We start from the raw sequence: 114,539 nt of genomic DNA on the forward strand, positions 1-114,539 counted from the left end.
GTGCTGGAAACCCGAGCCAAAGGCTGAGGCTCGTGATCCGGAAAAGGAGTATTCCCATGATCAAATCGTTGGCATTGGTGATCGCAGCGGGCCTGTTGGCCGGCTGCGGCAGCACGCCGAACGCGAAGTCTGCGGCAGATGAACCTGCCTCCGGGCAGAAAAAGAGCTGCTACCAGGCCGACTGGCAAGCCGAAACCATGCCGGTGATCAACAAGCGCATCGGCAACGAACGGCTGGAGAAATACGACTCCGCGCCCAACGGTCAGGAACAGGGTTGCCCTTGACGGGTCTGATCAACTAACCGACAGCAGCGGCGGCCATGGTCGCCCTGTGAGGATTGGCAATGAAAGGCGTTTTCGCCCTGGCAGCCCTGGCCTTGTTGGCCGGCTGCAGCAGCATGAACATGTTCAACGGCAAGGCCGAAACGGCCGACAAGTGGACCACCTGGACCTGCGACAGCAAGGCCGAGGTCAACTGGCGCTTTGCCAACCCGGCTAAATCCGAGGTGGATGTACGCCTCGGCGGTTCCGACCAGGTCTACCGCCTCAAACAGGACGTTGCCGCCTCGGGCGTACTGTATGCCAACGACCAATTGGCGTTTCACACAAAAGGTGAGGAAGGCCTGGTTTACTGGGTCGCCACCGATGATTTGATCGGGCGCGGCTGCAAAGCGCAGTAAGACCACGATCTCAAGACAAATGAGGTCCAAATGTGGGAGGGGGCTTGCCCCCGATAGCAGTCTGTCAGTGATGAGTCATTTGACTGATCCACCGCGATCGGGGGCAAGCCCCCTCCCACATTAGATTCGGTTCCAAATTGGGTTCTGAGTCAGCAATAACGATTCAGCAAGTCAGGCATGCAAACCCTGACCTGCAATAACTTGAATAGCAGCCGCCGCTACGGCAGGCTTGCACGATTAACGACCCTCGACCGGGAGAGACAACACAATGGCACTTATCAGCATGCGTCAAATGCTGGACCACGCAGCCGAGTTCGGCTACGGCGTCCCAGCCTTTAACGTCAACAACCTTGAGCAGATGCGCGCCATCATGGAAGCCGCTGACAAGACCGACTCCCCCGTGATCGTCCAGGCTTCGGCCGGAGCCCGCAAATACGCCGGCGCGCCGTTCCTGCGTCACCTGATCCTCGCCGCAATCGAAGAATTCCCGCATATCCCGGTGTGCATGCACCAGGACCACGGTACCAGCCCTGACGTGTGCCAGCGCTCCATCCAACTGGGCTTCAGCTCGGTGATGATGGACGGCTCCCTCGGCGAAGATGGCAAGACCCCGACCGACTACGAATACAACGTGCGCGTCACCCAGCAAACCGTAGCCATGGCCCACGCCTGCGGCGTGTCTGTTGAAGGCGAACTGGGCTGCCTGGGTTCCCTGGAAACCGGCATGGCCGGCGAAGAAGACGGCATCGGTGCCGAAGGCGTGCTGGATCACAGCCAAATGCTGACCGATCCGGAAGAAGCCGCCGACTTCGTCAAGAAGACCCAAGTCGACGCCCTGGCCATCGCCATCGGCACCAGCCACGGCGCGTACAAGTTCACCAAGCCACCTACTGGCGACGTGCTGGCCATCGACCGCATCAAGGAAATCCACAAGCGCATCCCCAACACCCACCTGGTGATGCACGGTTCTTCCTCGGTGCCGCAAGAGTGGCTGGCGATCATCAACCAGTACGGCGGTGACATCAAAGAAACCTACGGCGTGCCGGTTGAAGAAATCGTCGAAGGCATCAAGTACGGCGTGCGCAAGGTCAACATCGATACCGACCTGCGTCTGGCGTCCACCGGTGCGATGCGTCGCCTGATGGCCACCAACCCGAGCGAGTTCGACCCACGTAAGTTCTTCGGTGCGACCGTGACCGCGATGCGTGATGTATGTATCGCTCGCTACGAGGCCTTCGGTACTGCCGGCAATGCTTCGAAGATCAAGCCGATCTCGTTGGAAGCGATGTATCAGCGGTATTTGAAAGGTGAGTTGAACGCTAAGGTGAACTAAGCCAATAGCGCCAAAAAAAACCCGCAGAAATGCGGGTTTCTTATAGGCGTGAAGTATTTTTCTAAGGACAGTGAACAGTTTTTCATCGTGAGTAACGCAATAGTTTTTCAGGTAATGGATAAGCCATCTTAGTAATTACTCTAGTTATACAACTGTAAATCTCAGGTTCTGTCCGATCTCCGTATATGTTTGAGATGCATTTTCAAGCTCCCAGTAAACATCATAGACTCCTGGGTTTGGAAGGTAGCAGGGTATTTCCTTCTCAAAATGTTCGCGTTTATTGTTGATGTAAATTTGTAGCAGCGCGGCAGTAAGAGTTATTTGCTCCAGAAACATCGTAGGAAGACCTGCGGACGGCACAGGGTAGCAATAATAAGTCAGCACATCGCCTATCCTGGTGTTGTTGCTCAAAAAGTGCGACAAGACGAGATACCTGAAGGGCCTGGTGACAACTGGCATGTTTTGGGGCGGCGTCGCAAAAGAACCAGGTGGGGTGGCATTGTATATTTTTGGTTGCGACCCGGCGCCAAACCCCGAGACGGCAGGTTGGTTAATGGTGGCTATCGTTGGCATGTGTTTAACTCCTGAATGGTTACATGAGTCGGACGCACATGATTTTATGAGATGTGCGCTAAGGTGCGCACTGCAAGAAATACTATTTTTTTATGCTGTTTTGCTATAGGGGTAAGACGATCGTCGAAGTTCGTTATATCCAAGTAATCATTCCCCCGCCGTAGCGGGGGATGATTGAAATAATCTTACTCGTGATCAATATCCAACTTGGCAAACGTCACCCGCGCCCCTTCCTTGCTGTCGCCACTGTTGTCCTGCACATACGCTCCCGCCTTGAAATACAACGGCTTGGCGCCCCACGCCGCGCCGATGCGTTCGTTCCACTCGCCGTCCGCCGCATACACACTGAGCAGCCCAGCCTTGTTGAGGTTGATCACATAGGTGAAGGTTTTTTCCAGCGGCACATTAGATGCCACGGTGATCACCCGGCCTTCATCTTCATCCGGGCGCATGCGCACCTTGGCGACGATGTTGCCGGTCTGGGTCTTCTCCTTGAATTGATACTCCAGCTTGATCAGTGGTTTCTGGCTGTCATAGGCGTGAATCTGCCCGATCACGATTTTGCCGGAGGACGGCACTTGATTGACGGCCAGAGTGGCACGCAGGAAGTTGTCCGCATCCGGATAGGTCCAGTTGCGCAGGCGGCCATCGGCGTAGGTCTCGCGCAATTCACTGCGCGGGTAAATGGCGTTTTCGGTACGGGTGCCGGTGACCGGGGTCCAGAATTGGACGTTGCTGCCTTCGGCCTGGAAATATTGGTCGTTGAAGCCGCTCATCAATCTGGGGGTTTCGATGGTCGCGGGTGGAGAGCCGACAGGGATGCTGAGGTTCCAGGTGGATAGGTCGATCATGGCGTAGGCCTTTTTACAGAGGGGTGTAGGCTATGGCCCTTGGGCCAGACAGGTTCTTTATAGGTGGTGTTAACCGTCTTGTTAAATCATTGCTGGCAACTTATTGGCGCCAAAGGAATGCCAAAAAGCCATGTTTCCCGTGGTTCGTGGCTTGTAGCGATTGACCGTTAGTCGGCTTCCTGAACTTTGGCGCAATGATGGCACTGAGGTTACTTCTGCTTTTTCTGAACCGGGGCTAGAGTGAGGCCTCAGTGTTTGTCCGGGTTTTCTGTCAGAAATGACCGGAGTAGTCCTAAGGAAGAGACGTAGCATGGAATGCGCTCCACACCACGGCGATGGTCATTCGGTTCTTCTTGTGGTCGATGACTACCCAGAGAACCTGCTCAGCATGCGAGCGCTGTTACAGCGTGAAGACTGGCATGTGGTGACCGCCGCGTCCGGTGTGGAAGCCCTCGAGAAGTTGCTCAAGCACGAAGTCGACCTGGTGCTGCTGGATGTGAAGATGCCCGGCATGGACGGCTTCGAGGTGGCGCGCCTGATGCGTGGCAGCCAGCGCACGCGCATGACCCCGATCATTTTCCTCACCGCCAATGCCCAGTCGCCCGCCGCAGTACTCGAAGGCTATGCCAGTGGCGCCATCGATTACCTGTTCAAACCGTTCGACCCGCATATCCTCAAACCCAAGGTCCAGGCGTTGCTGGAGCATCAGCGCAATCGCCGGGCCTTGCAGCGCCTGACTCATGAGCTGGAGTCCGCACGGGCGTTCAATGCCTCGGTGTTGGACAACGCCGCCGAAGGCATTCTGGTGGTGGGCGAGGGCAGTGTGATCGAGTATGCCAACCCGGCCATTTCGCGACTGCTGAACGCTACCATGGCCGAGTTGCGAGGCGAGAGTTTCCTGAGCTTCCTGCAAAAACCCCATGTGCCGGCCTGGCTGGGGTTCGAGATGTACCTCGCTTACCGCCAGGGCCAGACCTGGCGCTTGCACGATGCGATCCTGCGTACCAGCCGCGGCCAGCAGGTGCCGGTGGCGTTGTCGTGTGCGCCGCTGCCGGCCGAACAGAAGGCCATGGTGGTGACCGTGCTGGACATGTCCGAAGTGCGTCACCTGCATCAACAATTGGAGTTCCAGGCAGTCACCGACCCGCTGACCGGGCTGTTGAACCGGCGCGGGTTTTACCAGGCGGCCGAGAACATTTTGCTGCGCAGCGAGCGCAACGAGCAGTCTCTGGTGCTGCTGTACCTGGACCTTGATGGCTTCAAGCGGGTCAATGATTCTCTCGGCCATGACGCCGGCGACCGGGTGCTGCGCTGGGTGTCGGAGCAGTTGCAGGGTTGCCTGCGTTCCTACGACATTCTCGGGCGCATGGGCGGCGATGAGTTCACCGCGCTGCTGGAACTGGAGTTCCCCGAGCAGGCGGCGAAGATTGCGGAAAAACTGATCGAACGGGTGTCTATCTGCCAGCAGGTTGACGGTTTGGATGTGATGCTCGGTGTCAGTATCGGTATCGCCACGTTCCCGGATTGCGGTTCGGACGTTAACGGCCTGTTGCGCGCGGCGGACATCGCCATGTACGAAGCCAAGCGCGCAGGTCGTCAGCAATATCGCTATTACGACCAGGAAATGAACGGCCGCGCCCGTTCGCGCCTGATGCTGGAAGACGGCGTGCGCACGGCGATTCAAAACAAGGAGTTCACCCTGGTGTACCAGCCCCAGGTGGCGTTGGCGGACGGACGTGTGCGCGGCGTGGAAGCGCTACTGCGCTGGCAGCACCCCAGTGTCGGTGATGTGCCGCCCGGTCTGTTTTTGCCGTTGCTGGAAGAAGCCCGGCTGATCAGCCAACTCAGCACCTGGATTTACCAGCAGGTCGGCGGCCAGCTCCAGGCCTGGCACGCCGGCTTGGATGATGAACTGGTGTTGAGCGTGAGCCTGAGCAGCAGTCAGTTCAACATGCCCAACCTGGCGAGCCAACTGCAGCAGGTGCTTGAGCGACATGGGCTGCAGGGGCGGCAACTGGAAGTGGAAATCAGTGAAGACTGCCTGATGAGCAACCTTGAAGAGTCGATCAAGCAGCTCAAGTTGCTGCGCCAGATCGGCGTGCGCACCGCCCTGGATGACTTTGGCTTGGGCAACTGTTCCCTGGCGCATCTGCGCGACCTGGCCTTCGACACCCTCAAGCTCGACCCGCAATTGGTCGCTCGCCTGCCAGGCTCAGCGCGGGATGAGGTGATGGCGCGCAGCATTATCGAGCTGTGCGGGCATTTTGATGTAGTGGTGGTGGCTGAGGGGGTGGAAACCCAGGAGCAGGCCCAATGGCTGAAGGCCAATGGCTGCCCTTTCATTCAGGGGCCGATGGCGGCGCAGCCCTTGGTGGCTGAGGAAGTGGCACACTGGTGCCACGCTCGCCTGCGCTGAATTCGTTACACTGGCGCCTATCCGAATCTGTTGCAGACCCCATGACCGCGCTGAAATACCTCCAGGCCTATCCCGCCGCCCTTCAGGAACAAGTGCGCCAACTGATCGCCAAGGACCAGTTGGGTGCCTACCTGGAGCAACGTTACCCCGAACGCCACGCGGTGCAGAGCGACAAGGCCCTGTACGCCTACGCCCTGGCCTTGAAGCAGGAACATCTGCGCAATGCGCCGGCCATCGACAAGGTGCTGTTCGATAATCGCCTGGACCTGACTCATCGCGCCCTAGGCCTGCACACCACCATCTCGCGGGTACAGGGCGGCAATCTGAAATCGAAGAAAGAGATCCGCATTGCTGCGCTGTTCAAGGAGGCCGCGCCGCAGTTCCTGCGCATGATCGTGGTGCACGAACTGGCACACTTCAAGGAGTCGGACCACAACAAGGCGTTCTACAAACTCTGCGAGTACATGATGCCGGGCTACCATCAGGTGGAATTCGACCTGCGGGTGTACCTCACGTACCGCGACCTGCTGGGCAAACCCTGACCGCACAAGGCAACCGACCATGGATGTGAGCAAGACCAAGAGCAGCTTCTACCGCCGCCTGTACGTGGCCTACCTGATCGACAGCGGCCAGGCCAGCAGCGTCCCGGCCCTGACCGACGCCACCGGCATGCCCCGGCGTACGGCGCAGGACACCATTGCGGCGTTGGCCGACCTGGACATTGTGTGTGAGTTCGAGCAGGAAGACGGTGCCCGCAACCATGCCGGGCACTATCGGATTCGCAGCTGGGGCGCGATTGATCGGCGCTGGATCGAGGCGAACCTCGGCCAGATCAAGCAGGTGCTGGGTTATCCCTAGTCCTTTCGCATGCCGATGTGTGGAATATCATCCTCAAGGTACTCCTCACCTGCCACGACAAAACCATACCGCCCGTAGTACCCCTGCAAATGCGCCTGGGCTGACAGGAATATCGGTGTCTCGGGCCACGTATCGGCAATCTGCTTGAGCGTCTCTTCCATCATCCGATGGCCCAGCCCGGTGCCGCGCGCCACCGGCGCTACGATCACGCGGCCGATCACCACGTCGCCGCCCTGGGATTCCGGGTCCAGCAGGCGCAGGTACGCCACCAGTTGGTCGTCCTGCCACGCCATCAGGTGGTGGGTGTCGCCCGATAAATCCTGCCCATCGAGATCCTGGTACACACATTTCTGCTCGACAACAAACACCTCGTTGCGCAAGCGCAGGATCGCGTAAAGCTGCTCCTTGCCCAGGTCATCGTGGTGTTTGCACACCCATTCAACGGTCATGGCCAGTTCTCTTATCAATGTCTGTTGCGGATAGTAAGCGCAGCGGGCAACGCTGTCTAAATCAACTATTTTTGTGAGTGAAATCAATTTGCCATCATTGAGTGCGTTCGGCGCCGGTTTCTTTGTGTAATCTGAGCTACTGTTAGAACCTCGGGCCGCGCCTGAGCCAAGGCCACCGCCTGCCTGCCAAGGACTTTGAGCATGCCGCGATTCTCTCGTGCCGTTGCTTTGATTGGAGTGTTGCTGCTGGCCCAGCCGGCATTCGCGCAGCGCCTGCGTCTGGTGGCAGATGCCTGGCCACCTTTTACCGATTCCACCTTGATCAACGGCGGGCTGGCCACCGATATCGTCAGTACCGCCCTGGCCCGTGCGGGTTATGCCAGTGACTTCGAGCAAGTGCCCTGGGCCCGTGCGCTGATGGGGGTGGGCGACGGCCGTTATGACGTGCTGATCAACGCCTGGTACGACGATGCCCGTACGAAACTGGGCCAGTTCTCAGGTGAATACCTGCTCAACCGTGTGCGCTTTATCAAGCGCCGCGACGATCCCATCGAATTCCAGAACCTTGCGCAATTGCACGACTATCCCATCGCCGTGGTGCGTGGCTATGCCTATTCGGCGGCGTTCGATGGGGATGCGCAGTTGCAGAAAGTCCCGGTGCACAACTTCGCCATGGCCGTGCGCATGCTCGCGGCGCAGCGGGTGCGGCTGACGCTGGAGGATGAGTATGTGGCGCGCTTTTACCTGTCGCGCGAGTCGGCGCGGGTGCGCAATGCGGTGGAGTTTTTGCCCCAGCCGCTGAGCGAAAACAGCCTGCATATCCTGGTCAGCCTGAAGAACCCGGAGCATGAGCAGATCGTGGCCGGGTTTGATCGGGAGATTGCCAAGATGAAGGCTGACGGTAGCTATGAGCGGTTGATGAAGCAGCACGGTATGTAGCGGGCGCCTCTTGTGGCAAGCCCGCTCGCCACAGGTCAGGCCGCGCTGGTGTCCTTGATCAAATGCGCCGCCAAGGTGCGCAACGGCCCCAGTTGCCGGCAAATCAACGCCAACTGCGTCTGCACCAACCGCTGCCCTTCATCGATCTCATCCGGCATCTGCTCCAGGTCCGCCGCCAGCGCTTCTTCGGCATCGCTCTGGATCGCGATCGGCTGCTTGTTGGCCAACCCCGTGGCGATCTCATCGATGCTCGCCGCCAGGGTCTTGCCGGCGCCATCGATCAGATGCTCACGCACCTCGGCCGGCAATTGGGTTTCACGGTGCGCGCCCAGCCCTGACAAATAACTGAGCAAAGTGTGCGACAACACCAGGAACCGAAAACCCACGTCCGCTTCCTTACGGAAGTGCCCCGGTTCCATCAGCATGTTCGCCAGGGTGGTGGACAGCGCCGCATCGGCGTTGTGCGCGTTGCGTCGGGCCAGGCGGTAGGCCAGGTCGTCGCTCTTGCCGGCGGCGTACTGCTGCATGATCTGGCGCAGGTAGATGCTGTTGCAGGTCAGGGTATTGGCCAGCACTTTGTTCAAGCGGCGACCTTGCCAGTCCGGCAGGAACAGGAACACCGCGAGGCCGGCGATCAGGCTGCCGAGCAAGGTATCGAACAGGCGTGGCAGGAATAGTCCGTAGCCATCGCCGACCTGGTTGAAGCAGAACAACACCATCAAGGTGATGGCGGCGGTGGCCAGGGTGTAGCGGGTGGTGCGGTTGATAAAGAACACCAGGCCGGCAGCAATGGCGAACATCGATTGCACCAGGGGGCTCGGGAACAAGTCGAACAGTGCCCAGGCCACGGTCAGGCCGATGGCCGTGCCGATGATCCGCTGGCCGAGCTTGCGCCGCGTGGCGCCATAGTTCGGCTGGCACACAAACAGCGTGGTGAGGATGATCCAGTAGCCCTGGGACGCGTGGATCGCATGCAGCATGCCGTAGCCGACGGTCAGCGCCAGGGACAGGCGCAACGCGTGGCGGAACAGCAGTGACGTCGGCGTCATCTGCGTGCGCAGGCGCGTCCACATTTCCTTGAGGTTGCGCGGGGCGCGGTCCAGCAGGTTGCTGTCGGTGGCGTCCGCCAGGCTGTCGGGGTTGCTGGCGTCGCCGAGCAGGCGGTCCAGGGTCGACAGGTTGGCCGCCAGGGCGCGCAACGAACGCAGCAGGCCGCGCCAGGCTGGGTTGCTCTGGATGCGCAGGTGCTCCAGGGACGCGTTGAGGTCGCCCAGGGCTTCGGCGAAGCTGTCGTCATAGATGAACGGTTGGCGCATCTGGATCGATTCGGCCAGGGTCTGGCAGGCCTTGCCCTGCTGGCGCAGCAGGCGCTGGCAACGGAAGAGTACGTCGCTGTGGAAGAAGGCCTCGGCCAGGGCGTTGTACGGGTAGTGCGACGAGCTGGCGCGTTCGTGGATGTCCTGGGCCAGGAAGTACAGCTTCAGGTAACGGCTGACTTTCGAACCGGGTCGACCATTGCCCACGCGATGCAGGATGATTTCCTTCGCCGCATTCAGCGCCGCCACCACGCGACCGTTCTGCTGGGCCAGTTCCAGGCGCCGCGCTTCCACGTCCAACTGGCGGATTGGCTCGAACAACGATGACTTGAGCTTGAGGTACCGTCCAAGCTCACGGAACAACCGCGCCAGGCTCTGTTGCACCGGCTGGTTGGAAAACAGCGCCTGCCACAGCACCGACAGCGCGCCATACCAGGCTGCACCGGCCACCAACAGCAGCGGCTCATGCCAGAAATCGCTGACGGCGCCGCCGCGTTGGTCCACGCCGATCATGGTGTATACCGACAGAATCAACGTTGCCGAAGCAATCGCCCCATAGCGCTCGCCCAAGGCGCCGAGCATGGTCAGGCAGAAGGTGGCCAGGGCCAGTGAGACCGCGAAGATCAAGGGATAAGGGAACAGCAACTCTACCGACAGCGCGGCGATGCTGAAACACACCAGCGTCACCGCCAGGGCGTTGAGGCGGCCCTGCCAACTGTCATCGGTCTCGGCCAGGGCGCTGGCGATGATCCCCAGGAACAACGGGATCAGCAGTGCCATTTCATCCTGATACCAGCACAGCGCCATGCTGCCGGTGAGGGCAATGAATACCCGAATGCTGTAGCTGAATTTATCCAGTGCCCACAGGCGCCGCAGGGACTGCTTGAACGAGGTCGATGACATGAAGTCTGGAGTCTTCCGGGACGATGCCGCTAAATTGAGCTATCAAGGACGCCACGGCAAGCGTGGCGATCACATCCAACAGCAAAATTTATTCCATGTGGGAGGGGGCTTGCCCCCGATAGCGGTAGATCAGTCACAGTCGTACTGATTGACACACTGCCATCGGGGGCAAGCCCCCTCCCACATTTGACCGATTACACTCTTCAGGCGTACTGCGCCGCCGCGTAACCCGAAGCCCAGGCCCACTGGAAGTTGAAGCCGCCCAGGTGACCGGTCACATCCAGCACTTCACCGATAAAGTACAGGCCGGGGCTTTTCAGCGATTCCATGGTCTTGGACGACACTTCCCGTGTGTCCACGCCACCCAATGTGACTTCCGCCGTGCGATAACCCTCGGTGCCTGCCGGCACCAATTGCCAGTTGCCGAGTTTTTGCGCGATGTCGGCAATTTCGGCATGGGTGTATTGCTTCATCGGCTTGGACACGAACCATGTCTCGGCCAACAGGTTGGCCATCTTCTTGGTGAAGATCTCGCCCAGCAGGGTTTTCAACTCGCTGTTGGGGCGCTCGACTTGTTGCTGTTGCAGCCAGGTGTGAGCGTCGTGGTCGGGCAGCAGGTTGATTTCAACCGTGTCGCCGGATTCCCAGTAAGAAGAAATCTGCAGAATCGCCGGCCCGCTGAGGCCACGGTGGGTAAACAGGATGTTCTCGCGAAAGCTCTGGCCGTTGCAGCTGACCAGGCAATCCACCGACGTCCCCGACAACTCGCCACACAAATCCTTGAGCTGGTCGGTGATGGTGAACGGCACCAGCCCGGCGCGGGTCGGCAGCAGTTCGTGGCCGAACTGTCTGGCTACCTGGTAACCAAAACCGGTCGCGCCCAGGGTCGGGATCGACAGGCCGCCGGTGGCGATTACCAGGGATTCACAGCGCAACTCGCCCAAGGTGGTCTGCAACTGATAGCCGCTGTCCAGCTTGGCAATCTCCTGGACCGACGTGTCCAGGTGCAGGCTCACGCCGACCTGGATGCACTCATCGAGCAGCATGCCGAGGATGTCGCTGGATTTGTTATCGCAGAACAACTGGCCGAGTTTTTTCTCGTGGTACGGCACGCCGTGCTTGGCCACCAGCCCGATGAAGTCCCACTGGGTGTAGCGGGCCAGGGCGGACTTGCAGAAGTGTTCGTTGTGCGACAGGAAGTTGGCCGGCTCGGTGTACAGGTTGGTGAAGTTGCAGCGGCCACCACCGGACATCAGGATCTTCTTGCCGGCCTTGTTCGCATGGTCGACCAACATCACCTTGCGCCCACGCCCGGCGGCGGTCAGCGCGCACATCAAGCCTGCGGCGCCGGCGCCAATGATCACAACTTCGGTCGAGCGCACAGCAATGTCCTCATACAAGTTCTGATTTGGAATACAGTCAAATGTGGGAGGGGGCTTGCCCCCTCCCACATTGGATCTCCATTGAAGCGGAGAGCCCGTTACAGGATGCGCACGCGCAACGAACGGCCTTTGATCTTGCCGTCATTCAAGCGCTGCAAGGCCTGCTTGGCGATCCCGCGTTCCACGGCCACGAAGGCCTGGAAGTCAAAGATCGCGATCTTGCCGACCTGGGCACCCGGGATGCCAGCTTCACCGGTCAACGCGCCGAGGATGTCGCCTGGACGAACCTTGTCTTTACGGCCTGCAGCGATGCACAAGGTGCTCATCTGCGGCAGCAACGGACCACCGCTTTGCGGCTTGAGGTTGTCCAGTTGGTCCCAGTTCAGTGGCGATTTCTGCAACTGCTCGATGGCCTGGGCGCGGTGCGCTTCGGACGGAGCGACCAGGCTGATGGCGATGCCGGTCTCACCGGCGCGACCGGTACGGCCGACGCGGTGGATGTGGATTTCCGAATCGCGGGCCAGTTCGACGTTGATCACCATGTCCAGCGAGTCGATGTCCAGGCCACGGGCTGCAACGTCAGTGGCAACCAGCACCGAGGTGCTGCGGTTGGCGAACATCGCCAGCACCTGGTCGCGGTCGCGCTGTTCCAGGTCGCCATGCAGGCCAACGGCGGAAATGCCCTTGGAGGTCAGGTGATCCACGGTTTCCTGTACTTGCTGCTTGGTGAAGCAGAAGGCCACGCAGGAGGCAGGGCGGAAATGCGCCAGCACCTTGGTCACGGCGTCCATGCGTTCTTCCGGTGAGATCTCGTAGAAACGCTGCTCGATCTGGTCATCGGAGTGGAACGCTTCGGCTTTGACTTGCTGCGGCGCGCGCATGAACTTTGAGGCCAGCTGCTTGATGCTCACCGGGTAGGTGGCGGAGAACAGCAGGGTCTGGCGGCGCGGCGGCGTCTTGCTGATGATGTCTTCGATGGCGTCGTAGAAGCCCATGTCGAGCATGCGGTCGGCTTCATCGAGGATCAGCGTATTGAGGCCGTCCAGCACCAGCGAACCCTTGCGCAAGTGCTGCTGGATGCGGCCCGGTGTGCCGACGATGACGTGGGCGCCGTGCTCCAGGGAAGCGATCTGCGGGCCGAGGGACACGCCGCCGCACAGGGTCAGCACCTTGATGTTGTCTTCGGCACGGGCCAGGCGGCGGATTTCCTTGGCGACCTGGTCGGCCAGCTCACGGGTCGGGCACATGACCAGGGCCTGGCAGCCGAAGTAGCGCGGGTTGATCGGGTTCAACAGGCCGATGCCGAAGGCGGCGGTCTTGCCGCTGCCGGTCTTGGCCTGGGCAATCAGGTCCAGCCCCTTGAGGATCACCGGCAAGCTTTGCGCCTGGATCTGCGTCATCTCGACATAACCCAGCGAGTCGAGGTTAGCCAGCATGGCGGCGGACAGGGGCAAAGTATTAAAAGCGGTGGCGATGGTAGTCACGGGACTGGCTCTGCAAAACAAAATGTCGCGCAGTGTACCAGTCCCGTGGGAATTTCCCTGCAAGTTCTAGACGAGAAGCCTGTTAATGCTCGATGTCGTGCTCGCGGCTGACTACTCGTTTGCCATCGGTTGGCGACAATTGCAGGAAGATCGCCGCCGCCAGCATCGCCATGATGCCCACTGTCAGAAAGGTCAGTTGGAACGCGCCGAGTACGCTTTCCACCCCATCATTACCGGTTTCGGCGGTGAACCCGCCGAGCAGCGCACCCGCGCAGGCCACGCCGAGGCTGAGGGACAACTGCGCCACCACTGACAGCAAACTGTTGCCGCTGCTGGCCTGGGCGTCGTCGAGGTCGATCAGGGTGACGGTGTTCATCGCGGTAAATTGCAGGGAATTGATCGCCCCGAGTACCGCCAGCATGCACAACAGCAGCGGGTAGGGCGTGTGCTCGCTGACCAGGCCCATGCTCGCCAGCATGATGCCCAGCGCCAGCGTGTTGCCGGTGAGCACGATGCGGTAGCCGAGGCGTTCGATCAGGGTGCGGGCGATGGATTTGGCAAACATCGCCGCCGCCGCCAGGGGCAGCATGCTCATACCGGCTTCGGACGGTGAGTAACCCAGCGCGACCTGCAACAGCAACGGCACCAGAAACGGCAACGCACCGCTGCCCAGCCGCGCAAACAGGTTGCCGAGGATGCCGATAGCAAAGGTGCGAGTCTTGAACAGCACCGGCGAAAACAGTGGGTTGTCGATATGCCCGGCGCGCAGCCAATACGCCGCCAGGCACGCCAGCCCGCCGAACAGCAGCAACATCACCCGCAGGTGCGGCAGGTGCAGTTCGCCCAAGCCTTCCATGGCGATGGTGATCAACACCATTGCCGCGCCAAACAAGAGAAACCCGACGCCATCAAAGCGCGTACGTTCGCTGCCGCGCAGATCGGGGATGAGTTTCCACACGGCGTAACAGCCGACCATACCCACCGGCAGGTTGATCAGGAAGATCCAGTGCCAGGTCAGGTATTGCACCATCCAGCCACCCATGGTCGGGCCGAGTAGCGGGCCGAGCAGGCCGGGAATGGTAATGAAGCCCATGATGCGCACCAGTTCGGAGCGGGGGTAAGCACGCAGCACCACCAAGCGGCCGACCGGCAACATCAGCGCGCCGCCCAGGCCCTGGATCACCCGGGCGCCCACCAGCATGGTCAGGCTGCTGGACAAGGCGCACAGCAGCGAACCGATGCTGAACAGCATGATCGCGCCAAAGAAGATTTTCTTGGTGCCGAAGCGGTCGGCGATCCAGCCCGAAGCCGGGATCAGCAAGGCAACGGTGAGCATGTAGGCGATCACCACCCCTTGCATGCGCAGCGGGTTTTCAGCGAGGTCCCGGGCCATGGCCGGCAACGCCGTGTTGAGGATCGTCCCGTCCAGCGACTGCATGAAGAAGGCAATCGCGACCACCCAGGGGAGCCAGCGGGCGGTCTTGGCATCGAGCGGGACGCGATTGGGCATAGAGAACCTTTTTGTTAGCTGGCTATGTGTCGGCGATTATGCGCCAACCGGGGTGCTTTTTCCCACCAGGAAATCCAGCAGTTCACGGTGTACCGCTGCGGCGGCTTCATTGGATTCGAGGTCGAGCAAGTGGCCAGTGTGTTCGGCCACGGCAAAGCTGCTGCGCCCTACGTACTGCTTGAACAATTGCGCTTCGGCGGCGGGGGTGTATTCGTCGAGTGCGCCGTTGAGGAAGTGCACCGGTGTTTCAATCTGCTTGAGTGTCGGCAGGTAGTTGCCGTCGCCCAAGGCCAATACCTGATGGATGTGAAAACGCGCCTGGCGGTATTCGGTGGTGGCCATGCTCGACAAGTGCCGGTGGTTGTTGCGCTTGAGGCGGGGCGACAGGTACTTGCCCACGGTCTCGTTGAGCAAGTGGCCGACCGCGGACTTGTCATCGGCCTCGATCAGCACGCGCACGCGCTCCACATAATCGAGCATGGCCTGGTTGAGGCTGGGCGCCAGGGCCATCACCACCGAGCTTTCGATGGACGGCGGGTTATGGGCCAGGGTCAGCAACGTCGAGATGCCGCCCCAGGAGGCCGACACCAGGTGGTTGACCTGGAAGCGCTCGACCAGGGCGCGCAGCATCTGCACCTCGTCGTCCTTGGTGACCAGGTCCAGTTCGGCGTTGTGTTCCCTGGAATAGCCGGAGAACGGCAGGTCGAACAGCAGCACATTGAAATGCCCGGCCAGGCATTTGCTGGTGCGGGCGAAGGAACGCGTGGTGGACAGCGCGCCGTTGACCATCAGGACGGTCTTTTTTTCCGAATCGTTTCCTAGCTGCTCAACATGAACGTTGTAGTGTTTGAACAGCTTCTCTATGACAAAACTTCCATGGTTCATGTCAACGCTCCAGCTTGCCCTTCCCGGGCAAGGCCATGCTCTCGTGGGTGGGGTGGCGGGGTGCCACTAACCCTTATAACGAGGAATCTGGAGGTGAACAACAGGCCGAATGGCCAAAGTGTGGAGAAGGGAAGCTTCGCTACGGCGCAGGTAAATCCCCTGTAGGAGCCGGCAAGCCGGCGCCCACGAAGGATGGGGTTTACAGGGTGAGGGTCAGGCGTTTGACCAGGGCTCCCGGCAACAGGTTGGAAGCGGTGTTGCGCTGGCTGTAGGTGCTGGCCGAGAGCAGCAATTCCCGCTCAGCGGTCAGGGCTTCCAGCTGCGAGCCGAGCAGGTTGTACACGCTGTCATCAAAGCGCATGGTGCTGACCGGTGCCTTGATCTCGCCGTCTTCCACCCAGAACGTGGCGAAGCGTGTGATGCCGGTCAGGCGCGCCGCCGGCAGGTCCGAGTAGTTCAAATACCACAGGTTGCTGATGTACAGCCCGGTGCCCAATTGCTTGAGGATATCGGCCTGGGCCAGGCCGCCGGCGGCCATCTGCAAGGCGCTGGGGGATTCGTCGCTGCTGGCGCCGTTGGTGCTCAGGCCGTATTCGGCGGCGCTGCGCGAGTTGACCAACTGGCCTTCGCCTTTGCCCGCGCTGATCAGTGTCACGTCACTGCGCGGATAGCCTTCGGTGGAAAACGCCTGGCTCAGGGAGCCGCTGATCTGTTCGTCCACGGTCACCAGCGGGCTCAGGGATTGTTCACCGGCATACAGCTTTTGCAGCGAACTGCCTTTGCTGGCAATGGCCTGGGCGGAAAAACCACCCCAGGTGATGAGGCTGATGATCTCTTCCAGCGCCGCCGGGGCGAGGTAGGCGCGGTACTGCCCGGGTGCCAGCTTGTGCAGCGGGCGGCCAAGGAATTCCAGTTGCTCGCGGGCTTGCTGGAAGCGCGCGGCGAACTCGGCGCTGTTCCAGGTGTGCCCGGCATAGCTGGCCTTGACCGCTTCACCATTGGCGTGGAACAGGCTGAAGTCGAAGTTGAAGCTGTTGGCGCGGTGCCAGCCGAACGCGCCGTCCGAGCTGGCAAAGCCACGGCTGATCGGGCCGGCAGCGTAGAAACCGACCAGATCAACACCTTCAGCAGCCTGGCTGATGTCTTCCAACACCCGGGCCAGGTCCGGCAGCGGTCGCGTTTGTTCGTTGCTGCTTTGCCAGGCATTGTGGTTGAGCAGCAGGTACGGGTCCTTGGGTAGCAACGGCAAGGTGTCGCGCAGTTGTTGCAGGCCGTCGGCCAGGCGTTGGCGGTCCAGCCCCGCTTCGCCGGACAAGGTGATGCCCAGGTCGGCATGGCGGCCATCGTTGATCAGTTTCAGGGTGAGGCTGGCTTGTTGCACCTGGCCGGCCTGGCGCACCTTGGCGTGGTTGAAGCGTACGAATTCGGAGGCTTCATCCGCATAGCCGAGGTGGAATTGTTCGTTGTCGGTGATGGCCTGCTTGAGCCACTCCACCAGTGCCTTGAAATTGTTCATCAGGCATCTCCCCCAAATACATCGACATCACTGAATACGCAGGCCGGCGACGCATGGCCGACGCGAATCACCTGGTTGGGCTCGCCTTTGCCGCAGTTCGGTGTACCCAGCACCTTGAACGTACTGGCATCGCCGACGGCGCTGAGATTGCGCCAGAAGTTCGCGGAAATGGCCCGGTAGTTGGGGTTTTTCACCACGCCTTTCAACTCGCCATTTTCGATCAGTTGGCCCCATTCGCAGCCGAACTGGAACTTATTGCGCGCATCGTCGATGGACCACGAGCGGTTGGTCGACATCAGGATGCCGTTTTCGATGCCGCCGATCAGTTGCGCGAGGCTCTTGTCGCCTGCTTCGATATTCAAGTTGGCCATGCGATCGATGGGCGCGCGGTTCCAACTGCTGGCCCGGCTGTTGGCCACGCCTGGCATGCCTGCACGGAATTGCGACAGCGCTCCACCGAGGGGCTTGAGCAGCAGCCCCTCACGGATCAGGAATTGCTTGCTGGCTTTGGTGCCTTCGTCGTCGTGGCCGTAGCTGGCCAGTTGTTCGGGAATGTCCGGGTCGAAGGTCACGTTCAGCAGCGGGGAGCCGTATTGCAGGTGGCCGAAGTCGCTGGCCTTCACAAAGCTGGTGCCGGCGTAATTGCGCTCGTCGCCGAGGATGCGGTCCAGTTCCAGGGGGTGGCCGATGGATTCGTGGATCTGCAGGATCATCTGGTCGGGCATCAACAGCAGGTCACGCGGACCGTTGGGCGTGTTCGGCGCGGCCAGCAGTTGCAGGGCCTCATCGGCGATGCGCGGCGCGGCGCCGACCAGGCCGAAGCGGCTGATCACGTCGAACCCGCCTTGCTGGCCGAAGTTGCTGCCGCCGAGGGTGCGGGTCTGGCTGTCATCACCGTCGTAGGCGGTGACGTTGACGCCGGGGAATACAAAGCGCTGGGCCTGGCGCAACTGGGCACCGGCATTGTTCAGGTAGATCTGCTCGACGTGGGTCAGGCCCAGGCTGACTTCCCAGCTCACCAGGCGCTCGTCCTTGGGCACGGAGGCCGACTCGCTGCCGAGCAACTGGTAGCAATCGCTCAGGGACGGGAAGGGCTGTTGAAGCTCGGGCGACAGGTAATCGGCGACGTCACTGGAGACGTGTTGCTCGCGCAGGTCGAGCAAGGCGTGGGGGCTGATCAGGCGGGCTTGTTGTTCGGCACGCTCAAGGGCGGCTTGCAGGCCGGCGAGGGAAATGTCGTTGGTCGCGGCGTAGGCTTCCACACCGTTGAGACGCACGGTGAGCATGGCGCCCTCGTCGTGGCTCAGGTGGGGCGGTTCGGCGACGTTCTTGCGTACGGCCAGGTATTGGCCGGATTCGCGTACGTAGCGCAGCGAGAAGAATTCGGCGCGGGTGCGCAGGGCACTGAAATGCTGTCTGAGTGTGGCGTGGTGGTCGAACATGGGGCCTTCCTTGTGGGCGGCTCGTCGCGGGCAGGCAGACAGAGTAGCTGATCAAGGAGGGGTTTTGCAGTGACTGGTCGGGCCTCTTCGGGGGCAAGCCCCCTCCCACACTTGATCGGGTTCACACGGTCAAAAATGTGGGAGGGGGCTTGCCCCCGATGGGAACACCGCGGTGTATCCGTTACTGCGCGGTAGGGCCCACTTCACGCAGCGGCTTGCCACGTACCGGCGCGTCGCCTGCCACGTAGTAGTCGGCGGTGCTGCGTGGCAATGGCTTGCGGCCACGGATCTTGTCGGCGATTTTCTCGGCGATCATAATCGTTGGCGCGTTCAGGTTGCCGGTGGTGATGATCGGCATGATCGACGCATCGACTACACGCAGACCCTGCATGCCATGCACGCGGCCTTCGCCATCGACTACTGCCATCTCGTCGGTGCCCATCTTGCACGAGCAGGACGGGTGGAACGCCGTTTCGGCGTGCTCACGGATGAACTTGTCCAGTTGCTCATCGGTTTGCACATCGATACCCGGGCTGATTTCGCGGCCACGGTAGGGGTCCAGCGCCGGCTGCTGCATGATTTCACGGGTCAGGCGGATGCCGTCGCGAAATTCCTGCCAGTCCTGCTCGGTGGCCATGTAGTTGAAGAGGATGCTCGGGTAGTCCCGTGGGTTCTTCGACTTCAACTGGATGCGGCCACGGCTCGGCGAGCGCATGGAGCCCATGTGCGCCTGGAAGCCGTGCTCTTTCACACCGTTGCTGCCGTTGTAGTTAATCGCCACCGGCAGGAAGTGGTACTGGATGTTCGGCCATTCGAATTCTTCACGGGTGCGGATGAACCCGCCCGCTTCGAACTGGTTGCTGGCGCCGATGCCGGTACCGTTGAACAGCCACTCGGCACCAATGGCCGGCTGGTTGTACCAGAGCAGCGACGGGTAAAGCGACACGGGCTGGGTGCAGGCGTATTGCAGGTACAGCTCAAGGTGGTCCTGCAGGTTTTCACCGACGCCTGGCAGGTCGTGGACCACCGGGATGTCGAGGCTTTCCAGCAGTTTGGCCGGGCCGACACCGGAGCGTTGCAGCAATTGCGGCGAAGCGATTGCGCCGCTGCACACCAGCACTTCCTTACGGGCGCGGGCTTCGACGCGCTCTTCGGCGGCGCCGATCAGGTAACGCACGCCAACCGCACGTTTGCCTTCGAACAACACTTTGTCGGTGAGGGCGTGGGTGACGATGGTCAGTGTGGAACGCTTCTTGGCGGTGTCCAGGTAACCGCGTGCGGTGCTGGCGCGACGGCCTTTAGGCGTGACGGTACGGTCCATCGGGCCGAAGCCTTCCTGCTGGTAGCCGTTCAAGTCTTCGGTACGCGGGTAACCGGCCTGCACGCCGGCTTCGACCATCGCGTGGAACAGTGGGTTGTTGCCAGGCTTGGGCGTGGTCACGCTGACCGGGCCATCGCCGCCGTGCCAGTCGTTGGGGCCGATATCGCGGGTTTCGGCCTTGCGGAAGTACGGCAGGCAGTCGAGGTAGGTCCAGTCTTCCAGGCCCGGCAGCTTCGCCCAGTTGTCGTAGTCCATGGCGTTGCCACGGATGTAGCACATGCCGTTGATCAGCGAGGAACCACCCAGGCCCTTGCCGCGCCCGCATTCCATCCGGCGGCCGTCCATGTGCGGCTCTGGATCGGTTTCGTAGGCCCAGTTGTAGCGGCGGCCTTGTAGTGGGAACGCCAGGGCGGCTGGCATTTGCGTGCGGAAGTCGAAACGGTAGTCGGGACCACCGGCTTCCAGCAGCAGGACGGTGACGCCTTCGTCTTCGGTCAGACGGGTCGCCAGGGTGTTACCGGCGGAGCCGGCACCCACAATGATGTAGTCGTATTCTTGGGACATTGGATGCACCCTCTTTGATGTGTGGTCAGGTCGGGCCTCATCGGGGGCAAGCCCCTCCCACATTTTTGAATGTATTCGCAAATCAAAGTGTGGGAGGAGGCTTGCCTCCGATGGCGGCCTCAGGCAATACATGGCCCGGGTCTTAGAACACCGAGGCGTAGTCGCCCAGCTCGACCTGTACCGATTTGATGCGGGTGAAGTTGTTCAGCGAGCTGATGCCGTTCTCACGGCCCACACCCGATTGCTTGTAGCCACCGACCGGCATCTTCGCGTCGGATTCGCCCCAGGCGTTGATCCAGCAGATACCCGCTTCCAATTGGTGAATCACGCGGTGAGCGCGGTTCAGGTCTTTGGTCACCAGGCCAGCGGCCAGGCCGAAGTCGGTGTCGTTGGCGCGGCGGATCACTTCTTCTTCGGTCTCGTAGGTGAGGATGCTCATCACTGGGCCGAAGATTTCTTCACGGACGATGGTCATTTCGTCGGTGCAGTCGGTGAACACGGTCGGGGCCACGTAGGCGCCTTTGGCGAAGTCGCCGTCGGTCAGGCGGTCGCCACCGCACAGTACGCGTGCGCCTTCTTCCTTGCCTTTGGCGATGTAGCCCAGCACGCTTTCCATGTGGGCGAAGCTGACCAGCGGGCCGAAGTTGGTGTTGTCGTCCTGCGGGTCGCCGACGCGGATGCGCGCAACACGCTCGACGATCTTGGCTTCGAATGCCGCTTGCAGGTGCTTGGGTACGAACACGCGAGTGCCGTTGGTGCAGACCTGGCCGGAGCTGTAGAAGTTGGCCATCATCGCGATGTCGGCGGCGCGATCCAGGTCGGCGTCTTCGAACACGATCAATGGCGACTTGCCGCCCAGTTCCATGGTCACTTCCTTGAGCGAGGAGCTCGACGCGCTCGCCATGACTTTCTTGCCGGTGTCGGTGCCGCCGGTGAACGAGACTTTCTCGATGCGAGGGTGCTCGGTCAGCCAGGTGCCGACTTCACGGCCGCTGCCGGTCAGCACGTTGAACACGCCCGCCGGAACGCCGGCTTCGGTGTAGATCTCGGCCAGTTTCAGCGTGGTCAGCGAGGTGACTTCGCTTGGCTTGAAGATCATCGCGTTGCCGGCGGCCAGGGCCGGTGCGGATTTCCACAGGGCGATCTGGATCGGGTAGTTCCACGCGCCGATACCGGCAACCACGCCCAGCGGCTCGCGGCGGGTGTAGACGAACGAGGTGTCGCGCAGCGGAATCTGCTCGCCTTCGATGGCCGGCACCAGGCCTGCGTAGTATTCCAGCACGTCGGCGCCAGTGACGATGTCGACGTACTTGGTTTCGGAGAAGGCTTTACCGGTGTCCAGGGTTTCCAGGGCTGCCAGCTCGTCGTTGCGCTCGCGCAGGATGTCGACGGCACGACGCAGGATGCGCGAGCGCTCCATGGCGGTCATCGCGGCCCAGATTTTCTGGCCTTTCTCGGCGCTGACCACGGCACGTTCAACGTCTTCTTTCGTCGCGCGTTGCACTTGGGCGAGAACTTCACCGTTAGCCGGGTTGATGGCTTCGAAGGTGGCATCGCTGCCAGCGTCGCTGTAGCCGCCGTCAATGTAGAGTTTTTGCAGTTCGAAACGGGCCATAAAGTCCTCGCAAGTGCATAAGTGGTTGGCGTTGACTGCCGTACCGTAAGCCGGTGCGGCAGCGTTCAGGGGTTGAGCGTTTATGTGTGCTCTAACTCACCTGCTTGGCCAATTGGAAATCCATGTATTCGTAAGCGATCCGTTGCGCCTGCGCCGTGTCGAAAGCGTCTCCCGACAGGGCGCCGCGCAACCACAAACCGTCGATCAGGGCCGCCAGGCCTCGGGCTGCTTTGCGTGCGTGCGGCAGCGGCAGCACTCGGCGGAACTGGCAGCACAGGTTGGAATACAGACGTTGATCGTTGATCCGCTGCAACCTGTGCAATGACGGGTGGTGCATGCTGGTGGCCCAGAAGGCCAGCCAGGTTTTCATTGCCGGTCCGTTGACCTGGCTGGCGTCGAAGTTGCCCTCGATGATCACCTGAAGGTGCGCCCGTGGGCTGTCGTCCGTCAGCGCCTGCCGGCGCTCATGGACGTTGTCGATCAGCGCGTTCATCAAGTAGCGCATCGTCGCTGCAATAAGGCCGTTCTTGTCCTTGAAGTAGTGACTGATGATGCCGTTCGAGACGCCGGCCAAACGGGCGATCAGCGCAATGCTGGCATCTCCCATTCCGACCTGATCGATGGCCGTCAACGTGGCTTCGATCAACTGCTGGCGGCGTATGGGTTGCATACCGACCTTGGGCATGTAGCACCTCTCCTTAGGCCTGCGGCGGGCGATAAACGTCCGTCGGCTTGATGGCCAGTCTATTTTGTTTTGATTGAACGTTCAATCAACAAAGAATAAGATCTGCGACAAATGGTCGCGTCCTACAGGTATTTCCCACCTGCAGGCGCGACATCCGGCACCTGGTTAAACCCCCGAAACGTCCCTGGGCACTGCGCCCGTGGGGGACAGGGGTTTAAGGGGTGTCTTTATAACACCCGTCCGTCGACTGCCGAAAAATCGATGTCCCGGGATAACCGTTGCCTTGTGTTTCTCTCTCGCACTGCCCGGAGCATCTGCGCCATGAGTTCTGCCTCTCTTATAAAAACCCCACCGGAAAAGGTGCGGGTCAACGGTTGGGTGTTCTACACCTCCACCGCGCTGATTCTGTTGTTGACTGCCATTCTGATCATCGCCCCGCAGGAGGCCGGGCGCATGCTCGGTGTTGCCCAGGCGTGGCTTTCGAAAAGCTTCGGCTGGTACTACATGGTGGTCATCGCCGCCTACCTGGTGTTTGTGGTGGGCCTGGCGTTTTCGTCCTACGGCAAGTTGAAACTGGGCAGCAAGGACGACACCCCGGACTTCAGCTACGGCGCCTGGGCCGGCATGTTGTTCTCCTCGGGCATCGGCATCTCGCTGCTGTACTTTGGCGCCTCGGAGCCGCTGGACCATTACTTCAACCCGCCCGAAGGCGCAGCCGCCAGCAATGGCGCCGCACGCCAGGCGCTGCAACTGACCTTCCTGCACTGGGGCCTGCATGGCTGGGCGATCTATGCCCTGGTCGGCCTGGCCGTGGCGTACTTCGCGTATCGCCATAACCAGCCGCTGGCCCTGCGTTCGGCGCTGTACCCGCTGGTGGGCGAGCGTTGGGTGAAAGGCGCGGCCGGCCATGCGGTGGACGGTTTCGGTATGTTCGTGACCCTGCTGGGCCTGGTGACGAACCTGGGGATTGGTTCGATGCAGGTGTCGTCCGGGTTGGAAAACCTGTTCGGCATGCAGCACAGCAACACCAACCTGTTGATCGTGATCATCGTGATGAGCACCGTGGCGACCATTGCTGCCGTGTCGGGCGTGGAGAACGGCATCCGCCGCCTGTCCAACCTCAACATCGTGCTGTTCAGCGGCCTGTTGATCTTTGTGCTGTTGTTCGGCCCGACCCTGCATTTGCTCAACGGCCTGGTGCAGAACACCGGGGACTACCTCAACGGCATCATCCTGAAAACCTTCGACCTCTACGTGTACGAAGGCGACGCCGACAAGACCGAACGCTGGATGGGCCTGTGGACCCTGTTCTACTGGGCGTGGTGGATTTCCTGGGCGCCATTTGTGGGTATGTTCATCGCGCGGATTTCCCGTGGTCGCACGGTGCGTGAACTGGTGGCCGGCGTGCTGCTGATTCCGCTGGGCTTTACCCTGGCGTGGTTGTCGATCTTCGGTAACTCGGCCCTTGACCTGGTGCTGAACCACGGTGCGGTGGAGTTGGGCAAGACGGCGCTGGAGCAGCCTTCCATGGCCATCTACCAGTTGCTGGAGCATTATCCTGCGTCGAAAATTGTTATCGGCGTGTCGATCTTTGTAGGCTTCGTGCTGTTCCTCACCCCGGCGGATTCCGGCGCGGTGATGATGGCCAACCTGTCGTGCAAAGGTGGCAACGTGGATGAAGATGCGCCGCACTGGCTGCGGATCTTCTGGTCGGCGGTGATCACCCTGGTGACCATCGGCCTGCTGTTTGCCGGCAACTTCGAAGCCATGCAAACCATGGTGGTGCTGGCGGGGCTGCCGTTCTCGGTGGTGCTGATCTTCTTTATGTTCGGCTTGCACAAGGCGATGCGCCAGGACGTGGCCATCGAACAGGAGCAGGCGCAATTGGCCGAGCGTGGTCGCCGTGGTTTCAGCGAGCGTCTGACGGCGCTGGACCTGCAACCGAGCCAAGGCACCGTGCAGCGTTTCATGGACAAGCATGTGACGCCGGCGTTGGAAGAGGCGGCGACGGCGTTGCGTGATCAGGGCTTGGAAGTGCAGACCCTGCTCGGTAAGTCCAAGCGTTGCATCGGTGTGCGCATCGAGATGGAAGAGGGCAACCCGTTTGTCTATGAAGTGAGCCTGGATGCCTACTCGTCGGCGCCGAGCGACCTGCCCGAGGAAGAGCGCACTCGCTACTACCGTGCCGAGGTGTACCTGCACAACGGACCTCAGGAATACGACCTGATGGGCTTCACCCAGGAACAGATCACCCGGGATGTGCTCGATCAGTTTGAAAGCCATCGGCAACTCCTTGGCCGGGTCTATAGCTGATAGTTGAAGACGGGTGGTGTCCTCACTGACACCACCTGTCTACTGTGCAGTGTCAGCCCAGGTTCTTGCCCAGCAGGGCGTGGTACAGCTCACTGTCTCCCAGAATCCCCACCACCTGGTTGTTGTCATGCAACACCAGCTTGTTGCCGGTGTGATAACGAATCTGCAACGCATCGCGCATGCCGATGTTCGAGTCCACCAGTGTCGGCAATCGACCCAAACCTTCCACCGCTTGCCCCGGCGCCCAGTTCTGCAGGTTCATCACCGCGCCGTTCTGGCGGGCGCCCTTGATGGTGTTGCCTTCGGCCAGGTCCAGCCACGAGTCGCCGCCCGGATCGAGGCATACCGAACCGTTCACGCGCTTGCAGTTGTCCAGGGTGCGCATCAGGCTGCGACCGCACAGCACGTTCAACGGGTTGGTGTGGGCGACGAAGGTACGCACATAGTCGTCCGCCGGGTTCAGCACGATCTCTTCCGGCACGCTGTACTGGATGATCTTGCCGTCTTTCATGATTGCGATACGGCTGCCCAGCTTGAGCGCTTCGTCGAGGTCGTGGCTCACGAACACGATGGTTTTGCTCAGCTTGCGTTGCAGTTCCAGCAACTCGTCCTGCAGGCCTTGCCGGATCAGCGGGTCGAGGGCGGAGAAGGGTTCGTCCATCAGCAGGATATCGGCGTCCATCGCCAACGCTCGAGCCAGGCCGACGCGCTGCTGCATGCCGCCGGAGAGTTCGTCCGGCTTCTTGTTGCGCCACTGGGTCAGGCCCACCAGTTCAAGCTTTTCATCCACCAGCTTGCGCCGGTCTTTCTCTGGGCGGCCCTGCATCTCCAGGCCGAAGCTGATGTTTTCGCGCACCGTCAGCCAGGGCATCAGGGCGAACTTCTGGAACACCATGGCGATGCGCTTGGTGCGCATCATTTTCAGCTCGGCGGGCGTGCAGGACGCGATGTCGATCTGGCGACCTTCATGCTCCACGAACAGCTGGCCACGGCTCACGGTGTTGAGACCGTTGATGCAGCGCAGCAGGCTCGATTTGCCGGAGCCCGACAGGCCCATCAGCACGCAGATCTCACCTTTCTCGATATCCAGGCTGGCTTTTTCCACGCCGACAATCTGCCCGGTCTTTTTCAGGATCTCGTTACGGCTCATGCCCTGGTCCAGCAGCTTGAGCGCTTCGCGTGGGTCTTTGGAGAAGATCACGTCGACTTTGTCGAATCGGATAATGCTCATGCATCACCCCCTACTTTGGCGTCGGGTTGTTTGCAGATGCGGTCGAGCATGATGGCCAGCAGGACGATCGCCAGGCCCGCTTCAAAGCCCAGGGCGATGTCAGCGGTGTTGAGCGCGTTGACCACCGGCTTGCCTAGGCCGTCGGCGCCCACCAGGGCCGCGATCACCACCATCGACAACGACAGCATGATGCATTGGGTAATGCCGGCGGCAATGCTCGGCATGGCGTGGGGCAGTTCAATGCGCGAGAGCAACTGACGACGCGAGCAGCCAAAGGCCTTGCCGGCGTCCATCAACTCTTGCGGTACATCACGGATACCCAGGTAGGTCAGGCGGATCGGCGCGGCAATCGCGAACACCACCGTGGAAATCAGCCCAGGCACCACACCCAGCCCGAAGAGGGTCAGGGTAGGGATGAGGTAGACGAAGGTCGGTACGGTCTGCATCAGATCGAGCACCGGCCGCATCATGGTGTAGAACAACGGTTTGTGCGCGGCAACAATGCCCAGCGGCACACCGATGACCACGCAGACCAGGGTGGCGAACAGCACCTGCGCCAGGGTCTCCATGGTTTCCTGCCAGTAACCCAGGTTGAGGATCAGCAGGAAGGAGGCGATGACAAAAACAGTCAGTCCCCATTTACGTTGGATAAAGTGAGCCAGCAGCGCAATCAGACCGATCAATGCCAGCGGATTGAACCAGGTCAGCGCAAACGTCACGCCGTGGATCATCGTTTCCAGTGTCGATGCGATTGCGTCGAAATAGTTGGCGCCGTGTTGGGTCAACCATTCGACGAAGGCAGCGATGTACTGGCCTAGTGGGATTTTCTGTTCAGTCAGCATGGTAGTGAATGTCCACATGCGAAGAGGGAAAACATCCCGGGGCAGCGCACCGCCCCGGGGTCAGCGGCATTACTTGGAGAGGTAAGCTTTCACGGCCTCCAGGCCAGGTTTGCCATCAACGGTGGTGACACCGGCGAGCCAGGTGTCGAGTACTTGAGGGTTCTTCTTCAGCCAGGCTTTCGCCGCGGCGTCGGGTTTCATCTTGTCGTCCAGGACATTACCCATCAGGGTGCTTTCCATGTTCAGGGTGAACACCAGGTTCTTCAGCAACTGACCCACGTTGCTGCATTCCTGGGTGTAGCCCTTGCGGGTGTTGGTGTAGATGGTGGCCTGGCCGTAGTTGGGGCCGAAGGAATCATCACCCCCGGTCAGGTACTTCATCTTGAAGCGGGTATTCATCGGGTGCGGTTCCCAGCCGAGGAACACGATGGCCTGGTCGCGCTTGGTGGCGCGTTCGACCTGGGAGAGCATGCCGGCTTCGCTGGACTCGACGACTTTGAAGCCGGCGGTTTTCAGGCCGAAGGCGTCTTTGTCGATCAGCGTCTGGATGGTGCGGTTGCCGTCGTTGCCCGGCTCGATGCCGTAGATCTTGCCGCCCAGCTCATCCTTGAATTTGGCGATATCGGCGAAGTCCTTCAGGCCTTTGTTGTACAGCGCTTCCGGGACCGCCAGGGTGTACTTGGCGTTCTCCAGGTTGGCGCGCACGGTCTCCACGGTGCCGGCATCACGGTACTGCTTGATGTCGTTTTCCATGGTCGGCATCCAGTTGCCGAGGAAGATGTCCATGTTCTTGCCGTCGGCCAGGGACTTGTAGGTCACGGGCACCGAAATCATCGTGGTGCGTGGCTTGTAGCCCAGGCCCTTGAGGACTTCGCTGGTGGCGGCGGTGGTGACGGTGATATCGGTCCAGCCGACATCGGAGAAGTTGACGGTCTGGCATTGTGCCGGTTCTGCAGCGTGCGCCACGACTGGCAGACTCAGCATGGCGGCCAACAACAACGAGGGTGAAGCTTTCATGGGGCTAGACTCCTGTGTTTTTTCTGACGGCGTTCGCCGCGCTTTATAAGTGTTGCGGTTGGAGCGTGCGACAACAGCTCTGGCACGGTGCCTTGCAAACGAGTCGAGACTGATCATGTACCAGTGAAAATCTGACGCCTACAGGGGGCGTCGTATCCAGTACAGGGAGGGTCGTATCCAGTGTCGGTGACGTCGCTTACAGGTTTTTCCCAAGGCAAAACTGCAGTTTTTGCCCATCTGCACCGCTAAAAACGGCCAAAACCGGTGATCGCACAGGCGCGACGCTGGTGAGCATGGGTGCGTCGGTGTGAGACGCCGTGACGGCAAACAAAAGCTTGATGATGCCGCCATCTGGGCGATCTGAGCGTAGCAGCTCGTTGGTGTCCGGCCTGTTCACCTGCGGAGTTCCACGTTAATGGCTATCAGTGTTTTCGACCTGTTCAAGATCGGCATCGGGCCTTCTAGTTCTCATACCGTCGGCCCCATGCGCGCCGCGGCGTTGTTCGTTCAAGGGTTGCGTGAACGTGATCTGTTGGAACAAGTGCGGCGCGTCGAAGTTCAGCTGTATGGCTCGCTGTCGGCCACCGGCATCGGCCATGGCAGCGACACCGCGACCATCATGGGCCTGATGGGCGAATGGCCGGACGCCATCGACCCTTCGCAGATCGGCCAACGCATCCACACCCTGCGCGAGACCGACACCCTGCTGCTCGACGGGCGCTTGTCGGTACCGTTTGTCTGGGCCAGGGACATGCGCCTGCTCGACGAAAACCTGCCGTTCCATCCCAACGCCATGACCCTGGTGGTGTCGGGTGACAACGGCGAGCTGCACCGCGACACCTACTATTCGGTGGGTGGCGGTTTTGTGGTGGATGAAGCCCAGGCGCAAAGCGGCGTGGCCGATATGGACCGCACCGAATTGCCTTACGACTTTTCCAGCGCGGTGGAGCTGTTGCAGCTGTGCAAGACCCACAACCTGCGCGTGGCCGAGTTGATGATGGCCAACGAGAAGGTCTGGCGCTCTGAAGATGAAATCCGCAGCGGCCTGATGAAACTCTGGCGCGCCATGCAGGATTGCGTGGAACAGGGTCTCAAGCACGAAGGCATCCTGCCCGGCGGCCTCAACGTGCGCCGGCGTGCCGCCAAGTTGCACCGCAGCCTGCAGGAGTTGAACAAGCCCAATGTGATTGGTTCGACCCTGAGTGCCATGGAATGGGTCAACCTGTTCGCCCTGGCGGTGAACGAAGAAAACGCCGCCGGTGGACGCATGGTCACGGCGCCCACCAACGGCGCTGCCGGGATTATCCCGGCGGTGCTGCATTACTTCATGAAATTCAGCGAAGAAGTCACCGAGGCCAATGTGGTCGACTACCTGCTCGGTGCGGCGGCGGTGGGCATTCTGTGCAAGAAGAACGCCTCGATCTCCGGCGCCGAAGTCGGCTGCCAGGGCGAAGTGGGCTCTGCCTGCGCCATGGCCGCCGCCGGGCTGGCCGAGATCCTCGGCGCCACGCCGGAGCAACTGTGCAATGCTGCCGAAATCGGCCTGGAACACAACCTGGGGCTGACCTGCGACCCGGTGGGCGGCTTGGTGCAGGTGCCGTGCATCGAGCGCAACGCAATCGCGGCGGTGAAGGCGATCAACGCGGCGCAAATGGCGCTGCGCGGCGACGGCCAGCACTTTATCTCTCTGGACCGGGTGATCCGCACCATGCGCGATACCGGGGCGGACATGCATGACAAGTACAAAGAGACATCGCGCGGTGGGTTGGCGGTCAGCGCGGTGGAGTGCTGAGACCGCGTTGCCTGCATCGGGGGCAAGCCCCCTCCCACATTTGGATTGGTGAACACAGTCAAAGGTGGGAGGGGGCTCGCCCCCGATAGCAATCATCCAGGCGCCGCTGCGCAAAAAGTGAACACCCCAACCAAAAGCGCCACCTTTTAGCGCGTCGCAAATAGATAAGTAGCTTGCGAACGATTTTCGACCTGACCACTGACCTCCCGCGCTTTGGGTGACAGACTTCTCCCACACCCGCAAAGCGCCTTCCCACAAGTGCTACCGATCTGCTCACACACCTTGCCCGGGCGTGTTCCTACGGCCAATTCCAGCCATAACTGTACGTGCGGCGCGGGCTTATTTAGACGCGTCATGAGGTCGTTTTTAGGAGTTATTGGACGGCCATTCAAATTTAGGCATGGCATTTGCTCTATCAATTCAAAGCCTCTCTCCTCGCCGGATGAAGAGCGCAATAACAAGAGCCTCGCCTGAGGCCATCACCCGCTTTGTGTGAGGAGATACCGCGATGACGTCGTTCAACTCCGGGGCCCAACCCCAGAACCGTGCGCCTCAATCCATCGGCTTTTTGCTGCTGGACAATTTCACGCTGATTTCCCTGGCCTCCGCAGTCGAACCGCTGCGCATGGCCAACCAGCTCTCCGGCCGCGAGCTGTATCGCTGGACGACCTTGAGCGTCGATGGAAACCAGGTGTGGGCCAGCGACGGTCTGCAAATCACTCCCGATGCTTCCATGCACAAAGCGCCCGCCCTGGATACCGTGATCGTGTGCGGGGGGGTGGGTATCCAGCGTACCGTGACCCGTGAACATGTGTCGTGGCTGCAAAGCCAGGCACGCCAATCGCGCCGCTTGGGCGCGGTATGCACCGGCAGTTGGGCCTTGGCTTGCGCCGGTCTGCTCGACGGTTTTGATTGCAGCGTGCATTGGGAATGCCTGGCTTCGATGCAGGAAGCCTTCCCCCGCGTGGCCATGAGCACACGCCTGTTTACCCTCGACCGCAACCGCTTCACCAGCTCGGGCGGCACCGCGCCGCTGGACATGATGCTGCACCTGATCAGCCGCGATCACGGTCGCGAACTGTCGGCCGCCATCTCCGAGATGTTTGTGTACGAACGCATCCGCAACGAGCAAGACCACCAGCGCGTGCCGCTCAAGCACATGCTCGGCACCAACCAGCCGAAGCTTCAGGAAATCGTCGCGCTGATGGAAGCCAACCTGGAAGAACCGATCGACCTGGATGAACTGGCGGTATACGTCGCCGTCTCACGTCGCCAGTTGGAGCGGTTGTTCCAGAAGTACCTGCATTGCTCGCCGTCGCGTTACTACCTAAAGCTGCGCCTGATCCGTGCACGGCAGTTGCTCAAGCAAACGCCGATGTCGATCATCGAAGTGGCGTCGGTGTGCGGGTTTGTGTCCACGCCACACTTCTCCAAGTGCTACCGCGAATATTTCGGCATTCCGCCACGGGATGAACGCGTCGGCTCCAACACCACCCAACAGGTGGCGATGATGCCAATTCCACAGGCGCTGGTGTTGTCGCCGTTGTCGGGGCCGATGTCGGCGTTGAGTCAGGCGCGCAATGAGTCGACGTTTGCCAGCGTAAGGCTCTAGACCGAGGTTTCTGCATCGGGGGCAAGCCCCCTCCCACATTTGGATGGGTGAACACAGTCAAAGGTGGAAGGGGGCTTGCCCCCGATAGCAATCTAATCAGGCGCCAGAGTTCTGCTTGAACTGCACCAGTGCCGGCAACAACTGCTTGTCGATTGCCTGGCGCACGGCCGGCAGAATCGTCGCACTGCCGGTGTACATCTGCTCCACCATGCCCTTGAGCGCCTTGGCCCGTGCCTCGCTCAAGCCGCGCACCGCGCACTCGCAGGCCTGCTCGGCAGTGGCGCCGCTGGACACTTCGAAACCCAGCGAGCGCAGTTGGCCCAGCAGGTCATCCTGGTCAATCAAATCCGCGTGCATCATGACGTTTATCCTGGTGAGGTGAACGGGGTCTGACTGGGATTCTGGTAGCCACCCAAGGGGGCGGCAAGCGCAGATTGTACGAATGCCTCAGATGGCTATGAGCATGTCGTTTTCGGGCCATTTACCGGCGGCGGTAATGGGCACACTGAGTACCAGCAAACAGCTTGAAGGTTTGGTCACCCTCGAGATGTCACGCTCACACAAGGCCCTCTGCCTCGATCCAGTCACGGCTGGATCGGGGCTTTTTTGTGGGAGCGGGCTTGCTCGCGAAAGGCGCGCTACGGTCTACCGTTGCAACACCAAAATGCGCGAGAGCAACTCATCCCTATCGATATAACACCCTTGAAAATGCCGAGCCCCGGAAGCCGGGTCAAAAGCATGACGCGCATGCAACGTGCGGCGGTTATCGAAGCCCCACAGCTCACCGGGGTTCAGGCGCTGCACCACACGAAAGCGATCTTCCCGCGTCATCGCGATAAAGCGCCGATAGGCGCGATACAGCAACGGCATCTGTTCCACACTCGTCTCAAACGGCCCGCGTAGAAAATTGGCCATGCGGATCTCCGCGATATCGCCCAAGGCATCCAGCGCAATGATCGGCGCCAACTGGCGGTAGTCGCTGTGACGGTCCTTGTTGCGAAACTCCACCGGGATGTCGCACAGAGCCAGGAACGCTTCGGGGTCTTCGGTACGCAGGGCGCAGGCGATGGCAAACCCATCGACAAAAATACTTTCGCCACCGTCGGCATCGTTCACCAGGCAATGCAAAAACTGCAGGCCCGGTTGCAGCTCCCGCGTGGGCAAGTCACTGTGCAACGGCAGGTTGAAGGCGGTGTAGGCATTGCTGTCGGCATCGGCCTTGGATTGCACGTTGAACAGCACGCCGAAGTTGCTCTCGCGGATGAATGAAATGCGCTTGGCGACCAGCGCCAGGGCGCCGGGCTCGGTGGGCACGCCGCGGATTTGCGTGAGGCCGCAGTCACGTAGCGCCAGCAGCCACTGCAACAATGCGTGGGGGTCTTGCATGACCGCTGAATAGTCGAACACCGGCAGTTGGAAGCGGCTGTCCCACAGCTGGGGTTTGGGCTTCGCCGCCCAGCGTTCGGCGCGGGACTCATCGTCGTAGGCATGCGTCCGCAGCCAGCCGGGGTCGTACTGGCTGCGGTGGCCGCCGCTCCATTGCACGCTCAACAAGCCTTGATCGATGCATGCGTCGACAGCGCTGAGGTGCTCGTCCACATCGACAATCTCCAGCACCTGCTCGCGGGTCACGCTGTACACGCATTCCGCGCAGGGGCAGTTGTCCCGCAGCCACTGATGATGAAACGGGCTGACCCGCCCATCGGCCCATTGCACACGAATCTGATCATTTAGCACCCGCACCTGCGCAAGGTCGCAGATCTTCGGGTAGGTACGGAAATCGGCAACAGCGGCGGCGGTTTGCATGGTGTCTCCTTATTGTTTTTTGGGTGGCAGTCCAATCACTCGGCCGAGCAGGGCGGGGCGAGGCAGGTCAGCCTGCTGGGCGCTGATGGCAGTGAGTCTTTCCAACGTGGCATCGGTGAACGGCGCGGCATGCGGACCGGCCAGGTCAACATGCAACAGCATCTGTTCGTTGCCCGCAAGTTCCTTCTCATCCCCCACCAAGTGCAGGCTGTGATAGAGGTGCAGGCGCTTGGCGTCATGGGCGATCAGTTGGGTATGCACCTCCACGTCGGCGCCGAGTTTCACTTCGTGCAGGTAGTTCAGGTGCAGCTCCAGGGTGAACAGCGAATGGCCGCTGGCTTCGCGGTTTTCACTGTTCAGCCCGAGGATGTCCATCAGCGCGTCGGTGGCGTAGCTGAAGATCAGCAGGTAGAACGCGTCGCGCAGATGGCCGTTGTAGTCCACCCAGTCGGGGTGGACCTGGGTGGTGTAAGTGGTGAGTGCGGGCATGTCAGGGGTTCCGTTATTCAGCGAAGGTCATGCCGTGCTTGGCCTTGGTGGTTTTCACCGCTTCCAGCACCGCCAGCAGGCAATCATCACGATAGCGCTCCAGCGCCGAAATGCTGTGCTTGCCCAACTGGTCGCTGGTGCCGTCGACCACGTCGTCGATCAGCTTGTCGGTCAGTTCCGGCGCCGGCAGGTAGGTCCACGGCAATTGCAGTGCCGGGCCGAACTGCGCCATGAAGTGCCGCATGCCGGCATCGCCGCCCGCCAGGGTGTAGGTGAGGAACGTGCCCATGAACGACCAGCGCAGGCCGGCGCCAAAACGGATTGCGTCATCGATCTCGCCGGTGGTCGCCACGCCATCATTGACCAGGTGCAGTGCTTCACGCCACAACGCTTCGAGCAGGCGATCGGCGATGAACCCCGGGACTTCCTTGCGCACATGCAGCGGGCGCATACCGAGGGATTCATACACCTTGATCGCGGCCTGGATGGCTTCTGGCGCGGTGTTCTTGCCGCCAACCACTTCCACCAGCGGCAACAGGTAAACCGGGTTGAACGGGTGGCCGACCACACAGCGTTCCGGGTGGGTCGAACCTTCGTAGAACTCACTCGGCAACAGGCCCGAGGTGCTTGAACCGATCAACGCATTCGGCTTGGCTGCCGCACTGATCTTGCTGTGCAGGTCCAGCTTCAGCTCCAGGCGTTCCGGGGCGCTTTCCTGGATGAAGTCGGCGTCTTTCACGCATTCTTCAATGGTGGCGACAAAGCGCAGGCGCTCTTGCGACGCACCCGGCGCCAGCCCTTGTTTCTCCAGGGCGCCCCAGGCGTTGGCGACGCGCTTGCGCAGCGCAGCTTCGGCACCAGGTGCCGGGTCCCAGGCGACCACATCCAGGCCATGGGCCAGCGCGCGGGACACCCAGCCGCTGCCGATGACACCGCTGCCGAGGGCGGCGAAGGTTTTGATTTCGGTGATAAAGCTCATGGCAAATTCCTATGGATTTCGGTGGTCCAGTGTGGGAGGGGGCTTGCCCCCGATAGCGGTGTGTCAGTCGATACATTCGGTACTGATGCACCGTAATCGGGGGCAAGCCCCCTCCCACATTTTTTGATTAGCGGCGTTTGGTGAGGCCCATTTTTATGCGTCCTTCGGCGGGGGTCATGACCCGTGCGCCGAGGCGGCTGAGGATTTCACTGGCCCGTTCCACCAACTGGCCGTTGGTCGCAAGCACACCCTTGTCCAGCCACAGGTTGTCTTCCAGACCGACCCGCACGTTGCCGCCCAGCAGCACCGCTTGCGCCGCCATCGGCATTTGCATGCGGCCAATCCCAAAGCCGGCCCACACGGCGTCGGCGGGCAGGTTGTCGACCATGGCTTTCATGGTGGTAGTGTCGGCCGGTGCGCCCCACGGGATGCCCAGGCACAGCTGGAACAGCGGGTTGTCGAGCAGGCCTTCCTTGATCATCTGTTTGGCGAACCACAGGTGACCGGTGTCGAAGATCTCCAGCTCGGCCTTTACGCCCAGCTCCTGGATGCGTTTGGCACCCGCCCGCAGTTGGGCCGGGGTGGACACGTAAATGGTGTCGCCATCGCCGAAGTTCAGGGTGCCGCAGTCCAGGGTGCAGATTTCCGGCAGCAGTTCTTCGACGTGGGCCAAGCGGGTCAGCGGGCCGACCAGGTCGGTGTTGGGGCCGAATTCCATCGGGTTCTCGCCGCCACCGATCTCCAGGTCGCCGCCCATGCCGGCAGTGAGGTTGACGATGATGTCGATGTCGGCCTCGCGGATACGCTCCATCACTTCGCGATACAAGGCGACGTCACGGCTGAACTTGCCGGTGTGCGGGTCGCGCACGTGGCAGTGCACAACGGTCGCGCCCGCTTTGGCGGCTTCCACGGCGGCGGCGGCGATTTGTTTGGGGGTGACCGGCACGTGTGGGCTTTTGCTGGTCGTGTCGCCAGCACCGGTGAGTGCGCAGGTGATGATGACGTCGTGGTTCATGAGGCAGGTTCCTTACAAGCGGGCGTAGGGGTGCCGTGCGCAGCCGGGAGTGGCTGCGACACGGTGATTCGAATCAGGTTATTTGCTGGTCAATTGCAGGTTGGCCGCCGCCGGTTTGCCGTCGAAGGTGGTCACACCTTCCAGCCAGCGGGCCTGGTCTTGCGGGTGATCCTTGAGCCATTGCCTGGCGGACTCGATAGGGTCCTTGTGATCCAGCAGCGGCTGCATCATCCGGCTCTCGTCGGCGGCGGTGAAGGTCAGGTTGGTCAGCAGTTTGTGCACGTTGGGGCATTGTTCTGCGTAGTTCGGTGCGGTGACGCTCCACACGGTGGCCATGCCTTCGTTCGGCCCCAGGGCGTCGTCGCTGCCGGTGAGGTAGGTCATGGCGACGTTGACGTTCATCGGGTGCGGCGCCCAGCCGAAGAACACTACGGCTTCCTTGCGGCGCACGGCGCGGTCGACGGCGGCGAGCATGCCGGCTTCACTGGACTCGACCAGCTGGAATTTGCCGAGGCCGAACTGGTTCTTGGCGATCATCGCCTTGATCTGGGTGTTGGCGCCCGAGCCTGGCTCGATGCCGTAGATCTTGCCGCCCAGTTCTTTCTCGAACCTGGCGATGTCGGCAAAGGTTTTCAGGCCTTTGTCTGCCAGGTAGGTAGGCACGGCGAGGGTGGCACGGGCGTCTTCCAGGCTGGGCTTGTCGAGCACCTTGACTTGCTTGGCGTCGACGAACGGCGTGATGGTCTGGGTCATCAGTGGGTTCCAGTAGCCCAGGAACAGGTCCAGCCGCTGGTCGCGGATACCGGCGAAGATGATTTGCTGGGAGGCGCTGGTCTGTTTGGTCTTGTAGCCGAGGCCGTCGAGCAACACTTGGGTCATGGCGCTGGTGGCGATTACGTCGGTCCAGTTCACCACGCCCATGCGCACGTTCTGGCAGGATGCCGCGTCGGCAGCCAGTACGTTCGTGCTCAAGATGGCGCTGGCGCTGAGTGCGAGCACGCAGCGGCTGATCAGTCGGTTCATGGTGGATCCCTCGGCAGGTCGTTATTGTGGGGTCCGGCGTCTTTGTGCGCCGTGGGATCAAATTACGCAGCTTGAGGGCCGACAAAACGCACGGCGGCGACCAGCTCTTGCACTGCAGCGACCTGTGCTCTTGAATGGCTCGTTGAACTGGCGTATCACAGTGAGCACGCTGCCCGTCCTACGAGAGCGCACCATGTCCCAGGATTTCTACTTTCTGCTGATGCCAGGCTTCTCGGCCATCGGCTTTATCTCTGCGCTGGAACCGTTGCGGGTGGCCAACCGCTTTCGTGGCGAGCTTTACCGCTGGCATGTATTGAGTGCCGATGGCGGCGCGGTATTGGCGAGCAATGGCATGTCGGTCAACGCTGACGCCGCGCTGGAACCGTTGAAAAAGGGCGCGACGTTATTGGTGGTGGCGGGCTTCGAGCCGCTGCAGTTCGCCACGCCTGCGCTGGAGCACTGGCTACGGCGCCTTGACCATGATGGCGTGATCCTCGGCGCCATCGACACCGGCGCTTGTGTGCTCGCCGAAGCCGGGCTGCTCGACGGCCACCGCCTCACCCTGCACTGGGAAGCCATCGACGCGTTCAAGGAATCCTATCCGCACCTGATGGTCACCCAGGAACTGTTCGAAATCGACCGCCGTCGCATCACCTGCGCTGGCGGCACCGCTTCCATCGACCTGATGCTCGACTTGATTGCCCAGGCCCACGGCCCCGAACTGGCGATCCAGGTCTCCGAACAATTCGTGCTCGGCCGCATCCGCCCACGCAAAGACCACCAGCGCATGCAGATCGCCACGCGCTACGGCATCAACAACAAGAAACTGGTGCAGGTGATCGGCGAAATGGAGCAACACACCGAGCCGCCGCTGAGCACCTTGGCCCTGGCCGAGGCGATCAAAGTCACCCGGCGCCAGTTGGAGCGGCTGTTCCGCCTGCACCTGAACGACACCCCGAGCAATTTCTACTTGGGCCTGCGCCTGGAAAAAGCCCGACAGCTCTTACGCCAAAGCGGTATGAGCGTTTTGGAGGTAGGTATTGCGTGCGGGTTCGAGTCGCCGTCGTACTTCACCCGCAGTTATCGCGCGCGGTTTGCGAAGTGTCCGAGGGAGGATCGGCGACGGGAGGTGGTGTAATGGCCAATTATAGTAAATTATACTCGCGACTATAATTTATAGTCCTTTCCATAATTGAGTATAAAACCATGTCCAAGCACAGCGGCTTTGTATTCCGCCGCCCCACCCTGGCCAGCAGTATTGCTGACGGCCTGGTGGGCGCCGGCATTCAGGATTTCACCTCTGGCCTGTTTCTCGCGGCGCCGCGTCGTACGGGCAAAAGTACTTTTTTGCGTGAGGATCTGATCCCGGAGTGCCAGCTTCGGGGTTGGCTTACCGTGTATGTCGATCTGTGGGCCGACAAAGAGAAAGATCCCGCGGAGTTGATTGCCAGTGCTATTGCTGCCGCGCTGGTGCCCTATGAAAAGGGCATTCGCAAGCTGGCCAAGCACATTGGAATCGAGAAACTGAGCTTTCTGCGTACCCTGTCCTGGGACTTCAGCAAGCCTCAATTGCCGGTTGGCGCGACGTTGACCCAGGCCTTGGAGTTGCTCCACCGCGCAGCGGAAAAACCTGTCGTCCTGGTGATTGACGAGGCTCAGCACGCTTTGACCAGCGATTCAGGCATCAATGCGATGTTCGCGCTCAAGGCTGCCCGGGATCAGCTCAACCAAGGCCGTGACGAGGACGGCAGCGGTTTGCATCTGGTATTCACCGGCTCCAATCGCGACAAGCTGGCTCACTTGGTACTGGGTAAAAGCCAGCCGTTCTTCGGCTCCAGCATCACGCCGTTCCCGCTGCTGGGTAAAGAGTTCACCCAGGCCTACACCGCGCACCTCAACGCGCACCTGGCCAAGACCAACCAATTCAACGCCGCCGATATTGATGAAGCCTTTGAGCTGGTAGGCCGGCGCCCCGAGATGTTGCGCACGATCATCGGTGAAGTGGCGCTGGAGTTGGGCGAAGCCAGCAACCTCGGCCAGTTGCTGCACAGTCGTGCCGAACTGCTGCGTGCCGGTGTGTGGACCGAATTCGAAAGCGCCTGGAACAACCTCACCATCCCCCAGCGCGCCGTACTGCAAGTGATGGTGGAGCGCTCGCAAAACAACGAACCCTTCGCGCCGTTCACCGACAGCACCGTAACGGCGGTCAGCAAGGCGCTGGAGGACATGGGCAGCGACGTGGTGCCGGGCACCCAGACGATTCAGGCCTGTATCGATGCCCTGCGCGACAAGGAACTGGTGTGGAAGTCGAGCCGGGGAGGGTATGCCCTGGAGGACAAAACCTTCGGCGACTGGCTGCGCAACAAGCGCTGACATGTGGGAGGGGGCTTGCCCCCGATGACAGGCTGTCAGTTGATACAACTTCGGCTGACCCACCGCTATCGGGGGCAAGCCCCTCCCACAGTAGATTAATGATGTGGCCTATTTCTTCAGCAGCGCCGAACACGCTGCTTTGTACGCTTCATGCTGGTATTTGTTCAGCGTCGCCGGCAGTTCGAAGTTGTGCTTCTTGTTCTGCGCATTAAGGGTCTGCGGCGACAGCAAGGTCACCTCAACCCCGTCCAGCAGCTGGAACACCCCTTCAATCTTGAACGTGGTCGGGCCACCGGCGAACTCGCCTTTCTTGCTGCGCTTCTTGATCGCGATACGCTCGATGGCGTTTTCCTGCACAAATGCCTTTACCTGTGCGGCGAAGGCTTTGACGTTGGCGGCCTCGTCATCGTCTTCCAGGGCAATTTTCTTGGTCGCCAGGGCGACGTGGGCCAGCGTCTGGTTGTCCAGTGAGGCGACGGCGATGATGGCTTCGCTGCCTTTGATTTCGATGCCGCAAGTCTTCATGAATAGCCTTGGTTCAGAGTAAAAGTGGCGGAGATTGTCGCTTATTCCTGCCCAATCGACTCCAAAAACTCCGACCGCTCATCACTCATCCGCGCCAGGCAGTCGTTCTGTGCGATCGCGTAGGCCTTGGTGCCGGTCACCGCCGGAAAGGTGTCCACCGCGCAATCAGCGTCACGCAATTTTTCCCACTTTTGCTGGGCATCCTTCAGACGAGCGGTAATGTCCGCCAGCTTGGTCTTGTCGCTGCCGTAGGTCGACGCCATGCGTTCGAGCAGGCCCTGGTAGTTATCCTTGAGCAGCTGTTCAGCAGTGGTTTTGTTATAGGTGGCGCATTCCAGGGTTTGCTTGTCGTTTTCGATGCCGTCGCACGGCGTGCTGTCGGTGTCTTCAGCCGCGTGAACGCCGGTTGCGATGAGTGCCAAAGCCAGGAAAATCGATTTCATTGCGCCGTCTCATATCAGTTGATGCCCGAATTCTGGCTCAAGCGTAAGACAAAGAACAGCCGCGAGTCAGACCTCTCTTGGTAGCCTTTGTCGCGGATTGACGCTTTCGGCAATTCCCCTGTCGTTTTTGCACCCGGCTCTGTCGGCCCCTGGGCATATGCTGGCCCCAAAGCGCCGGCAGACGATTCGGCGCATGAATCGCCAATAAGGGGACGCCTGATGAGCCCAGCCGAATTGCACGCCGACAGCATCGTTATCGACGGGCTGATTATTGCCAAGTGGAACCGCGACCTGTTCGAGGACATGCGCAAAGGGGGGCTCACCGCCGCCAACTGCACGGTGTCGGTGTGGGAAGGGTTCCAGGCCACCATCAACAATATCGTGGCCAGCCAGACCCTGATCCGTGAGAACAGCGACCTGGTGATCCCGGTGAAAACCACTGCGGACATCCGCAAAGCCAAGGAACAGGGCAAGACCGGCATCATCTTCGGCTTCCAGAACGCCCATGCCTTCGAAGACCAACTCGGCTACGTCGAGATCTTCAAGCAGCTCGGCGTCGGTGTAGTGCAGATGTGCTACAACACCCAGAACCTGGTCGGCACCGGTTGCTACGAGCGCGACGGCGGCCTGTCGGGCTTCGGTCGCGAGATCGTCGCCGAGATGAACCGTGTCGGCATCATGTGCGACCTGTCCCACGTGGGCTCCAAGACGTCCGAAGAAGTCATCCTCGAATCGAAAAAGCCGGTGTGCTATTCCCACTGCCTGCCGTCGGGCCTTAAAGAACACCCGCGCAACAAGTCCGATGAAGAGCTGAAGTTCATCGCCGATCACGGGGGGTTTGTCGGTGTGACCATGTTCGCGCCGTTCCTGGCCAAGGGCATCGATTCGACCATCGACGACTACGCCGAAGCCATCGAATACACCATGAACATCGTCGGTGAAGACGCCATCGGCATTGGCACCGACTTCACCCAGGGCCATGGCCAGGATTTCTTCGAAATGCTGACCCATGACAAGGGCTACGCCCGCCGCCTGACCAGCTTCGGCAAGATCATCAACCCGCTGGGCATCCGCACCGTGGGCGAGTTCCCCAACCTCACCGAGACCCTGCTCAAGCGCGGCCACCCTGAGCGCGTGGTGCGCAAGATCATGGGCGAGAACTGGGTCAACGTCCTCAAGGACGTCTGGGGCGAATAAGCCACCGCTAACGCATCTTCTCCCCGGCCATCCGCGCCGGGGCACTACACAAGAATTTTCTGGAGTTAAGTTTCCATGGCCAAGATCGCCCCGCAATTGCCTATCGAAGTCGACAGCGAAACCGGTGTCTGGACCTCCGACGCCCTGCCGATGCTGTACGTGCCACGCCATTTCTTCGTCAACAACCACATAGGCATCGAAGAAGTGCTGGGCGCCGAGGCCTATGCCGAGATCCTCTACAAGGCCGGCTACAAATCCGCCTGGCACTGGTGCGAGAAAGAAGCCGAATGCCACGGCCTGGAAGGCGTCGCGGTGTTCGAGCACTACATGAAGCGTCTGTCGCAACGTGGCTGGGGCCTGTTCAAGATCCAGGACATCGACCTCGACAAAGGCACCGCCAGCGTCAAGCTCGAACACTCGGCGTTTGTCTACGTGTACGGCAAGGTCGGGCGCAAGGTCGACTACATGTTCACCGGCTGGTTTGCCGGTGCCATGGACCAGATTCTTGAGGCCCGAGGCAGCAAGATCCGCACTGTGGCCGAACAAGTCTACGGAGGCTCCGAAGAGGGCCACGATGACGGCCTGTTCACCGTCAAGCCGTTGTAAGCCGAGGACCGTGCCATGGCTTTCGAAGCAATGTTCCAGCCGATCCAGATCGGCAAGCTGACCATCCGCAACCGCGTGCTCAGTACCGCCCACGCCGAGGTGTATGCCACCGATGGCGGGATGACCACTGACCGCTATGTGAAGTATTACGAAGAGAAAGCCAAGGGCGGTATCGGCCTGGCAATCTGCGGCGGTTCCTCGGTGGTGGCCATCGACAGCCCGCAGGAATGGTGGAGCTCGGTGAACCTGTCCACCGACCGCATCATCCCGCACTTCCAGAACCTGGCCGACGCCATGCACAAGCATGGCGCCAAGATCATGATCCAGATTACCCACATGGGCCGCCGCTCGCGTTGGGACGGCTTCAACTGGCCGACGCTGATGTCGCCGTCTGGCGTGCGTGAGCCGGTGCACCGCGCCACCTGCAAGACTATCGAACCGGAAGAAATCTGGCGTGTGATCGGCAACTACGCCCAGGCCGCACGCCGCGCCAAGGCCGGTGGCCTGGACGGGGTGGAACTGTCCGCCGTGCACCAGCACATGATCGATCAGTTCTGGAGCCCGCGGGTCAACAAGCGGACCGACGAGTGGGGCGGCACGTTTGAAGGGCGCATGAAGTTCGGCCTGGAAGTGCTGAAGGCCGTGCGTGCCGAGGTGGGTGACGACTTCTGCGTGGGCATGCGCCTGTGCGGTGACGAGTTCCACCCGGATGGTTTGTCCCACGAGGACATGAAGCAGATCGCCAAGTATTACGACGACACCGGCATGCTCGATTTCATCGGCGTGGTGGGTTCGGGTTGCGATACCCACAACACCCTGGCCAACGTTATCCCCAATATGAGTTATCCACCGGAGCCGTTTTTGCACCTGGCCGCCGGTATCAAGGAAGTGGTCAAGGTCCCGGTGCTGCACGCGCAGAACATCAAGGACCCGAATCAGGCCACGCGCATCCTGGAAGGCGGTTATGTGGACATGGTCGGCATGACCCGCGCGCACATTGCCGACCCGCACCTGATCGCCAAGATCAAGATGGGCCAGATCGACCAGATCAAGCAATGCGTCGGCGCCAACTATTGCATCGACCGCCAGTACCAGGGCCTGGATGTGTTGTGCATCCAGAACGCCGCGACGTCCCGTGAATACATGGGCGTGCCGCATATCATCGAGAAGTCCACCGGGCCGAAACGCAAAGTGGTGGTGGTGGGTGCCGGCCCGGCCGGGATGGAAGCTGCACGCGTGGCCGCCGAACGTGGCCATGATGTGACGCTGCTGGAGAAGAAAGAATTTATCGGTGGGCAGATCACCACCGCTTCGAAAGCGCCGCAGCGTGACCAGATTGCGGGTATCACCCGCTGGTTCCAACTGGAGCTGGCACGCTTGAAAGTCGACCTGCGCCTTGGCGTGGCGGCGGATGCCGACACCATCCTGGACCTGCGTCCGGACGTGGTGGTGCTGGCGGTGGGCGGGCATCCGAATGTGGAGCAGAACGAACACTGGGGCGCCGCCGAAGGTTTGGTGGTGAGCAGTTGGGATGTGCTCGACGGCAAGGTAGCACCGGGCAAGAACGTGCTGGTGTACGACACCATCTGCGAATTCACCGGCATGTCGGTGGCGGATTTCCTCGCGGACAAAGGCAGCCAGGTCGAGATCGTCACCGACGACATCAAGCCGGGCGTGGCCATCGGCGGTACGTCGTTCCCGACCTACTACCGCAGCATGTACCCCAAGGAAGTGATCATGACCGGCGACATGATGCTGGAAAAGGTCTACCGCGAGGGCGACAAGCTGGTGGCGGTGCTGGAGAACGAATACACCGGCGCCAAAGAGGAGCGGGTGGTCGACCAGGTAGTGGTAGAGAACGGCGTGCGGCCGGACGAAGCCATCTACTACGCGCTCAAGGAAGGCTCGCGCAACAAGGGCCAGATCGACGTCGAAGCCTTGTTCGCGATCAAGCCGCAGCCGTGCCTGAGCGAGACGGGTGATGGGTACTTGCTGTTCCGCATCGGTGACTGTGTGGCGCAGCGTAATACCCACGCTGCGATCTATGACGCTCTGCGCCTGTGCAAGGATTTCTGAGCCAGCCTTGAACCAATGTGTACTCGGTCCAAATGTGGGAGGGGGCTTGCCCCCGATGGCGGAGTGTCAGTTGATACAGCTGTAGCTGACCCACTGCTATCGGGGGCAAGCCCCCTCCCACATTCAGCGCCAGTTTCACAGTAGACCTGTGTGGTCTGTGGGAGCTTCACCATGTTGAACACCTTGCTGCCTATTCTCTTGTTTACCGCCCTGGGCCTCGCCGTCCTCGGCGCCCTGCGCCGGGTGAACATGTGGCGCCGTGGCCGCGCGTCCAAAGTCGACCTGCTGGGCGGCCTGCTGGCCATGCCCAAGCGCTACATGGTCGACCTGCACCACGTGGTCGCCCGCGATAAATACATCGCCAATACCCACGTCGCCACCGCGTTGGGCTTTGTGCTGTCGGCCTTGCTGGCGATCCTGGTCCACGGTTTCGGCCTGCAAAGCCGTATCCTCGGCTACGCCTTACTGTTGGCCTCGGTGCTGATGTTTGTTGGCGCCACCTTCGTCTATCTGCGTCGGCGCCACCCGCCGTCGCGCCTGTCGAAAGGCCCGTGGATGCGCCTGCCGAAAAGCCTGATGGCGTTCTCGGTGAGCTTCTTTCTGGTGACGCTGCCGGTGGCTGGGATTCTGCCGGCGGACTTCGGCGGCTGGCTGCTGGCCGCATTGCTCAGCGTCGGTGTGTTGTGGGGCGTGTCCGAAATGTTCTTCGGCATGACCTGGGGCGGCCCGATGAAACACGCCTTCGCCGGTGCCCTGCACCTGGCCTGGCACCGCCGCGCCGAGCGTTTTGGCGGTGGCCGTTCCACCGGTTTGAAACCGCTGGACCTCAGTGACAAGACTGCGCCCCTGGGTGTGGAGAAACCCAAGGATTTCACCTGGAACCAACTGCTCGGTTTCGACGCCTGCGTGCAGTGCGGCAAGTGTGAAGCCGCGTGCCCGGCGTTCGCCGCCGGCCAGCCGCTGAACCCGAAAAAGCTGATCCAGGACATGGTCGTCGGCCTGGCCGGCGGCACCGATGCCAAGTTCGCCGGCAGCCCGTATCCGGGCAAAGCGGTGGGCGAGCACAGCGGCAACCCGCACCAGCCGATCGTCAACGGCCTGGTCGACGCCGAGACTCTGTGGTCGTGCACCACCTGCCGCGCCTGCGTGGAAGAGTGCCCGATGATGATCGAGCACGTGGACGCCATCGTCGACATGCGTCGCCACCTCACGTTGGAAAAAGGCGCCACGCCGAACAAGGGTGCCGAAGTCCTGGAAAACCTGATCGCCACCGACAACCCCGGTGGTTTCGCACCGGGCGGTCGCCTGAACTGGGCGGCGGACCTGAACCTGCCGCTGCTCAGCGAAAAAGGCAGTGCCGAGGTGCTGTTCTGGGTCGGCGACGGTGCCTTCGACATGCGTAACCAACGGACTTTGCGTGCCTTCGTCAAAGTGCTGAAAGCGGCCAAGGTCGACTTCGCCGTGCTCGGCCTGGAAGAACGCGACAGCGGTGATGTCGCCCGGCGCCTGGGTGATGAAGCGACCTTCCAGCTGCTGGCTTCGCGCAATATCCAGACCCTGGCCAAGTACAGCTTCAAGCGGATCGTCACCTGCGACCCCCACAGTTTCCATGTGCTGAAAAATGAATACGGCGCTTTCAACGGCAATTACCGGGTACAGCACCACAGCACCTTCATGGCCGAGTTGATCGGTGAGGGAGCGCTGAACCTGGGCCAGCACAAAGGCAACAGCGTGACCTATCACGACCCTTGTTACCTCGGCCGCTACAACGGCGAGTACGAGGCGCCACGCCAAGTGCTGCGTGCATTGGGGATTGAGGTCAAGGAAATGCAACGCTCGGGGTTCCGTTCACGCTGCTGCGGTGGCGGCGGCGGTGCGCCAATCACTGACATCCCCGGTAAGCAACGTATCCCGGACATGCGCATGGAAGACATCCGCGAAACCGGTGCCGAGCTGGTGGCGGTGGGTTGTCCACAGTGCACGGCGATGCTTGAGGGCGTTGTAGAACCAAGACCCTTGATCAAGGACATTGCCGAGCTGGTGGCCGACGCGCTGCTTGAAGACGCCGCGCCTGCCAAAGCCCCATTGAAGCGTGAACCTGCGGAGGTGCACTGATGAGCGACATTATCCGCCGCGACCCACGCGCCGAGTGGATCGCCCGCAACCGCCTGCACCCGCTGCATGCGGCGATGCAACCGGTGCAGCACAGTTGGATGGGGCCCAATGGCGTCATCCGCAAGAACGTGCACGGCGTCGGTTTTATCGGCCCCAATGGCATCAAGCGTATCGACCGCAGCGGCGCGCAGCAGGGCGGCTCGGCCAAGCGTACGGCGGCGGTAGAAGTGCAATTGCCGCTGCATCAGATTGCCGCCCCCGCGTTCTACATCAACGTGGTACCGGACATGGTTGGCGGCCGCTTGAGCAGCCACGATCGCGACCTGCTTGGCCTGGCGCGACAACTGGCCGGCAGCGACGGCGCGGTGCTGGCGGTGGTGTTTGGTGAGCACAAGGAAAGTGCGTTTGCCACGGCGGGTGTCGACCGTTTGCTGGTGCTGGAGGGCCACGCATTCGACGGTTATTCACCGGAGCAACGCGTCCAGGGCCTGCGGGCTGTGGATAACCAGTTCAACCCGCGACACTGGCTGCTGCCGGACAGCCGCAGCGGCGGTGGCGAGTTGGGTCGACGCTTTGCCGCCAGCCTCAAGGAGCGCCCGGCCACGCGGGTGTGGCAGATCAAGGGCGACGAGTGCATCGGCCGCGCCGGTGCCGGCCAGGAAGACTTGGCCCGGCCACTGCCGCGCCTGGTCCTGGCGGCTGCCGAATGTGCCGATCCGGTCAGCGAAACCCGTCACGAAGTGCTGCCAGTGGAGTTATCCACAGCCCTGGCGCGCAGCCTGCCACGCATCGAAGACCTCGGCGCGGTGGCGGTGGACCCGGCGGCGATTCCCATGGCCGAAGCGGAATTCATTTTCTCCGGCGGCAACGGCGTGAAGGACTGGGCGCTGTTCCACCAGACCGCCGCCGCCCTGGGCGCCACCGAAGGCGCCTCGCGGGTGGCGGTGGACGATGGCTTCATGGCGCGTGATCGCCAGGTCGGTGCCAGCGGCACCTGGGTCACGGCGCGGGTCTACGTGGCCGTGGGTATTTCCGGTGCGATCCAGCACCTGCAAGGCATCGGCGCCTGCGACAAAGTGGTGGCGATCAACCTCGACCCGGGCTGCGACATGATCAAGCGGGCCGACCTGTCGGTGATCGGCGAAAGCGCCGCAATACTGCAAGCCTTGATCGCGGCGGTCGAAGCCTACCGCAATGGCGCCAAGCGCGATGCAGCATGAGGATACGACCATGACGACGAATGTAATCAGCCTGGTGTCCATCGGCGCCCACCCGACTTCCGGGCGCCCGCGCCGTGCCGAGCAGGATGCGCGAGCCGTGGAGCTGGGCCTGCAAATGGCTGGGGATAAGTTGCAGGTGCTGCACGCCGGCAACATCGCCGAACCGACCCTGCGCAGCTACCTGGGCATGGGCCTGCCGCAATTGCATGTGCTGGAGCAACCGGCGGGTAGCGATGCGTTGCCGGTGCTCAGCGAGTACCTGCGCGATGCGGGTGCCCAAGTGGTGCTCGCCGGCAGCCAGGCCGAAACCGGTGAAGGCTCGGGCATGCTGCCGTTCCTGCTGGCCGAGCAACTGGGTTGGCCGCTGATCGTGGGGCTGGCGCAGGTGGAGTCCATCGACGGCGGTGTGGCCCATGTGCTGCAAGCCTTGCCCCGTGGTCAGCGGCGGCGCTTGAAGGTGCGCCTGCCGTTCCTGGCGACGGTGGATAACGCTGCGCCCAAGCCACGGCAAAGCGCCTACGGCCCGGCGCAACGCGGTGAGTTGGCGCCCCATGAAGTCCAGATTGAAGAGGATGAGCTGTTCCATGCGGCGGTGTTGCAGCCGGCCAAGCCACGGCCCAAGCGTCTCAAGGTGATCAAGGCCAAGAGCGGCGCTGACCGGATGAAAGCCGCCACGGCCAAGGCCAGTGGTGGCGGTGGGCAAGTGCTCAAGGGTGTGAGCCCGGAAGAGGGTGCGCAGGCGATCCTCAAGCTATTGGTTGAGGAAGGTGTGGTTCGCTGAACGTGAACAGGGACTGTGTTTACCCACAATCCCTGTTGACCTGTCTGTGGATAACCTGTTCGCGGTTGTCCACACCCCTTATGAATCAAGCCCTAGAGTCCCATGTACGAAAAATAACCAAGCTAACTGAAGGTTTTTGATGGGGTTTTTCGCTGCGTCGGTGTATTTCGCTGAACCGACTTGCCCCCATAGTCTGTTGGTGCTTCTGTGGATAACGTGTTCGCTCTCGGCTGAGGACCTTATTAATAAAGGCCTGCATGGAGTTGATCAAAATCTGATCGATGTAAGCGGTTTCTCAGCTGAGACGCCTGAAAGCCTAGATTCGTGAAGCTTTGAGGTGGTTTTCCACAGCGTGATCGGAGTTGCCCCCAAAGTCTGTTGGTGCATCTGTGGATAAGGTGTTCGTGTACTGCTACAAGCCACGTAAATCATGGCTTTCAGTAGGTTGTTCAAAAAACGAACAAAGCCGGGCCAGACTCACTGGTTTGAATAAGTCACGGATTTTATTCACTTAATTTCAGGCTGGTGCGGCGCTTGTCCACAATTGCTGTGGGTGGCTCTGTGGATAAGTTGTTGGGCAAAGTCTGGAGGGCAGGGGAAACAAGGGGAAGCAGGGGGTTGAATGTTTTTTGCACAATTCAGCCCCCCGGACCAACGTGTCATTCGTGAGCGGCAACACCCTTGAGGTAGGGCGCCGGAGCGGCCCCAAGGTTGTGCAGCATGCGCTCGCTATACCAGTCCACGAAGTTCACCACGCCGAACTCATAGGTCTTGGAGTACGGGCCAGGCTGGTAAGCGGTGGAGTTGATCCCGCGCTGGTTCTCTTCGGCCAGGCGACGATCCTGGTCGTTGGTGGCGTCCCACACTTCGCGCATGCGTGCCACATCGTAGTCAACACCTTCCACGGCGTCTTTGTGCACCAGCCACTTGGTGGTGACCATGGTTTCCTGGGCGCTGATCGGCCACACAGTGAACACGATGATGTGGTCGCCCATGCAGTGGTTCCAGGAGTGGGGCAGGTGCAGGATGCGCATCGAGCCCAGGTCCGGGTTCTTGATGCGGCCCATGAGTTTGGCGCAGCCCTGCTTGCCGTCCATGGTCATCGACACGGTGCCTTTGAGCAGCGGCATGCGCACGATACGGTTACGCAAGCCGAAGCTGGCGTGGGCGTAAGGGATCTTCTCGGCATCCCAGGCGGCGGCGGAGGCGGCTACATGGTCCTTGAACGCCTGGTCGGCGCGCGGATCGGTGACGTCGTCCCATTCCAGCAGGGTTTTCAGCAGTTCCGGGTGCGACGCGTTGCAGTGGTAGCACTCGCGGTTGTTTTCCAGCACCAGCTTCCAGTTGGCTTTTTCCATCAAGGTGGTTTGCACCGCCACCTTGGTGTTCTCCATGTCGTAGGGTTCCATGTAGTGGTTCAGCGTCGACAGGAAGTCGTCGATGGCCGGCGGGTTCTCCGCCAGGCTGATGAAGATGTAGCCGCCGGCGGTCTTCACGTTCACTGGCTTGAGGCCGTACTGCTTCATGTCAAAGTCGGCGCCCATCTCGGTGCCGGCGAACAGCAGGCGGCCGTCCAGCTCGTAGGTCCACTGGTGGTAGTGGCACACGAGTTTGGCGACCTTGCCCTTGTCGCTGGTGCACAAGCGCGAGCCACGGTGGCGGCACACGTTGTGGAACGCGTGCACCACGCCTTCGGCGCCACGGATCACGATGATCGGGTTCTTGCCCACTTGCAGGGTCAGGTAATTGCCCTTGGTGGGGATCTCGCAGGTCATGCCTGCGATCAACCACTCTTTCTGGAAGATCTCCTGCATGTCGATATCAAACAGCCGCTCATCAGAGTAGAACGGCTGTGGCAGCGAGAAAGTGCGCTCGCGCTCTTGCAGCATCTGCGCGGTGGCCTTGCGTGCGGGTTCCAGCGGATCGCCCAAGCTTAAGGTTGCGGTGACGTCCATCGTGTGTGTCCTCATGGCCATTCTGTGTGGCCGGCGAATAGTGGCTACGGTTGTACTACGCAAGGCATAAAGAAAGCGTCGTTGTTGGGAGCGAGTGTGGGGCCGCGCAACGTCAGAACCTTATCCATGGGCGACATGGCCCAATCTGTTCCCGACGCGCAACCCTAGGTCGTTGGGGGCTGGTCGCGATAAGTATGTGAATGTCGCAGATAGGTAAATGGGCGGTTCCGGCGTTACGCAGAATCGCCACCATAAGGCCGACGTCGGCGGTGGAGAACAACATGTCCAATAATTTCCTGAATCCGGTAACCACCCAGACCTGGGCCAATGGTCGGCACATTGTCCGGTGCGTCAAAGTCATCCAGGAAACCTGGGACGTACGCACCTTCTGCTTCATGGCTGATCAGCCGATCCTGTTCTTCTTCAAGCCAGGGCAATTCGTCACCCTGGAACTGGAGATCGAAGGCCAGCCGATCATGCGTTCCTACACCATTTCCAGCTCGCCGTCGGTGCCGTACAGCTTCTCGGTGACCATCAAGCGCGTGCCGGGCGGCAAGGTTTCCAACTGGCTGCACGACACGTTGCACGAGGGCCAGGAACTGGCGGTGCACGGGCCGGTAGGCCTGTTCAATGCCATCGACTATCCGAGCCCGAAGGTGCTGTACCTCAGCGGCGGCGTCGGCATCACGCCGGTGATGTCCATGGCCCGTTGGTTCTACGACACCAACGCCAACGTCGACATGACGTTTATCCACAGCGCCCGCTCGCCGAAAGACATCATCTACCACCGCGAGCTGGAGCACATGGCGTCGCGGATCGACAACTTCAGCCTGCACCTGATTTGCGAGAAGCATGGGCTGGGCGAGCCATGGGCCGGTTATCGCGGTTACCTGAACCACAAGATGCTCGAACTGATGGTGCCGGACTTCCTCGAGCGCGAAGTGTTCTGTTGCGGGCCTACACCGTATATGAATGCGGTGAAGCGCCTGCTGGAAGTGGCGGGTTTCGACATGACGCGGTATCACGAGGAGTCCTTTGGCGCCACGCCGCCGGAGGCCCGTGCGGATGCGGTAGAACAAGCCGAACAGGCCGCCGACGCGCCGGAAATCGACTTGGCGGATCTGCATCAGGTGGAGTTCATTGCGTCGGGCAAAAGTATTCGCGTGGCCCCTGGCGAAACTGTCCACGCCGCTGCTGCGAAGCTTGGATTGCTGATCCCGAAAGCCTGCGGCATGGGCATCTGTGGTACGTGCAAGGTGATGAAGCTGGGTGGCGAGGTCGAGATGGACCACAACGGCGGGATTACCGAGGAAGATGAAGCCGAGGGTTACATCCTGTCGTGCTGCAGCGTGCCGAAGGGTGATGTGCGTATCGAGTTCTGACTAACGAAGCCGCTCTAAATGTGGGAGGGGTGTAGAACCCCCTCCCACAGTCAGTGCTTAACGCACAAACAGGTTGATGAGATACGCACCCGATGCTGTCATTTCGAACTCTTTACCCGTGACGGTAAAGTGCCTTGAAGGCTCGATGATAGCGTCACCAACGTTCGCCAGTTTCCTCAGGTCGTCCAGGCCGACGAGGGTGGCGTTGGTGTCGGATTGAAGCTGAGAAGCAGTCGTGTAGCATTGAATTTCCATGATGTTGCCCTCTGTGGGATATCCATTTCCAGCCGACTATTCGGCAGGCAGTCAGCCCCGAAACAACGCGTCCATTGGTTCGGGGTGACGAGATCTTATCCAGGGCAGGGGCTAGATAGATACTGTCAGAAATACGTACAAACAGTCTCTGAAAACGGGCTGGAAGGCCCGTAGTCTCAGGCCCCCATCACTTTCCGAATATCCGCCGCCAATTCTCTTACACGCTCTTCCTCGGTATCCCACGCACACATAAAACGCGCGCCGCCTTTGCCGATGAAGGTATAGAAACGCCAGCCCTTGGCCGTCAGCGCTGCGATGGCCGGCTCCGAGAGTTGCAGGAACACGCCGTTGGCCTGCACCGGGAACATCAACTCCACACCGGGAATATCCGCCACCAGGCTGCTCAGCAGCTGCGCGCAGTGGTTGGCATGGCGTGCGTGTTTGAGCCAGGCGTCGTTTTCCAACAGACCTACCCACGGGGCCGAAAGAAAGCGCATTTTCGACGCCAGCTGCCCGGCCTGTTTGCAGCGGTAGTCGAAGTCTTCGGCCAGCTTGTGGTTGAAGAACAGGATCGCTTCGCCCACGGCCATGCCGTTCTTGGTGCCGCCAAAGCACAGCACGTCCACACCGGCTTTCCAGGTCAGGTCGGCGGGCGAGCAGCCGAGGAACGCGCAGGCGTTGGAGAAGCGTGCGCCGTCCATGTGCAGGTTCAGGCCCAGCTCTTTGCAGGTGGCGCTGATGGCGCGGATTTCTTCCGGGGTGTACACGCTGCCGACTTCCGTGGCTTGGGTCAGGGTGACCACGCGTGGCTTGGGGTAGTGGATGTCCTGGCGCTTGAGGGCGATCTCGCGGATCGACTCCGGGGTCAACTTGCCGTTTTCGGTGCGGGCGGTGAGCAGCTTGGAGCCGTTGGAGAAAAACTCCGGCGCGCCGCATTCGTCGGTTTCGACGTGGGCGGTTTCCGAGCAAATCACGCTATGGTAGCTCTGGCACAGCGAAGACAGCGCAAGCGAGTTGGCGGCAGTACCGTTGAAGGCGAAGAACACTTCGCAGTCGGTTTCGAACAAGTTGCGGAAACCGTCGGCGGCGCGGTGGGTCCATTCATCATCGCCATAGGCGCGTTGATGACCCTGGTTGGCTTGTTCCATGGCGGCCCAGGCTTCCGGGCAGATGCCGGAATAGTTGTCACTGGCGAATTGTTGGCTCTTGTCGGTCATGGCCCATTCCTGTGGTCGATGTTGGTGCGCACTGTAACCAAGATTGTCGCGGGTGCGCACGCACTGTAAATGCAAAGTCACTGGGGAATTATGCACGGTACTGGAACGATGCCTGTCGGACGTGTCCGCGATGGCGCCCTGGATCTGCTCAAGTGGCTGGCGCTGTTGAGTATGGTGCTGGACCACCTGCGCTATGTCGGTTTAAGCCTGGATGGCCTGTATGTGCCGGGGCGCCTGGCGTTTCCGTGGTTTTGCCTGGCAATTGCGGCCAACCTGCATCGGGTCGCAGGCACGCCGGTGACGCGCCAGTGGCGTTACCTGGGATGGCTACTGCTGTCCAGTGTGATCAGCGAAGTGCCGTACCGGATGTTTATCGACGATGCCGATACATTGAATGTGTTGCCAACCCTGGCGCTGGGTTTGCTGGTTGCCAGAGGATGGCAGCAGAAGTCGTTTTTTGATCGAGGATTGGCGTTGATCGCCATCACGATTGCGACCGTTTTTTCCGCGCACTTGATGTTCGGCTTTTTCGGCGTATTACTGCCGTTGGCGATGTTGCTGGTCTTCAGTCGCCCCTGGTATTTCAGCGTCTTGCCGGGCGTGATCTGCGTAGCAGCCAATCAATGGCAGGCCCTGCTCAACAGCGGTACGTTTTTGGCGCTGTCGGGACTGACGGTGTGCATGATCGCGCCACTGCTCGGCTTGGTCCTGCTGCGACATGCCAAAAACGCCGCGCCACCCGCCATGCGGCGCTGGGCGTATAGCCTTTACCCTGCGCATTTTATAGTGTTGCTTGCCGTTCGACAGCTGATTGCTTGACCGCGCAAGGGCCGTATTGGCTATGGCTTTTCAAGCCACGGAGGAGGGAACGGATGGGCACGATACAGTTCACGCATTCTTTTTACATCGCTCTCGAACCAGTCCCGTATCCATCGTTGGTACTGCAGGGAAATAACCTGTTGATTCGTTGGGTTGGCACATCCTTCGACGACAGCCTGGGCGGCCATCATTCCTGACATTAGTGCTTTAAGAACCCCATGAGAGGCGCCCGGATCTATCACCGCGCTGGCGTCTCCCACGATGAAGTAGCCACTGCCTGCCGATTGATCGCAGATTCTCCAAGTAACATCGGCACCCTGCATTTTCCCCACGCGGGTCAGGTGTTCGAAGGAGGATGGAACAGCAGATGCCTTGCAGATCTGATCGTGCTCAAAATAGAGGCGTGTCCAGTGATACAGCTTTCGTCCTACCTGTGCGGTCCAATACCACCCCAGCCGATCGGCGAAAATACCCAGTGCACTTTCGTCGATGGTTCCGCTCGTATATCCATACAGGGCCGTAAGTGGCGGTGAGTAGCAACGTGATCCCAGCCCGAGCTGACGTGTGAGCCAGCCATGAGCGCCGCTGGCATCCACAAGCTGGCGGCAAGACAGAGTCCCGGTAAGGGTTTGTACGCCCATGACGCGACCGTTTTCCAGGAGTACCTTTTTTGCATGGCAAGGCTGCAGAGCATGGACTCCCAGCGCGATTGCCTTGGCCAATAAAAAACCATCCAATATGGACCTGGGTATTTGAAACCCTGACCAAGCGCCATCGGCATCATTTCCGAAGGGAGTAAAGTTTCGTTCCTTATCCCAGGTTACCCAGTTTCCAAAAGGCCTGATGAATTTGCCCGCCTGCACTTGGTTCATCACGCCTAGCTGCTTAAGAAGAGGCTCAATGCCAGGATGCAGTGTTTCGCCAGGACGTTCGCGAGGAAATGAAAGGCGCTCAACAATGGCCACCCTCAGGCCATGTTGAGCGCAAGCAATAGCCGCCGCGCATCCTGCCGGGCCGGCGCCTATTATGACGACATCGTAGTCATTCATCGTGTCGGACTTTAGCTGTGGTTAAACGGGTTGCCATGGACGCGTGCCTGATTGGTGAAAGATCACATGTGGCCAGACGAGATAATTTGAAGTTTCTATGACTTTGATTAGGGTTTTATTGAAATGTGGAGAGGCGCTTGGTTCATAGCGATAGAGTTCGAATCGATATGCTGTGGTATCAAGGGTGACGTTTGAATTTAGAGGGGAATCGAGCTCTCTTAAATCGTCGGAAGTTATAGTTTTGAACGAGCGTATAAACCATTTTTCATGCAGGGAGCCGAGTGCAAGTTTGACGCGTCGGAATGCATCAATACGTCTTTGGTATTCCAATGTATCAATCTTGCCGGTCAGGGCGAGTGAGAACTTACCTTCCAGAGCGCTTTCCGTATAATCACCATAGCGATAACTGTGATAAGCAATTTGTGTCACGTTGTTGGTAATAATACTGTGTGGTGCGGGGATGCCGTCCCAAGAAAAACCGGAAGTTATGCCAATTTCCTGATCGAGCATCGGTTTAATCGTCGGGCCCGCTCCGGCGTCGGGTTCAAAGGATTGAGCGGCGTCAGGAGCGACTGCCGGCCAAAATGAACTGAGCGCGGCACACAGTTTTGCGTCCTCTGGAAAAGGGCTGCCTAGCCTGTAGGCTGCGAGGTGCGGCACGGCCCCCGAGCTACTCTCGTATTCGACAGCACCAACATCCCAGCCAGGAGCAAATACTCCCGCTGCGGCATCGGGAAGGCATGAGGCACGTTTTGCCGACGCTGTATCAGGTTTTGCCGCAGTCGACTGCCCAACAGTTGACCCATGGTGACCCACAATCGCAGTTACGCTGACATCAGTGCTGGAAAAGAGGGTGGGAAAAGACTGGATATTGGCCGCATAGCGAGAGTCGGACAGGCATTCAGGGGGCGTTTGAAACACGGTTTTTTGAATGTCCGGACTCAGGGTCTCCAGCCACTCGCTCAGATGCCGCTGATTACACAGAGGGTAGAAGTCGGGAGCGCACAGCAAAGAGTAGGCGGGTATGCGAGTTGGAAAAGCGGTGTCCAGCGCTGGGCACTGAGCTTGAATCCAGCCGTCTGCGGTAAAGTCCAGGTAATGCAGGGCTCGGAAGTCGCCTTTTTCCAGCTCACTGAGGATGCCTGGCTGTTGGTTGAAGTTAACAAGGTTGCCGGCGTCGTCAACTTTATGGCGAATGTGCACATATTCCGGAGCGTTTTCGGGCCCGATCAGGGTGGATGCTAACAGCCTTGGCGATTTTGGTACGTTGAAGGTCAACGGTTTACCTTTGTATTGCGCCGCCTCAACCAGAAATCTGCGTGGCGAGGCTGCCATGAGCCCCGCGCCGAATTCCTGTTCGCAAAGCCAGTTGCCGAGCCCTTCGGTTATGACAAAAGGTGGTTGACTGATGTCTGGTTCTTCCCAGCCCGACCCGGCGCCCAACATTAAGTGTAGGCGGCGTATTTTCTCGTTTTTGTGCATCGCTGTCAGTTGGACGTCAAGGCTCAGACCTGCAATGCACTCGGTGCCGTTGAACAGTTTGTGCAGGGGTACCCAAAAATCGTGGGTTTCGTCCTCTTCGCGCACGCGCATAGGGCCGAAAGTTGTGGCGTCTCCCTTGCGTTGGATGGCGATGTAGGCGGCGTATCGAGCAGGCAAGACACGAATGGCGTGGTTGTCATCTGCAACAAAAGGTAGGAACCCCCTACTTTGCGCATCGTACAAAGGTTCAGCGGTGCCAACGCGTGATATGCCGGTTCGTGAAAAACACATATCGGCCTGTTCTTTGTGAACTGTATCAGGTGCCGGTCGGTACTCATTAGCAAAGACGACCACAGCCATGGGCGCACCATTGGCGCGTTCTTTTAATTGCTGGAGGCTGGGTGGTTGGCTGCCGTAAACATAGTTCATGACCGTTTCCAACTCGGCAGCCGTAGGGTAAATCTGAAGTGGATTACCTTTCGCATCCACTGTTACGTTAGCGTTGGCCAGTGCGTGAAACAGCAAACTGAGTGCGGGGTTGCCGGGTTCAATGCCGCGTACTCCGCTTAACGCGAAGTCTTCAAAGCCGGCGAGTGTTCGATCCACCTTTAAGATGTTACGAAGTTCGTCTTGCAAGGACGGTGCAAGGATGTTGAGGCCGTGATGAAGCAGTAAGTTATGCCAGCCACCAGGGGCCAATCGGGTGCAAATATCTTTGACTTGATCAATTAAAGCCATGTTTGTTCTCCTGCGGTTTAAAAGTCAGTTTCAAGATAGCGTTGTTGGCTTGTCGCGAGTCGAGGTATTGCTCGGGGAGCAATTAAGTTCTCATGTAGGGTGAAATGCAAAAGACGTTTTGTAAGTGGTTATTTGATTGGGTGTTTTCAAAGTTTCTTTTAATGTTTGCCTATTAGTGGTTTTTGTAAGAAGCCTCTTTCAGTAGGTTTGTTTGTATATAAAACTTTCTGCCGGGCAGGTGCCTGCCTCTTCGTGTACGTTGAAAACGAGGTCGACCAGCAACCCATGTCGTAAACGCACCTTTGCATGGCGTGCGCAGGCATTTGACCTGTCTGCGCCAGCCCTACCATCGCATCAAAGGGCCCTGCACGGGCCTCAACAATACGAAAGGCTGGGAGAGACGCGATGTTCAGCAAACAAGACCAGATCCAGGGATATGACGACGCACTGCTGGCGGCCATGAATGCCGAGGAGCAGCGCCAGGAAGATCATATCGAGTTGATCGCGTCAGAGAACTACACCAGCAAACGCGTGATGCAAGCCCAAGGCAGTGGCCTCACCAACAAATACGCCGAAGGTTACCCAGGCAAGCGCTACTACGGTGGCTGCGAGCATGTGGACAAAGTTGAAGCCCTGGCCATCGAGCGCGCCAAGCAGCTGTTCGGCGCCGATTACGCCAACGTGCAGCCACACTCCGGTTCGTCCGCCAACAGCGCCGTGTACCTGGCCCTGCTGAACGCCGGCGACACCATCCTGGGCATGAGCCTGGCCCACGGCGGTCACCTGACCCACGGCGCCAAGGTGTCGTCCTCGGGCAAGCTGTACAACGCGGTGCAATACGGGATCAACACCGACACCGGCCTGATCGATTACGACGAAGTCGAGCGCCTGGCGGTGGAGCACAAGCCGAAAATGGTCGTGGCCGGTTTCTCCGCCTACTCCAAGACCCTGGATTTCCCACGCTTCCGTCAGATCGCGGACAAAGTGGGGGCGCTGCTGTTCGTCGACATGGCCCACGTCGCCGGCCTGGTTGCCGCCGGCCTGTACCCGAACCCGCTGCCCTACGCCGACGTGGTCACCACCACCACCCACAAGACCCTGCGCGGTCCTCGTGGCGGCCTGATCCTGGCCAGGTCCAACGAAGAGATCGAAAAGAAACTCAACGCCGCCGTATTCCCCGGCGCCCAGGGCGGCCCGCTGATGCACGTCATCGCCGGCAAGGCCGTGTGCTTCAAGGAGGCGCTGGAGCCAGGCTTCAAGGCTTACCAGCAGCAAGTGATCGACAACGCTCAGGCCATGGCCAGCGTGTTTATCAAACGCGGCTACGATGTAGTGTCCGGCGGCACCGATAACCACCTGTTCCTGGTCAGCCTGATCCGTCAGGGCCTCACCGGCAAAGAGGCGGACGCCGCCCTCGGTCGCGCCCACATCACCGTCAACAAGAACGCCGTGCCGAATGACCCGCAGTCGCCGTTCGTGACCTCGGGCCTGCGCATCGGCACCCCGGCGGTGACCACGCGTGGTTTCAAAGTGCCGCAGTGCATCGAACTGGCCGGCTGGATCTGCGACATCCTCGACAACCTCGGCGACGCCGACGTCGAGGCCAACGTGGCCAAGCACGTGTCTGCCCTGTGCGCTGATTTCCCGGTTTATCGCTGAGCGCGGTTTTGGAGTAATGACTATGCAACGCTACTCGGGCTTCGGCCTCTTCAAGCACTCCCTCAGCCACCACGAAAACTGGCAGAAGATGTGGCGCACGCCGACCCCCAAGAAAGTCTACGACGTGGTCATCGTCGGCGGCGGCGGGCATGGTCTGGCAACCGCCTACTACCTGGCCAAAGAACACGGCATCACCAACGTGGCCGTGGTCGAGAAAGGCTGGTTGGGCGGCGGTAACACCGCGCGCAACACCACCATCGTGCGTTCCAACTACCTGTGGGACGAGTCGGCGCACCTGTACGAACACGCGATGAAACTGTGGGAAGGCCTGTCCCAGGACCTCAATTACAACGTGATGTTCTCCCAGCGTGGCGTGTACAACCTGTGCCACACCTTGCAGGACATCCGTGATTCCGAGCGCCGTGTGAGCGCCAACCGCCTCAATGGGGTGGACGGCGAATTGCTCAATGCCAGGCAAGTGGCCGACGAGATCCCGTACCTCGACTGCTCGAAAAACACCCGCTACCCGGTGCTCGGCGCCACCGTGCAACGGCGCGGCGGCGTGGCCCGTCACGATGCCGTGGCCTGGGGCTTTGCCCGTGCCGCCGACGCATTGGGCGTGGACCTGATCCAGCAGACCGAAGTGATCGGCTTTCGCAAGGAAAACGGCGTGTGCATCGGCGTGGAAACCAACAAGGGCTTCATCGGCGCCAAGCGTGTCGGTGTAGTCACTGCCGGTAATTCCGGGCACATGGCTTCGCTCGCCGGGTTCCGCCTGCCGATCGAATCCCACCCGCTGCAAGCGCTGGTGTCGGAGCCGATCAAGCCGATTATCGACAGCGTGATCATGTCCAACGCCGTACACGGCTACATCAGCCAGTCCGACAAGGGCGACCTGGTGATCGGCGCCGGTATCGACGGCTACAACGGCTACGGCCAGCGCGGCTCGTACCCGGTGATCGAACACACCATCCAGGCCATCGTCGAGATGTTCCCGGTGCTGTCCCGCGTGCGCATGAACCGTCAGTGGGGCGGTATCGTCGACACCACGCCGGATGCGTGCCCGATCATCTCCAAGACTCCGGTGCCGAACATGTTCTTCAACTGCGGTTGGGGCACCGGTGGCTTCAAGGCCACGCCGGGCTCAGGCAACGTGTTTGCCGCCAGCCTGGCCAAGGGTGAAATGCACCCATTGGCGGCACCTTTTTCCATCGACCGTTTCCACAACGGTGCGTTGATCGACGAACACGGCGCTGCGGCCGTCGCCCACTAACAGGAGAAATTTCCTATGTTGCATATCTTCTGTCCTCACTGTGGCGAACTGCGCTCCGAAGAGGAATTCCACGCATCCGGCCAGGCGCATATCCCGCGCCCGCTGGACCCGAATGCCTGCACCGATGAAGAGTGGGGCGACTATATGTTCTTCCGCGACAACCCGCGCGGCCTGCACCACGAACTGTGGATCCACGCTGCCGGTTGCCGCCAGTACTTCAACGCGACCCGCGACACCCTGACCTACGAAATTCTTGAAACCTACAAGATCGGTGAGAAGCCACAATTCACCGCCAAGGCCTCTGGAGAGAAGGTATGAGCCAGACCAATCGCCTGTCCAACGGTGGCCGGATCGACCGTAATAAAGTCCTGACGTTTACTTTCAACGGCCAGACCTACAAAGGCTTTGAAGGCGACACATTGGCCGCAGCCCTGCTGGCCAACGGCGTCGACATCATCGGCCGCAGCTTCAAGTACTCGCGCCCTCGCGGCATCTTTGCCGCTGGCGCCGAAGAGCCGAACGCGGTGCTGCAGATCGGTGCCACTGAAGCCACCCAGATTCCCAACGTGCGCGCCACGCAACAGGCGCTGTACCAAGGCCTGGTCGCCACCAGCACCAACGGCTGGCCGAACGTCAACAATGACGTGATGGGCATCCTCGGCAAGGTCGGCGGCAAGCTGATGCCGCCGGGGTTCTACTACAAAACCTTCATGTACCCGCAATCGTTCTGGATGACCTACGAGAAGTACATTCGTAAGGCCGCCGGCCTCGGCCGCTCGCCGACCGAGAACGATCCGGACACCTACGACAACTTCAACCGTCACTGTGACGTGCTGGTCGTCGGCGCCGGCCCTGCGGGCCTGGCTGCCGCACTGGCCGCCGCCCGCAGCGGTGCCCGCGTGATCCTCGCCGACGAGCAGGAAGAGTTCGGTGGTTCGCTGCTGGATTCGCGTGAAAGCCTCGACGGCAAGCCGGCTGCGGAATGGGTTGCCAGCGTCATCGCTGAACTCAAGGCCCTGCCGGACGTGGTGCTGTTGCCCCGCGCCACCGTCAACGGCTACCACGACCATAACTTCCTGACCATTCATGAGCGCCTCACCGATCACCTCGGTGACCGTGCGCCGATTGGCGTGGTGCGTCAGCGTATCCACCGTGTGCGTGCCAAGCGCGTGGTGCTGGCGACCGGCGCGTGCGAGCGTCCGCTGGTGTACGGCAACAACGACGTGCCGGGCAACATGCTGGCCGGTGCGGTCTCCACCTACGTGCGTCGCTACGGCGTGGCACCGGGCAAGAAGCTGGTGCTGTCGACCAACAACGACCACGCCTACCGCGTTGCCCTGGACTGGCTCGATGCCGGCCTGCAAGTGGTGGCCGTGGCCGATGTTCGCCACAACCCACGCGGTGCGCTGGTGGAAGAAGCCCGCGCCAAAGGCATTCGTATCCTCACCGGCAGCGCCGTGATCGAAGCCCGTGGCAGCAAGCACGTGACCGCCGCCCGCGTGGCCGCGATCGATGTGAAAGCCCATAAAGTCACCAGCCCAGGCGAATGGCTGGAGTGCGACCTGGTAGCCAGCTCCGGCGGCTACAGCCCGGTAGTTCACCTGGCTTCGCACCTGGGCGGCAAGCCGACCTGGCGTGAAGATATCCTCGGGTTTGTACCCGGCGAAGCGCCGCAGAAACGCGTGTGTGTCGGTGGGATCAACGGGGTCTACGGCCTTGGCGACTCCCTGGCGGATGGTTTTGAAGGCGGCGTGCGCGCGGCCAGCGAAGCCGGTTTCGCGCCGGTGGAAGGCACCTTGCCCAAAGCGCTGAGCCGCCTGGAAGAGCCGACTTTGGCGGTTTACCAAGTACCGCACGACAAGCCGACTGCACGGGCGCCGAAGCAATTCGTCGACCTGCAGAACGACGTGACCGCCGCCGCCATCGAACTCGCCACTCGCGAAGGTTTCGAGTCGGTCGAGCACGTCAAGCGCTACACCGCGCTGGGCTTCGGCACCGACCAGGGCAAACTGGGCAACGTCAACGGCCTGGCCATTGCCGCCCGCTCGCTGAACGTGACCATCCCGCAGATGGGCACCACCATGTTCCGTCCCAACTACACGCCGGTGACTTTCGGCGCCGTAGCGGGCCGTCACTGTGGGCACATCTTCGAACCGGTGCGCTACACCGCGCTGCACGCCTGGCACGTGAAGAACGGTGCCGAGTTTGAAGACGTCGGCCAGTGGAAGCGCCCTTGGTACTTCCCGCGCAACGGTGAAGATCTGCACGCCGCCGTCAAACGCGAATGCCTGGCCGTGCGTGACAGCGTCGGCCTGCTGGATGCGTCCACCCTCGGCAAGATCGACATCCAGGGCCCCGACGCGCGGGAGTTCCTCAACCGCATCTACACCAACGCCTGGACCAAGCTCGACGTGGGCAAGGCGCGCTATGGCCTGATGTGCAAGGAAGATGGCATGGTCTTCGACGACGGCGTGACTGCCTGCCTCGCCGACAACCACTTCCTGATGACCACCACCACCGGCGGCGCTGCCCGTGTGCTGCAATGGCTGGAAATCTACCAACAGACCGAGTGGCCAGACCTCAAGGTGTATTTCACCTCGGTCACCGACCACTGGGCGACCATGACCCTGTCCGGCCCCAACAGCCGCAAGCTGCTGGCGGAAGTCACCGACATCGACCTGGACAAGGACGGGTTCCCGTTCATGACCTGGAAAGAAGGCCTGGTCGGCGGCGTACCGGCGCGGGTGTTCCGCATTTCGTTTACCGGTGAGCTGTCGTACGAAGTCAACGTGCAGGCCGACTACGCCATGGGTGTGTTGGAAAAAATCGTCGACGCCGGCAAAAAGTACAACCTGACCCCGTACGGCACCGAGACCATGCACGTATTGCGGGCCGAGAAGGGCTTCATCATTGTCGGCCAGGACACTGACGGCTCGATGACCCCGGATGACCTGAACATGGGGTGGTGCGTGGGCCGTACCAAGCCGTTCTCGTGGATCGGCTGGCGTGGCATGAACCGTGAAGACTGTGTGCGTGAAGAACGCAAGCAACTGGTGGGCTTGAAGCCGGTCGATCCGAAGGTGTGGCTGCCGGAAGGCGCGCAGCTGGTGTTTGATCCGAAGCAATCGATCCCGATGAAGATGGTCGGTCACGTCACCTCCAGCTACGCCCACAACTCCCTTGGCTATTCGTTTGCGCTGGGTGTGGTCAAGGGCGGCTTGAAGCGTATCGGCGAGCGGGTGTTCTCACCGCAGGCCGATGGCAGCGTGATCGAGGCGGAGATTGTTTCTTCGGTGTTCTTCGACCCCAAAGGCGATCGCCAGAACATCTGACAGGCCAAGCCCCTCCCTCAAGTTGAAATGCATTCCCCTGTGGGAGGGGGCTTGCCCCCGATGAGGTCAGCAGCCTCACAACAGAATTCAGAACAGGTGCTTTATGACAGCAGCCAATGTTTACCAACAACGCCCCACCTCCGGCGCCAAGGCCGAGTCGTCGCTGCACCACGCCGACCTCGCCAGCTTGGTCGGCAAGGGCCGCAAGAACGCCGGCGTGACCGTGCGTGAAAAGAAACTCCTGGGCCATCTGACGATTCGTGGCGACGGCCATGACGCAGCCTTCGCCGCCGGCGTGCACAAAGCCATCGGCATCGAGTTGCCCGGCGCGCTGCAAGTGATCGTCAAGGGCGAAACCAGCCTGCAATGGCTCGGCCCGGATGAGTGGTTGCTGATCGTGCCGAGCGGTGAAGAATTCGCCGCCGAGCAAAACCTGCGCGCCGCCCTGGGCGACCTGCATATCCAGGTCGTCAATGTCAGCGGCGGTCAGCAGATCCTCGAACTCAGCGGCCCGAACGTGCGCGATGTGCTGATGAAGTCCACCAGCTACGACGTACACCCCAACAACTTCCCGGTGGGCAAGGCAGTGGGCACGGTGTTCGCCAAGTCGCAACTGGTGATCCGCCACACGGCTGAAGACACCTGGGAGCTGGTGATCCGTCGCAGCTTCTCGGATTACTGGTGGTTGTGGTTGCAGGATGCATCGGCCGAGTTCGGCCTGAGCGTCCAAGCCTGAGGAATGAGCCATGAGCCGCGCACCCGATACATGGATTTTGACCGCCGACTGCCCCAGCGTGCTCGGCACGGTGGACGCGGTCACCCGCTACCTGTTCGAGCAGGGTTGCTACGTCACCGAGCACCACTCGTTCGATGACCGGCTTTCGGGCCGGTTCTTTATCCGCGTGGAATTCCGCCAGCCCGACGGTTTTGACGAACAGGCGTTCCGCGATGGTCTGGCCACCCGCGGTGAAGCCTTCGGCATGATCTTCGAGCTGACGGCGCCGAACTACCGGCCAAAAGTGGTGATCATGGTATCCAAGGCCGATCACTGCCTCAACGACCTGCTGTATCGCCAGCGCATCGGCCAACTGTCAATGGACGTGGTCGCGGTGGTGTCCAACCACCCCGATCTGAAACCCTTGGCCGACTGGCACCAGATTCCCTACTACCATTTCCCCCTCGACCCCAACGACAAACCGTCCCAGGAGCGTCAGGTGTGGCAGGTGGTGGAAGACACCGGCGCAGAATTGGTGATTCTTGCGCGCTACATGCAAGTGCTGTCGCCGGAGCTGTGCCGCAAGCTCGATGGCAAGGCCATCAACATTCACCACTCGTTGCTGCCGGGGTTCAAGGGCGCCAAGCCGTATCACCAGGCGTACAACAAGGGCGTGAAGCTAGTAGGCGCCACGGCGCATTACATCAACAACGACCTGGACGAAGGCCCGATCATCGCCCAGGGCGTGGAGGTGGTGGATCACAGCCACTATCCCGAGGACTTGATTGCCAAGGGGCGGGATATCGAAGGGCTGACGTTGGCCCGGGCGGTGGGGTATCACATTGAGCGGCGGGTGTTTTTGAACGCCAATCGGACGGTGGTGCTCTGACTGACGCCATCGGGGGCAAGCCCCCTCCCACCTTTGGAATGCGGTCGAATGTGGGAGGGGGCTTGCCCCCGATGAGGCCCTCACTAACAACGCAAGAACAGCATCTGTACCCGAGCACTTAAACGCGCTGCCCACCCAACGGGCAACGCAGTTCCATAAAAACAACAGCGAGGTGAAAGCATGTCTGGTAATCGTGGTGTCGTGTATCTCGGCAACGGCAAGGTCGAAGTACAGAAAATCGACTATCCCAAAATGCAGGACCCCCGTGGCAGGAAGATCGAGCATGGCGTCATCCTGCGCGTGGTCTCCACCAACATCTGCGGCTCCGACCAACACATGGTGCGCGGCCGCACCACTGCCCAGACCGGCCTGGTGCTCGGTCATGAAATTACCGGTGAAGTGATCGAGAAGGGCAGCGACGTCGAGAACCTGAAGATCGGCGATCTGGTCTCGGTGCCTTTCAACGTGGCGTGCGGGCGTTGCCGCTCGTGCAAAGAGCAACACACCGGTGTGTGCCTGACCGTCAACCCGGCCCGTGCCGGTGGCGCCTATGGCTATGTTGACATGGGCGACTGGACCGGCGGCCAGGCTGAATACGTGCTGGTGCCGTATGCCGACTTCAACCTGCTCAAACTGCCGGATCGCGACAAGGCCATGGAGAAGATCCGCGACCTGACCTGCCTCTCCGACATTCTCCCGACGGGCTACCACGGGGCCGTCACTGCCGGCGTTGGTCCGGGCAGCACTGTGTACATCGCGGGTGCCGGTCCTGTGGGCCTGGCGGCTGCCGCCTCCGCCCGCCTGCTGGGCGCCGCAGTGGTGATCATCGGCGACGTCAACCCGGTCCGCCTGGCTCACGCCAAGGCTCAGGGCTTCGAGATTGCCGACCTGTCCAAGGACACCCCGTTGCACGAACAGATCGCCGCACTGCTGGGCGAGCCGGAAGTGGACTGCGCCGTCGATGCCGTGGGCTTTGAAGCCCGTGGTCATGGTCATGAAGGGGTCAAGGCCGAAGCGCCGGCCACCGTACTCAACTCGCTGATGGGCGTGGTGCGCGTGGCGGGCAAGATCGGTATCCCTGGCCTGTACGTCACCGAAGATCCGGGTGCCGTGGACGCCGCCGCAAAAATGGGCAGCCTGAGCATTCGCTTTGGTCTGGGCTGGGCTAAATCCCACAGCTTCCACACCGGGCAGACGCCGGTGATGAAGTACAACCGCCAGCTGATGCAGGCGATCATGTGGGACCGTATCAACATTGCTGAAATCGTCGGTGTGCAGGTGATCAGCCTGGATGACGCACCGCGCGGCTATGGCGAGTTCGATGCGGGCGTGCCGAAGAAGTTTGTGATTGATCCGCATAAGTTGTTCAGTGCGGCATAAAGAGCAGGGCAAATAATAAGGGCGACCCCAGGGTCGCCCTTATTATTTATTGTGAGTTGAGCCGCAGGTAGGGAGTGGCTGTTACACCCTCTTCAACGACAGTCTTTCCGCCATAGTCACAACGTAGCCTTCCCTCTGTCTGGGTGATGGTCTCTGCCTTGAGTGCGTACCTGGGGGCTAGATAATCGTCATCTGTTCCGGCTGTCTGGCCCTTCCATGTCCTGCCCCTGGTGTGGGCCGAGTATTCATATCCTTCGCCGTAGGGCGGTGGCAGGTCAGGGTCCGTGTAGGGTTTGGAGTGGATGTCGCTGACGGCTGGGCATTGGCCGATGTCGATGGCCTGGCCCGACGAAGCCTGGTGTGGCCTGCGAAAATCGAGAAGGTTGAGTGCGGTAGCGGCAGCAAAAATATTGGGTATCAATCCGATCATCTCGTCACAGTTCCTTGTTTGTGGCTGAACCTTCGCGTCGAAAATCGTGAGAAGGCTGCCTTGGGTGGGCCGTGCCGGGCCTACAGTTCCGCAAGCACGTCGGCGGCTGGCTGAGGATTTGTGAACGTGAACGGTCGGAATGATTCGGATGACGTTTTTACTGATGCGTAAATGAACACTTGGAAATTGCCAGGGCTTCGCAATACGTGCCTTTCCACTCGCCAATAGGAGGGATAAGGTTCCAGGCAGACACAGGTTTGAGCGTGACCGAAAAGCTCGCGTCGTTATTCATGGGGCCCTTATAGGTGCAGGTGACGGTTTTGTTATTTGCATCGTACCGGGCATCGTGAAAGGTCGAATCATTCAAGTATGAAGCGGCAGCCAACGGGTTTTCACCTATCCAGGCCCGTCCATCAGGTTGTGACGCCTCATAGCGGTAACCGCCATTGATCATCTCCGTTTGTTTGATGGCTTGGATCGAGGGACAGGTGGAGGTCGCTGCACCGACAGTGTGCACCAGGGCCATCGTGGCCAACATACCTGCAAGCAGTGAGCTTCTCATTACCCGCCTCCTGTGGGTTGCGGGAAGGGCGACCGCAAAGTCGCCCTTATTAATTATTGCGGTGCTGTGAGTCTTAGATTAGGAACTGCAGTTTCACCATTTTTTATCAGCGTTTTGCCTCCGTAGTCACAGCGCTGCTTTCCATTCACTACATTGAACGTCTCTGCTTTGAGTTCATATTCAGGTGCCAGGTAATCATCTTTAGTGTTACCTGTTTGGCCCGTCCACTCCTTACCACCGCTCTTGGCGGTGTATTTGAAACCGTCGACGCTATTACCTTGGATGGTTTCTTGGAATGCTTCAGATTTAATGGTTTTAGTTGCCGGGCAGTCCTCGATATCAGCTGCATGAGCGCCCCCGGCCAATACACAAGCAGCCAGCATCCCTACGGCGAATTGATAATTCATATCTGATCCTTAATTGAATTGTGAGGTGAAGTCTGAATGCTAAGACGGTTTGCTAGCGTGGGGTACTGTTAGAAATGACAGTAATTTATAATTATTCGGTATGAGAAATTCGTTTTATATGGGAGTCGGTATATTTGAAGCTGCCAGAAATAGCATACGCAGGTACAGAAAGGGCGACAGGGCATCGCCCTTTTTGCGGCAATTTTTTAAGCCTGCAATCGCCGGCTGATGACATCGAGCAAATCGCAGCCGTCGCACAGCGGAATGGCGCATAGCAGGTCGAAGTCCTGGGGGACGAGGGTGTCGGTGTGCAGGGATGGGGTGGCGCTGTCGTGGCCGGTGAGCGGCATGTATCGGTTCATGTTTTGAACCCATTCAAGTAGAGGTGGGCTACACATATATTCGTCGCCAAACGAATTGGGTGGCAGCTGTACGCAGGTTGGCGAACCGGGAATGGAACCGGCAGACCCGAAGGTCTCCCGCGCACAGCCACCATGAAAGCGGCTATTGCGGACGCAAAAGGGCCTGCAAAAAAGCAGAAGCTTTTGCACCATTCACCGGGTCGCCAAACCCGTGTCGCCATGTGGACGACGGCCGAACTATAAAGCGCGATCCCTTGCCACGAGCAAGTCACCCAGGCACTGAATGTCAATGTGGGAGGGGGCTCCGATGGCGGTGGCTCAGTCAGTAAAGTTGTGACTGAACTACAGCTATCGGGAGCAAGCCCCCTCCCACATGGGTTTGTGGTGTTTGTGGAATCAGCGAGTGGCCAGTGCGCCCTGGTAGACGGTCGGCCCCGTCGGCTGTTTGCTGATGGAACCACCCTTGGTCTCCGAACTCACCATCAACTCCACCGGCTTGCGGATGCTTTTCTGCTGGCGCGGGTTGAGTCCGATAATGCCTTTGCCATCTTCCGGCAACAGCCCCAGGGAAACCGGCGTGCTGCCTTCTGGAATGGCCCATAGTTCCAGGCTGCGGTCCGGCTCCGGGGCCGCCGTGGCGATCGGTTCAACTTCGAGGTAATCCTTGTGCGCAATGATTTGAGCGGCCGGCTGCTGGGCCGTGGTCACCAGGGTGGCGGCGGACTTGACGTTATCCTGGGTGTAGAGCGCGCCACCGAGGCCGGCGACGATGGCCATGCAGGCGCCGATAAACACACGTGGGCGGCTCCAGAATGGGGACGTTGGCTCAATCACTTGGGGGCGTGTGGCGCTCATATGGCTATTCCTGGCTGTGTTGAAGTCATTTCATGGACTCTGGTATTCCCCTTGGGTTCCTCGGCCCGCCCGGAACAATGCGTCGGATACCCAGTCAAACGCCTGCTTTCACCCCTACACCCAGAGGTTGTTTCGATGAAGATTTCACGCGGTTTCGCCCTTTCCTGCCTGATGACCCTGGCAGCCGGCCCGGTGCTTGCCGCAGGGTTCAGCCTTGGCGACGCGGCCAATGCCATTTCCGGCATGCAGGGTGGTAACAACAAGGCAGCGGCAGCAGCGCCGTCGTCCGAGACGGCCGGGTTGCTGAGCGCCCTGACCTCGCAACTGAACATCACCCCCGAGCAAGCGGTCGGCGGTACGGGCGCAATGCTGGGCCTGGCCAAGAACAAATTGAGCGGCAACGACTATTCGCAACTGGGTAATAGTGTGCCTGGCCTCGACCAACTGTCGGGGAATAATGCGTTGGGCAGCCTCGGGGCCTTGAGCGGGATGCTCGGCCAGGCTGGCGGTAGCAAGACCAGCGGCCTGGATGGCCTGCTGGGTAACGTGAAGAACACCAACGACCTGAACACCGCGTTCAGCGCCCTGGGCATGGACAGTGGCATGGTCGGCCAGTTTGCCCCGGTGATCCTGCAATACCTGGGTGGTCAGGGTGCCAGCAGCTCGGTGCTGGGCAAGCTGGCCAAGGCCTGGGGTACAGGCGGTTAATCGCCCTTTCTCCAAGGAGTGTATTTCCTGTAATTATTTCTGCGTCATTATTCATGATGAGTTGGATTATCGGCGCAATGAGTTGTAGTAAAGCGGTAGGAACGGTAGGAAGTCTGAGTGCCACGCAGTTGTACCCTTCGCAGCATCACTTCGGTGCTGTTTGAAGGGCAAATCGACTGAATTAATGGTGAACTAATGACATCTGTTAATCCGCAGCAAACAACGCTTCAGAATCAATATAACCAGATTGGCGCCAACTTGCAGAGCACCAAGCCTGTGCTGACTGCCCCCAATTTTTTGCGTGATATGGGGTTGAACGCGAACTTACTGCACAACTTGCGAAATGACTTGGACGCGGTGATTAATGGGTCGGTCCCTGACCGGGCACTCACTAATTTGGTGGCTGGGTTTCAACAACTCCTGACTTCTTTTAGTGGCGGGGCCAAAGAGTGGCCTGCAGACAAAGTGATCCCTGAAGGCGGTAAATTCTTTGTGAAGGGCAGTGACGGCCTGCTAAAAGAAATCACCCCGCCCAAAGAGTGGCCTGCAGACAAAGGGTTCCCCGAAGGCAGTAAATTCTTTGTGAAGGGCAGTGGCGGCCTGCCAAAAGAAATCACCCCGGCCAAAGAGTGGCCTGCAGACAAAGTGATCCCTGAAGGCGGTAAATTCTTTGTGAAGGGCAGTGACGGCCTGCTAAAAGAAATCACCCCGCCCAAAGAGCGGCCTGCAGACAAGGCGTTGCTGGAAGCTAGGGCTGCTGTAGACGACATCTCGCAGGCAGCGGAAAACTTGCGCTCGGGTTTGAAGCCTCTTCTTAGCAATTCGTTTTTTGCTAACAGCCCTGAGCAATGACGAGATACTTTTTGCAATAGCATAAACTCGCAGGCTTGAACTTTAGTTTTGAAACAGTAGGGTTTAACAGCCCTACTGTCTTTGACACTTTCATTTGAGAAGGTTTTGAATGCGCTGATCCTTCTCGCCCCAGAGCTGGTTGACCCAGTCCTGGACGGTCTGGCGAAATGCCGGATCATTCTCGTAATCTCCTTGCCACAGCGCCGGGTCCAGCTCACGGGTGCGGATATCGATGATCACCTTCGGTACCGATCCGCAAATCAAATCCCAGAACCCTGGAATCCTGTCTTGCGGGTAGACCACCGTCACATCGAGCACAGCATCCAGTTGTTCACCCATCGCCGCCAGCACGAATGCCACACCGCCTGCCTTGGGCTTGAGCAAGCGGGTGAAAGGTGAGCCCTGCTGTTTGCGCTTGGCCTCGCTGAACCGCGTACCTTCCAGATAATTGACCACCGTCACCGGCTGGCGCTTGAACAGCTCACAGGCCTCTTTGGTGATCTTCAGATCCTGCCCCGCCAGTTCCGGATGCTTGGCCAGGAATGCCTTGGTGTAGCGCTTCATGAACGGGTAATCCAGCGCCCACCAGGCCAGGCCCAGGAAGGGCACCCAGATCAGCTCTTTTTTCAGGAAGAATTTGAAGAACGGCGTACGCCGGTTGAGGGCCTGGATCAAGGCCGGGATGTCAACCCAGGATTGGTGGTTGCTGATCACCAGGTAACTGGTGTCACCCCGCAGATCGTCGCCGCCGCGAATGTCCCACTGGGTCGGGATGCACAGCGAGAAAATCAGCTTGTCGATCTCGGCCCAGGTCTCGGCGATCCACATCACCGCCCATGACATGTAGTCACGCAAGCGCCCCGGGGCTACCAGCTTGAGCAGGGCAAACACCATCAACGGGCCGAACAGCACGAGGGTGTTGAGCAAGAGCAGCAGGGTGACGAAACAGCCGGTGAGCAGGCGGCGCATAAGTAACTCTTGGAATCTTGTGGGCGGGCCATCATAAGCAAGGTGAGTCTAGAGGCCAAATCGCAAATCACCGTACGAATGTTTCACAATGTGCCGGGTATGGTGGGGTTAGCTAACTAACCGGCGCTTTTGCGGTCTAGAATCCGCCTACTTCTTTCCGAGGACATCACTTCGTGAAACTGTTTCTTGCCTCCCTCGCCCTGGTTGCCCTGCCGGTCATGGCCGCCGAGCCGACCCTCTACGGTCGCTACGAATACATCCAGTTGCCGGAGATCGGCGAAACCTTCAAGGCCAAGATGGACACTGGCGCGCTGACCGCCTCGCTGTCGGCCCGCGACATCCAGACCTTCACCCGTGACGGTGACGATTGGGTGCGTTTCCGCCTCGGCGGCAAGGACGCGTCCGATAAGGTCTACGAACACAAAGTCTCGCGCATCAGCAAGATCAAGAGCCGCGCCGACGAAGACGAGGACAAGGACGAAGCCACCGTGGCCAAGCGCCCGGTGATCGACCTGGAAATGTGCCTGGGCGACGTCAAACGCACCGTTGAGGTCAACCTCACCGACCGCAGCAGCTTCAACTATCCGCTGCTGATCGGCGCCAAGGCTCTGCGCGAGTTCGGCGCTGCGGTCAACCCGGCGCGTCGCTACACTGCTGACAAACCGGACTGCTGACCGACCACCATGCCCCACATCCTGATTGTCGAAGACGAAGCGGCGATAGCCGACACGCTGATATTCGCCCTGCAAGGCGAGGGCTTCACCACCACCTGGCTGACACTTGGCCAGGCGGCGTTGGAGCATCAACGCCAGACCCCGGCCGACCTGATCATCCTCGACATCGGCCTGCCGGACATCACCGGGTTTGAAACCTGCAAGCAACTGCGCCGGTTCAGCGAAGTGCCGGTGATGTTCCTCAGCGCGCGGGATGGCGAGATCGATCGGGTGGTGGGGCTGGAAATCGGCGCCGACGATTATGTGGTCAAGCCCTTCAGTCCTCGGGAAGTGACGGCGCGGGTCAGGGCGATCCTCAAGCGCATTGGCCCAGGAGCTGCGCCGGTGGTGTTCCAGGTAGACCTGGAGCGCATGCAGATCATGTATCGCGGCCAGCCATTGAGCCTCACGCGTCACGAATTCCGCCTGCTGCAAAGCCTGCTGGAACAGCCTGAACGTGTATTCAGCCGCGAGCAGCTGTTGGACGCGGTCGGCGTGGCGGCGGATGCCGGTTACGAACGCAACATCGACAGCCATATCAAAAGCCTGCGCAGCAAGTTACGCAGCGTGGCTGCGGACGCCGAGCCGATCCAGACCCACCGCGGCCTCGGCTACAGCTACAGCCCGGGCAACAGCTGATGCGCCTGGGGCTGCGGATCTTCCTGGTATACGCGCTGTTTATCGGCCTGACCGGCTACTTCGTGCTCAGCACCGTGATGAAGGAAATCCGCCCTGGCGTGCGCCAGTCCACCGAAGAAACCCTGGTGGACACCGCCAACCTGCTGGCCGAAATCCTGCGCGACGACGTGAAGAACGGCACCCTCGGCCAAAGCCACTGGCCCGAACTGCTCAAGGCCTACGGCAATCGCCAGCCGGGCGCGACCATCTGGGGATTGCCGAAGAACCAGGTCAACCACCGCATCTACGTGACCGACGCCAAGGGCACCGTGCTGCTCGACTCCACGGGTGAAGCAGTGGGGCAGGACTATTCCAAGTGGAACGACGTGTACCTGACCCTGCGTGGCGAGTACGGTGCGCGTTCCACTCGCAGCGAGCTGGATGACCCCACTTCCTCGGTGATGCACGTGGGTGCACCGATCCGTGACAACGGGCAGATCATTGGCGTGGTCACCGTGGCCAAGCCGAACAGCTCGTTGCAGCCCTACGTCGACCGCACCGAGCGGCGCCTGCTGTGGTACGGCGCGGGCCTGGTGATTCTCGGCCTGTTGCTCGGCGCGCTGCTGTCGTGGTGGCTGAGCGTTGCGCTGCGTCGTTTGACGGCCTACGCCGAGGCGGTCAGCGAGGGCCGGCGCGCCGAGCTGCCGCATTACCGTGGCGGTGAACTCAAGCAGTTGTCCACCGCTGTCGAGCACATGCGCACGCAACTGGAAGGCAAGGCTTACGTCGAACACTACGTGCACACCCTGACCCACGAATTGAAGAGCCCGCTGGCCGCGATACGCGGCGCGGCAGAGCTGTTGCAGGGCGACATGACCCGTGAGCAACAGCAGCGTTTCGTCGGCAATATCGACAGTGAAAGCGCGCGCCTGCAGCAGTTGATCGAACGCCTGCTGAACCTGGCGCAGGTCGAGCAACGCCAGGGCCTGGAAGAGCAGGTGAGCATCCCGCTGGCAGCCATGGTCGATGATGTGCTCAAGGCGCAATGTGCGCGGATCGAAGGCGCCGGGTTGCACGTCGATCAGGCGATTGCGGCGGATGTGAAGGTGTACGGCGAACCCTTTCTGCTGCGCCAGGCCCTGGGCAACTTGCTGGATAACGCCCTGGATTTCACACCGCCTGGCGGCACCTTGAAATTCAGCGCGCAGACCCGGCACAACGACGTACAGGTGAGCCTGTTCAACCAGGCTGCGCCGATTCCCGACTACGCCCTGCCGCGCCTGAGCGAACGGTTCTACTCGCTGCCACGCCCGGCCAGTGGCCGCAAAAGCACCGGCCTGGGCCTCAACTTTGTCGAGGAAGTGATGAAGCTGCACGGCGGCGCGTTGCAGATCGGCAACGTGCAAGGCGGCGTGCAAGTGGTGCTGCATCTCCACACAGTCTCCACATTGCCCACATAAATCTCCCACACAGGCTGCCCAGACTCTCCTCCATCCAAACAGGGAGAGACCCATGAACCGCAGCCTGCTTTTCAAACTTGGCGCGATTGCGCTGCTGATCCTGCTGTTGCTGATTCCGTTGCTGATGATCAACGGCATCATCAGCGACCGCCAGCAACTGCGCGATGGCGTCCTGATGGACATCGCCCGCAGCTCCAGCTACGCCCAGCGCCTCACCGGCCCGGTGATGGTGGTGCCGTATCGCAAGACCGTCCGCGAGTGGAAGCTCAACGAAAAACTCAACAAACGCTACGAAGTCATCCGTGAAGAGCGCGGCCGGCTGTATTTCCTGCCGGACCGTTTTGAACTCGACGGCAAGGTGCAGACCGAACTGCGCGCACGGGGCATCTACCAGGCGCGGCTGTTCCACGCCGACAACCGTATCAGCGGACGTTTCGAATTGCCCGCGCAGTTGGGTATCACCGAAGACTTCGCCGATTACCGCTTTGAACCGGCGTTTCTCGCAGTGGGCATCAGCGATATTCGCGGCATCGAAAATGCGTTGAAGCTGGAGCTGGGCAGCCAGCAGCTGGAGTTCGAACCGGGCTCCCAGGTGGACTGGCTGGGTGAAGGCGTGCACGTGACGCTGCCGGAGCAGGACAGCAAAAAGCCCAGTGTCGTGGACTTTGCCTTCGACCTGCGCCTGCAAGGCACCGAGCAATTGCAAGTGGTGCCGGTGGGCAAGACCAGCCAGGTATCACTCACCTCCAACTGGCCGCACCCCAGCTTTATCGGCAATTTCCTGCCGGCGCAACGTGAGGTCACCGATAAGGGGTTTACCGCCAACTGGCAGACCTCATTCTTCTCCACCAACCTCGAACAGGCTCTGCAAACCTGCCTGGACGGGCAGGGCTGCAATGACTTCAACAACCGCAGCTTCGGCGTGAACTTCATCGATCCGGTGGACCAGTACCTCAAGAGCGACCGTGCGATCAAATATGCGCTGCTGTTCATCGCCCTGACCTTTGCCGGCTTCTTCCTGTTCGAAGTGCTCAAGAGCCTGGCGGTGCACCCGGTGCAGTACGCGTTGGTGGGCTTTGCGCTGGCGTTCTTCTACCTGCTGTTGTTGTCGTTGTCCGAGCACATAGGCTTTGCCCTGGCCTACCTGACCTCGGCCAGTGCCTGTGTGCTGTTGATCGGCTTCTATGTGTGCCATGTGCTGCGCAGCGTGGCGCACGGGCTGGGCTTCTCGGCGGGGTTGGCGGCGTTGTATGGCTTGCTGTACGGGTTATTGAGTGCCGAGGACTACGCGTTGCTGATGGGTTCGTTGCTGCTGTTCGGCCTGCTGGGCACGGTGATGGTGTTGACGCGCAAGTTGGACTGGTATGGCGTGGGCAAGCGCAAGGCGGCCGAGCCGTTGATGTTTGACCTGGAGGCGGTGCAATGATCGGGTTACGCGAGGATCAGCAAGTGGGGGCGCAATTAGCCGCAAGGATCGCTACATTCCTCAATACCACCGCCGTTCAATGTGGGAGTGGGCTTGCCCGCGATAGCGGTGGTTCAGAAACAGCTGTGCTGAATGACATACCGCGATCGCGGGCAAGCCCGCTCCCACATGGGGTCGGTGTGAACATCAGGTCGGTGGCTGGGTCTGCAGCATCGAAGGCCGCTGGCTGACCTCGGCGTACCAGGCGGCAAGCTGCGGGTTGTCCAGGCGCCATTGCATATCCGGGTGGCGGAAGTCGAGGTAACCCAGGGCACAAGCCACGCTGATGGCGGCGATATCGAAATGGCTGGCCAGCTCGGCAATCGCGTCGGCTTCCAGCTCGGCGAGGGTGCGACGGATCTTGTTGCGCTGTTCGTCGAGCCACTGGTCCCAGTGTTTTTCTGCCGGGCGCAGGGCGGTTTCGTAGCGCACCAGCACGGCGGCATCCATGATGCCATCGGCCATCGAGGCCAGGGTCAGGCGGCGCCAGCGGGCCGAGCCGTCGCGGGGGATCAGCGGGGTGCCGACGTGCTGGTGGTCGAAGTAATCGAGGATCACCCGGCTGTCGTGCAGTACTGAACCGTCGGCCAGGCGCAGGGCCGGGATCTTGCCCACGGGGTTGCCTTCTACCACCTGCGCATCCGGGTTGACCGGGGTCGGCATGCAGCCGTACAGGGCGACGCGATCCTGCTGGCCGGTTTCAGCCAGCAGCACGCGAACCTTACGAACGAACGGTGACGCGGGGTTGTGGAACAAGGTCATGCTGGGAGCGGACATGGGCATTCCTCTGAATGGGCTGCGCTAATCTATCTCACCGTTTGATCAAGGCCCAAGTACCAATTGCAGCGGGGATGCCCAGCCCGAGCCAACTGAGCGAATCCCACAGCCCATCCCCGAGCAGCGCCGCAAACAATCCGGCGGCGCTGAGCAGGCCGATCCCCAGAGGGATCCCGAAGACCTTCCAGAAACTCGACTGACGTGGCTTCATGTTCGGCGCCTTACGATCCACAGGTAGATCCCGCTCACCAGCACGATGATGGTCAGCCCATCCAACACCGCCCACAGGATCTTCATCGGCATGCCGCCGTAATCGCCAAAGTGCAGCGGCTGGGACATGCCCATGGCGTCCATGTACCAAGGCCGTTCGGCGACGGCGGTGACAGCCAGGGTGCTGGCGTCGATCAGTACCGGCGTGAGCAAATGCGAGGTGAGGTGGGTGCTGCCTTTCATGAACACCGCGTAATGGTGTTCGCTGGAAAAGCGTGTGCCGGGGAAGGCGATGAAGTCCGGCTCCATGCCGGGGGCGGCCTTGGCGGCAATCGCCAGCAGCTCGGTGGCCGGTGCGTGTTGAGTCAGGGGCGGGGCGTTTTTGTAAGGCTCGATCATGGCGCTGAGGCTGTCCTGGCGCCAGGCGGCGATGATCAGGTCGGCGCAGGCGCTGATCACGCCGGTCACGCCCACCACCAGCGCCCAGGTCAGGGTGACCACGCCGATCAGGTTGTGCAGGTCGAGCCAGCGCAGGCGGGTGGACTTGTCCTGGCGTACGGTGGCGAACTTCAGGCGGCGCATGAACGGCAGGTACAGCACCGTGCCGGAGATAATCGCCAGCACAAACAGAACCCCCATGAACGCCAGCAGCAACTTGCCCGGCAGGCCAGCGAACATATCCACATGCAAGCGCAGCAGGAACATCGTGAACCCGCCGTTGGCCGCCGGGGTTTCCATGGCTTGGCCGGTGCGCGCGTCGAGCAGGAAGGTGTGCGACGAGTTGGGTTCGGTGCCGGCGGTGGCGGCCATGATCGCGATCACGCCGTTCTTGTCATCTTCGTCCCAGGCCAGGTACTGCATGGCGTCGCCGGGGCGATAGGCCTGCGCGGCGCTGACCAGTTGCTCCAGGTTGAGCTGCGGCGTGTCGGCGGGCATCTGCGCCAGCTCGGGCTCGTTGCCCAGCAGGTGGTCGATCTCGTGGTGAAACACCAGCGGCAGGCCGGTGAGCGCGAGCAGCAGCAGGAATACCGTGCAGATCAGGCTGGTCCAGGTGTGGATGAAGGACCAGCGGCGGATGGTTTTGCTTTTCATGTTTTCAACCTTCAGACACACCAAAGCCGCCCATTGGGGCGGCCCGGTGGTTAACTCAGCCGATTACCACTGGTAGGTGGCACTGGCGACGACGCTGCGTTGGTCGCCGAAGTAGCAGTAGGAACCGTCACAGGTGGAGATGTAGTCCTTGTTGAACAGGTTAGTGGCATTGAGTTTGACCGAGGTGCCTTTGAGGCTGTTGTCCAGGCGACCCAAGTCGTAATGCACCGCACCGTCGAAAACGGTGTAGGCGTTGGCTTTGCCGAGCCAGGTGTTGCCCTGGTCGCCGTAGGTGTTGCCGGTGTAGCGCGCGCCGAAGCCGATACCGAAGCCGTCCAGTACACCGGTGTGCCAGGTGTAGTCGGTCCAGAGCGACGCTTGCTGATTTGGCATCAGTTGCAGGCGGTTACCTTTGAAGTCGCCTTTTTGGACTTCGGATTTGGCCAGTGTGTAGGCGGCGATCACCTTGAGGTTTTCGGTCACGTCAGACACGGCTTCCAACTCCAGGCCTTTGACTTTCACTTCGCCGGTCTGGTCGGTGACCGCCTGGCCGCCTGCACCTGTGCTGGTGACCAGCACGTTTTTCTGGGTCAGGTCATACACCGCCGCACTCAACAGGGTGTTGGAACCGGGTGGCTGGTACTTGATCCCGAGTTCCCACTGCTTGCCTTCGGTTGGCTTGTACGATTTGAGTGGGTCTACGCTGGCGTTGCTCGCTGGCTGGAAAGATTCAGCGTAGGACAAGTACGGCACAAAGCCCGAGTCGAACACATAGCTCAACGCTGCGTTGCCACTGAAGTTCTTGCTGCGGTCGGTGTTGGTGACGTCGTTCTTATTGAAGTAGGTCGTGCCCTGATGGACCCAGTCTTCACGACCGCCCAGGGTCAGGCGCCAATTGTCCAAGGCCATCTGGTCTTGTACGTAGAGGCCGGTCTGGATGGTTTTCTGGTTGTAATCGTAATACGCATCGGAGCGTGGAGGACGTACGACCGGCGTGGTGTTTACAGGATTGAAGATGTTGACGGTGCCTGCTCCGCCGTAGATCGACAGGTATGACGTATCGGTACGCTGGTGATCCAGGCCCAGCAGCAGGGTATGCGTGACATCGCCGGTGGCGAAGTCTGCCTGGAAGTTGTTGTCGACTGCGAACTGGCCGATGTTCTCGTCGACGTTGGTCGAGGTGCGGCCAATGTTACCGGCAGCGTCAACCGGGTAATAGGCATAAGCGCCCACGGTCAGTTGCTGGAACGACAGCTCCGACTTGGTGTAGCGCAGGTTCTGTTTGAACTGCCAGGTGTCGTTGAAGCGGTGCTCGAACGCATAGCCCAACGCGTAATAGGTGCGGTCGTAAAACTCGTAGTCCGGGTCGCCCAGGTTCTTGTGGTGGGACACATCGCCCAATGGCGATTTGATCTTGGTGCCCACGATAGGCAGGAACTGACTGGTGGCCCCCGTATCGTCACGAGTGAACTGCGACAGGAAGGTCAGCTTGGTGTCCGGGTCGATGTTCCAGGTCAGGCTGGGCGCAATGTTGTAGCGCTTGTTATCGATGTGGTCGACCTGGGTGCCGGCATCCCGCACCACGCCGCTGAGGCCATAGAGGAACTGGCCTTCGTCATCGATCTTGCCGGTGCTGGCGAAGTTGATCTGGCGGTAGTTGTCGCTGCCGTATTGCACCTGTACGGCATTGCTCGATTCAGCACTGGGGCGGCGGCTGACCATGTCCAGCAAACCGCCCGGCGGGGTCTGGCCGTAGATCGACGAGGCCGGGCCGCGCAGCAGGGCGAGGCGGTCGAGGTTCCAGGTTTCGGCTTTCGGGTTGGCGTACACACCGCGTGGCAGCGGCAGGCCGTCGAGGAACTGGGTTGGTTCGAAGCCGCGCACGCGCATCCAGTCGTAGCGGGTGTCGCTGCCGTAGCTGGCGGACACGATGCCGGGCATGTATTTGACCGCATCGTCCAGGTTCTGCACGTTGCGGTCCTGCATCTGCTGGCGCGTGGCAACCGAGATCGAACGCGGCGCCTCGACCAACGCGGTGTCGGTCTTGGTGCCGGCGGCAGTGCGCTTGGCCAGGTAGCCGTCGACCGGGCCCCAGGCGCTTTCATAGCTGTCCTGGCCGGTGATATTGGTGGTCGGCAACGCTACGACGCCTTCCGGAATTGCCACCAGGGTGTAGGTTCCCGCACTGCTTTGTTCCAACTGCAGTCCCGTCCCTCGCAACGCCTCACGCAGCGCGCCGGGTGCGTCGAACTGGCCCTGGACCGGCGCCGAGGTCTTGCCCGATGCCAGTGCCGGGCTGAGGGTCAGTGCCAGGCCGCCCTGGCTGGCAATCTGGTTCAGGGTGCTGGCCAGTGGCGCCGCCGGCAGGTTGTAGGCGCGCACGCTGGACGCCTGTTCGGCGGCGATCAGCGACGTGCTGGCCAGCGGGGCGCCGAGGGCAATGGCCACGGCTAACAGGCTGGGGCGCAACAAGGTGTCTAGCGTGCGGGACATAGGGCGGCTCCTGAATGGAAGTAATTCGCAATTGCCTATGTGCCGAACGAGAATCAGAAAGTGATAGGGCGGGGGGAAATATTTTTTTATTTGGCGGCAGGTGCCTTGCCAGTCACCGTCACCCACCACGGCGTGTGCTGCTCGATCTGCACCGGCAGGGTCGGCAGCAGCGCATTAAGCGCCAGCGTGGTGTCGCGCAATGGGAAGCTGCCAGTGATGCGCAGGTCGGCCACGTTTTTATCCACACCCAGGTAACCGGTGCGGTAGCGGCTCAATTCCTCGATCACATCGCCCAGGCGGGCGTTGTCCACCACCAGCATGCCGCGGGTCCAGGCGTCGGTGGCGGGGGTAACGGCCAGCAGTGGGCCGAGGCCGTCGCTGCGCATCAGCACTTGCTGGCCGGCCTTGAAGATTTGCTCCTGATGCAGCGCCTCGGGCTGGGCGGCCACCGCCGATTGCAGCACGCTCAAGCGCGTGGCGTCGTCTTCGCGCTTGACGATGAACCGCGTGCCCAACGCCCGCAGGCTGCCGTCGCGGGTTTGCACATAGAACGGGCGGGCATCGTTATGGCCGGTCTCGACCAGGATCTCGCCTTCCTGCAATACGATCAGGCGACGTTTTTCATCAAAACGCACGTCGATGGCGCTGTGGGTATTGAGGTTGATCAGCGTACCGTCCGCCAGCTTCAGCGTGCGCTGTTCACCCGTGGCGGTACGTTGGTCGGCCAGCCAATAGTGGATCGGCACATAGCGCTCGCCGGCAAACAACGCCAGGCCGATCACCAGTGCAATGCTCGCCAGCCCACTGCCCAGCTTGCGCACGCGTTGGCGAATGCCTTCGCGCGATTGCAACAACGCCACCCGCGCCGGGCCCGAGGCCATGCTGAAACGCTGGTCGAGCATGCCCAGTTGGTGCCAGGCGCGGGCGTGCTCTTCATCGCTGGCCAGCCATTTATCGAACTCTTCGCGCTCAATGGCGCTGCCGTCGCCTGAATCAAGGGACAGCTGCCAGGCAATCGCCGCATCCAGCACGCGGGCCGACACGGGTTTGGAACTGATCACCGTCACAGCGGCTCGCCATACAGCGCGATGTAGCACTGGCGAATGCCCTGGGCCAGGTACTGGCGCACCCGGGGTACCGATACGCCCAGGCGCTGGGCGATTTCCGCGTGGCCCAGGCCGTCGAGGCGGTTATAGAGGAAGGCGGCGCGGGCCTTGCTCGACAGCTTGCCGAGCAGACGGTCGATGGCCTTGAGGTCTTCGAGGATCAGTTGCTGTTCTTCCGGCGAGGGATGTTCGCTTTCCGGGATCAGCATCAGTTCGGTGAGATACGCCTGCTCCAGGGCGGCGCGGCGGAAGTAGTCGAACAACAGGCCCTTGGCGATCGCCACCAGAAAGGCCCGTGGCTCGCGGGGTTCGCGCAGCTCATCACGGCCGAGCAGACGTATGAAGGTGTCCTGGCTCAAATCCTCGGCACGGCTCGGGCAGGCGACGTTGCGTCGAAGCCAGGCCAACAGCCAGCCACGATGGTCGCGATACAACGCACCAACAAGCTCACTGCGTGGGTTCTGGATCGACGACAAGGCATCACCTGGTAAACGCGATGTTTAAACTAACGAGAATTATTCGCGATTGTGTCAGAGCCGTGGGGTGGGCGCAATTGGCGTCTGTCGGTTTGTACCGGGGCAAGCCTGCTCACCACAAGGATCGGCGGCCTTAGAAAGAGGGCGCGTGTTTACGCCGTTTCCATTGGCTCAAACGCTCTAGCAGTGCTTGTGGCGTGTCGATGTGCTGCGCCCGTGCGCGGCTGAACAGGATCAGCATCAGCTCCGCCGTGGCCAGGGCATCGGCGCTGGCGTGATGGCGCTCGCCCACGTGCAGGTTGAAATGGTTGATCCAGTCGTCCAGCCCGGCCTCGCGGATATGCGCGTCGGGGCACAGCAAAGGGGCGATGTCGGCCACGTCCAGGAACGGGTGGGCCAGGCGGTAACCCAGGCTGTCCTTGAGCGCCCGGCACAGCATGTGTTGATCGAATGGCGCATGGAAGGCCAGCAAAGGGCTGTCGCCGACGAACTCCATGAAATCCAGCAGTGCCTCGGCCGGGTCGCTGCCGGCGGCAATGGCACTGGGGCCGAGGCCGTGGATCAGTACGCTGGGGCTGAGTCTGGTCTCGGCGCGTTGCAGGGTGCGTTCGAACATCTGGGAGAAGTCCACCGCGCCGTCCTCGATCACCACCGCGCCGATGGACAGCACCTGGTCGCGATTGAGGTTCAGGCCACTGGTTTCCAGGTCCACCACCACCCAGCGCTGGCTGCGCAAAGGTTCGTTGCCTAGAGGCGAAGGCTTGCACAGTCGCTCCAGGCGCTGTTGTTGCGTGCTGTCGAGCCCCGGTTTTTTCGTACGCAGCCAGTTGAACAAGCTCACAGCTGATACCGCAACGTCAGGCTGCTTTGCAGGCGTTGGGCCTGGCGCAGAGATTCCCGCAGGATGCGCCGGTCCAGATGGTTGAGGCTGTCGGGGTCGACGCGGTTGGAATACGGCTGGTTCTCGCGGGTCTGCAACTGGTGCTGCTGCATGCGGGTTTGCTGGATAAAGTGGTAGGCCTCTTCGTAGGCGGCGCCGTCCAGGGGCTCGATCACTTCCTTGACCACCAGTTGGCGCAGGCGCTCCAGGGTGTTGTTGGCGTGGATGCCATTGGCCAGGGCCAGCAGGCGCGCGCCGTCCACAAATGGCGTAAGGCCCTGCACCTTGAGGTCGAGGGTGGCTTTCTCGCCCCCTTTACGGGTCAGCACAAACTCGCGGAAGCGTCCTACAGGTGGGCGCTGGCGCAACGCGTTCTCGGCCAGCATGCGTTGGAACAACCGGTTGTCCGCGACCTGATCCAGAATGCCCTGGCGCAGTTGCTCGCAGCCACGCTCGTCGCCCCACACCACCCGCAGATCGAAATAGATACTGGAACCCAGCAGATTCTCCGGCGTGGCCTCGCGGATAAACGCTGCGAAACGGCGCGCCCACTCAGCCCGCGACAGGCACAACTCCGGGTTGCCGGCCATGATATTGCCCTTGCACAAGCTGAACCCGCAGAGCGCCAGGCTCTGGTTGATCTGCTGCGCCAGCGGCAGCAGCCGGCCACGCATCTCGGCCGCTTCGGCGGCGTCCTTGGCATCGAACAGGATGCCGTTGTCCTGGTCGGTATACAGCGTCTGCTCGCGCCGGCCTTCGCTGCCAAAGCACAGCCAGCTGAATGGCACGCCGGGGTCGCCTTTCTCGGCCAGGGTCAATTCGATCACCCGGCACACGGTGTGGTCGTTGAGCAGCGTAATGATGTGGGTGATCTGGGTGGACGACGCACCATGTGCCAGCATGCGCTCCACCAATTGGCCGATTTCGCCGCGAATCGCCACCAGGTTGTCTACCCGCGGTGCGTTGCGGATGGTGCGCGCCAGGTGCACCAGGTCTACCCGTTGCAGGGAAAACAGGTCGCGTTCGGACACCACGCCGCACAAGCGCTGCTCCTTGACCAGGCACACATGGGCGATATGCCGCTCGGTCATGGCGATGGCCGCGTCGAAGGCGCTGTGGTCCGGGGTCAGGAAAAACGGTGCCTGGGTCATATGGCCTTCAATGGCCCGGCTGAAATCGCTGGTGCCATCGGCCACCACCTGGCGCAGGTCGCGCAGGGTGAAAATCCCCAGGGGCGCTTTGTGTTCATCGACGATCACGATACTGCCCACCTGCTGCTCATGCATCAGCGTAACGGCCTCGCGCAGCGGTGTGGTGGGGCTGCACGTTACCGGGTGGCGCATGGCCAATTCACCCAGGCGAGTGTTCAGGGAGTATTGAGTGCCGAGGGTTTCCACCGCCTTTTGCTGCACTTGCTGGTTGACCTGGTCCAACAGGCTGCTGACGCCGCGCAGGGCAAAGTCGCGAAACGGGCTGGACAGCGCGAACAGCTTGATAAACGCCGGTTTGTTCAGTTGCAGGCAGAAGGTGTCTTCGGCGGCCTTGTGCTCGGTGCGGGTGGCCCGTTCGCCGAGCAGGGCTGCCAGGGGGAAGCATTCGCCCGTGGTGATTTCAAAAGTGGTTTCGGCGCTGTCCGGCCGCTCGCCCACGACGCGACCCTGCTTGACGATATAAAAATGCTCTACCGGGCCGCCCGACGGTTTGAGGATGCTGTCGCCGGGGCTGTAGAAGCGTAACTGGCACTGTTCCACCAAAAACGCCAGGTGCGCGTTTTCCATCTGGTTGAACGGCGGGAAACGTTGCAGGAATTGCAGGGTGCCGTGGATATTTTGCAGTACAGCAGTTTTCCCCGCCTGGGCGTAGGCATCAGCTTTACTCATAACAGTGACCGCAGTTTTTTTGTCGTTATCGTCCCTCATGGTCGACTCCTGCGCAGCGGGTGCCCATTGGACGTAAGTCTAGGTCGCTGAAAACACCATAGAACTAGGGAAAAACCTTACATGACTATCGTCCAAACCCCGTAGAACACCCACTAGTCAAACTTTCCGACGAAGTGCACATTGATCGCCCTTCCGCAGATGTCTGACGAGTGTGCTGGGAGCTAGATGAGAATTGCTGAGAACCGTATGTCCGACCACGATATTTTGAGCGATGCCGAGCGTGAGGCGCTGAGCGCCGTGATGCTGGAGCCTGATTTACCGCCACAACGCGTGTTGATTGTTGACGATGACAAGGACGCGCGTGAACTGCTGGCGGAAATCCTGGGGCTGGACGGTATTCGCTGCATGACAGCCGACAGTGGTGAGGCGGCGTGGGATTTGTTGAAGTCCAGCAGCTCTATCGGTTTGTTGATCACTGACCTGCGCATGGCGCCCAGCAATGGCCTGGAACTGATCCGACAAGTGCGTGAATCCACCCGGGCGGCGTTGCCGATCATCATCATGTCGGGGGACGCCGAAGCGCCGGACGTGATCGATGCGATGCACTTGAGCGTAGTGGACTTTTTGCTCAAGCCGATTGATAGCGTGAAATTGGCAAAGATGGTGAAGCGGGAGTTGGGGATGGCGTCCTGATTCTGCGGTGTCTATAACGGCCTCATCGGGGGCAAGCCCCCTCCCACATGTTCTATTAGTTGTGGGAGGGGGCTTGCCCCCGATAGCGCCAGTTCAGCCACCACAACCCCAAAGAAAAAGCCCCGATCTCTCGATCAGGGCTTTTTGATTTACAGGCCGTTTTTAGCCTTGAACTCCCGACGCCGACGGTGCAACACCGGCTCGGTGTACCCGTTCGGCTGCTTGGTCCCTTCAATCACCAACTCCACCGCTGCCTGGAACGCGATGTTGCTGTCGAAATCCGGCGCCAGCGGACGATACAACTTGTCCCCGGCATTCTGACGGTCCACCACCGGCGCCATGCGCTTGAGGCTTTCCATCACCTGGGCTTCGTCGACGATGCCGTGGCGCAGCCAGTTGGCGATGTGCTGGCTGGAGATACGCAGGGTGGCGCGGTCTTCCATCAGGCCCACATCGTTGATGTCCGGCACTTTCGAGCAGCCGACGCCCTGGTCGATCCAGCGGACGACATAACCCAGGATGCCCTGGGCGTTGTTGTCCAGCTCGTTGCGGATCTCTTCGTCAGACCAATCGGTCTTGCTGGCCAGGGGAATGGTCAGGATGTCGTCCACCGACGCGCGCTCGCGCTTGGCCAGCTCGGCCTGGCGGGCGAACACGTCGACCTTGTGGTAGTGCAACACGTGCAGCGCCGCCGCCGTAGGCGATGGCACCCACGCGGTATTGGCGCCGGCCAGTGGGTGGGCGATTTTCTGTTCGAGCATCGCCGCCATCAGGTCGGGCATCGCCCACATGCCTTTACCGATCTGCGCACGGCCTTGCAGCCCGGTGCTCAAACCAATATCGACGTTCCAGTTTTCGTAGGCGCCGATCCATTTTTCCGCCTTCATCGCCGCCTTGCGCACCATCGCGCCGGCTTCCATGGAGGTGTGGATCTCGTCGCCGGTACGGTCGAGGAAGCCGGTGTTGATAAACACCACGCGCTCGCTGGCGGCCTTGATGCAGGCCTTGAGGTTGACCGTGGTGCGGCGTTCCTCGTCCATGATCCCGACTTTCAGCGTATTGCGTGGCAGCTTCAGCACGTCTTCGATACGGCCGAACAGCTCGTTGGTGAACGCGGCTTCTTCCGGGCCGTGCATCTTTGGTTTCACGATGTACACGGAACCGGTGCGGCTGTTCTTGCGGCTGCTGTTGCCGTTGAGGCTGTGGATCGCGGCCAGGCTGGTGATCAGCCCGTCGAGAATGCCTTCCGGCACTTCGTTGCCGTCTTTGTCGAGGATCGCGTCGATGGTCATCAGATGACCCACGTTGCGTACGAACAGCAGCGAACGGCCATGCAGCGTCACGTCCTGGCCATTTACGCCGGTGTACACGCGGTCGGCGTTCATGGTCCGGGTGAAGGTCTTGCCGCCCTTGGACACTTCTTCGGCCAGGTCGCCCTTCATCAGGCCGAGCCAGTTGCGGTAGATCACCACTTTATCGTCGGCATCCACAGCGGCGACGGAGTCTTCGCAGTCCATGATGGTGGTCAGCGCGGCTTCCACCAGCACGTCTTTGACGCCGGCGGCGTCGGTCTGGCCGACCGGGGTGTTGGCGTCGATCTGGATTTCGAAGTGCAGGCCGTTGTGTTTCAACAGGATCGCAATCGGCTGGGCGCTGTCACCCTGGAAGCCGATCAGTTGTGCGTCGTCGCGCAGGCCGCTGTTGCTGCCGCCCTTGAGGCTGACGATCAGCGTGCCATCGACGATCTTGTAGCCGGTCGAATCCACATGGCTGCCGGCGCTGAGCGGTGCGGCTTCATCAAGGAAGGCGCGGGCGAAGGCGATCACTTTGTCGCCACGGACTTTGTTGTAGCCCTGGCCCTTCTCGGCGCCGTCGGCTTCGCTGATGGCGTCGGTGCCGTACAGGGCGTCATACAACGAGCCCCAACGCGCATTCGAGGCGTTGAGGGCAAAGCGCGCGTTCATCACGGGCACCACCAGCTGCGGGCCGGCCATGCGGGCGATCTCGTCATCGACGTTTTGGGTCGTGGCCTGGAAATCCGCGGCTTCTGGCAGCAGGTATCCAATGTCTTGCAGGAAGGCTTTGTAAGCCACCGGGTCGTGCGCCTTACCTGCGTGAGTCTGGTGCCAGGTATCGATCCGCGCTTGGAAATCGTCGCGTTTGGCGAGTAGGGCTTTGTTCTTCGGTGCCAGGTCGTGGATGACCTTGTCGGCACCGGCCCAGAACTGGTCGGCAGTGATGCCGGTACCGGGAATGGCTTCGTTGTTCACGAAGTCGAACAGGACTTTGGCGACCTGCAGGCCACCGACTTGAACGTGTTCAGTCATTGCTTGCCTCACTCTGCGGAGCTTATGCGCTTTTTCAGATTTTCATTATGTAGTGCACGGTTGGGCATACTACATGATGACTTGCGGTTGTGAAAATTAGACTAAATACGTCGTTTAGCGACCCACTTTGGTCGTACGGTCACAGCGGAGAACCGGATGTTCTCAAAAAACTATTGGATTGTTCCAGATAAATATAAAAATGGTACACGATTTGTTTTCGAGGGCTTCCGAGTCCACCTTGTAGATTGAATTCAGAGGGCTTCGCCATGGACCATCTTGTACTCACAATTATCGCCGCCGACAAACCCGGCCTGGTTGAACGCATCGCGCAGAATATTGCCACCCACGGTGGCAACTGGCTGGAAAGCCGCATGGCGCACATGGCCGGGCAATTTGCCGGGATCCTGCGGGTCAGCGTTCCAACAGAGAACCGTCAGGCGCTGGTCGGCGCGCTGGAGGACTTATCCACACATGGCATTCGCGTGCTGGTGGGCGAAGGCAGCAGCGGGCAGGCCTCGGCCTCCAAGTCGATCATGATGACGCTGGTGGGCAATGACCGTGCGGGTATTGTGCGCGAGATTACGGCGCTGCTGAGCAAGCAGGGCGTGAACCTGGAGAGCCTGAGCACGGACGTGCGCCCGGCGCCCATGAGCGGTGATCCGTTGTTTACTGCTGAAGCGCTGCTGCAGGTGCCGGCAGCGTTATCCCTAGATGCCTTGCAGTTGACCCTGGAAACCCTGGCGGACGATCTGATGGTGGAACTGCATCACGAGGAATAATCGGCCCACAGGGTTATGCATGGAAATCTTGCATGGGCCTGTGGATAACCTGTAGAGACCCGGCGCCAGGCCACGCCGTGCGGGGTTCTTCGCTACTTGAGCAAAAAACGAGCAGTTTCAAGGGCTTGTGCACAAATGGCGGGGATCAGGTTGTGGATAACCTTGGGGTGGATGTCTGCAAGCCACGTAGATTATGGCTTGCAGAGGTTTGTACGTTATTTGATCAGCGTTTGCGTGCGCTGAGCCAGATGTCCATGCTGTACACCACCAGGCCCGCCCAGATGAACGCGAAGGCGGTCAAAGTGCTTGGTGCCAGATGCTCGCCGAACAGCAGCACGGCTTCCAGCAATACCAGGGTCGGCGCGACGTACTGCAAAAAGCCCAGGGCGGTATAGGGCAAATGCCGTGCGGCGGCGTTGAAACACACCAGCGGGATCAGTGTCACCGGGCCGGCGGCGACCAGCCACCAGGCTTCGGAGGTGCCCCAGAATTCCATCTGCGCACTGTGGGCGGTCGGGTTGAACAGCAGCCATGCAACCGCAATCGGCACCAGCATCCAGGTTTCCACCACCAGCCCCGGCAGGGCTTTCACCGGTGCCTGCTTGCGAATCAGCCCGTAGAAACCAAAGGTCAACGCCAGTACCAGCGATACCCACGGCAGGCTGCCCACTTGCCACACCTGCTGCGCCACACCCACCGCAGCCAGCCCAACGGCGACCCACTGCAAACGGCGCAGGCGTTCACCCAGGATCAACATGCCCAGTACCACATTCACCAACGGGTTGATGTAGTAACCCAGGCTCGCCTCCAGCATGCGCCCGGTGTTGACCGACCACACGTAGGTCAGCCAGTTACCCGCGATCAACGAACCACTGAGTGCCAGGATCGCCAGGCGCTTGGGGTTGTCGCGCAGTTCGCGGAACCAGCCGGGATGTTTCCACACCATCAACAGCAAACCGCCGAACAGCGCCGACCACAACACGCGGTGCACGATGATCTCTGCGGCGGGCACGCTGGCGATGGCTTTGAAGTAGAGCGGGAACAGACCCCAGATGACATAGGCGCTCAGGCCCAGGATATAACCCTTGCGGGGGTTGGCGGCTTGCATTGCAGAATCCTTGCTTAGGCAGCTAACAAAGGCGTGATTGTAAGTACATTTGGCGGGCAATGTGATCTGCTTTGCTTTGGGTGGGAGGGGGCTTGCCCCCGATTGCTGTGTGTCAGTCACAGATGCATCAACTGGCAGACTGCAATCGGGGGCAAGCCCCCTCCCACATTTAACTCGACAGGTCAGAAGAGTTTCAGGGGTTCTTCGTTGAGGGCCGCCAATTGCTCGCGCAAGGCCAACACCTGATCGCCCCAGTAACGCTCACTGCCAAACCACGGAAAGCTATGGGGGAACGCCGGATCATCCCAGCGGCGTGCCAGCCAGGCGCTGTAATGCATCAGGCGCAAGGCGCGCAGGGGTTCGATCAGCGCCAGTTCACGCGGGTCGAAGTCGTGGAACTCCTGATAGCCGTCCATCAATTCCGACAGTTGCCCCAGACATTCCTGGCGATCGCCGGCGAGCATCATCCACAGGTCCTGCACCGCCGGGCCCATGCGGCAGTCATCCAGGTCGACGATGTGGAACATCTCGTCGCGGCACATCATGTTGCCGGGGTGGCAATCGCCGTGCATGCGGATGTTCTTGTGCGGCGTGGCCTTGTACACCTCTTCCACACGCTTGAGCAGGTCGCGGGCCACGGACTCGTAGGCCGGCAACAGGCTCTTGGGGATGAAATTGCCTTCGAGCAGGGTGGTGAGGGAGTCGTGCCCGAAATTCTTCACGCCCAGGGCTTCACGGTGTTCGAACGGGCGGGTAGAGCCCACCGCATGCAAACGGCCGAGCAGTTGCCCGAGGCGATAGAGTTGGTCGAGGTTGCCTGGTTCCGGCGCGCGGCCGCCACGGCGCGGGAACAGGGTGAAGCGGAATCCGGCATGTTCGAACAGGCTTTCGCCGTTGTGGATCAGTGGCGCGACCACCGGCACTTCGCATTCGGCCAGTTCGAAGGTGAAGCGGTGTTCTTCGAGGATCGCCGCGTTGGTCCAGCGCTGCGGGCGGTAGAACTTGGCGATCAGCGGCTCAGCGTCTTCGATGCCCACTTGGTAGACGCGGTTTTCGTAGCTGTTGAGTGCCAGGACGCGAGCGTCGCTGAGGAAACCGATGCTTTCGACGGCGTCGAGGACCAGGTCGGGGGTGAGTGTTTCAAACGGGTGGGCCATGCGAACTCCTGCGCGCAGCAGGGCGCCGCGTCCGGCCGGGTATGGTAACGCACCGGGGCTGAGATAGGTGGTGGCTGTGCCATTGCTATCGGGGGCAAGCCCCGTCCCACATTGACTGCATTCACATATTTTGACTTGTGAACACAGTCAGTGTGGGAGGGGACTTGCCCCCGATGAGGCTTTGTCAGGCGCCGACGATACCGCCGTCATCCCGCCGAATTGCCATCACTGACGAGCGCGGCTTGCCATTCGGCAGATGCTCCGGCCAGGTCGAACCGCCGGTTTCGCCTGGGTGCTGAATCCCCACAAACAACGTCTTCTGATCCGGCGAGAAGCTGATGCCCGTCACTTCACACGCTACCGGGCCGACCATGAAACGGCGGATTTCCCCGGTGGAGGGGTCGGCGCAGAGCATCTGGTTGTTGCCCATGCCCGCGAAGTCACCCGCGTTGCTGTAGTCGCCATCGGTGAGAATCCACAGGCGTCCAGCCTTGTCGAAACCCAGGCCGTCCGGGCTGTTGAACATGTTCTGCGGGTTGATATTCGACGAGCCACCCTTTGGCGTGCCAGCGTGCACGCCCGGGTTGCCGGCCACCACAAACAAGTCCCAGCTGAATTCAGTGGAACCGTGGTTATCCGCGTCGGCCTTCCAGCGCAGGATCTGGCCGTAGACGTTTTTTTCACGCGGGTTGGGGCCGCCCACCGGCTGGCCGTCTTCACCACGCTTGGCGTTGTTGGTGAGGGTGCAATAGACCTGGCCATCGGTGGGGCTGACCACGATCCATTCCGGGCGGTCCATGCGCGTGGCCTTCACCACGCTGGCGGCCAGGCGCGCGTGGATCAGCACTTCGGCCTGGCTGGCGAAACCGGTGCTGGCGTCGATGCCGTTCTTGCCGTGGGTGAGTTCGACCCATTGGCCCTTGCCCTTGGGGTGATCGGCGTTGCCGTCGCCCGCGTCGAAGATCGCCACGTACAAGGTGCCGTGGTCGAGCAGGTCTTTGTTGGCCTTGGGGTTGTGGTGGTTGATCGGGTCGCGGCTGACGAACTTGTAGATGAACTCGCCGCGTTCGTCGTCGCCCATGTACACCACGGCGCGGCCGTCACGGGTTTCGGCCAGGGCGGCGTTTTCGTGCTTGAAGCGGCCCAGGGCCGTGCGCTTGACCGGCGTGGACTTGGGATCGAACGGGTCGATTTCCACCACCCAACCGTGGCGGTTGAGTTCGTTGGGGTTCTTGGCGATGTCGAAGCGCGGGTCGTGCGGGTGCCAGTTGATGTCTTTGCTGGCGGCCACCACGCCGTAGCGTTTCTGCCCGGCGTCGAAGGTTTGTTGCGGGTTGCTGCTGCCAAAGCAGTCGGTAAAGTTCTCTTCGCACGTCAGGTAAGTACCCCACGGCGTCTTGCCGTTGGCGCAGTTCTGGAAGGTGCCGAGGGCTTTCTTGCCGGTTTTGTCGGCGCTGGTTTTCAGCCAGGCGTGGCCAGCGGCGGGGCCGCTGAGGTTGATCGGCGAGTTGCCGTGGATGCGCCGGTTGTAGCGCGAGTCCTGCACGAACTGCCAGGTGTCGCCCTTGCGCCGCACTTCGATCACCGACACGCCTTCGCTGGCCTGGGCCTTGCGCACGTCTTCGGCCGATTGCGGCGCGCCGCCGTGGGCGAAGAGGTAGCGGTAATTGGTGTATTCGTTGTTGATCGCCATCAGCGCACGGTTGTCGTCGCCCGGGAAGGCGAACAGGCTCATGCCGTCGTTGTTGTCCCCGAACTGCTGCTCCTGGGCCTTGGCCGTGCCGTTGCCGGACGGGTCGAAGGCGGGTGCGTTCTTGCTCAGCGGTTGGCCCCAACTGATCAGCACCGAGGCGCTGTAGCCTGGCGGCAAGGTGATGGTGTCACTGGTGGCGGCGGCGATGCTGGTAAAGCCCAGCAGTGGGCTGGCGCTGGCGGCGTTGACGGCCAGGGCGCTGCGGCTCAGCAGGTTGCCACCGAGAAACATTGCGGCACCGCACAGGGCGCCAGCGCCGATAAAGCGGCGGCGGGTGAGGCCGACCATCTGTTCAAGGTCGGTGGCTTGGTTTTCTTCTAATAGGCTCATCTCAGGCTCCCTGCGGTTTTTGCAGACACCATAAGGAGCGGGCGTGACGAAATGGTTGCAGTTTGAAGACGGGCTGCGACTACACCGGCGTACCGAGCAGCACATTGCTCGGCGCGAACTGCACGGTGATGGTTTTACCTACGACGGCGCCCACGTCCTTGAGTGCGTCGGGCCGCGCCAGGGCGCATAAAACCTGGCCATTGGGCAGGGCGATGCGCACTTCGCCTGGGCCGTCGTCGGCGTCGAGAATGGCGTCGACGGTGCCGCTCATGCAATTGTGTCCAGGTGTTGCAGATTGCTTGGATGGGAGCAGTTCCAGCCATCCGGCCTTGATCAATGCGACCACTTCCACACCGGTTTCCAGCTCCAGGCGCTGCGTGCTGTCGTGGGTGATCTGCGCGTCCAGGCTCAGGCCGCCGGCCAGTTGCAGGCGGATCAGATCGTTACGGCCCTGCTGCTCGATGGCGATGACCTGGCCATGCAATTGGTTGCGCGCGCTGGTGCGCAGCATCAAGCGGCCGAGCAGGTTGAAGTCGCTGGCGGCTTCATCGGAGCCCAGCACCTCGGCTTGCAGCACTTGCAGACGCTGGTACAGACGCAACACGCGCTCACCTTCGGTCGTCAGCTTGGCACCGCCGCCGCCCTTGCCGCCCACGCTGCGTTCTACCAACGGCTTTTGTGCCAGGTTGTTCAACTCGTCGATGGCATCCCACGCCGCCTTGTAACTCAAGCCTGCGCTTTTGGCCGCGCGGGTGATGGAACCCTGCTCGGCGATATGCGCCAGCAAGGCAATGCGCTGGGGGCGGCGAATGATGTGTTGGCTGAGGGAGGCTGGCAGAGACATGGGGATACGCTTGGCTGGGATGAGCCGAACGTTGCGGGCAAGGTGCGCCGGAGTCAAGTCAACTGCCCGGTTTGGGCGTGCGGGCCAGGCAATACACATCGACCTGCTTCGCACCGGCGTTCATCAATAACCGCGCCAGGCTGTGGGCCGTGGCGCCGGTCGTCAGCACGTCGTCGACCAGGGCGAAATGCCGGCCCTGCACCTGTGCGTCGGGCGCCAGGGCGAAGGCGCCGAGCAGGTTGCGTTGACGGGTCTTGGCGTCGAGGGCTTGTTGGGCCACGGTTTCATGGGGGCGTAACAACAGCTGTTCATCGTGGGGGATGTTCAAGTCGCTGCCGAGCCAGCGCGCCAGCATCAACGCCTGGTTGTAGCCGCGTTCGCGCAGACGCTTGCGCGCCATGGGCACCGGTAGCAGGCACTCGGGGCGTACGAGTTCGGTATTGTCAAAGCGATGTTGCAGGTGTTGCGCCAGGAGCCACGCCAGCATCTGCCCGAGGGTCCAGCGTGCCTGATGCTTGAAGCGGCTGATCAGGCTGTCGATGGGAAAGCTGTAGGACCAGGGGGCGATGACCTGTTTAAACGCGGGGGGATTTCTTTGGCATTGCCCGCAGATCAAACCCTCCATCGGCAAGGGCAGGGCACACACATCGCAGTGCTCCATGAGCCAGGGCAGCTCGGTTTCGCAGACGTTGCACACACAATGGGCGGAAGGTGTCGCTTCATCACAGATTAAACAGGTTTGTATGTTATTTAACCAGATGTAAACCTGGTGTTTGTATCTCGGTTGACAGTGCATGAATCTTCCTTAAATATGCCGAGCATCCGTGTCGTGCCTGTGGGTATTGCCCTTCCCGCAGCGCTTGCCAAAGCATAATCAAGGAATCGCCCATGAGCGCCAGCACCACCGCCACCTTGCGTCACGATTGGTCCCTCGCCGAAGTCAAGGCGCTGTTCGTGCAGCCGTTCAATGACCTGCTGTTCCAGGCGCAGACCGTGCACCGCGCGCATTTCGACGCCAACCGTGTGCAAGTGTCGACGCTGCTCTCGATCAAGACCGGCGCCTGCCCGGAAGATTGCAAATATTGTCCGCAGTCGGGCCACTACAACACCGGCCTGGAAAAAGAAAAGCTGATGGAGGTGCAGAAGGTCCTCGAAGAGGCGGCCCGCGCCAAAGCCATCGGCTCGACCCGCTTCTGCATGGGCGCCGCCTGGAAACACCCGTCGGCCAAAGACATGCCCTACGTGTTGCAAATGGTCAAAGGCGTGAAGGCCATGGGCCTGGAAACCTGCATGACCCTCGGCCGCCTTGACCAGGACCAGACCGAAGCCCTGGCCCAGGCCGGCCTGGACTACTACAACCACAACCTCGACACCTCGCCGGAGTTCTACGGCAGCATCATCACCACCCGCACCTACAGCGAGCGTCTGCAAACCCTGGCCTATGTGCGTGATTCGGGGATGAAGATCTGCTCCGGCGGCATCCTCGGCATGGGCGAGTCCCTCGACGACCGCGCCAATTTGCTGATCCAACTGGCCAACCTGCCGGAGCATCCGGAGTCGGTGCCGATCAACATGCTGGTGAAGGTGGCGGGGACACCGCTGGAAAACGCCGAAGATATCGACCCGTTCGACTTCATCCGCATGCTCGCCGTGGCGCGCATCCTGATGCCGAAGTCCCACGTGCGCCTGTCGGCCGGCCGTGAGGCGATGAACGAGCAGATGCAGGCGTTGGCGTTCTTTGCCGGTGCCAACTCCATCTTCTACGGCGACAAGTTGCTGACCACCGCCAACCCGCAGGCTGACAAGGACATGCAACTGTTCGCGCGCCTGGGCATCCTGCCGGAAGCCCGTGAAGAACATGCCGATGAAGTGCATCAGGCGGCAATCGAGCAGGCGTTGGTGGAGCAGAAGAGCAGCGAGCAGTTCTACAACGCTGTCGTTTGATTTAAACGCCATACAGCTGTGGGAAACGGCTTGTGTGGGAGGGGGCTTGCCCCCGATAGCGATGGGTCAGTCGACACCTGCATCAACTGACCGATTGCAATCGGGGGCAAGCCCCCTCCCACATTAGATCCCCGCCACATTTTTACCGTTAAACCGAGGCCAGCATGTCTTTCGATCTCGCCGCGCGCCTCGCTGCCCGTCGTGCCGAACACCTTTACCGCCAACGGCCGCTACTCGACAGCCCCCAAGGCCCGGAAGTGGTGGTGGACGGCCAGCCGCTGCTGGCGTTCTGCAATAACGATTACCTGGGCCTGGCCAATCACCCGCAAGTGATCGAGGCCTGGCGCGCCGGTGCCTCCCGTTGGGGTGTGGGCGGCGGCGCTTCGCACCTGGTGGTCGGGCATGCCACGCCGCACCATGAACTGGAAGAAGCCCTGGCCGACCTCACCGGTCGCCCGCGTGCGCTGCTGTTTACCACCGGTTACATGGCCAACCTCGGCGCGGTCACGGCGTTGGTGGGGCAGGGCGATACGGTGCTGGAAGACCGTCTCAACCATGCGTCGCTGCTGGACGCGGGCTTGCTCTCGGGGGCGCGTTTCAAGCGTTACCTGCATAACGATGCGCAGAGCCTGGCCAAGCGCCTGGAGAAAGCTACCGGCAATACCCTGGTGGTCACCGATGGTGTGTTCAGCATGGACGGCGACCTGGCCGACCTGCCCGCGCTGGCCCGCGAAACCAAGGCCAAAGGCGCCTGGTTGATGGTGGATGACGCCCATGGTTTTGGCCCCCTGGGCGCCAACGGCGGCGGCATCGTCGAGCATTTCGGCCTGAGCCAGGAGGACGTGCCGGTGCTGGTCGGCACCCTCGGCAAGGCGTTCGGCACGGCCGGGGCGTTTGTGGCCGGCAGTGAAGAGCTGATCGAAAGCCTGATCCAGTTCGCCCGCCCGTACATCTACACCACCAGCCAACCGCCCGCCCTGGCCTGCGCCACCTTGAAAAGCCTGGAACTGTTGCGCACTGAGCATTGGCGGCGCGAGCACCTCAACCGCCTGATCAGCCAGTTCCGCCAGGGCGCCGAGCAGCTTGGGCTGGACCTGATGGACAGCTTCACGCCGATCCAACCCATCCTGATCGGCGACAGCGCCAAGGCCATGCGGCTGTCGCAGATGCTGCGCGAGCGCGGCCTGATGGTCACAGCTATTCGCCCACCGACCGTGCCCGCCGGCAGTGCGCGTCTGCGCGTGACATTGACGGCGGCCCACAGCGCGGCGCAGGTGCAGCTATTGTTAAACGCATTGGAAGCGTGTTTCCGCTTGTCAGGCAGTTCGGGGCCCAACTATGCGTGATCGACTGATATTGCTGCCCGGCTGGGGCCTCGGTGTATCGCCGCTGGAGCCGTTGGCCGCCGCCTTGCAAGGTTTGGACGAGCACCTGCAGGTGCAGATCGAACCGTTGCCCGCACTGGATTCCAGCGACCTGAATGAGTGGCTCGACGAACTCGACGCCACGCTGCCAGACAACGCCTGGCTGGGCGGCTGGTCCCTGGGCGGCATGCTGGCTTCGGAACTGGCGGCGCGGCGTGGCGAACGTTGCTGCGGCCTGCTGACTCTGGCGAGTAACCCGTGTTTCGTCGCCCACGCTGGCTGGCCAAGCGCGATGCCCGCCGAGACCTTCGACGCGTTTCTCGCTGGCTGCCATGCCGACTCCCAGGTCACCCTCAAGCGCTTCGGCCTGTTGTGCGCCAAGGGCGCCGAAGACCCGCGCGGACTGTCGCGCCTGCTGGTCAGTGGCGCGCCGAACACGCCCTCCAGTGTGTTGATGCCCGGCCTTGAGCTACTCGCCCAGTTGGATACCCGTGAAGCCTTATTGGCCTATCGCGGCCCGCAGTTGCACCTGTTCGCCGGCCTGGACGGGTTGGTACCCGCCGAAGCCGCCAGCGACCTGCTGGCCCTGCTGCCGGATGTTGAAATCGGCCTGATTGAACAGGCCGGCCACGCTTTTCTTCTGGAAGACCCTCACGGTGTAGCGGGGGCCATCCAGGCTTTTTTGCATGAGTGCGTCGATGACTGATTTATCCCACGCCCCGCTGCCGGGCGCGTTGCCGGACAAGCGCCAGGTGGCGGCGTCCTTTTCCCGTGCCGCCGCCAGTTACGACAGTGTTGCCGAATTGCAGCGGGCGGTGGGCAGCCAATTGCTGGCGCGCCTGCCGGGCAATACCGCGCCGCAACGCTGGTTGGACATGGGCTGCGGCACCGGTTATTTCAGTCGCGTGCTGGGTGAACAGTGGCCCGCCAGCGAAGGCATCGCGCTGGATATCGCCGAAGGCATGCTCAACCACGCACGCCCCCTGGGTGGCGCCGAGCACTTCATCGCCGGCGACGCCGAACGCTTGCCGCTCAAAGCTGAGAGCTTGCAGCTGCTGTTTTCCTCCCTCGCGGTGCAGTGGTGTGCGAATTTCGAGGCGGTGCTCAGCGAAGCCTATCGGGTGTTGCAACCGGGCGGAGTGCTGGCCTTCGCCAGTCTCTGCGTGGGCACCCTGGAAGAACTGCGCGAAAGCTGGCGTGCGGCGGATGGCCTGGTGCACGTCAATCGCTTCCGCACCTTCGAGGCGTATCAACACTTGTGTGCGGCCAGCGGCCTGCGGGTGGTGAGCCTGGAGCGCCGTCCTCATGTGTTGCATTACCCGGATGTACGCAGCCTGACCCACGAGTTGAAGGCCCTGGGCGCGCATAACCTCAACCCCGGTCGCCCCGGTGGGTTGACGGGGCGCGCGCGGATTGTTGCACTGGTGCACGCGTATGAGCGGTTCCGCCAGGCCCAAGGCCTGCCGGCGACTTACCAAGTGGTGTATGCCGTACTGGAGAAACCTCTATGAGCGCCGCCTACTTCATCACCGGCACCGACACCGATGTCGGCAAGACCACCATCGCCGCCGGCCTGTTGCACGCGGCGCGGCAAGCCGGTAGAAGCACCGCGGCTGGCAAGCCGGTGGCCTCCGGTTGCCAGGTCACGCCCAAGGGCTTGCGCAACGCCGATGCACTGGCGTTGCTGGCCGAATGCTCGTTGCCGTTGAGTTATGCCGAGGTCAACCCGGTGGCCTTCGAACCGGCCATCGCTCCCCACCTGGCGGCGCGGGAGGCAGGTTTCTCGCTCACCGTGCAATCGTTGTTGAAGCCCATGCAGCAGATTCTGGCACGGCAAGCGGATTTCACCCTGATCGAAGGCGCCGGCGGCTGGCGGGTGCCATTGGCCGATCAGGCGAACCTGTCGGACCTGGCCATGGCGCTGAAGTTGCCGGTGATCCTGGTGGTGGGCGTGCGCCTGGGTTGCATCAGCCATGCCTTGCTGACCGCCGAAGCCATCGCCCGGGACGGCCTGCAGTTGGCCGGGTGGGTGGCCAATATCATCGAGCCCAAGACCTCCCGTCTGGAAGAAAACCTCGCCACCCTGGCCGAGCGCCTGCCTGCGCCATGCCTGGGGCGTGTGCCGAAACTCAAGCACGCCGGGGCTGAAGCGGTTGCCGAGTACTTACAGTTGGACCTGCTTGACTGATTTTGGCTATCGACAAGGCATTATGCCATTAGTGTTTTTGACGAGCCCTTTGACGGGATATCTGCTTCAATTCAACTTCACGATTCTCTAAAGGCAGGCTTACGCCATGGAAATCTCTGGAAGCAGCGCGTTTTATTCGGGCCTGAGCAGTATTCAGTCCGGACAGAACCGTGTCGATCAGGCCGCCGGCAGAATTGCCAGCGCCGCGACTACCCAGCCATCGGATGCGCAAAGCGACCGTCTGCAAGCCAACGACCGCGCCCAGCCGTCCAACTCGGCCAGCAATATGGTTGAAATGGCCCAGGGCAAATTCCAAGTGGAGCTCGGCGCCAAAGTCGCCAAGGCTTCGGATGAAATGCTCGGCACCTTGATCGATACCTACGCCTGATCTGCTGGCGCTAAAAAATATGGGAGGGGGCTTGCCCCCGATAGTGATGGATCAGCCAATGTGTGTATGGCTGACATGGCGCTATCGGGGGCAAGCCCCCTCCCACATTTTTACTGTGCCGTCCTTCTGAACTTCTACACTCCCGCAGTCATGTGGCGTCTTGCCGCAAGCGTTGCCGTGCGCGCCATTGATTCGCGTCATGACAAACGGCATCCGGACGACGCTTGACATCCCCAAGTGGTAAACGTATGTTTCAAACACCTGTTTGACCGCCCCAACACTTCCACGCGGTTGTTCATTCCAGATACATCAGCAGAGGTTTATCGCTATGCCTGACTACAAGGCCCCCTTGCGTGATATTCGCTTCGTTCGTGACGAACTGCTTGGCTATGAAGCGCACTATCAGAGCCTGCCGGCTTGCCAGGACGCTACCCCGGACATGGTTGACGCCATCCTTGAAGAAGGCGCCAAGTTCTGTGAGCAAGTGCTGGCACCGCTGAACCGCGTGGGCGACATCGAAGGCTGCACCTGGAGTGAGTCGGGCGTCAAAACCCCTACCGGTTTCAAAGAAGCCTACAAACAATTCGTCGAAGGCGGCTGGCCAAGCCTGGCCCACGACGTGGCGCACGGCGGCCAAGGCCTGCCGGAATCCCTGGGCCTGGCCGTGAGCGAAATGGTCGGCACCGCCAACTGGTCGTGGGGCATGTACCCGGGCCTGTCCCACGGTGCGATGAACACCATCTCCGAGCACGGCACCCCCGAGCAGCAAGAGGCCTACCTGACCAAACTGGTGTCGGGCGAATGGACCGGCACCATGTGCCTGACCGAGCCACACTGCGGCACCGACCTGGGCATGCTGCGCACCAAGGCCGAACCTCAGGCTGATGGTTCCTATAAGGTCTCCGGCACCAAGATCTTCATCTCGGCCGGTGAACACGACATGGCCGACAACATCGTCCATATCGTACTGGCCCGCCTGCCGGACGCACCGGCCGGCACCAAAGGCATCTCGCTGTTTATCGTGCCGAAGTTCCTGCCCAACGCCGATGGCTCGATTGGCGCGCGCAACGCCGTGAGCTGTGGTTCCCTGGAACACAAGATGGGCATCCACGGCAACGCCACCTGCGTGATGAACTTCGACGCGGCCACCGGTTTCCTGATCGGCCCGGCGAACAAAGGCCTGAACTGCATGTTCACCTTCATGAACACCGCTCGCCTGGGTACCGCGCTGCAAGGCCTGTCCCATGCCGAGATCGGTTTCCAGGGCGGCCTGAAATATGCCCGCGACCGTCTGCAAATGCGCTCCCTGACCGGCCCGAAAGCACCGGACAAAGCTGCCGACCCGATCATCGTGCACCCTGACGTGCGCCGCATGCTGCTGACCATGAAGGCCTTCGCCGAAGGCAACCGTGCGATGGTGTACTTCACTGCCAAGCAAGTGGACATCGTCAAATACGGCACCGACGACGAAGCCAAGAAACAGGCGGACGGCCTGCTGGCCTTCATGACCCCGATCGCCAAGGCCTTCATGACCGAAGTCGGCTTTGAATCGGCCAACCACGGTGTGCAGATCTACGGCGGCCACGGTTTCATCGCCGAGTGGGGCATGGAGCAGAACGTTCGCGACAGCCGCATTTCGATGCTGTACGAAGGCACCACCGGCATCCAGGCCCTCGACCTGCTGGGCCGTAAAGTGCTGATGACCCAAGGCGAAGCGCTCAAGGGCTTCACCAAGATCGTGCACAAGTTCTGCCAGGCCAACGAAGGCAACGAAGCGGTCAAAGAATTCGTTGCACCGCTGGCTGCGCTGAACAAAGAGTGGGGCGAGTTGACCATGAAGGTCGGCATGGCCGCGATGAAAGACCGTGAAGAAGTGGGTGCCGCCTCGGTGGACTACCTGATGTACTCCGGTTACGCCTGCCTGGCTTACTTCTGGGCCGACATGGCGCGCCTGGCGGCCGAGAAACTGGCTGCCGGCACCACCGAAGAAGCGTTCTACACCGCCAAGCTGCAGACCGCGCGCTTCTACTTCCAGCGCATCCTGCCGCGTACCCGTACGCACGTGGCCACCATGCTGTCGGGCGCCAACAACCTGATGGACATGAAAGAAGAAGACTTCGGCCTGGCTTACTAAGCCTTACCGGGGTTCACTTGCAGAGCCGCCGCTCCCTTGCGGGAGCGGCGGCTTTTTTGTACCCGATAAAAAACCACAGCGCAGCACTCAGGGATTACTGTCGGCTGCCGTTACAGTGATGGCAATGTGATACATGTTCGACGGGTTGTGTTTAACTGTCTGCATAAAGGCACAGTGCCATCATTTTTTGCGGGTCGGAGTTTTACCCTTGTCACGCGTGTCCGCTGTACGTTTCAGTCACTTTCTCCCTTCGTTGCTGCTCTTGCTGGCCGGGCTCTCGGCTGCGTACGTCAAGGACCTCAACGTCTTCTTCACCTCGCTGTTCAATGTATTGCCGACCCTGGTGCTGTTGCTCGGTGGTTCGTACTGCGCGGTGTACCGCCGCCAGCGTGAACTGTTCCTGATGATCACGGTGTACATCGTCTACTTCCTGCTCGATACCCAGACCGACTTCTACCGCGACAATGGCCGCGTGCGCGAAGACGCCGCGGTGGTGTTTCACCTGTGCTGCCTGCTGCTGCCGTTGTTGTTCAGCATCTACGCTCTGTGGCAGGAGAAGACCCACCTGTTTCGTGACTTCGTTGCCCGTGGCGCGGTGTTGCTGGCGGTCGGCAGCGTAGCGCTGGCGCTGGAGCAGAGTTATCCCCAGGCGGTGCTGAACTGGCTGGCGGAGATCCGCTGGCCGGCGCTGCATGGCACTTGGATGAGCCTGATCCAGTTGTCGTACCCGATGTTCCTGATCGGCTTCCTGACCCTGGCAGCGCAATACTGGTACCAGCCGCGCCCGCTGCATGCGGCGCAACTGGTGGGGTTGCTCGGCCTGTTCTGGATGTTGCCGCAGACGTTCATCCTGCCCTTCACCCTGAATATCATGTGCAGCCAGGTGATGCTGATGATCGCCGCCGGTGTGGCCCACGAGGCTTATCAAATGGCCTTCCGCGATGAGCTGACCGGCCTGCCGGGGCGTCGTGCGCTGAACGAGCGCATGCAGCGGCTGGGGCGCAACTATGTGCTGGCGATGAGCGACGTCGACCACTTCAAGCGCTTCAACGATACCCATGGTCATGACGTGGGCGACCAGGTATTGCGGCTGGTGGCGAGCAAGCTGTCCAAGGTCAACGGCGGCGGGCGCGCGTACCGCTACGGCGGTGAAGAATTCGCCGTGGTGTTCGCCGGCAAGACCCTGGATGAATGCATGCCGCACCTGGAGGAGATCCGCGAGATCATCGCCGACTACGACATCAAGCTGCGTCATTCGGACCGCCCCCAGGACGATCAGCAGGGTCGCCAGCGCCGTTCAGGCAGCGGCGCCTCCAGTGTCTCAGTGACCATCAGCATCGGCGTGGCCGAACGCCAGGCCGAGCAGCGCACGCCCGAGGAAGTGCTCAAGTCCGCCGACCAGGCGCTGTACGCCGCCAAGGGCGCGGGGCGCAACTGCGTGGTAGCGTCCGGGCAGACCCGGCGTGGCGCGGTGCGCATGGAGAGCGCTGCCGGTTGAGTGATGGCGGTGTATTCAGCGGTTCTACAGTGATTGTTCCGGGCGTTGGCCGGCAGTAGGTTGAAACCATCTGCTGACGGAGACATTGCCATGCCTGAGTACAAAGCTCCCCTTCGCGACATGCGCTTTCTGATCGACAACGTATTTGATTTCCACGGCCACTACGCCGCATTGGGCGCCACCGATGCCAGCCCGGACATGGTCGCTGCGATCCTCGAGGAAGGCGCAAAATTCTGCGAGAACGTGCTCGCGCCGCTCAACCGCAGTGGCGACGAAGAAGGCTGCCATTTCGACAATGGCGTGGTCACCACGCCCAAGGGCTTCAAGGAAGCCTTCGCCCAGTACGTTGAGGGCGGCTGGCACGGCGTGGCAGCGGACCCGGCCTACGGTGGCCAGGGCTTGCCGCAGTCGCTCGGCCTGGTGCTGAGCGAGATGATCGGCTCCAGCAACACCTCCTGGGGCATGTACCCAGGGCTGACCCACGGCGCGATGTCGGCGATCCACGCCCACGGCACCGCCGAGCAGAAAGACACGTTCCTGACCAAACTCACTGCGGGCGAATGGACCGGCACCATGTGCCTCACCGAAGCCCACTGCGGCACCGACCTGGGCCTGATCAAGACCCGTGCCGTGCCCCAGGCGGACGGCAGCTATGCGGTCACCGGCAGCAAGATCTTCATCTCGGCCGGCGAGCACGACATGAGCGCCAATATCATTCACCTGGTGCTGGCCAAGCTGCCGGATGCGCCGGCGGGCACCAAGGGCATCTCACTGTTCATCGTGCCCAAGTTCCATGCCGACACAGGCGAGCGCAATGCGGTGCACTGCGGTTCCATCGAACACAAGATGGGCATCAAGGCGTCCGCAACCTGTGTGTTGAACTTCGATGGGGCCAAGGGTTTCCTGATCGGTGAGCTGAACAAGGGCCTCAACTGTATGTTCACCATGATGAACCATGCGCGCCTGGGCACCGGCATGCAGGGCCTGTGCAATGGCGAGGCGAGCTTCCAGGGCGCGATCACGTACGCCAACGACCGTCTGCAAATGCGCTCGCTGACTGGCGCCAAGGCCCCGGACAAAGCCGCCGACCCGATCATCGTGCACCCTGATGTGCGCCGCATGCTGCTGACCATGAAGGCCTTCAACGAAGGCAACCGTGCGCTGACCTACTTCACCGCACAATTGCTCGACACCGCGCACCTGAGCAAGGACGCGGCGCAGCGTCAGGAGGCCGAAGACCTGCTGGCGTTCCTCACGCCCATCTGCAAAGCCTTTATGACCGATACTGGCCTTGAGGTGACCAACCACGGCATGCAGATCTTCGGTGGCCACGGTTACATCCGCGAATGGGGCATGGAACAACTGGCCCGCGATGCGCGGATTGCGCCGATCTATGAAGGCACCAACGGCATCCAGGCCCTCGACCTGCTGGGGCGCAAGGTGCTGGGCAGCCAGGGCAAGTTGCTGCGTGGGTTTACCAAAATCGTGCATAAGTTCTGTGCCGCGAATGCCGAGCACTCTCAGCTCAAGGGCTATGTGGCGCAACTCAATCAGTTGAACGGGGAGTGGGGTGAGCTGACCACGAAGGTCGGCATGGCCGCGATGAAGAACCCCGATGAAGTGGGCGCGGCGGCGGTGGATTACTTGATGTACAGCGGTTACGTGGTGCTCGCGTACCTGTGGCTGCGCATGGCGATCGCTGCCCTTGAACAGCCAGATGGCGATTTTGCCAAGGCCAAGTTGGCCACGTGCGAGTTCTACTTCAAGCGTCTACTGCCGCGTACGGCTACCCATCGCGCGGCCGTGGAAGCGGGCAGCGAATGCCTGATGAGTCTGCCTGCGGAGGCGTTTGCGTGGTGATGACTTAAAAATACCAATCAGTCACAAGTGGACCCTATGTGTCTGAAAAGTTGTTCGGGTACACTCTGAGCCTGTAAAACCGACTCTTCCCGAATTACTTTTCACGTTCTCACGAGGTTTGCCATGGCTGATTACAAAGCGCCGCTGCGTGATATGCGCTTCGTCCTCAACGAAGTCTTTGAGGTCGCCACCACTTGGGCCCAGTTGCCGGCATTGGCAGACACCGTTGACGCCGAAACCGTAGAGGCAATCCTCGAAGAAGCCGGCAAGGTCACCGCCAAATCCATCGCCCCGCTCAGCCGTGGTGGCGATGAACAAGGTTGCCGTTGGGATAACACAGCGGTATTTACGCCGGACGGTTTTCCGCAAGCCTACAAAACCTACGCTGAAGGCGGTTGGGTGGGTGTAGGCGGCGACCCTGCGTTCGGCGGCATGGGCATGCCCAAGGCCGTGTCGGCCCAGGTCGAAGAGATGATCAACTCGTCGAGCCTGGCGTTCGGCCTGTACCCGATGCTGACCTCCGGCGCCTGCGTGTCGATCAACACCCACGCCAGCGAAGCGCTCAAGGCTGCTTATCTGCCGAAGATGTATTCCGGTGAGTGGGCCGGTTCCATGTGCCTGACCGAGGCCCACGCCGGGACCGACCTGGGGATGATCCGCACCAAGGCTGAGCCGCAGGCGGACGGCTCCTACACAGTCAGCGGCACCAAGATCTTCATCACCGGCGGTGAACACGACCTCACCGATAACATCATCCACCTGGTACTGGCCAAGCTGCCGGACGCGCCGGCGGGGCCCAAGGGGATTTCGCTGTTCCTGGTGCCGAAGTTCATGGTGAACACCGACGGCAGCCTGGGCGCACGCAATGCCGTGAGCTGTGGTTCCATCGAGCACAAGATGGGGATCCAGGCGTCGGCGACCTGCGTGATGAATTTCGACGAGGCCGTGGGTTACCTGGTGGGCGAGCCGAACCGTGGTCTGGCGGCGATGTTCACCATGATGAACTACGAGCGCCTGGGTGTCGGTATCCAGGGCCTGGCGTCCGGCGAGCGTTCCTATCAGAACGCTATCGAGTACGCCCGCGACCGCCTGCAAAGCCGTGCACCGACCGGCGCGCAGGCCAAAGACAAAATGGCCGACCCGATCATCGTGCACCCGGACGTACGGCGCATGCTGCTCACCATGAAGGCCGCCAACGAAGGTGGCCGTGCGTTCTCCACCTACGTGGCGACGCAACTGGACATCGCCAAGTTCAGCGACGACGCCGCTGCCCGCGAGCGTGCGGATAACCTGGTGGCACTGCTGACGCCGGTGGCCAAGGCGTTCCTGAGCGACCTGGGCCTGGAAACCACTGTGCTGGGCCAACAGGTATTTGGCGGCCACGGTTACATTCGTGAGTGGGGCCAGGAGCAACTGGTGCGCGATGTGCGCATCACCCAGATTTACGAAGGCACCAACGGCATCCAGGCCCTGGACCTGATGGGGCGCAAGATCGTCGGCAGTGGCGGGGCGTTCTACACCCTGTTTGCCGATGAGATCCGCGCGTTCATTGCCTCGGCGGGTGCCGAGCTGGCCGAATTCACCAAGCCGTTGGGCGCGGCGGTGGATAACCTGGATGAGCTGACCGCCTGGGTGCTGGACCGCGCCAAGGCCAACCCCAATGAAATCGGCGCGGCGTCGGTGGAGTACCTGCATGCCTTTGGCTACATGGCGTATGCCTATATGTGGGCTCGCATGGCCAAGGCCGCGTTGGGCAAGGAGTCGCAAGAAGACTTCTACGCCAGCAAACTGGGGACTGCGCGTTTCTACTTTGCGCGCCTGTTGCCACGCATCCACTCGCTGAGTGCGTCGGTAAAAGCCGGTAGCGAATCACTGTTTTTGCTGGATGAAGCCTTGTTCTAAGGGCTTGGAGGACGTGTAAGCATTCTCTTACATGACGTGCTGCTATTCGTCCTCTATCGCCATATTGGATCCACGGATAATCTACTTCACATGGACGTCGCGCAGGAAGCGCAAAGCAACAACACGGACACGTAGGATTCTGCCAGGACGGCGGAGTGAAATGGATGTCAGGGAAACAGTCTGCAAAGCCCCGCTTCGGCGGGGTTTTCTTTTGCCCGCGAAAAAGTCAGGCAGGCGCCTGCGGGGCATTCATCACGTCTTCCAGCAAGGTGCGCAGCAACGCCACCGTCGCCTGCTGGCGCTGCACATCGCGGCACACCAGACCGACTTTCAGCGGCACCCTGGGCTCACTCAAGGGCTTCCAAAGCAGCGCCTGGCTGTTGTGTTCATCCTGGGAGCGCCCCGGCAGCACCGTCGCCAGTTTTGTGTGAGGCAGGCTGTCGAGGATCCCCACCATGGTGTTGAGTTCCGCCTGGACCTGCGGGCGTCGCCCGAGGTTGGACAGTTGGCCCTGCCAGATCTGCCGCACCTGAAACTCTTCCCCCAACAGCAACATCGGCAACTCCGCGGCCTGCTTCAGTGAGACTTTCTTGAATTCCCGCAAGGGATGGTCTTCGGGGATGACCACCTTCAACTCATCTTCGTACAACAACACGCCGTGCAACCCCGGCTGGCGTGGCGGCAGGTAACTGATGCCGATATCCAGCGAGCCGTTGAGTAGCCGCCGCTCAATTTCGAGCCCGGTCAATTCGTAGATCTGCACCACCAAATGCGGCTGGGCCTTGCGCACGCGCTCGAGCATCTGCGGGACCAGGCTGGTGTGCACGGTTTGCAACACGCCGATGGCCAGCGTGCGCATCGCCTGGCCCTTGAAGTTGCGCAGGGCCTCAACTGCCTGTTGCATGCCATCGATCAGCGGCAAGGCGTGGTTGTACAGCGTATGCGCCGCCAGTGCCGGTAGCAGGCGCTTGCTGCTGCGTTCGAACAGACTCACATCCAGGTTCTGCTCCAACTGGCGAATCTGCTGGGACAGCGCCGGTTGGGAGATCGACAGACGCTCCGCAGCACGGCCTACATGGCCCTCCTCATACACCGCGACGAAATAACGCAGTTGCTTGAAATCCATAAGGCTTACTTATCGAAAAAGCTGGAAAATCGAAATGGCCGCTGGCCCCCGAGACGCCTAGTCTAGCGCCTATTCGCAGGGCTTACAGGGCCAGATCGGGCAATGAACAGCGTTTATATTGATGGCGTTTACATAGGCAAGGCAAAAAACCTCAAGGCAATGTTGGCACCTCGCACCGACCAAGGCCCAGTTGCTATTGGGGGCGAGCCATGAATCTATTCCGTCGCCCCGCGCCGAGCCTGGACGATTTAGTTCTGGAGACGCCCAGCGATAATCCTCCCAACGAATCCCTGATGCCCTCCGTCGCACGGCCGCCGCAAGTGTTCGTGCGCGGCCAGGGTTCCTGGCTCTGGGACAGTGACGACCGGGCCTACCTGGATTTCAGCCAGGGCAACGCAGCCAACAGCCTCGGCCACAGCCCACAGGTGTTGATCAAGGCGCTGGCCGACCAGACTCAGGCGCTGATCAACCCAGGCAACGGCTTGCATAACCGCGCTCAACTCAACCTTGCCGAGCGCCTGTGCCATCGCACCGGCAGTGACCAGGCCTACCTGCTCAACAGCGGCGCGGAAGCCGTTGAAGCCGCGATCAAGTTGGCGCGCAAATGGGGCCAACTGCATCGTGGTGGCGCTTACCGCATCATCAGCGCGAGCGGTGGTTGCCATGGTCGCAGTTTTGCGGCGATGTCGGCGTCGGCGGGCGAGAGTACCAATCGCTTCGAACCGCAACTGCCGGGCTTCAGCCATGTGCCCTTCAACGACCTGCCGGCCCTGCATGCCGCGGTCGACGCGCAAACCGTCGCCATCCTGCTGGAGCCGATCCAGGGCGCGGCCGGAGTGATCCCCGCGACGGAGCACTATCTCAAAGGGGTCGAGCGGCTGTGCCGTGAACTGGGGATCCTGCTGATACTCGACGAGGTGCAAACCGGCATAGGCCGCTGCGGCACCTTGCTCGCCGAACAGCAATACGGCGTACGTGCGGACATCATCACCCTCGGCAAAGGCCTGGGCGGCGGTGTGCCCCTTGCGGCGCTGCTGGCGCGTGGCAAAGCCTGCTGTTTTGAAGTGGGCGAGCTGGAAGGCACCCATCACGGCAATGCGCTGATGGCATCGGCCGGGCTGGCGGTATTCGACACGGTGCTGGAGCACGGCTTTCTGGAACAGGTGCGTGAGTCCGGCCTTTACCTCGGCGAAGGCCTTGCCCGCCTGGCCTATCGCTACGACCACGGCCCGCTGCGCGGCCACGGCCTGATGTGGGGCCTGGCGCTGTCGGATGATTCTGCGGATGCGGTGGTAAAAGCGGCCCTGCACGAAGGCCTGATCCTCAACGCCCCACAGCCCGGCTGCCTGCGCTTCACCCCGGCCCTCACGGTGAGCAAAAGCAACATCGACGAAATGCTCCTGCGCCTGGCCCGTGCCTTCTCCCGCGTGCGCACCGCACAACTGCAATGCCGCAAGGGCATCGCTGTTTAACCCCTATTCCTGAACCGTCTCGCGGTCTACGCGACGCCTCCGGCCTGATTCTTTTGGCTGGGGGCGTTTTTTTGCCTGGATGGCCCAACGCCAGATCCCACTGAACCCTCACGAACGCCCAAGGTCGATTAGCTACACGGCTCACACGAGCCGATTTTCTGGAGCTGATCCCATGGATTTCATTCGTATCATCATCGCCATTCTGTTGCCGCCACTGGGTGTGTTCCTGCAAGTGGGTTTCGGCGGCGCGTTCTGGCTGAATATCCTGCTGACCCTGTGCGGCTACATCCCGGGCATCGTGCACGCGGTGTACATCATCGCCAAGCGCTGAGGCCGTCAGCCTTTGGCGATGAGCCGTGAGTTGCGCTCATTGCGAAAGGCCAGTTGCTCGATGGTCTGGGTGGCGTGCTCGGCCTCTTCCCGCGCTTGCAGGATGATGCCGTGCTGCTCGGACTTGCTGCAGACCGGGTCGGCATTGCTCGCGTCCCCGGTCAGCATGAAGGCCTGGCAACGGCAGCCGCCGAAGTCCTTTTCTTTTTCATCGCACGAACGGCACGGCTCGGGCATCCAGTCGTAGCCACGAAAGCGGTTGAAGCCGAACGAGTCGTACCAGATGTGCTGCATGCTGTGGTCGCGCACATTGGGAAATTGCACCGGCATTTGTCGGGCACCGTGACACGGCAGGGCGGTACCGTCGGGTGTCACGGTCAGGAAGATACTGCCCCAGCCGTTCATGCAGGCCTTCGGGCGCTCTTCGTAGTAGTCCGGTGTGACGAAGATCAGCTTGCACGGGTGACCTTCCGCTTCCAGCCGGGCGCGATATTCGTTGGTGATGCGTTCGGCGCGCACCAGCTGCTCCCGGGTCGGCAACAACCCCACCCGATTGAGCTGTGCCCAGCCGTAGAACTGGCAGGTGGCGAGCTCCACGAAGTCGGCCTCCAGCGCAATGCACAGTTCGATGATGCGGTCGATCTTGTCGATATTGTGCCGATGGGTCACGAAGTTCAGCACCATCGGGTAGCCGTGGGCCTTCACGGCCCTGGCCATTTCCAGCTTCTGTGCGAAGGCTTTTTTCGAGCCGGCCAGCAGGTTGTTCACCTGTTCGTCGCTGGCCTGGAAGCTGATCTGGATATGGTCCAGGCCGGCTTTCTTGAAGTCGCTGATCTTCTGCTCGGTGAGGCCGATGCCCGAGGTGATCAGGTTGGTGTAGAACCCCAGTTTGCGCGCTTCAGCGATCAGCTCGGCCAGGTCCTGGCGCACCAGCGGTTCACCGCCGGAAAACCCCAGCTGCGCGGCCCCCATCTCGCGGGCTTCGCGAAACACCTTGAACCACTGCTCGGTCGTCAGCTCCTTGCCCTGCTCGGCAAAGTCCAATGGGTTGGAGCAGTACGGGCACTGCAACGGGCAGCGGTAGGTCAGCTCGGCCAGCAACCACAGCGGCAGGCCGATGGCCGGCTTTTCAGGCAAGGGTGATCCAGTGCTCAGCACGGGCGACCTCCATGAACTGCTCGATGTCTTCACCGAGCTCAGGCACACCAGGAAATTGTTTCTCCAGCTCGGCGATGATGGCCGCCACGTCGCGCTCGCCGTCGATCAAGCCACCAATCAATGCGGCGCTGTCGTTGAGCTTGATCATGCCTTCGGGGTAGAGCAACACGTGGCCTTTTTGCGCCGGCTCGTACTGGTAACGGTAGCCTGGGCGCCAGGTCGGTTTCTTGCTGCGGTCAAAGCTCATAGGGTGATCCCTTTATGCCACACCCGCTGCTCGGTCACGCTGTGATATGGCGGGCGCTTGAGTTCATAGGCCATGCTCATGGCATCGAGCATGCTCCACAGGATGTCGAGTTTGAACTGGAGAATCTCCAGCATGCGCTCCTGGCCTTCACGAGTGGTGTAGTGCTGCAGGGTAATTGCCAACCCGTGTTCCACATCGCGGCGGGCCTGGCCCAGGCGGGTGCGGAAATATTCATAGCCGGCCGGGTCGATCCAGGGGTAATGCTGCGGCCAGCTATCGAGGCGCGACTGGTGGATCTGCGGCGCGAACAGCTCGGTCAGCGAGCTGCTCGCGGCTTCCTGCCAACTGGCGCGACGGGCGAAGTTGACGTAGGCGTCTACCGCGAATCGTACGCCAGGCAGTACCAACTCCTGCGAGCGTAGTTGGTCGGGGTCGAGGCCCACCGCCTGGCCCAGGCGCAGCCAGGCTTCGATGCCGCCGTCCTCACCGGGGGCGCCATCGTGGTCGAGCAGGCGCTGGATCCACTCGCGACGGATCTCACGGTCCGGGCAGTTGGCCAGGATCGCGGCGTCTTTGAGCGGGATATTCACCTGATAATAGAAACGGTTGGCGACCCAGCCCTGGATCTGCTCGCGGGTGGCGCGGCCTTCGTACATCGCCACGTGATACGGGTGATGGATATGGTAGAAGGCGCCCTTGGCCCGCAGGGCGGCTTCGAATTCGGCGGTGGTCAATGGCGTGTCAGTCATCTCGTCAGCTCCTACAATTCAATGCTCATGCCGTCGTAAGCCACTTCGACATTGCGCCGCACCAGCTCCGCTCGCTCGGGGGAGTCTTCATCGAGGATCGGGTTGGTGTTGTTGATGTGGATAAGCACCTTGCGCTGCTCGGGCAACTGTTCCAGCACTTCAAGCATGCCGCCGGGGCCGTTTTGCGCCAGGTGGCCCATCTCGCGGCCGGTGCGGGTGCCAACGCCACGGCGCTGCATTTCATCGTCATCCCACATGGTGCCGTCCACCAGAAGACAGTCGCTGCCGGCCATGATCTCCAGCAATGGCGCGTCGACCTTGCCCAGGCCCGGGGCGTAGAACAGCTTGCCGCCAGTGCGCAGGTCTTCGACGATCAGGCCGATGTTGTCGCCGGGGTGCGGGTCGAAGCGGTGTGGCGAATAGGGCGGTGCGGCGCTGCGCAGGGGCAGCGGGGTGAAGCGCAGATTGGGGCAGGCCGGGATGGTGAAGCTGGCGTCCAGCTCGATGCGGTTCCAGGCCAGGCCGCCATTCCAGTGGGTGAGCATGCTGAACAGCGGGAAACCGGTGCTGAGGTCTTCATGGACCATGTCGGTGCACCACACCTGGTGCGGGCAGCCTTCGCGCAGGCTCAGCAGGCCGGTGGTGTGGTCGATCTGGCTGTCCATCAGGATGATCGCGCTGATGCCGGTATCGCGCAGGGCGCGGCCGGGTTGCATCGGTGCAAAGCCCTGGAGTTGCGCGCGGATATCCGGCGAGGCATTGCACAGCACCCAATTCACGCCATCGTCGGAGATCGCGATGGACGACTGGGTACGCGCCTGGGCCCGCAGGCTGCCATCACGAAAACCCGCGCAGTTCACGCAGTTGCAGTTCCACTGCGGGAAACCACCGCCGGCGGCGGAACCTAGAATCTGGACAAACATGGCAGCTCCATCAAGCTCAAAACAAAAACGCCCCGGGCGAACCGAGGCGTTGTAGTACCCAGCGGATTAACGGCTGGCGAAGTACATGGTGACTTCGAAACCGATGCGCAGATCAGTGTAAGCAGGTTTGGACCAGGTCATATTCTTACTCCTACGAAGGGATGGGACGTTTACTACCAAGTAATACATATAGTCCACCTCCAGTCGGAGATGTTCAGATGTGTGCGTGGGAATATTACTCAATTCTTTTCAAGTTAGCGCTGTCTTGAGGGAGAAAGCCTTTTGCAGGGGCGGCAATGATCACCCTGCCGCTTGCCACGCAGTCGAGATGCGCGGGCCGTTGGCGATGCAGCGCCAGCCGCCTGCGGCGTCGTTTAATTGTTGCGCGGCATGCTGCAATGCTTCGCGGGTACAGGTTTGGATCCGGGCTTGAAGTTGAACCAGGTAGTCCGACGGATGGCCCGCCAGATGGGCATGCCACAGCAGTTCGGCGGCTTGGGCGTTGGGCAGCGTCCGTACGCAGAACTGCTCGGCCAACGCCAGGTTGCCCAGGTCGTCGCTGCGGTCGATCAGCGCCGGCAGTTGCTTGAGGAAGGTGTTCAGGTGATCGGCGATGCCCGACAGGGACAGGCCAGGGGATTGCACACCGAACAGCAGGCCGGTCTGGCCGTTTATCTGTCGGATGCCGCTGAACACGGCGTAGCCGATTTGCAGCTCTACCCGCAGGCGTTGGTAGAACGGCGCCTGGAGCAGATGGCCGAGTAGTCGCCATGCGGCTTCGTCCGCCAAGGATTGGCTTGGCGTTGGACAAAACAGCAGCAACGCGGCTTCGTTTGAGTCGGTTTCCACCTCATGCCAGATACGTTGGCCGCTCAGGGATGGCGCGACGTGATTGAGGCTCGCGGGTTGCCCCGGCAGGCGGGCCGCAGCAGTTTTGATCAAGGCTTCATGGGGGGTAGAGAAACCCAGCCCCAGACCGTGCCAACGTGCGGAGTCCCACGAGGCTGGTTCGGACGTGGTCGAGGTGCAGCAAGCGGGCAGCGTCTTGAGCAATTCGCGGATGGCGATCATGGGCGGCGCGGCGGCTTGTGCCTCTTGCGGATCGCCCAGGCGTTGTGCCAGCACTTCCAGAACTGCTGGGATCGGCTCCTGTAGCCCGACCATTTTCACCAGCCAGTGACTGCCCAGGTTTTCGAACGACACGTCGACACCCGCCTGGCGTGCATTGTCGCGCAACGATTGCAAAGCGTTTTCCGGGTGTGGCGGAGCTGATTGCCATTGCAGATACAATGCCCCTTCGTTGCTGTCGTCCGCCAATGCCTGGCTGAAGGTCAACGCCGATGCATCACGACGCCCTCTGGAGCGATCCTGGGCAAACGTGCGCAAGCCTCGGTGGGCGCTGGTCTGGCCGCGGATCAGGCCGGCGCGTTCTTCCTTGACCGGCGGACGCAGGAAGGGGTTGTTCGGCGGCAACTGCCAAGTGAGTGTGGAGGGCGGCAGGTGCAGCGAATCCAGCATGGCCTTGAGGGCGGCGACATCCAGTTCCGACAGGTCTTGGTTGTCGTTTCGGGCCAAGGCCAGAGCGCCTTGGGTCTGTTGTTGGCGAACGGCCAGCAGTGCGAATTCTTC

The 114,539-nt window shown here is 61.0% G+C and carries 104 protein-coding genes (2 of these 104 cut by a window edge); 48 read left to right on the plus strand and 56 right to left on the minus strand.

What is annotated here, in order from left to right; genetic code table 11:
- The 4 genes from BM017_RS06540 to fba form a co-directional block, all read left to right on the plus strand.
- Positions 1-27, plus strand: partial view of a phosphoglycerate kinase gene (locus tag BM017_RS06540; protein ID WP_092242097.1) — the final stretch only. It extends 1,137 nt beyond the left edge of the window; 27 of the gene's 1,164 nt are visible here — the last part of the coding sequence; its start codon lies off the left edge, out of view; the stop codon is at positions 25-27.
- A 29-nt stretch (positions 28-56) separates the two neighbouring features.
- Complete coding sequence (locus BM017_RS06545) at positions 57-284, plus strand: hypothetical protein (protein ID WP_092242101.1); 228 nt, start codon at positions 57-59, stop codon at positions 282-284.
- A gap of 59 nt (positions 285-343) precedes the next feature.
- Positions 344-679 carry an MliC family protein gene (locus BM017_RS06550; protein ID WP_071490324.1) on the plus strand — a complete coding sequence of 112 codons (336 nt, stop codon included), beginning with the start codon at positions 344-346 and terminating at the stop codon, positions 677-679.
- Between the two features lie 268 nt (positions 680-947).
- Positions 948-2,012, plus strand: coding sequence for a class II fructose-bisphosphate aldolase (gene fba, locus BM017_RS06555; protein ID WP_003177554.1), 1,065 nt, complete (start codon positions 948-950; stop codon positions 2,010-2,012).
- Between the two features lie 144 nt (positions 2,013-2,156).
- Here the strand turns inward: fba and BM017_RS06560 are convergent, their stop codons facing one another.
- Both BM017_RS06560 and BM017_RS06565 read right to left on the minus strand, forming a co-directional pair.
- On the minus strand, positions 2,157-2,585 hold the full coding sequence (locus BM017_RS06560) for a hypothetical protein (protein WP_092242102.1): 429 nt from the start codon (positions 2,583-2,585) through the stop codon (positions 2,157-2,159).
- A gap of 185 nt (positions 2,586-2,770) precedes the next feature.
- The gene (locus BM017_RS06565; RefSeq protein WP_071490323.1) at positions 2,771-3,436 is read right to left on the minus strand and encodes a polysaccharide lyase family 7 protein; all 666 of its coding nucleotides are present in this window, start codon (positions 3,434-3,436) and stop codon (positions 2,771-2,773) included.
- Between the two features lie 310 nt (positions 3,437-3,746).
- Here BM017_RS06565 and BM017_RS06570 point away from each other — a divergent pair, with 310 nt between their 5' ends.
- The 3 genes from BM017_RS06570 to BM017_RS06580 are packed head-to-tail and all read left to right on the plus strand — an operon-like array spanning position 3,747 to position 6,710.
- Positions 3,747-5,852 (plus strand): putative bifunctional diguanylate cyclase/phosphodiesterase, encoded by a 2,106-nt coding sequence (locus BM017_RS06570; protein WP_092242103.1) that lies wholly within the window; start codon positions 3,747-3,749, stop codon positions 5,850-5,852.
- Positions 5,853-5,893: 41 nt separating this feature from the next.
- A complete protein-coding gene (locus BM017_RS06575) occupies positions 5,894-6,394 on the plus strand; it encodes a M48 metallopeptidase family protein (protein WP_058426613.1) in 501 nt (166 codons plus the stop codon).
- Between the two features lie 19 nt (positions 6,395-6,413).
- Complete coding sequence (locus tag BM017_RS06580; RefSeq protein ID WP_033898013.1) at positions 6,414-6,710, plus strand: winged helix-turn-helix domain-containing protein; 297 nt, start codon at positions 6,414-6,416, stop codon at positions 6,708-6,710.
- Here the strand turns inward: BM017_RS06580 and BM017_RS06585 are convergent.
- Entirely contained in the window at positions 6,707-7,159 is a 453-nt protein-coding gene (locus BM017_RS06585; protein WP_092242104.1) for a GNAT family N-acetyltransferase, read from the minus strand. The genes BM017_RS06580 and BM017_RS06585 overlap by 4 nt on opposite strands.
- A gap of 201 nt (positions 7,160-7,360) precedes the next feature.
- Here BM017_RS06585 and BM017_RS06590 point away from each other — a divergent pair, with 201 nt between their 5' ends.
- Positions 7,361-8,098, plus strand: a complete 738-nt coding sequence (locus BM017_RS06590) for a substrate-binding periplasmic protein (RefSeq protein WP_092242105.1) — start codon at positions 7,361-7,363, stop codon at positions 8,096-8,098.
- A 35-nt stretch (positions 8,099-8,133) separates the two neighbouring features.
- Here the strand turns inward: BM017_RS06590 and yccS are convergent, their stop codons facing one another.
- The 10 genes from yccS to betI form a co-directional block, all read right to left on the minus strand.
- Positions 8,134-10,317 (minus strand): YccS family putative transporter, encoded by a 2,184-nt coding sequence (yccS, locus tag BM017_RS06595; protein ID WP_071490319.1) that lies wholly within the window; start codon positions 10,315-10,317, stop codon positions 8,134-8,136.
- 203 nt (positions 10,318-10,520) lie between these two features.
- On the minus strand, positions 10,521-11,699 hold the full coding sequence (locus BM017_RS06600) for a BaiN/RdsA family NAD(P)/FAD-dependent oxidoreductase (RefSeq protein ID WP_092242106.1): 1,179 nt from the start codon (positions 11,697-11,699) through the stop codon (positions 10,521-10,523).
- A 98-nt stretch (positions 11,700-11,797) separates the two neighbouring features.
- Entirely contained in the window at positions 11,798-13,135 is a 1,338-nt protein-coding gene (dbpA, locus tag BM017_RS06605; RefSeq protein WP_231501119.1) for an ATP-dependent RNA helicase DbpA, read from the minus strand.
- 130 nt (positions 13,136-13,265) lie between these two features.
- Positions 13,266-14,693, minus strand: a complete 1,428-nt coding sequence (mdtD, locus tag BM017_RS06610) for a multidrug transporter subunit MdtD (RefSeq protein ID WP_071490317.1) — start codon at positions 14,691-14,693, stop codon at positions 13,266-13,268.
- Between the two features lie 36 nt (positions 14,694-14,729).
- On the minus strand, positions 14,730-15,578 hold the full coding sequence (locus BM017_RS06615; protein ID WP_071490316.1) for an alpha/beta fold hydrolase: 849 nt from the start codon (positions 15,576-15,578) through the stop codon (positions 14,730-14,732).
- 199 nt (positions 15,579-15,777) lie between these two features.
- A complete protein-coding gene (locus BM017_RS06620) occupies positions 15,778-17,094 on the minus strand; it encodes a TldD/PmbA family protein (protein ID WP_092242107.1) in 1,317 nt (438 codons plus the stop codon).
- Positions 17,094-18,536, minus strand: a complete 1,443-nt coding sequence (locus BM017_RS06625) for a TldD/PmbA family protein (protein WP_092242108.1) — start codon at positions 18,534-18,536, stop codon at positions 17,094-17,096. Before BM017_RS06625 ends, BM017_RS06620 begins: the two co-directional genes overlap by 1 nt.
- Positions 18,537-18,717: 181 nt before the next feature.
- Positions 18,718-20,421, minus strand: a complete 1,704-nt coding sequence (gene betA, locus BM017_RS06630; protein ID WP_071490313.1) for a choline dehydrogenase — start codon at positions 20,419-20,421, stop codon at positions 18,718-18,720.
- Between the two features lie 142 nt (positions 20,422-20,563).
- The gene (gene betB / locus BM017_RS06635) at positions 20,564-22,036 is read right to left on the minus strand and encodes a betaine-aldehyde dehydrogenase (RefSeq protein WP_092242109.1); all 1,473 of its coding nucleotides are present in this window, start codon (positions 22,034-22,036) and stop codon (positions 20,564-20,566) included.
- Positions 22,037-22,127: 91 nt separating this feature from the next.
- Positions 22,128-22,721, minus strand: coding sequence for a transcriptional regulator BetI (betI, locus tag BM017_RS06640; protein WP_017735982.1), 594 nt, complete (start codon positions 22,719-22,721; stop codon positions 22,128-22,130).
- Positions 22,722-23,099: 378 nt separating this feature from the next.
- On the opposite strand from betI, the gene BM017_RS06645 reads away from it, so the two are divergent.
- Positions 23,100-25,034: a BCCT family transporter gene (locus tag BM017_RS06645; protein WP_232000993.1), complete on the plus strand. Its 1,935-nt coding sequence runs from the start codon at positions 23,100-23,102 to the stop codon at positions 25,032-25,034.
- A gap of 52 nt (positions 25,035-25,086) precedes the next feature.
- Here BM017_RS06645 and choV read toward each other — a convergent pair whose 3' ends face one another.
- From choV to BM017_RS06660, 3 genes are all read right to left on the minus strand, one after another.
- On the minus strand, positions 25,087-26,265 hold the full coding sequence (choV, locus tag BM017_RS06650) for a choline ABC transporter ATP-binding protein (protein WP_058426626.1): 1,179 nt from the start codon (positions 26,263-26,265) through the stop codon (positions 25,087-25,089).
- Entirely contained in the window at positions 26,262-27,107 is an 846-nt protein-coding gene (gene choW / locus BM017_RS06655; protein ID WP_016972877.1) for a choline ABC transporter permease subunit, read from the minus strand. The genes choV and choW overlap by 4 nt, the downstream gene beginning before the upstream one ends.
- 69 nt (positions 27,108-27,176) lie before the next feature.
- On the minus strand, positions 27,177-28,124 hold the full coding sequence (locus BM017_RS06660) for a choline ABC transporter substrate-binding protein (RefSeq protein ID WP_092242112.1): 948 nt from the start codon (positions 28,122-28,124) through the stop codon (positions 27,177-27,179).
- A 415-nt stretch (positions 28,125-28,539) separates the two neighbouring features.
- Here BM017_RS06660 and BM017_RS06665 point away from each other — a divergent pair, with 415 nt between their 5' ends.
- Positions 28,540-29,916: an L-serine ammonia-lyase gene (locus tag BM017_RS06665; RefSeq protein ID WP_092242115.1), complete on the plus strand. Its 1,377-nt coding sequence runs from the start codon at positions 28,540-28,542 to the stop codon at positions 29,914-29,916.
- Positions 29,917-30,424: 508 nt separating this feature from the next.
- Complete coding sequence (locus BM017_RS06670; RefSeq protein WP_005792167.1) at positions 30,425-31,528, plus strand: choline metabolism transcriptional regulator GbdR; 1,104 nt, start codon at positions 30,425-30,427, stop codon at positions 31,526-31,528.
- 96 nt (positions 31,529-31,624) lie between these two features.
- Here the strand turns inward: BM017_RS06670 and BM017_RS06675 are convergent, their stop codons facing one another.
- From BM017_RS06675 to BM017_RS06700, 6 genes are all read right to left on the minus strand, one after another.
- Positions 31,625-31,888: a hypothetical protein gene (locus BM017_RS06675; RefSeq protein ID WP_010207120.1), complete on the minus strand. Its 264-nt coding sequence runs from the start codon at positions 31,886-31,888 to the stop codon at positions 31,625-31,627.
- Between the two features lie 285 nt (positions 31,889-32,173).
- Entirely contained in the window at positions 32,174-33,334 is a 1,161-nt protein-coding gene (locus tag BM017_RS06680; RefSeq protein WP_092242120.1) for a gamma-butyrobetaine dioxygenase, read from the minus strand.
- A gap of 9 nt (positions 33,335-33,343) precedes the next feature.
- Positions 33,344-33,823 (minus strand): thioesterase family protein, encoded by a 480-nt coding sequence (locus tag BM017_RS06685; protein WP_092242123.1) that lies wholly within the window; start codon positions 33,821-33,823, stop codon positions 33,344-33,346.
- Between the two features lie 13 nt (positions 33,824-33,836).
- On the minus strand, positions 33,837-34,802 hold the full coding sequence (locus tag BM017_RS06690; RefSeq protein WP_092242126.1) for an L-carnitine dehydrogenase: 966 nt from the start codon (positions 34,800-34,802) through the stop codon (positions 33,837-33,839).
- Between the two features lie 127 nt (positions 34,803-34,929).
- Complete coding sequence (locus tag BM017_RS06695; RefSeq protein WP_092242127.1) at positions 34,930-35,817, minus strand: 3-dehydrocarnitine:acetyl-CoA trimethylamine transferase CdhC; 888 nt, start codon at positions 35,815-35,817, stop codon at positions 34,930-34,932.
- 78 nt (positions 35,818-35,895) lie between these two features.
- The gene (locus BM017_RS06700) at positions 35,896-36,840 is read right to left on the minus strand and encodes a choline ABC transporter substrate-binding protein (protein ID WP_092242128.1); all 945 of its coding nucleotides are present in this window, start codon (positions 36,838-36,840) and stop codon (positions 35,896-35,898) included.
- Between the two features lie 193 nt (positions 36,841-37,033).
- Between BM017_RS06700 and BM017_RS06705 the strand changes: the two genes are divergently transcribed.
- Positions 37,034-37,978 carry a GlxA family transcriptional regulator gene (locus tag BM017_RS06705; protein WP_092242129.1) on the plus strand — a complete coding sequence of 315 codons (945 nt, stop codon included), beginning with the start codon at positions 37,034-37,036 and terminating at the stop codon, positions 37,976-37,978.
- 68 nt (positions 37,979-38,046) lie between these two features.
- Positions 38,047-39,213 (plus strand): AAA family ATPase, encoded by a 1,167-nt coding sequence (locus BM017_RS06710; protein WP_071490302.1) that lies wholly within the window; start codon positions 38,047-38,049, stop codon positions 39,211-39,213.
- A gap of 108 nt (positions 39,214-39,321) precedes the next feature.
- Here BM017_RS06710 and BM017_RS06715 read toward each other — a convergent pair whose 3' ends face one another.
- Together BM017_RS06715 and BM017_RS06720 are read right to left on the minus strand one after the other, a co-directional pair.
- Positions 39,322-39,738, minus strand: coding sequence for a DUF3010 family protein (locus BM017_RS06715; RefSeq protein ID WP_092242137.1), 417 nt, complete (start codon positions 39,736-39,738; stop codon positions 39,322-39,324).
- A 41-nt stretch (positions 39,739-39,779) separates the two neighbouring features.
- Positions 39,780-40,181: a lysozyme inhibitor LprI family protein gene (locus BM017_RS06720; protein WP_071494402.1), complete on the minus strand. Its 402-nt coding sequence runs from the start codon at positions 40,179-40,181 to the stop codon at positions 39,780-39,782.
- 219 nt (positions 40,182-40,400) lie between these two features.
- Between BM017_RS06720 and BM017_RS06725 the strand changes: the two genes are divergently transcribed.
- From BM017_RS06725 to BM017_RS06750, 6 genes are all read left to right on the plus strand, one after another.
- Positions 40,401-41,378: a dipeptidase gene (locus tag BM017_RS06725; RefSeq protein ID WP_010207105.1), complete on the plus strand. Its 978-nt coding sequence runs from the start codon at positions 40,401-40,403 to the stop codon at positions 41,376-41,378.
- Between the two features lie 75 nt (positions 41,379-41,453).
- Complete coding sequence (locus BM017_RS06730; protein ID WP_092242140.1) at positions 41,454-41,984, plus strand: DUF5943 domain-containing protein; 531 nt, start codon at positions 41,454-41,456, stop codon at positions 41,982-41,984.
- A 15-nt stretch (positions 41,985-41,999) separates the two neighbouring features.
- Positions 42,000-44,060, plus strand: coding sequence for a dimethylglycine demethylation protein DgcA (gene dgcA, locus BM017_RS06735; protein WP_071490299.1), 2,061 nt, complete (start codon positions 42,000-42,002; stop codon positions 44,058-44,060).
- 171 nt (positions 44,061-44,231) lie between these two features.
- A complete protein-coding gene (gene dgcB / locus BM017_RS06740; RefSeq protein ID WP_092242143.1) occupies positions 44,232-46,175 on the plus strand; it encodes a dimethylglycine demethylation protein DgcB in 1,944 nt (647 codons plus the stop codon).
- Complete coding sequence (locus BM017_RS06745; RefSeq protein WP_092242147.1) at positions 46,175-47,395, plus strand: electron transfer flavoprotein subunit alpha; 1,221 nt, start codon at positions 46,175-46,177, stop codon at positions 47,393-47,395. The genes dgcB and BM017_RS06745 overlap by 1 nt, the downstream gene beginning before the upstream one ends.
- 10 nt (positions 47,396-47,405) lie before the next feature.
- A complete protein-coding gene (locus BM017_RS06750; RefSeq protein ID WP_092242150.1) occupies positions 47,406-48,176 on the plus strand; it encodes an electron transfer flavoprotein subunit beta in 771 nt (256 codons plus the stop codon).
- Positions 48,177-48,835: 659 nt separating this feature from the next.
- Here BM017_RS06750 and gbcA read toward each other — a convergent pair.
- Positions 48,836-50,131 (minus strand): glycine-betaine demethylase subunit GbcA, encoded by a 1,296-nt coding sequence (gene gbcA, locus BM017_RS06755; RefSeq protein ID WP_071490295.1) that lies wholly within the window; start codon positions 50,129-50,131, stop codon positions 48,836-48,838.
- A 281-nt stretch (positions 50,132-50,412) separates the two neighbouring features.
- Here gbcA and gbcB point away from each other — a divergent pair, with 281 nt between their 5' ends.
- On the plus strand, positions 50,413-51,513 hold the full coding sequence (gene gbcB, locus BM017_RS06765) for a glycine-betaine demethylase subunit GbcB (protein ID WP_092242153.1): 1,101 nt from the start codon (positions 50,413-50,415) through the stop codon (positions 51,511-51,513).
- A 57-nt stretch (positions 51,514-51,570) separates the two neighbouring features.
- On the opposite strand, the gene BM017_RS06770 is transcribed toward gbcB, so the two are convergent.
- Complete coding sequence (locus tag BM017_RS06770; protein WP_092242156.1) at positions 51,571-51,768, minus strand: hypothetical protein; 198 nt, start codon at positions 51,766-51,768, stop codon at positions 51,571-51,573.
- A 176-nt stretch (positions 51,769-51,944) separates the two neighbouring features.
- A complete protein-coding gene (locus BM017_RS06775) occupies positions 51,945-52,985 on the minus strand; it encodes a threonine aldolase family protein (protein ID WP_092242160.1) in 1,041 nt (346 codons plus the stop codon).
- Positions 52,986-53,075: 90 nt separating this feature from the next.
- Here BM017_RS06775 and BM017_RS06780 point away from each other — a divergent pair, with 90 nt between their 5' ends.
- Positions 53,076-53,804, plus strand: a complete 729-nt coding sequence (locus BM017_RS06780) for a TraX family protein (protein WP_092242163.1) — start codon at positions 53,076-53,078, stop codon at positions 53,802-53,804.
- Positions 53,805-53,824: 20 nt separating this feature from the next.
- Here BM017_RS06780 and BM017_RS06785 read toward each other — a convergent pair whose 3' ends face one another.
- A complete protein-coding gene (locus BM017_RS06785) occupies positions 53,825-54,853 on the minus strand; it encodes an NAD(P)/FAD-dependent oxidoreductase (RefSeq protein ID WP_092242166.1) in 1,029 nt (342 codons plus the stop codon).
- A gap of 21 nt (positions 54,854-54,874) precedes the next feature.
- Positions 54,875-57,073 (minus strand): hypothetical protein, encoded by a 2,199-nt coding sequence (locus BM017_RS06790; RefSeq protein WP_092242169.1) that lies wholly within the window; start codon positions 57,071-57,073, stop codon positions 54,875-54,877.
- 405 nt (positions 57,074-57,478) lie between these two features.
- Between BM017_RS06790 and glyA the strand changes: the two genes are divergently transcribed.
- The 7 genes from glyA to fdhA all read left to right on the plus strand — a co-directional run bounded on the left by glyA (position 57,479) and on the right by fdhA (position 66,321).
- Complete coding sequence (gene glyA, locus BM017_RS06795; RefSeq protein WP_071490289.1) at positions 57,479-58,732, plus strand: serine hydroxymethyltransferase; 1,254 nt, start codon at positions 57,479-57,481, stop codon at positions 58,730-58,732.
- Between the two features lie 22 nt (positions 58,733-58,754).
- A complete protein-coding gene (locus tag BM017_RS06800; RefSeq protein ID WP_044271809.1) occupies positions 58,755-60,005 on the plus strand; it encodes a sarcosine oxidase subunit beta in 1,251 nt (416 codons plus the stop codon).
- Between the two features lie 15 nt (positions 60,006-60,020).
- Positions 60,021-60,323: a sarcosine oxidase subunit delta gene (locus BM017_RS06805; protein WP_010207083.1), complete on the plus strand. Its 303-nt coding sequence runs from the start codon at positions 60,021-60,023 to the stop codon at positions 60,321-60,323.
- Positions 60,320-63,337, plus strand: a complete 3,018-nt coding sequence (locus tag BM017_RS06810) for a sarcosine oxidase subunit alpha (protein WP_092242172.1) — start codon at positions 60,320-60,322, stop codon at positions 63,335-63,337. Before BM017_RS06805 ends, BM017_RS06810 begins: the two co-directional genes overlap by 4 nt.
- 103 nt (positions 63,338-63,440) lie before the next feature.
- On the plus strand, positions 63,441-64,073 hold the full coding sequence (locus BM017_RS06815; protein WP_092242174.1) for a sarcosine oxidase subunit gamma: 633 nt from the start codon (positions 63,441-63,443) through the stop codon (positions 64,071-64,073).
- 10 nt (positions 64,074-64,083) lie between these two features.
- Positions 64,084-64,941 carry a formyltetrahydrofolate deformylase gene (gene purU / locus BM017_RS06820; protein ID WP_005792124.1) on the plus strand — a complete coding sequence of 286 codons (858 nt, stop codon included), beginning with the start codon at positions 64,084-64,086 and terminating at the stop codon, positions 64,939-64,941.
- Between the two features lie 180 nt (positions 64,942-65,121).
- Entirely contained in the window at positions 65,122-66,321 is a 1,200-nt protein-coding gene (gene fdhA / locus BM017_RS06825) for a formaldehyde dehydrogenase, glutathione-independent (RefSeq protein WP_016972852.1), read from the plus strand.
- Positions 66,322-66,367: 46 nt separating this feature from the next.
- Here fdhA and BM017_RS06830 read toward each other — a convergent pair whose 3' ends face one another.
- From BM017_RS06830 to BM017_RS06845, 5 genes are all read right to left on the minus strand, one after another.
- Positions 66,368-66,751, minus strand: coding sequence for a hypothetical protein (locus BM017_RS06830; protein WP_078050475.1), 384 nt, complete (start codon positions 66,749-66,751; stop codon positions 66,368-66,370).
- Between the two features lie 157 nt (positions 66,752-66,908).
- On the minus strand, positions 66,909-67,313 hold the full coding sequence (locus tag BM017_RS06835) for a DUF3757 domain-containing protein (RefSeq protein ID WP_092242177.1): 405 nt from the start codon (positions 67,311-67,313) through the stop codon (positions 66,909-66,911).
- Between the two features lie 53 nt (positions 67,314-67,366).
- Positions 67,367-67,720, minus strand: a complete 354-nt coding sequence (locus BM017_RS06840) for a hypothetical protein (protein WP_092242181.1) — start codon at positions 67,718-67,720, stop codon at positions 67,367-67,369.
- Between the two features lie 206 nt (positions 67,721-67,926).
- Positions 67,927-68,082, minus strand: coding sequence for a hypothetical protein (locus BM017_RS29070; protein WP_170856043.1), 156 nt, complete (start codon positions 68,080-68,082; stop codon positions 67,927-67,929).
- A 396-nt stretch (positions 68,083-68,478) separates the two neighbouring features.
- Positions 68,479-68,937, minus strand: a complete 459-nt coding sequence (locus tag BM017_RS06845) for an anti-sigma factor (RefSeq protein ID WP_092242184.1) — start codon at positions 68,935-68,937, stop codon at positions 68,479-68,481.
- Positions 68,938-69,072: 135 nt separating this feature from the next.
- Between BM017_RS06845 and BM017_RS06850 the strand changes: the two genes are divergently transcribed.
- A complete protein-coding gene (locus tag BM017_RS06850; RefSeq protein WP_092242187.1) occupies positions 69,073-69,645 on the plus strand; it encodes a DUF2780 domain-containing protein in 573 nt (190 codons plus the stop codon).
- 195 nt (positions 69,646-69,840) lie between these two features.
- Complete coding sequence (locus BM017_RS06855; RefSeq protein WP_092242190.1) at positions 69,841-70,497, plus strand: hypothetical protein; 657 nt, start codon at positions 69,841-69,843, stop codon at positions 70,495-70,497.
- A 90-nt stretch (positions 70,498-70,587) separates the two neighbouring features.
- On the opposite strand, the gene BM017_RS06860 is transcribed toward BM017_RS06855, so the two are convergent.
- Positions 70,588-71,466, minus strand: a complete 879-nt coding sequence (locus BM017_RS06860; RefSeq protein WP_092242195.1) for an acyltransferase — start codon at positions 71,464-71,466, stop codon at positions 70,588-70,590.
- Between the two features lie 173 nt (positions 71,467-71,639).
- On the opposite strand from BM017_RS06860, the gene BM017_RS06865 reads away from it, so the two are divergent.
- Genes BM017_RS06865 through creD form a run of 4 tightly spaced genes read left to right on the plus strand, consistent with a single transcriptional unit; the run spans position 71,640 to position 75,683 of the window.
- A complete protein-coding gene (locus BM017_RS06865) occupies positions 71,640-72,140 on the plus strand; it encodes a retropepsin-like aspartic peptidase RloA2 (protein WP_071494368.1) in 501 nt (166 codons plus the stop codon).
- 9 nt (positions 72,141-72,149) lie between these two features.
- The gene (creB, locus tag BM017_RS06870; RefSeq protein WP_092242198.1) at positions 72,150-72,818 is read left to right on the plus strand and encodes a two-component system response regulator CreB; all 669 of its coding nucleotides are present in this window, start codon (positions 72,150-72,152) and stop codon (positions 72,816-72,818) included.
- Positions 72,818-74,257 carry a two-component system sensor histidine kinase CreC gene (gene creC / locus BM017_RS06875; protein ID WP_092242201.1) on the plus strand — a complete coding sequence of 480 codons (1,440 nt, stop codon included), beginning with the start codon at positions 72,818-72,820 and terminating at the stop codon, positions 74,255-74,257. Before creB ends, creC begins: the two co-directional genes overlap by 1 nt.
- Before the next feature lie 52 nt (positions 74,258-74,309).
- Entirely contained in the window at positions 74,310-75,683 is a 1,374-nt protein-coding gene (gene creD / locus BM017_RS06880) for a cell envelope integrity protein CreD (RefSeq protein ID WP_092242204.1), read from the plus strand.
- A gap of 186 nt (positions 75,684-75,869) precedes the next feature.
- Here the strand turns inward: creD and BM017_RS06885 are convergent, their stop codons facing one another.
- From BM017_RS06885 to BM017_RS06920, 8 genes are all read right to left on the minus strand, one after another.
- On the minus strand, positions 75,870-76,499 hold the full coding sequence (locus BM017_RS06885) for a glutathione S-transferase family protein (protein ID WP_092242207.1): 630 nt from the start codon (positions 76,497-76,499) through the stop codon (positions 75,870-75,872).
- A 34-nt stretch (positions 76,500-76,533) separates the two neighbouring features.
- Entirely contained in the window at positions 76,534-76,710 is a 177-nt protein-coding gene (locus tag BM017_RS06890) for a hypothetical protein (RefSeq protein WP_092242210.1), read from the minus strand.
- Entirely contained in the window at positions 76,707-77,801 is a 1,095-nt protein-coding gene (locus BM017_RS06895) for a PepSY-associated TM helix domain-containing protein (protein ID WP_092242212.1), read from the minus strand. Before BM017_RS06895 ends, BM017_RS06890 begins: the two co-directional genes overlap by 4 nt.
- Positions 77,802-77,864: 63 nt before the next feature.
- The gene (locus tag BM017_RS06900) at positions 77,865-80,294 is read right to left on the minus strand and encodes a TonB-dependent siderophore receptor (protein ID WP_092242215.1); all 2,430 of its coding nucleotides are present in this window, start codon (positions 80,292-80,294) and stop codon (positions 77,865-77,867) included.
- 86 nt (positions 80,295-80,380) lie between these two features.
- The gene (locus BM017_RS06905) at positions 80,381-81,361 is read right to left on the minus strand and encodes a FecR domain-containing protein (RefSeq protein WP_092242217.1); all 981 of its coding nucleotides are present in this window, start codon (positions 81,359-81,361) and stop codon (positions 80,381-80,383) included.
- Complete coding sequence (locus BM017_RS06910) at positions 81,358-81,876, minus strand: RNA polymerase sigma factor (RefSeq protein ID WP_092242219.1); 519 nt, start codon at positions 81,874-81,876, stop codon at positions 81,358-81,360. Before BM017_RS06910 ends, BM017_RS06905 begins: the two co-directional genes overlap by 4 nt.
- A gap of 133 nt (positions 81,877-82,009) precedes the next feature.
- Positions 82,010-82,717: a 3'-5' exonuclease gene (locus tag BM017_RS06915; RefSeq protein WP_092242222.1), complete on the minus strand. Its 708-nt coding sequence runs from the start codon at positions 82,715-82,717 to the stop codon at positions 82,010-82,012.
- A complete protein-coding gene (locus tag BM017_RS06920) occupies positions 82,714-84,636 on the minus strand; it encodes a putative nucleotidyltransferase substrate binding domain-containing protein (RefSeq protein ID WP_170856044.1) in 1,923 nt (640 codons plus the stop codon). Before BM017_RS06920 ends, BM017_RS06915 begins: the two co-directional genes overlap by 4 nt.
- 246 nt (positions 84,637-84,882) lie before the next feature.
- On the opposite strand from BM017_RS06920, the gene BM017_RS06925 reads away from it, so the two are divergent.
- Entirely contained in the window at positions 84,883-85,329 is a 447-nt protein-coding gene (locus BM017_RS06925; RefSeq protein WP_058426679.1) for a response regulator, read from the plus strand.
- 149 nt (positions 85,330-85,478) lie between these two features.
- Here the strand turns inward: BM017_RS06925 and BM017_RS06930 are convergent, their stop codons facing one another.
- Complete coding sequence (locus BM017_RS06930; protein WP_092242225.1) at positions 85,479-87,656, minus strand: malate synthase G; 2,178 nt, start codon at positions 87,654-87,656, stop codon at positions 85,479-85,481.
- Between the two features lie 266 nt (positions 87,657-87,922).
- On the opposite strand from BM017_RS06930, the gene BM017_RS06935 reads away from it, so the two are divergent.
- The gene (locus BM017_RS06935; RefSeq protein ID WP_092242227.1) at positions 87,923-88,435 is read left to right on the plus strand and encodes a glycine cleavage system transcriptional repressor; all 513 of its coding nucleotides are present in this window, start codon (positions 87,923-87,925) and stop codon (positions 88,433-88,435) included.
- Positions 88,436-88,658: 223 nt separating this feature from the next.
- Here the strand turns inward: BM017_RS06935 and rarD are convergent, their stop codons facing one another.
- The 5 genes from rarD to BM017_RS06960 form a co-directional block, all read right to left on the minus strand.
- Positions 88,659-89,543 (minus strand): EamA family transporter RarD, encoded by an 885-nt coding sequence (gene rarD, locus BM017_RS06940; RefSeq protein ID WP_092242230.1) that lies wholly within the window; start codon positions 89,541-89,543, stop codon positions 88,659-88,661.
- 182 nt (positions 89,544-89,725) lie between these two features.
- Positions 89,726-90,700 carry a serine/threonine protein kinase gene (locus tag BM017_RS06945; RefSeq protein WP_092242232.1) on the minus strand — a complete coding sequence of 325 codons (975 nt, stop codon included), beginning with the start codon at positions 90,698-90,700 and terminating at the stop codon, positions 89,726-89,728.
- Positions 90,701-90,884: 184 nt separating this feature from the next.
- Positions 90,885-92,783 carry a PhoX family protein gene (locus tag BM017_RS06950; RefSeq protein WP_092242234.1) on the minus strand — a complete coding sequence of 633 codons (1,899 nt, stop codon included), beginning with the start codon at positions 92,781-92,783 and terminating at the stop codon, positions 90,885-90,887.
- Between the two features lie 79 nt (positions 92,784-92,862).
- Positions 92,863-93,627 carry a TOBE domain-containing protein gene (locus tag BM017_RS06955; protein ID WP_092242237.1) on the minus strand — a complete coding sequence of 255 codons (765 nt, stop codon included), beginning with the start codon at positions 93,625-93,627 and terminating at the stop codon, positions 92,863-92,865.
- 58 nt (positions 93,628-93,685) lie between these two features.
- On the minus strand, positions 93,686-94,423 hold the full coding sequence (locus tag BM017_RS06960; protein WP_092242239.1) for a ComF family protein: 738 nt from the start codon (positions 94,421-94,423) through the stop codon (positions 93,686-93,688).
- A 92-nt stretch (positions 94,424-94,515) separates the two neighbouring features.
- Between BM017_RS06960 and bioB the strand changes: the two genes are divergently transcribed.
- The 10 genes from bioB (at position 94,516) to BM017_RS07010 (ending at position 106,905) form a co-directional block, all read left to right on the plus strand.
- Positions 94,516-95,571 carry a biotin synthase BioB gene (gene bioB, locus BM017_RS06965; protein WP_058426686.1) on the plus strand — a complete coding sequence of 352 codons (1,056 nt, stop codon included), beginning with the start codon at positions 94,516-94,518 and terminating at the stop codon, positions 95,569-95,571.
- Positions 95,572-95,735: 164 nt separating this feature from the next.
- Positions 95,736-96,917 (plus strand): 8-amino-7-oxononanoate synthase, encoded by a 1,182-nt coding sequence (bioF, locus tag BM017_RS06970; protein ID WP_092242241.1) that lies wholly within the window; start codon positions 95,736-95,738, stop codon positions 96,915-96,917.
- Positions 96,910-97,641, plus strand: coding sequence for an alpha/beta fold hydrolase (locus BM017_RS06975; RefSeq protein ID WP_058426688.1), 732 nt, complete (start codon positions 96,910-96,912; stop codon positions 97,639-97,641). The genes bioF and BM017_RS06975 overlap by 8 nt, the downstream gene beginning before the upstream one ends.
- A complete protein-coding gene (bioC, locus tag BM017_RS06980; protein WP_092242243.1) occupies positions 97,634-98,446 on the plus strand; it encodes a malonyl-ACP O-methyltransferase BioC in 813 nt (270 codons plus the stop codon). The genes BM017_RS06975 and bioC overlap by 8 nt, the downstream gene beginning before the upstream one ends.
- Positions 98,443-99,123 (plus strand): dethiobiotin synthase, encoded by a 681-nt coding sequence (gene bioD / locus BM017_RS06985; protein ID WP_092242245.1) that lies wholly within the window; start codon positions 98,443-98,445, stop codon positions 99,121-99,123. Before bioC ends, bioD begins: the two co-directional genes overlap by 4 nt.
- A 106-nt stretch (positions 99,124-99,229) precedes the next feature.
- On the plus strand, positions 99,230-99,511 hold the full coding sequence (locus BM017_RS06990) for a hypothetical protein (RefSeq protein WP_058426691.1): 282 nt from the start codon (positions 99,230-99,232) through the stop codon (positions 99,509-99,511).
- Positions 99,512-99,839: 328 nt separating this feature from the next.
- Positions 99,840-101,645, plus strand: coding sequence for a phenylacyl-CoA dehydrogenase (locus tag BM017_RS06995; RefSeq protein ID WP_071490261.1), 1,806 nt, complete (start codon positions 99,840-99,842; stop codon positions 101,643-101,645).
- 208 nt (positions 101,646-101,853) lie between these two features.
- Entirely contained in the window at positions 101,854-103,143 is a 1,290-nt protein-coding gene (locus BM017_RS07000) for a GGDEF domain-containing protein (RefSeq protein WP_071490260.1), read from the plus strand.
- A 90-nt stretch (positions 103,144-103,233) separates the two neighbouring features.
- Positions 103,234-105,003, plus strand: coding sequence for an acyl-CoA dehydrogenase C-terminal domain-containing protein (locus BM017_RS07005; RefSeq protein WP_092242247.1), 1,770 nt, complete (start codon positions 103,234-103,236; stop codon positions 105,001-105,003).
- A gap of 123 nt (positions 105,004-105,126) precedes the next feature.
- A complete protein-coding gene (locus BM017_RS07010) occupies positions 105,127-106,905 on the plus strand; it encodes an acyl-CoA dehydrogenase C-terminal domain-containing protein (RefSeq protein WP_092242250.1) in 1,779 nt (592 codons plus the stop codon).
- 226 nt (positions 106,906-107,131) lie between these two features.
- Here the strand turns inward: BM017_RS07010 and BM017_RS07015 are convergent, their stop codons facing one another.
- The gene (locus BM017_RS07015) at positions 107,132-108,031 is read right to left on the minus strand and encodes a LysR family transcriptional regulator (RefSeq protein WP_092242253.1); all 900 of its coding nucleotides are present in this window, start codon (positions 108,029-108,031) and stop codon (positions 107,132-107,134) included.
- Between the two features lie 209 nt (positions 108,032-108,240).
- Here BM017_RS07015 and BM017_RS07020 point away from each other — a divergent pair, with 209 nt between their 5' ends.
- Both BM017_RS07020 and BM017_RS07025 read left to right on the plus strand, forming a co-directional pair.
- On the plus strand, positions 108,241-109,503 hold the full coding sequence (locus BM017_RS07020; protein WP_092242256.1) for an aspartate aminotransferase family protein: 1,263 nt from the start codon (positions 108,241-108,243) through the stop codon (positions 109,501-109,503).
- Between the two features lie 172 nt (positions 109,504-109,675).
- Positions 109,676-109,834: a YqaE/Pmp3 family membrane protein gene (locus tag BM017_RS07025; protein WP_003228885.1), complete on the plus strand. Its 159-nt coding sequence runs from the start codon at positions 109,676-109,678 to the stop codon at positions 109,832-109,834.
- 5 nt (positions 109,835-109,839) lie between these two features.
- On the opposite strand, the gene pqqE is transcribed toward BM017_RS07025, so the two are convergent.
- The 6 genes from pqqE to pqqF all read right to left on the minus strand — a co-directional run.
- Positions 109,840-110,970, minus strand: a complete 1,131-nt coding sequence (pqqE, locus tag BM017_RS07030) for a pyrroloquinoline quinone biosynthesis protein PqqE (protein WP_092242262.1) — start codon at positions 110,968-110,970, stop codon at positions 109,840-109,842.
- On the minus strand, positions 110,963-111,238 hold the full coding sequence (gene pqqD, locus BM017_RS07035) for a pyrroloquinoline quinone biosynthesis peptide chaperone PqqD (RefSeq protein WP_092242265.1): 276 nt from the start codon (positions 111,236-111,238) through the stop codon (positions 110,963-110,965). The genes pqqE and pqqD overlap by 8 nt, the downstream gene beginning before the upstream one ends.
- Positions 111,235-111,987, minus strand: a complete 753-nt coding sequence (gene pqqC / locus BM017_RS07040; protein ID WP_017138042.1) for a pyrroloquinoline-quinone synthase PqqC — start codon at positions 111,985-111,987, stop codon at positions 111,235-111,237. Before pqqC ends, pqqD begins: the two co-directional genes overlap by 4 nt.
- A gap of 11 nt (positions 111,988-111,998) precedes the next feature.
- Complete coding sequence (gene pqqB / locus BM017_RS07045) at positions 111,999-112,910, minus strand: pyrroloquinoline quinone biosynthesis protein PqqB (RefSeq protein WP_058424746.1); 912 nt, start codon at positions 112,908-112,910, stop codon at positions 111,999-112,001.
- Positions 112,911-112,976: 66 nt separating this feature from the next.
- Positions 112,977-113,051, minus strand: a complete 75-nt coding sequence (pqqA, locus tag BM017_RS07050) for a pyrroloquinoline quinone precursor peptide PqqA (protein WP_003194766.1) — start codon at positions 113,049-113,051, stop codon at positions 112,977-112,979.
- A gap of 159 nt (positions 113,052-113,210) precedes the next feature.
- A protein-coding gene (gene pqqF / locus BM017_RS07055) for a pyrroloquinoline quinone biosynthesis protein PqqF (RefSeq protein ID WP_092242269.1) crosses the window boundary here: on the minus strand, positions 113,211-114,539 show its 3' portion. 1,020 nt of this gene lie beyond the right edge of the window; 1,329 of the gene's 2,349 nt are visible here — the last part of the coding sequence; its start codon lies beyond the right edge, outside the window — the gene reads right to left on this strand; the stop codon is at positions 113,211-113,213.

The organism is Pseudomonas sp. NFPP04 (assembly GCF_900113815.1).
In the GTDB taxonomy this organism is placed as follows: Bacteria; Pseudomonadota; Gammaproteobacteria; order Pseudomonadales; family Pseudomonadaceae; genus Aquipseudomonas; species Aquipseudomonas extremorientalis.

What these genes read in the sequence shown, in the direction of transcription:
- BM017_RS06545 (WP_092242101.1), top strand. Translation starts at nt 57, where the DNA reads ATGATCAAATCGTTGGCATTGGTGATCGCAGCGGGCCTGTTGGCCGGC.
- BM017_RS06550 (WP_071490324.1), top strand. Translation starts at nt 344, where the DNA reads ATGAAAGGCGTTTTCGCCCTGGCAGCCCTGGCCTTGTTGGCCGGCTGC.
- fba (WP_003177554.1), top strand. Translation starts at nt 948, where the DNA reads ATGGCACTTATCAGCATGCGTCAAATGCTGGACCACGCAGCCGAGTTC.
- BM017_RS06560 (WP_092242102.1), bottom strand. Translation starts at nt 2,585, where the DNA reads ATGCCAACGATAGCCACCATTAACCAACCTGCCGTCTCGGGGTTTGGC.
- BM017_RS06565 (WP_071490323.1), bottom strand. Translation starts at nt 3,436, where the DNA reads ATGATCGACCTATCCACCTGGAACCTCAGCATCCCTGTCGGCTCTCCA.
- BM017_RS06570 (WP_092242103.1), top strand. Translation starts at nt 3,747, where the DNA reads ATGGAATGCGCTCCACACCACGGCGATGGTCATTCGGTTCTTCTTGTG.
- BM017_RS06575 (WP_058426613.1), top strand. Translation starts at nt 5,894, where the DNA reads ATGACCGCGCTGAAATACCTCCAGGCCTATCCCGCCGCCCTTCAGGAA.
- BM017_RS06580 (WP_033898013.1), top strand. Translation starts at nt 6,414, where the DNA reads ATGGATGTGAGCAAGACCAAGAGCAGCTTCTACCGCCGCCTGTACGTG.
- BM017_RS06585 (WP_092242104.1), bottom strand. Translation starts at nt 7,159, where the DNA reads ATGACCGTTGAATGGGTGTGCAAACACCACGATGACCTGGGCAAGGAG.
- BM017_RS06590 (WP_092242105.1), top strand. Translation starts at nt 7,361, where the DNA reads ATGCCGCGATTCTCTCGTGCCGTTGCTTTGATTGGAGTGTTGCTGCTG.
- yccS (WP_071490319.1), bottom strand. Translation starts at nt 10,317, where the DNA reads ATGTCATCGACCTCGTTCAAGCAGTCCCTGCGGCGCCTGTGGGCACTG.
- dbpA (WP_231501119.1), bottom strand. Translation starts at nt 13,135, where the DNA reads ATGCTGGCTAACCTCGACTCGCTGGGTTATGTCGAGATGACGCAGATC.
- mdtD (WP_071490317.1), bottom strand. Translation starts at nt 14,693, where the DNA reads ATGCCCAATCGCGTCCCGCTCGATGCCAAGACCGCCCGCTGGCTCCCC.
- BM017_RS06615 (WP_071490316.1), bottom strand. Translation starts at nt 15,578, where the DNA reads ATGAACCATGGAAGTTTTGTCATAGAGAAGCTGTTCAAACACTACAAC.
- BM017_RS06620 (WP_092242107.1), bottom strand. Translation starts at nt 17,094, where the DNA reads ATGAACAATTTCAAGGCACTGGTGGAGTGGCTCAAGCAGGCCATCACC.
- BM017_RS06625 (WP_092242108.1), bottom strand. Translation starts at nt 18,536, where the DNA reads ATGTTCGACCACCACGCCACACTCAGACAGCATTTCAGTGCCCTGCGC.
- betA (WP_071490313.1), bottom strand. Translation starts at nt 20,421, where the DNA reads ATGTCCCAAGAATACGACTACATCATTGTGGGTGCCGGCTCCGCCGGT.
- betB (WP_092242109.1), bottom strand. Translation starts at nt 22,036, where the DNA reads ATGGCCCGTTTCGAACTGCAAAAACTCTACATTGACGGCGGCTACAGC.
- betI (WP_017735982.1), bottom strand. Translation starts at nt 22,721, where the DNA reads ATGCCCAAGGTCGGTATGCAACCCATACGCCGCCAGCAGTTGATCGAA.
- choV (WP_058426626.1), bottom strand. Translation starts at nt 26,265, where the DNA reads ATGAGCATTATCCGATTCGACAAAGTCGACGTGATCTTCTCCAAAGAC.
- choW (WP_016972877.1), bottom strand. Translation starts at nt 27,107, where the DNA reads ATGCTGACTGAACAGAAAATCCCACTAGGCCAGTACATCGCTGCCTTC.
- BM017_RS06660 (WP_092242112.1), bottom strand. Translation starts at nt 28,124, where the DNA reads ATGAAAGCTTCACCCTCGTTGTTGTTGGCCGCCATGCTGAGTCTGCCA.
- BM017_RS06665 (WP_092242115.1), top strand. Translation starts at nt 28,540, where the DNA reads ATGGCTATCAGTGTTTTCGACCTGTTCAAGATCGGCATCGGGCCTTCT.
- BM017_RS06670 (WP_005792167.1), top strand. Translation starts at nt 30,425, where the DNA reads ATGACGTCGTTCAACTCCGGGGCCCAACCCCAGAACCGTGCGCCTCAA.
- BM017_RS06675 (WP_010207120.1), bottom strand. Translation starts at nt 31,888, where the DNA reads ATGATGCACGCGGATTTGATTGACCAGGATGACCTGCTGGGCCAACTG.
- BM017_RS06680 (WP_092242120.1), bottom strand. Translation starts at nt 33,334, where the DNA reads ATGCAAACCGCCGCCGCTGTTGCCGATTTCCGTACCTACCCGAAGATC.
- BM017_RS06685 (WP_092242123.1), bottom strand. Translation starts at nt 33,823, where the DNA reads ATGCCCGCACTCACCACTTACACCACCCAGGTCCACCCCGACTGGGTG.
- BM017_RS06690 (WP_092242126.1), bottom strand. Translation starts at nt 34,802, where the DNA reads ATGAGCTTTATCACCGAAATCAAAACCTTCGCCGCCCTCGGCAGCGGT.
- BM017_RS06695 (WP_092242127.1), bottom strand. Translation starts at nt 35,817, where the DNA reads ATGAACCACGACGTCATCATCACCTGCGCACTCACCGGTGCTGGCGAC.
- BM017_RS06700 (WP_092242128.1), bottom strand. Translation starts at nt 36,840, where the DNA reads ATGAACCGACTGATCAGCCGCTGCGTGCTCGCACTCAGCGCCAGCGCC.
- BM017_RS06705 (WP_092242129.1), top strand. Translation starts at nt 37,034, where the DNA reads ATGTCCCAGGATTTCTACTTTCTGCTGATGCCAGGCTTCTCGGCCATC.
- BM017_RS06710 (WP_071490302.1), top strand. Translation starts at nt 38,047, where the DNA reads ATGTCCAAGCACAGCGGCTTTGTATTCCGCCGCCCCACCCTGGCCAGC.
- BM017_RS06715 (WP_092242137.1), bottom strand. Translation starts at nt 39,738, where the DNA reads ATGAAGACTTGCGGCATCGAAATCAAAGGCAGCGAAGCCATCATCGCC.
- BM017_RS06720 (WP_071494402.1), bottom strand. Translation starts at nt 40,181, where the DNA reads ATGAAATCGATTTTCCTGGCTTTGGCACTCATCGCAACCGGCGTTCAC.
- BM017_RS06725 (WP_010207105.1), top strand. Translation starts at nt 40,401, where the DNA reads ATGAGCCCAGCCGAATTGCACGCCGACAGCATCGTTATCGACGGGCTG.
- BM017_RS06730 (WP_092242140.1), top strand. Translation starts at nt 41,454, where the DNA reads ATGGCCAAGATCGCCCCGCAATTGCCTATCGAAGTCGACAGCGAAACC.
- dgcA (WP_071490299.1), top strand. Translation starts at nt 42,000, where the DNA reads ATGGCTTTCGAAGCAATGTTCCAGCCGATCCAGATCGGCAAGCTGACC.
- dgcB (WP_092242143.1), top strand. Translation starts at nt 44,232, where the DNA reads ATGTTGAACACCTTGCTGCCTATTCTCTTGTTTACCGCCCTGGGCCTC.
- BM017_RS06745 (WP_092242147.1), top strand. Translation starts at nt 46,175, where the DNA reads ATGAGCGACATTATCCGCCGCGACCCACGCGCCGAGTGGATCGCCCGC.
- BM017_RS06750 (WP_092242150.1), top strand. Translation starts at nt 47,406, where the DNA reads ATGACGACGAATGTAATCAGCCTGGTGTCCATCGGCGCCCACCCGACT.
- gbcA (WP_071490295.1), bottom strand. Translation starts at nt 50,131, where the DNA reads ATGGACGTCACCGCAACCTTAAGCTTGGGCGATCCGCTGGAACCCGCA.
- gbcB (WP_092242153.1), top strand. Translation starts at nt 50,413, where the DNA reads ATGTCCAATAATTTCCTGAATCCGGTAACCACCCAGACCTGGGCCAAT.
- BM017_RS06770 (WP_092242156.1), bottom strand. Translation starts at nt 51,768, where the DNA reads ATGGAAATTCAATGCTACACGACTGCTTCTCAGCTTCAATCCGACACC.
- BM017_RS06775 (WP_092242160.1), bottom strand. Translation starts at nt 52,985, where the DNA reads ATGACCGACAAGAGCCAACAATTCGCCAGTGACAACTATTCCGGCATC.
- BM017_RS06780 (WP_092242163.1), top strand. Translation starts at nt 53,076, where the DNA reads ATGCACGGTACTGGAACGATGCCTGTCGGACGTGTCCGCGATGGCGCC.
- BM017_RS06785 (WP_092242166.1), bottom strand. Translation starts at nt 54,853, where the DNA reads ATGAATGACTACGATGTCGTCATAATAGGCGCCGGCCCGGCAGGATGC.
- BM017_RS06790 (WP_092242169.1), bottom strand. Translation starts at nt 57,073, where the DNA reads ATGGCTTTAATTGATCAAGTCAAAGATATTTGCACCCGATTGGCCCCT.
- glyA (WP_071490289.1), top strand. Translation starts at nt 57,479, where the DNA reads ATGTTCAGCAAACAAGACCAGATCCAGGGATATGACGACGCACTGCTG.
- BM017_RS06800 (WP_044271809.1), top strand. Translation starts at nt 58,755, where the DNA reads ATGCAACGCTACTCGGGCTTCGGCCTCTTCAAGCACTCCCTCAGCCAC.
- BM017_RS06805 (WP_010207083.1), top strand. Translation starts at nt 60,021, where the DNA reads ATGTTGCATATCTTCTGTCCTCACTGTGGCGAACTGCGCTCCGAAGAG.
- BM017_RS06810 (WP_092242172.1), top strand. Translation starts at nt 60,320, where the DNA reads ATGAGCCAGACCAATCGCCTGTCCAACGGTGGCCGGATCGACCGTAAT.
- BM017_RS06815 (WP_092242174.1), top strand. Translation starts at nt 63,441, where the DNA reads ATGACAGCAGCCAATGTTTACCAACAACGCCCCACCTCCGGCGCCAAG.
- purU (WP_005792124.1), top strand. Translation starts at nt 64,084, where the DNA reads ATGAGCCGCGCACCCGATACATGGATTTTGACCGCCGACTGCCCCAGC.
- fdhA (WP_016972852.1), top strand. Translation starts at nt 65,122, where the DNA reads ATGTCTGGTAATCGTGGTGTCGTGTATCTCGGCAACGGCAAGGTCGAA.
- BM017_RS06830 (WP_078050475.1), bottom strand. Translation starts at nt 66,751, where the DNA reads ATGATCGGATTGATACCCAATATTTTTGCTGCCGCTACCGCACTCAAC.
- BM017_RS06835 (WP_092242177.1), bottom strand. Translation starts at nt 67,313, where the DNA reads ATGAGAAGCTCACTGCTTGCAGGTATGTTGGCCACGATGGCCCTGGTG.
- BM017_RS06840 (WP_092242181.1), bottom strand. Translation starts at nt 67,720, where the DNA reads ATGAATTATCAATTCGCCGTAGGGATGCTGGCTGCTTGTGTATTGGCC.
- BM017_RS29070 (WP_170856043.1), bottom strand. Translation starts at nt 68,082, where the DNA reads ATGAACCGATACATGCCGCTCACCGGCCACGACAGCGCCACCCCATCC.
- BM017_RS06845 (WP_092242184.1), bottom strand. Translation starts at nt 68,937, where the DNA reads ATGAGCGCCACACGCCCCCAAGTGATTGAGCCAACGTCCCCATTCTGG.
- BM017_RS06850 (WP_092242187.1), top strand. Translation starts at nt 69,073, where the DNA reads ATGAAGATTTCACGCGGTTTCGCCCTTTCCTGCCTGATGACCCTGGCA.
- BM017_RS06855 (WP_092242190.1), top strand. Translation starts at nt 69,841, where the DNA reads ATGACATCTGTTAATCCGCAGCAAACAACGCTTCAGAATCAATATAAC.
- BM017_RS06860 (WP_092242195.1), bottom strand. Translation starts at nt 71,466, where the DNA reads ATGCGCCGCCTGCTCACCGGCTGTTTCGTCACCCTGCTGCTCTTGCTC.
- creB (WP_092242198.1), top strand. Translation starts at nt 72,150, where the DNA reads ATGCCCCACATCCTGATTGTCGAAGACGAAGCGGCGATAGCCGACACG.
- creC (WP_092242201.1), top strand. Translation starts at nt 72,818, where the DNA reads ATGCGCCTGGGGCTGCGGATCTTCCTGGTATACGCGCTGTTTATCGGC.
- creD (WP_092242204.1), top strand. Translation starts at nt 74,310, where the DNA reads ATGAACCGCAGCCTGCTTTTCAAACTTGGCGCGATTGCGCTGCTGATC.
- BM017_RS06885 (WP_092242207.1), bottom strand. Translation starts at nt 76,499, where the DNA reads ATGTCCGCTCCCAGCATGACCTTGTTCCACAACCCCGCGTCACCGTTC.
- BM017_RS06890 (WP_092242210.1), bottom strand. Translation starts at nt 76,710, where the DNA reads ATGAAGCCACGTCAGTCGAGTTTCTGGAAGGTCTTCGGGATCCCTCTG.
- BM017_RS06895 (WP_092242212.1), bottom strand. Translation starts at nt 77,801, where the DNA reads ATGAAAAGCAAAACCATCCGCCGCTGGTCCTTCATCCACACCTGGACC.
- BM017_RS06900 (WP_092242215.1), bottom strand. Translation starts at nt 80,294, where the DNA reads ATGTCCCGCACGCTAGACACCTTGTTGCGCCCCAGCCTGTTAGCCGTG.
- BM017_RS06920 (WP_170856044.1), bottom strand. Translation starts at nt 84,636, where the DNA reads ATGAGTAAAGCTGATGCCTACGCCCAGGCGGGGAAAACTGCTGTACTG.
- BM017_RS06925 (WP_058426679.1), top strand. Translation starts at nt 84,883, where the DNA reads ATGTCCGACCACGATATTTTGAGCGATGCCGAGCGTGAGGCGCTGAGC.
- BM017_RS06930 (WP_092242225.1), bottom strand. Translation starts at nt 87,656, where the DNA reads ATGACTGAACACGTTCAAGTCGGTGGCCTGCAGGTCGCCAAAGTCCTG.
- BM017_RS06935 (WP_092242227.1), top strand. Translation starts at nt 87,923, where the DNA reads ATGGACCATCTTGTACTCACAATTATCGCCGCCGACAAACCCGGCCTG.
- rarD (WP_092242230.1), bottom strand. Translation starts at nt 89,543, where the DNA reads ATGCAAGCCGCCAACCCCCGCAAGGGTTATATCCTGGGCCTGAGCGCC.
- BM017_RS06945 (WP_092242232.1), bottom strand. Translation starts at nt 90,700, where the DNA reads ATGGCCCACCCGTTTGAAACACTCACCCCCGACCTGGTCCTCGACGCC.
- BM017_RS06950 (WP_092242234.1), bottom strand. Translation starts at nt 92,783, where the DNA reads ATGAGCCTATTAGAAGAAAACCAAGCCACCGACCTTGAACAGATGGTC.
- BM017_RS06955 (WP_092242237.1), bottom strand. Translation starts at nt 93,627, where the DNA reads ATGTCTCTGCCAGCCTCCCTCAGCCAACACATCATTCGCCGCCCCCAG.
- BM017_RS06960 (WP_092242239.1), bottom strand. Translation starts at nt 94,423, where the DNA reads ATGCACTGTCAACCGAGATACAAACACCAGGTTTACATCTGGTTAAAT.
- bioB (WP_058426686.1), top strand. Translation starts at nt 94,516, where the DNA reads ATGAGCGCCAGCACCACCGCCACCTTGCGTCACGATTGGTCCCTCGCC.
- bioF (WP_092242241.1), top strand. Translation starts at nt 95,736, where the DNA reads ATGTCTTTCGATCTCGCCGCGCGCCTCGCTGCCCGTCGTGCCGAACAC.
- BM017_RS06975 (WP_058426688.1), top strand. Translation starts at nt 96,910, where the DNA reads ATGCGTGATCGACTGATATTGCTGCCCGGCTGGGGCCTCGGTGTATCG.
- bioC (WP_092242243.1), top strand. Translation starts at nt 97,634, where the DNA reads ATGACTGATTTATCCCACGCCCCGCTGCCGGGCGCGTTGCCGGACAAG.
- bioD (WP_092242245.1), top strand. Translation starts at nt 98,443, where the DNA reads ATGAGCGCCGCCTACTTCATCACCGGCACCGACACCGATGTCGGCAAG.
- BM017_RS06990 (WP_058426691.1), top strand. Translation starts at nt 99,230, where the DNA reads ATGGAAATCTCTGGAAGCAGCGCGTTTTATTCGGGCCTGAGCAGTATT.
- BM017_RS06995 (WP_071490261.1), top strand. Translation starts at nt 99,840, where the DNA reads ATGCCTGACTACAAGGCCCCCTTGCGTGATATTCGCTTCGTTCGTGAC.
- BM017_RS07005 (WP_092242247.1), top strand. Translation starts at nt 103,234, where the DNA reads ATGCCTGAGTACAAAGCTCCCCTTCGCGACATGCGCTTTCTGATCGAC.
- BM017_RS07010 (WP_092242250.1), top strand. Translation starts at nt 105,127, where the DNA reads ATGGCTGATTACAAAGCGCCGCTGCGTGATATGCGCTTCGTCCTCAAC.
- BM017_RS07015 (WP_092242253.1), bottom strand. Translation starts at nt 108,031, where the DNA reads ATGGATTTCAAGCAACTGCGTTATTTCGTCGCGGTGTATGAGGAGGGC.
- BM017_RS07020 (WP_092242256.1), top strand. Translation starts at nt 108,241, where the DNA reads ATGAATCTATTCCGTCGCCCCGCGCCGAGCCTGGACGATTTAGTTCTG.
- BM017_RS07025 (WP_003228885.1), top strand. Translation starts at nt 109,676, where the DNA reads ATGGATTTCATTCGTATCATCATCGCCATTCTGTTGCCGCCACTGGGT.
- pqqD (WP_092242265.1), bottom strand. Translation starts at nt 111,238, where the DNA reads ATGAGCTTTGACCGCAGCAAGAAACCGACCTGGCGCCCAGGCTACCGT.
- pqqC (WP_017138042.1), bottom strand. Translation starts at nt 111,987, where the DNA reads ATGACTGACACGCCATTGACCACCGCCGAATTCGAAGCCGCCCTGCGG.
- pqqB (WP_058424746.1), bottom strand. Translation starts at nt 112,910, where the DNA reads ATGTTTGTCCAGATTCTAGGTTCCGCCGCCGGCGGTGGTTTCCCGCAG.